Below are 111425 nucleotides of genomic sequence, written 5' to 3'. Positions count from 1 at the left end.
CTTCCGGCGCGCGCGGTGTGGCCGGGTGCCGTGTTCACGATTCCGGCGGAGGCGCCGGACGGTTCCCGCTACTCCCCTCTCACGGCTCTCAGCCCGACGGAGTTGCTCATGATCGCCAGAACGAAGTTCTGGAAGACCGAGCGGCTCGACGTCTACGACACGGGGACTGGCGAGAGCCGCGTCATCACGCGGATGCCCGCCTCCAAGAAGGATTACTACCAGCGGCGCTTCGAGGTGGGTGCGGACTACATCGGCTGGTACGGCACGATGCTCAACGGCAGGAAGGGCGGGTGGGCGGACTTCTGGGTCGCACCGCGCGCGGGCGGTGCGGCGGTCAAGGTCGGCGAGGTGACCGGCGACCTGTCCGGTGTCAGCGCGATCGGGGTGTCGTCGGACTCCTTCGTCTGGTCGATCCGGCCCGGCGGGGTCTACCGCATGCCGATCACCGGGGGCTCCCCGGAGAAGCTGGCGGGCACCGACGGCCTGTGGTTGTCGTCCTGGCCGTGGGCCGTGGACGTGCCCCCCATCCGGATCGGCCAGGTGCAGGACCGCAACCAGAGCAAGCTCGTCAACCTGGAGACGGGTGAGACGAGGGCCATCATTCCCCCTGCCGGCGTGAAGGGGTTGAGCTGCTCGATCGAATGGTGCCTTGGCCGGATGGGTAACGCGGTCATCGTCATGCGGCCCGACGGCTCGGGGCTCAGCCGGATTCCGGTGCCGTCGTCGTACGTGCTGCCGGTCCTCGGTTCGCACTTCGCCCAGATGTCGGGAGCAGTCATATACGACCTGAACACCGGGAAGAAGGCCATCGTCGGAGTGCGTCCCAGCGGGTACTCATGGGAAGCCACCTCATCGTCCCCGCTGCTCTCCTGGGAGGCCGGGCACGGCAAGCTCAACGTGCTCAACCTGCTCGCCGTGGACGGATGAGGCTCGCCACGGGGAGATGAGACCGCCACGGGCGGATGAGAACGGACAAACGCGGAAGGGCCCGCACCGGGAGGTGCGGGCCCTTCTTTCAGGTGACCCTCTTCAGGAAGAGATCACTTGTGGTGGGTGAGCGAGGCCACCGCGCCCGTGGTCGGGTTGAGGATGACGGTGTCCGCCTTCGGCTTGCCGAAGTCGAACATGCCCTTCAGGGAGCCCGCGCGCGAGTCGTAGGAGGAGTCGCCGATCCGGCCGAGGTTCCAGTTGTCCTCGATGAACTTCAGGACCGAGGTCTGGTCGGTGAGGGTGTGGTCGACGTGGTTCACCTTGCTGTAAGGCGAGATCACGAGCAGCGGCGTCCGGGGGCCGTAGCCACAGCGGTCGTCGTAGCCGCCGGCCACCTTGGCCTTGCCGCAGAGCGCGGCGCTGTCCTGCGCCGGGTCCGCGGAGCCGTTGACGATCGGGGCGGCCTTGTGGTCGTACCAGCCGTCCGAGTCGTCGTAGGCGATGACGATCGCGGTCGACGCCCAGTCCTTCGACTTCTGGATCTTGTTGATCGTGTTGACCACGAAGGTCTGCTCATCCAGAGGGTCGGAGTTGCCCGGGTGACCGTCCTGGTAGGCGCTGGCCTTGAGGAAGCTGACCGCCGGCAGGTTGCCCGCGGCGAGGGCGGCGTCGAAGTCCGTCAGGTCGTAGTTGTGGTTCGCCTGGTCGGTGTGCCCGATCGCCGCGACCGAGGACGGCGGCAGGTGCTTCGGGTTGGCCGTCGACGCGTAGTACTGGAACGGCGAGTGGTGCGGGCTGTAGTCCACGACCGAGTTGCCGCCGATGTTCTGGTGCGTGGCACCGCACACCACGTAGTTGCCCGACGCGTCGGTCGGCTTGAAGCCGCCCTGGAACCAGCCCCACGTGACGTGGTTCCGGTTGAGCAGGTCACCGACGTTGGGGCCGGTGGCCTGCGCGAGGTTGTTCGTCGAGGTGTGGTTGTTGTCCGAGCAGTCGTCGAACGCGGGGTCGGGGTCGTTGATGACCGTGCCGACGCCATTGGCGTCCGGGGAGGTCGCCACGCTGGGGTCGTTGACCGCCGTGTGCTTCACCGGGTCGACCGCGTAGATACCGTGCGTCTGCCCCGAGATGAGGTTGAGCGCACCGGGGGTCGACGGACCGAAGTTGGTGTTGTAGGAGTTGTCGCTCATCGCGTAGTGCTGAGCGTAGTTCCACATACCGGTGACGGTGTTGCCGTCGAAGTAGTCCATGACGATGCCGGGCGTGGTGAAGATGTTGTTGCCGCCGCACGTGCTGTGCTCGGTGTTCTCGACGAACTTGTCCATCTTGCCGCCGTTGTAGGCGAGCTGCTCCGCACCGTACGCGTGGCCCTGGCTGCAGGTCAGGGCCTGCTCGTGCGTCAGGCGCTTCGGGTTGTACTGGTTCGGGTTCTTGGTGAGCAGCTTGCTGGTCAGCCCGTCGACGGACGGAGTGCCCTTGTCGGCCTTGAACGAGGTGCCGTCGGTGTTGGCCGCGTTCGGGTACGTGCCGAAGTAGTGGTCGAACGACACGTTCTCGTCGAACAGCACCACGACGTGCTTGATGGGGGTCGTGGTCTTCGTGTCGTTCTTGTACAGGGCGACCGGAGCCCCCTTGGTCTGGGGAGCCGCCGTCCCGGTGGCGGCTGAGCCGGGCGACATGGTCGTGACGACCAGGACCCCGGCGGCCACCACGCTGGTCGCGACCGCGGACCAGCGCAGTGCCGTCTTCTTGTCTGGGCGAATGCCCACAATGCCTCCTACTGACGATGCCCGAACCAGGTTTCGGCCCGGATGGCACCGGAGACACGTGGCCCCCAGGGTGCCTACGAAATCCCATCGGAGGCGATCGACGAGTATCAGCTAAAAAAGTGACATCCACCTAAACAAAGGATAAAAACGGTCAAACCTTCAGAAATCCTCCAAATGACCTGGATGAATCCTGTACGCCCGGAAGTGCGAAGAAATACCCGCCGCCGAACGGCGAGATGTAGTCGACGAGGGGCTCGTCCGCCAGCCGCTTCTGGGTCGCCTCGAACTGCCGCTGGAGATCCTGCTGGTAGCAGGTGAAGATCAGGCCGACGTCGAGGTTCCCGACGGAGTCCATGCCCCGGTCGTAGTTGAAGCCCCGCCGCAGGATCCGGCTGTCGTCCGTCTGGGGCGTACGCGGGTTCGCCCGCCGGATGTGGCTGTCGAGCGGGATGACCAAGCCCTCGGGGTCGTTCTGGTACTGGGGTGCGTCCTGCTCGTGAGCGCCGTCCAGCGGGGCACCGGTGTCCTTGGCGCGGCCGAACATCTTCTCCTGCTCGTCGAGCCCGACGCGGTCCCAGAACTCCACGAGCATCCGGATGAGCCGGACGACGAGGTAGCTGCCGCCCGCCGTCCAGGCCGGCTCAGGCGCCTTACCGCTTGCCCAGACGCGCCGGTCCATCTCGGCGGCCTTCGTGGCGTCCGGGTTGGCGATGCCGTCCTTGAAGCCCAGAAGGTTCCGCTGCGTTCCGGTCGGTCTGGGCGGGTTGGAGAACCCGTTCATGCGCCAGCGGACCTGCATCCCGCCGCGCGTGTGCTTGGCGATGTCGCGCAGCGCGTGCAGCAGCGTGTCGTCGTCGTCCGCCTCCAACTGCAGGCTCAGGTCGCCGTGACACCACGCGGGGTCGAGATCGTCGTTGGGGAACGTCGGCATCCGCGTCAGCCGGGACGGCTTGCGCGAGGCCAGGCCGTACCGGTCGTCGAACAGGGAGGCGCCGACGCCCACCGTGAGCATCAGGTCGCCACCCGGGATGTCCGGCCCGAGGATGCCGGAGTCGGACGACGGTGCGGTGATACCGACCTGCTCAGGTATTCCCCCCGACGTGAGGGCGCGCGCCCGATCGGTCAGGGTCTGCAACAGGTCCGCGAGGTCGTCACGGCCGTCCGCCATGACGTCGAAGGCGGCGACGATCGTCCTGCGCCGGGCGGGCGCCAGGATCCCCGCCTGGTGTGGGCCGTGGAAGGGAGGGATCGGCGGCGCACCGGCCTCGGGAGTCGTGGAGGTCTCCGCGACCGCCTTACCCGCGGCCACTCCGGCCACGGAGCCGGCGATCCCGGTCGCGAGGGCGCCGCGAAGGAACATCCTGCGGTCGTAGCCGCTCATGAGGTCCGCCTTGGGTAGCAGATGGAGGCGATCGGGGCCAGGCGCTCGAGCAGCTCGCCCACCGCACCGTCGATGGACTCGCGGTCCGACGTGCCGAGACCCGCCACGGATGTCCACGAGTCGCCGTGCTTCTGCGCGTCGAGCAACTTCTGGACCCGGTCCAGATCCGCGTCCATCTGCGACAGCCCGGTGTAGCGGGACTTGAGCAGCGGCCGCAGGACCTCGACCGCCTGGCGTGTGCCGTCGAGGTTCGCCGAAGCCGTGGCCAGCGAGGTGCCGCTGCCCTGGTCGGCCTTCTCTGTGAGCTCGAACTGGAGGGTGTTCTCCATGATCTCGTGCGCGCGCAGCGGAAGGTCGCCGGGCTCCATGTCCTCGTTGGGCAGGTCGGCCTTCAGCCCCTTGACGTCCTTGAGCAGGCGATCGGCCGGCGACCGCAGCGAGGCCGCGGACTCGCCGTGCCAGAGGCCGTACTCCACGCGGTGGAAACCGGCGAAGTCCGGATCGTGCACGCCCTTCGGCAGACCCTGCGGAAGGCCGTCGATCGCGTCGCCGAAGTCGCCGAAGGTGTCGTAGGCCGCGCCCAGCTTCTCGTAGGCCAGATGGGCGGGCAGCCAGGCCTTCTTAGCGGCCTTGAGGTCCTTGCGGTCGACGGCCGCCACCAGCGTCTTCGTCCTGGCCAGAAGTGTCTTCACTCCGCCGGCGACGTAGTCCTGGTACTCGCGCGTCGGGCCGTACAGGTCGTTGTAGGTGACCGGGACCGCGGCCGGGCCGGACTTCGCGGATCCGGCGACGCGGACCGAGGGGCCGACGATGAGGGCGCCGTCCTCCGGCTGGCACCGGATGGCGTAGGTGCCCTGGCCGAGCGTGATCGGCAGCGACCTTGTGACGCCGGGTGCCACCCCTTCGAGCTCGCCGTAGACAGCGCCGCCGGGCACGCCGATCACGTCGGCGTCCGCCGTCGTGGTGCCGGTGTTGGTGATCGACAGCGTCTGGGAGCCCGCGGCGGGATGGGCCCAGCCTTCGCCGCAGTGACTGGTCGATATCTGGATGGAAGGATCGGCCGCCGGCTGAGCGGGCGCCGCTTTGACACCGGAATTCGAGCATCCGGCCACGAAGAGCAGCGACGATGCGATCACCGTGCTCACCCGCCTGACGTGCACTGATCTCCCCTTCGGAGGACCTGAAAAGGGCAAAAACAGATTAGTCACGCGATTAGCAGTAGAAGCCTTAATCGACCCCATAAGCCACCTTGTTCACGAAGTTCTCACCTGCCGTTCCCCTTTGAGGTTGCGCGCTCGCGGGCCGGACTCAGCCGTCTCGGCCGGCCTGGTGGAGCCGGTAGTGGCGCTCGGCGCGCACCCGGTCCCCGCAGGTCGTGGAGCACGAGATGCGCCGGGCGTGCTCGCGCAGGAAGATCCGTACGCAACCGGGCACCTCGCAGCGGCTGATCGTCTGTGCGCGCGGTCCGGTGACGACGTCGACGGCGTCGCGGGCGATGTGCGCGAGAACCGCGTCGAAACCGCCCGCCCGCTCGGCATGCCAGACCTTCACGGGGCCGGTGGGCGGCCACTCCACCACCGGGGACAGAGGACTTGCCCCGAGCTCGGTCTCCTGCGCGAGAAGTGGACATGAGCTCACAAACCAGCCCGGTGTCTCACCTCGGGGCTCGAGCGGGTCGCGCGGGGCGGTCACGCGGGTGGCCTCGTGGAGCGGTCACGTATGGGGGCGGCGGAAGGATCGCCGGCGTCACGGCGTCACGGCGTCACGGCGTCAGGACGACGATGCCGAAGTACCGGGGCTTCGTCTCTCCCGTGCGGGTGACCTGGAAGGTCATCTTGTCGAGCCCCTGTGGGGAGAGCTCGACCGTGCCCGGATAGCACCCGGTGGGGCCGCCGACCCGGCTGAGCCGCATGGTCGTGGTCGTGGCCGTCTCGCGCACCCGGCTCAGCCGTCCCGAGCACTGAAGGTTGGCCCCCCACCTCATGGAGCCTGCCTTGGCCATGTTCTCGGCAAGGAGCAGTTCCACGGAGAACACCAGGTCGGACGAGGGATACTCGGCGCTTCCCGTCCACCTGCCCGCGTACGAGAACGCTCCCGGCGAGGAGGGGGTGATGGAGGGAGACACGGAGACGGAGGCGGAGACGGAGGCGGAGACGGGCGTTGAGGGGGCGGGGCTCGTCCGGCCGTGGTCCGCCCACCACAGGGTCGCCCCGATGACACCGGCCATGAGAACAACGCCCCCCGCCGCGACGGCGGACCGCCGCAGGAACCATGGCGGGACGACGGCGGGGCGGGTGAGCTCGGCCCTTTCCGGATCCGGCGCGGCCGCCTCCTCGCCGTCCTCCGCGTTCAGGGGATCGGTGACGGCGTCCGGGGAGACGGCCGCCGCCGCTGAGGGCTCGTCGCCGCTCGGCCGTGTGCCGGCGGCCAGGATCGCTCCGGCCGCGAGCACACCTCCGGCCTCGAGCACACCGCCGGGCGTCTTGTCCGGAAGGGCGAGCTCTCCACGTCCGATGAGGTGCCGCAGCACCTCGTCCGCCGTCGGACGGTCGGACGGGTCCGCCGCGAGGCAGGCGACGACGACCTCGCGTAACCGCCCGGCGAGAGGCCCGAGGTCGGCCGTGCCGAACAGGATGCGGCCGAGGATCGCCTCGAAGGATTCACCGCTGTATGCGTGGCGTCCGCTCGCGGTGTAGGCGACCGTGAGCGCCCAGCCGAACATGTCGGCCGCGGGACTCGCCCTTTCTCCTCTGAGCTGCTCGGGAGAGATGTACGCAGGCGTGCCGACGGGCGTCAGCGTCACGGTCTCCGTCTTGTCCAGGAGCCGGGAGATGCCGAAGTCGATCACGCGCGGTCCGTCGGGGCCGAGCAGGACGTTGCCCGGTTTGAAGTCCCGGTGGACCACGCCGGCCTCGTGTATCGCCGCGAGCGCGGTGGCTGTGGCCACGGCGACCCGATCGAGCGATCCTCCTGAGCGGGGGCCCGAGGTCGCGATGTCCTCGCGGAGGGACGGCCCGTCGATGTACTCGCTGACGATGTAGGGACGCTCTTCGTCGAGATCGGCGTCGAGCACCTGCGCCGTGCAGAAGGGCGCGACCCGCCGCACAGCCTCCACCTCGGCGATGAACCGTTTTCTGGCCTTCTCGCCGTCCAACTCCAGGTGCATGCGCTTCACCGCGACCTGGGCGCCGCCGGGGGCGGTGCCCAGGAACACCACTCCCTGTCCCCCCTGGCCGACCCGCCCGGCCAGACGATAAACGCCGAGGCGCCGGGGGTCATCGGCGCGCAGGGGGGCGGGTGGTGCCATGTGCCATGCCTACCACGACAGTGATCGATGTGGCTCGGCCCAGAACCTCAGAGCACGTCTTCGATACGGATCGGCAACCGTCGATGGCGCCGGCCTGTGGCGTGGAAGACGGCGTTCGCGATGGCGGCGGCCACGCCCACCATGGACACCTCGCCGAGGCCCTTGACGCCGACCGGATTCAGCAGCAGGTCGGGCTCGTCCACGAAACCGACCTCGACCTCGCCGATGTCGGCGTTGACCGGGATCGGGTACTCCTCCATGGTCGCGTTGGCGAACCCTCCGTATCGGGGATCGACCTCGCTGCGCTCCCGCAACGCTCCCCCGATTCCCCACACCACGCCGCCGCGGACCTGGCTCACGGCGGTCACCGGACTGGCGACCCTGCCGCAGTCGACCACGCTGACCACGCGCGGAACCCGGATGCGCCGGGTCGTCGGCTCGATCCGCACCTCGGCGAAGTGCGCGATGAAACTGAAGGCGGTGAAGCCGGGGTAGACCGGGCCGGCGAAGGAGACCAGCCCCGCGCGCGACTGTTCGATGATCTCGGGTGGCTGCCCGGGTGCGACGGTGGTCGCCTCCACGTCGACGGTCGCCTGCCCGGTCGCCGCGACCAGCGCCTCCACGTCGACAGGATCGGAGTCCGCCACGTTGAGGCGCTTGCGCAGGTCGCGCAGCGCGGCGTGCACCGCCTGCAGCGCCGTGGCCGTGCCCCACGAGCCGGCGGTGAGATGTTGCGGCGCGACCCTGGTGTCGCCGACGTACACGATCACGTCTTCGGCCGCGACGGAAAGGTCCTCGGAGATCAGCCGGACGATCGCGGTGCGGATGCCCTGGCCCATCTCGTGGCCGTCCACCCCGACGGTGACCTTTCCGTCCGCGGCGGCCGACAACCGGGCGACGGCCGGGGCGATCGAGGCGGGGTAGGCGCCGGACGCGACGCCCCAGCCGATCTGCGTTCCGTCCGCCCCGCGCATCGAACCGGGCTCGTGGGTACGGCCGGCCCAGCCGAACATGTCGGCCCCGCGCCGCAGGCACTCGGCGAGATGCCGGGACGAGAACGGCTGGCCGGTGACCGGATCGACGTCGGCGTCGTTGGCCAGGCGCAGCGCCACGGGGTCCTGCCCCAGGGCGTAGGCGATCTCGTCGACGACCGACTCGAACGCGAACGCGGCGGCCTGCTCCCACGGCGCGCGCATGAACCCGGGCGTCTGCACATCGGTGCGGACCAGCCGATGGCGGCCCCGGAACTGGCCGATCCCGTAGAGACGACTGGTGATCTCGGTGTACAGGGCGGGGAACAGGTCGTGCCGGGAAGTCTGCTGGTCCACCTCGTGGACGGCGGCCAGCAGCCGGCCCGTCTCATCGGCGCCGAGCCGTACGAGTTGGCGGCTGGCCGGTCGGAAGCTGGCCTGGTGGAACGTCTGCGTCCGGGGCATGACGAACTTGATCGGCCGTCCGAGCCGGCGCGAGGCCAGGGCGAGTGGCCCAACGTGAGGCTGGAGGGAGTTCTTCTGGCCGAACCCGCCTCCCGTGTAGGGAGAGATGATCTCGATCTTCGCGGGGTCGAGGCCGAGTTGCCGAGCCAGGCCACCGCGCAGGGCGCCGGCGTTCTGGGTGCCCTCGTGCACCACCAGCGTGTCGCCACGCCAGCCCACCACTCCGCCGATCAGCTCCATCGGCACCTGGTGCTGCTGGGGAAGGTCGAAGGTCGCCTCGATCCGCACCGGGCTCGCGTCGAAGGCCGCGCCGGCGTCGCCCACGACGATGTCGGCGAGGAACGGAAGCGGGATGGCCTCCTGCTGCGACAGCGTCTCGGCGCCTTCCGCGTCGAGAGCCACCGCGATCGGCTCGATCTCGTAGTCCGCCCGGATGAGGTTCGCCGCCTCGGTCGCGGCGATGAGCGTGTCCGCCACGACAAGGGCGATGGGCTGCCCCCGATAGGCGATGCGGTCGTCGACGAGCGGTTGCAGGCTCTGGAAGCCGTAGCCGTGGCCCATGAGGAAGCCGGGCGAGCCCAGGTCGGACGCGTCGAAGCGGGTCAGCACCATCAGCACGCCGGGAACGGCCTCGGCGGCGGCGGTCTCGACGTTCACCACGCGGCCCTTGCCGATGGTCGAGACGGCGAACACGGCGTGCGCGAGGTTCGGAGAGGTCAGGTCCGCCCCGTAACGTGCCGCACCGGTGACCTTGAGGCGGGCGTCCACCCGCTGGGTGGGAGCGCTCATCGGACCGCTCGCTCTCCGGCGATCCGCAGCGCGTCGGCCACCGTGCGGATGCCAAGCTCGATCTTGAACACGTTGTGGGCTCTTGGGCGGGCGCCCGCGAAAGCCGCCTCACCGGCCCGGAGGGCGGACTCCTCGGTCAGCCGCTCGCCGGTCAGGACCATCTCGGCGGCCGGGCACCGCCACGGCAGGGTGGCGACCCCGCCGAGGGCGATACGGCAGTCCTCGACCGCGCCCTGATCGTCGAAGGCCACCCCGGCCGCGACCGACACGAGCGCGAAGGCGTACGACTCCCGGTCCCGGATCTTGTGATACGTCGAGCCGCGGCTGGACGGAGCGACCGGGACGCGGATCCGGACGATGAGCTCGTCACCGGCGAGGGTGTGCTCACGCTGCGGAGTGTCGCCCGGCTCGACGTGGAGGTCCGCGATCGCCACGGTGCGCTCACCACGAGGACCGATGACGTCGACCACGGCGTCGAACGCGCGCAGGGCGACCGCCCAGTCACCCGGATAGGTGGCGACGCACGTGTCACTGCCGCCGAAGATGGCATGGCCTCGGTCGAGGCCGCCGAGGGCGGCGCATCCGCTCCCCGGTTCCCGCTTGTTGCACGGGAACGCCGGTCCGCCGCGGAAATAGCCGCAACGGGTGCGCTGGAGCAGGTTGCCCCCGACCGTGGCCATGTTGCGCAGTTGCTGGGAGGCGGCCTTGGCCAGCGACTCGGCCAGTGCGGGAAAGTCGCGCCGCAGCACCGGATCGTCGGCCACGTCGGCCATCCGGGCGGCGGCGCCGAAGGAGAACTCGCCGGGATCTGTCGTGTCGATGGCGGCGATCTCGGTGAGGCGGTGGACGTCGACGACCGCCGCGGGCGCCTCGATGTCGAGCTTCATCAGGTCGTACAGCGTGGTGCCGCCGGCGAGGATCTTCGTGCCCGGGCCGGACGCGGCGAGGGCGTCGACGGCCTCGGCGACGGTGGCGGGCGCCGTGTAGCTGAAGGGGCGCATCGATCAGCCCTCCCCCACGCGCGGATCCGTGCGGCGGGCCGTCTCCCTGACGGCGGCCAGGATCCCGGCGTACGCGCCGCAGCGGCACAGGTTGCCGCTGAGGTATTCGCGGATCTCGTCGTCGTCGCCTGCATGGCCCTCGGCGATGCAGGCGAGCCCGGACATCACCTGGCCGGGCGTACAGTAACCACACTGCAGCGCGTCGTTGTCGATGAACGCCTCCTGAAGCGGGTGGAGCGTCCCGTCAGGGGCTGCCACCCCTTCGATCGTCGTCACGGCCTGGCCGTTCACCTGAACGGCCGGCGTCAGGCAGGACACGATCCTGCGCCCGTCCAGATGGACCGTGCACGCGCCGCACTGGCCGTGGTCACAGCCCTTCTTGGTCCCGGTCAGCCCCAGCCGCTCCCGCAGTACGTCGAGCAGCGACTCTCGCGGGTCGAGTTCCATCTTCACGCGCAGGCCGTTGACCGTGAACGCCGTCTCCGTGCGGATGGCGGACGAGAGTGTCGCTTCAGAACTCCCCATGTCGCCCAACGCTAGGCAGAGGCCGCCATCTGGCGCATTCGTAGGATTGCCGCCGGACCGTCGAACAATTGCGGTCATCGTGGGCTCCTCCGTTCAGTGGTCCCGTCCGTGGACGCCGCGGTCGCGTCTCTGGACGCGCCGGTATGCCGAGGGCGACATCCCCATCTCCCGGGTGAAGGCCGCGGACAGGTGCGACGGGCTGCTGAATCCGCAGATCTGGGCGATCTCACTGATCGAGCCGGTTCCACTGGCCAGTTGCCGGCACGCCGCCTGGATCCGCAGCCGGGTGAGATAACGATGCGGGGTCTCCCCCGTCGTCGCCTTGAAGACCCGCACGAAGTGGAAGGTGCTCAGCCAGACCTGGCTCGCGATGTCGGTCAAGGTCAGCGGCAGGTGCAGGCCGTCCCGCATGATCTCGATGGCCTGCCGTATCCGGGCGTCCTCATGCCGGGACGGTCGCGGGACGGGCATCCCGCAGTGCCGGGTCAGCAGGTGGACGGCGAGGAAGTGCGCGGCGGACTCGGCGTAGAAGTCGTCCATGGCCGCGGCGGCCGCGGCGTCCAGAGCCAGCATGACCTGCTCGACGACGGGATCGGTGATCGCCAGCGCGTCCAGCCGACTCGACGGGGCCTCCTCGCTCCCCCACAGTTCCCGTCCGGTGCGGGCCATCAGGCGGGCGGGCAGGTAGAGGTGGAGCGTCCGCGGGGAGACGTCCGACCGCCATCGCAACCGGGTCGGCACGCCCGGCGGAGTGAGCCCGATCTGCCCCGGGACGTACTGGGCCCGGCGCCGGCCCCCCGCCCCGAAGGACTCGATCGTGGATTCGCCCGCGGTGACGAGGACGAGATGCTGGTCGTCTGTGGGAGGGAGATAGACGTCGTCGGCGACGGGGTGATCGTCGAAGCGCCGCAGCAGGACCGACCGCCAGCCGGCCTCGTGCCAGCTGCAGAACGTACGGTCCGCGTAGGCGCTCTGATCGAGATCGAGCGACTGGAACGGGTGGGTCTCGTCCACGACTCCGGTCAGCCGAGGAGCGTCTCGGCACTCCCTCGCTTCGTCACGTCGGTCATGCTCTGAGCGGGCGGGTCGATTCGGGTCATCACCGTCTCCCTGTCACGGCGTGTCGGTTTACCTGCCACCTCTGTATTCAACCCGCCCCTCGCAGGCCGCCCCACAGGGGGTCACGAGTTCGGTCGGGAGCCGCGCTCCGGCCGTTCTCGCGGGCACGGCGGATCCCGGCGGCTCCGCTCAGTCCCGGCCCGCCGGCGGAGGCGGCGCCGTCGCCGCGAGGACGATGTCGTCGATCACGTGCAGCGGTGCGACCGCCTCGGCGGCCAGCCCGAAGGCGGCGGCGAGCAGTTCCGGCCGCCGATACTCGACCAGCACCTCCGGACCCGCCTCACGGATCAGGAGCCGCAGGGGCAGGTCGTAGGCGGCCGCCGGGGCGCTCTGCATGATCAACGTGCCGCCGCGCGGATTGCCGAAGATCAGCACCATGGTCGGCGGCATCTCCAGCCCCGCGGAAACCGCGTTGGCGGCATGGTCGACACGTCCGTAGATCGTCGCGCCGCGGCTCCCGATCTCCTGCTCCAGCCGCCGCACCGTCTCTGCGTGGCCGTACGAACTGATCCGCGTCTCGAGATCGCTCATAACACGCCCTGCCCATCTGTCCGGGGCCGCCCGGTGGTGGGACGGCCGCTCTCCGCGACACTGTTCACCCCATCATTCGCCGCGGAGCCGCAGGTCATCGATCATAGGCAGGCGTGTCGGGCGGCGAATCCCGTGAAATGTGCAATCGTCCGTGAGCCGCCCGCCTGCGGGCATCCGCTGTACGGACCACGTCGGCGAAGGCGGCGCTAGCTGCGCAGGTAAGACGCGCCGTTCAAGTCGATGATCGTGCCGCTGGCCCACTCGGCCGCGGGCGAGGCCAGATACACGACGGCGGCGGCGATCTCCTCGGGCAGCGCGACCCGACCGAAGGGGCTCTGTGCCCGGATGGCGTCGCCTCGCGGGGCTTTGAGGTGCTCGTTCGTCATGTCGGTCTCGACGAAGCCGGGCGCCACGGTGCCCACGGTGATGCCGTGCGGGGCCAGGGCGATCGCGAGCGACTGGCCCATGGCGTTCATGCCGGCCTTGCTCGCACCGTAGGCGGGGCTGTCCGGCTCACCGCGGAAGGCGCCGCGCGAGGAGACGTTGACGATCCTGCCGCCGCGGCTCATGTGCTGTACGGCACACCATGCGACGTTGGCCGCGCCCAGGAGATTGACGTCGAGGGTGTCGTGCCAGGCGGTCTGCCACTCCTCGTAGGAGACCTCGGTTATCGCATGGTGGAAGAAGACGCCCGCGTTGTTGACCACGACGTCGAGCCCGCCCAGTGCGTCGGCGGCCTCGTCGACCATGCGGCGTACCGCGGTGGGGTCGGCGATGTCGGCCTGGACGACCACGTGGCCCTGTCCGGGCAGTTCGGCGCGCAGCCCTTCGGCGAGGTCCGGTGAGGACCGATGGTGGATGGCGACATGATCGCCCTCGGCCGCGAACGCCGTCGCGACCGCCCGTCCGATCCCACGCGACGCCCCGGTGACCAGCACTGCTCGTCCACTCACGTGCGGGAGACTAACAGGTGCGAATGCCGCGTATTTCACGCCGTCCCTCGGTCGTCGCGGAGAGGCGTCGGACCAGGCCTGGTCCGTCACGGCGGTCCTGCCGCACTTCCCATCGGTGGGGGTGGGGAGCGAGACTCAGGAGACATGAGCCTCGACATTTCACGCATTCGTGCTCTCTATCCCGCCCTTTCTGACGGATATGCCTGGCTGGACGCGGCCGCGGGCACCCAGGTGCCCCAGCCGGTGATCGACGCCATCGGCGCCGCGTACGCCCACGGCATCGGCAACACGCATGGGGCCTTCCCGGCCAGCGCCAGGTCCGACGAGATCGTCTCGAAGGCCCGCCAGGCCGTCGCCGATCTCGTGGGCGGCGACCCGGGCGGCGTGGTCTTCGGCCCGAACATGACCACCTTGACCTACCGGTTCGCCTATGCCCTGGCGAAGGACTGGGGGCCCGAAGACGAGATCGTGGTCTCCCAACTCGACCACGACGCGAACGTCCGGCCGTGGGTGCAGGCGGCGACCCGCGCCGGCGCCCGCGTCCGGTGGGCGACCGTCGAGGTGCCGAGCGGCGAGTTGCCCGCCGCCCAGTACGACGAACTCGTGAACGAACGCACGCGGCTCGTGGCCGTCAGCGCGGCGAGCAACGTGCTGGGAACCATGCCCGACGTCCGGCGGATCACCGACCGGGCGCACGCGGTGGGGGCCCTGGCCTACGTCGACGGCGTCCACGCCACCCCGCACACCCCGATCGACATGGTCGCGCTCGGCGCGGATTTCTACGCGACCAGCGCGTACAAGTGGTCGGGCCCGCACATCGGAACCGTCATCGCCCGGCCTGAGCTGCTGGAACGCCTCTCGCCCGACAAGCTCGCCTCGTCCCCGGATGAGGTGCCGGACCGGTTCGAGACCGGAACGCCGCCCTTCGCGGACCTGGCCGGGGTCGCCGCCGCCGTCGACCACCTCGCCGGCCTGGACTCCGAGGCGACGGGCGACCGGCGCACGCGACTGCTCACCTCGATGACGGCGGTCGAGGCCCACGAGCAGGCCGAACTGGCGCACCTGCTCAAGGGGCTGTCGTCCCTGCCCTTCGTCGACCTCGTCGGCTCACCCGCCCGTCGTACGGCCACCGCCTACTTCAGAGTGGCCGGGCACACGCCGCAGCAGGTCGCCGAGCACCTCGCGGCCCGGCAGATCAACGTCTGGGACGGCCACTGCTACGCGTGGGAGCTGACCAAGGCTCTCGGCATCCGCGAGTCCGGCTCGGCCGTACGCGCCGGACTCGTCCACTACAACGACCGTTCGGATGTCGACCGCCTCCTCAACGGGCTCGAGGAGCTGTCGCCACGCCGGCCCGGATGACGGCCGGCACCACCGCGGCCACGGCCCGCTCCGGCGCGGGGGGACCTCAGGCGCTGCGCCAGCGGGCCTGGTCCCCACCGCGCGAGGTGCAGCGCATCGGCGTGCCCTTGCTCGTCGTGCCGTAGGCGCCTTCCGGCGAGCAGAACGCGCCGGGATGGACGCCGGCTCGCACGGCGGGCGGCTTCGGCGCGGGAGGCTTCTTGACGGGCTTGGGCACCGGTTTCTTCGTCGGCTTCGGTACCGGCTTTCTGACCGGCTTCTTCGTCACCTGCGGCTTCGGAGCCGTCTTCTTGCTCACCGGCGGGGTGGCCGACGGGGTGGACGTGGCGGACGCGTCTGTGGGCTGCGCGGCGGCCTCGGCGGTCGTCATCTCCGGCGTAGGCGTCGCCGAGTCTGAGGAGAGGGCTGAGAGCGAGGCGGGTTCCGTCGTCGTTCCGCAGGCGGTGGCGAGGGCCAACGCGGCGACGAGCGCGACGCGTGCGAGGTATCGGGGCATGAGGGCCTCCGGTGGCTGGCTGTGTCGCACGAGAAGACGACCGGTGCGGTGACGGGGATGACTCATCGCCACAAGTCGATGCCGGATCGTTAGTGCGGCTGCGCGGGCCTTCCACCCACCGGGCCCGACGCGAGCGCCACACAGTGGCGCCGCGTCGAAGGCCGGCGATCACGTCTCCATGCTCCGCCTCCGCGAAACCCTCGCACGAGGCCAGAAAGACGAGCTCATCGATCCCGCCCGCGCCGGCGGCCGAGGTCATGGGAGGAACGGCGGGAGAGGTCCGCCCGTCAGGCTGTCACTCGTAGTGGTAGCGAGTCACCTTCTTGCGCCGCACGATCACACGGAACAGCCACCAGGGCAGCCACACGAACAGGCCCCATACTCCGCACGTGAAGATCGTCGCCAGCAGGTGGAAGGTGTGCGATCCCGCAGACAACCCCCTCTGCTTCTCCACGACCTTGCGCGGCACAGGCTGCGGCGGAACGTTCCCATACTGCGGCTGCTGGTACGGGTGCCCGTAAGGCTGCTGTTGCTGGTACGGCTGCCCGTAAGGCTGCTGGTACGGCTGCTGCGGATACTGCTCAGGCTGATCCTGCCCAGGTTGCATCAAAGACTCCCCACATTTGGGACCGTTCCCATGAATGGGGACATACCGTACCGATCTCTCCACCCGTTACATCAGGGGTGCTGCCGAAACGTGATCTTGGGTGCGCATGGCGCCGAGCGCGGTCACCCCGCACGCGAACGCCCCTCATCTCCCAGAGATGCGGGGCGTTTCTCGCGTCAGGTATTCGTGTAGCCGACGATTTACCCGATCTGTGCGGGACTTTCTCGGTGTTCCTGCGGCGTCCGGGTCCCTGTGTCACTTCCGGGAGGCGAGCACGCAGAATTCGTTGCCTTCCGGATCGGCGAGCACCACCCAGGACGGGGTCCCCTGTTCCACGTCGGCGTGGGTGGCGCCGAGTGCCAGGAGGCGGCCGACCTCGGCCTCCTGGTCGTCTGGACGGAAGTCGAGATGGAGGCGGTTCTTCACCTTCTTCTCGTCGCCGACCGAGACGAAAACGATGCCGGGCAGGATGTCGGGAGCCATCCGGATCTCGTACTCATCCTCGGCGTCGTTGACGACGGTCCAGCCGAGCGCCTTGGTCCACCACTGCCCGAGCCGTACCGGATCGGCCGCGTCGATCACAACTTGTTCCCATATGAGAGTCACGACGGCCACCTACCCACCGACGCGCGAGTAGGCCCTCCACGAGACCGAGCCGTTATCGGCGGCGGGAACGCGGCCGGCGAGCGGGTCGGGAACGCGGGGCCGGCGAGCGACGTCGGGCCGATGGAGAGAATCAGCGGCCGCGTTTCCGGCACCGAATCGCCGCCGGAACTCGACTCTCATGGCGCCGGACGGGTGAATGCCGATTGCCTCGGCACCGCGATGGCATTACGGTGGTGATCGTGACTGCCGGGTCGGCCATGGGCCAAGAGCGAGTGGGGCACCCGGCCACGGCGTGAGCGCCTGGCGGGCGAGAGGCCCGCCTTTGCTTTTCATCCGCCGTATCCGCGCGTTTCGTGTGACGTTTCCACGTGCTTCTTTCCGCTGGTCGGCGCACCTTAGACATTTACGAACCGGCCCGCATGCCGCCATTCCCGAATCATGGTCGCGGGCCATTCCCTGCACATTTCGTCCGGCACGCCGGACGATTCTTCGCCATGCCCGAAAATCCGTGCGTCCCCAACAATCATGGAGCAGAAAAATAGTGCCGAACGATTTCAATCGACAGATCATCGAGGAGTTCCGCGCCAACGACGGGCGGGTCGGCGGTCCCTTCGAAGGAGCCCGCCTGCTCCTGCTGACCACCACCGGAGCACGATCCGGCGTTCCGCATACGACGCCGGTCGGCTACCTTCCCGACGGCGGCGAACGCGTCCTGGTCATCGCCTCGGCCGGCGGCGGGCCGAATCATCCGGACTGGTTCCACAATCTGGTCGCCCATCCCCGCGTCCAGGTCGAGGACGGCCCGTTCACCTACGACGCGGAGGCCGTCGTCCTGGAGGGCGACGAGCGAGACCGCGCCTTCGCCCGCGCGGTCGAGGCGGACCCCGGGTGGGCGGCCTACCAGGCCAAGACGACGCGGGTGATCCCCGTGGTCGCCCTCCGCGCGGTCGCGAGCGGACCACCACGAGCGGCGTCCTGGGGTGCGGCCCTCAAGATGATCCACGACGCGTTCCGACGGGAACTCGCTCTGATCCGCAAGGAGATCGCCGAATCGGGCCCGGGTCTGGGGGCCCAGCTCCGGGTGAACTGCCTGACCGTCTGCAACGGTCTGCATCAGCACCACATCCATGAGGACCGCGGCGTGTTCCCGGCCCTCGCCGAGAACCGCCCCGAACTCGCCCCGACCCTGGACCGGCTGCGCCGGGAGCACCAGACGATCGCCGCGCTCGTCGAGGAGTTGCGGGAGGTCATCTCCGCCGAGGGTTCGGATCCCCTTCTGGTGCTCCCCCAGGTCGAACGGCTCACCGACGAGCTCGAAAGCCATCTGACCTACGAGGAGGAGCAGCTGATCCCGATCCTCGACGCACCGGCATGACCTGCTCTCCCCGCTGAGCGCGGGACGGCCGCACAGCGCGAGATGGCCGCTCAGCTCGAGATGGCCGCTCAGCTCGGGACGGCCGCCGTGGGCGTGGCGCGGCGGAGGCGCGGCACGAACAGGACGACGCCACTGGCCAGGCCGACCGCCGCGAAGACCCACCACGTGCGGTGGAAGGCTTCCAGTGCCGTGCCCGGCGCAGGCGTGCCCAGCACAGCGACGAAGACGCTGATGCCGAGCACGGCGCCCAACTGCCTGAAGCTCGATGAGACGGCCGAGCCGATGGCGTAGCGGGCCGGTGGCAGCGACTCGACGGCGGCACTGGACTGGACGGGGAGGGTCAGGCCGATGCCGAGCCCGACGAGCAGGTTCCAGGGAAGCCAGTGGGTGGCCCAGTGCGGCGCCGAGCCGACCATGAGCGCGTAGGCCACCGAGCCGGCCGCCCAGCATGCGGCTCCCGCGAGCAGGACGGGACGGTACCCGATCCGGGCCGCCAGCCTGCTCGCGGGACGGGCGACCAGGGTGACCACCAGGGGGCCGGGAGTGCTCGCGAGCGCGGCCGTCAGCACCGAGTAGTGCCACACGGTCTGCAGGAAGATGATGTTGCCGAGCATCAGCCCGTAGAACGCGATCGAGAACAGCAGGGTGGCGGCGTTGGCCAGGCGGAACTGCCTGACCCTGAACAGGTCGAGGTCCATCACCGGCTGAGCGGCGGCCGACGAACGCCACAGGAAGGCGGGCAGCAGCACCGCGGAAAGGACCAACCCACCGATCACCCAGGGGTCCGACCAGCCCCAGGCCGGCCCCTCGATGATGGCGAAGCTCAGCAGCGCGGGAATGGCGGCGACCAGCACGACGCCGAGAGGGTCGGGGAGTCCGTCGGCGCGCTGGTCGCGCGATTCCCGCAGCAGACGCACGCCGAAGACGACGACCACCGCGCAGATCGGGACGTTGACCAGGAAGATCCACCGCCACGAGGCGTACTCGGTGAGCAGGGCGCCGAGAGTGGGACCGCAGGTGGCCGCCGCCGCTCCCATCGCCCCCCACGTGCCGACCGCGACGTGGCGCCTCGCGGCCGGGAACTCGGGAAGGATCAGGGCCAGCGAGGTCGGCACGATCAGAGCCGCGAAGACCGCCTGCAGCGCCCGTCCGGCGATCAGCACCCCGGTCTGCGGCGCCGCGCCGCACAACGCACTCGTCACGGCGAAGCCGGCCAGCCCGATCAGGAACACCCGCTTCCTGCCGTATCGGTCGGCCACCCGTCCCGCCGGGATCAGCATCGCCGCGAAGACCAGGCTGTAGGCGTTCAGCACCCAGGCCAGGTGGTCGGTCGTGGTGTGGAAGCTCCGGCTGATCGTCTCGAAGGCGATGTTGACGATCGTGGTGTCGAGGAACACCACGAAGGCGCCGAGACTCCCGAGGATCAGCACCCAAAGCGCACGCCGTCCGGCCGTGGACGGGTCCGGCGCACCCGACGCACCCATCACGCCCGACGCACCCGGCGCGCCCGACCTATCCGACGCGCCTCGCTCCGCCTGTCCGGCGGCGGCCGGTTCTGAGATGGACATACGTCTCCCGATCGAGTGAGTTGCGACTTCCAACCGACCGGATGACGCTAACAGTAGCGTGTAGTGAAAGACAACCGACTAGGCTGGGAGGCCTATGGAGAACAACGTTGGGCTGTCCGTCATGGCGGACCAGCCGGTCAAGGTAAGGCCCTGCTCCCTCGCCGCCTCGCTCGACATCCTGGGCGAACGGTGGTCGCTGCTGGCGATCCGGGAGATGGGGTACGGCGTGCACCGCTTCGCGCAGATCGCCGGCTTCACCGGTGTGTCGCGCGACATCCTCGCCGACCGGCTGCGCAAGCTCGAAGCCGCCGGAGTCGTCGAGCGGCGGCAGTACAGCGAGCACCCCCCGCGGTTCGAGTACCACCTCACACAAGCCGGCCGGGAACTGCTTCCCGTGCTGCTCGCGCTGAGGGAGTGGGGCGACAAGTGGGCCGTCGAGAAGCCCGCGCTGGTCCTCCGGCACGACTGCGGGCACCGACTGGAGGTCGACCACGTCTGCCATCACTGCGGCCGCGCCGTGAACCGGCAGGACCTCGAAGTGATGATGCCCCCAGCCGGCCGTTAGGCCGCCGCAGGCCCGGCGGCCAGCACATTGCCGCCGTCGCGGCCGTACTGCCAGAAGGCGTCGATCCGTCCCGATGCCACGTCGGCCACCTGCCAGGACGTCGGCCCGAAGTTGCGGACGGCTCCGACGACGGGTCGTCGTCGTCGGTCAGGCCGTCAAGCGCCCGGGCACGGCGGGCGGGACGAGACGATGAGACACCGGGGCCGCCGGCGCGAATACGACGGCCCCGGTCCCGGCCACGGGCTACACCCGGATGGCCTCTTCCAGCAGGGCCCTGTTGCGGATCATCCACCCGGCGGCGTCGGCCCGCCAGGCCAGCGCCCACGCCGTGCCCGGGTCGGCCGAGTCGGGAGTGATCCCGGCGTCGGCCGCCTCGGCGGCGCAGTCCCGGATGGCGAACTCGATCATCCGGTCGACGAGCCCGTCCCGATCCGCGGCGGGCAGTTCGTAGCCGTCGAGGAACAACCTCAACTGCCGGGCGCGAGTGGCCGCGTCAGGCAGGTCGTTGCGCTCCGCGACGGCGTCGCCGTGCAGTTGCGCGTGCCACCAGGCGGAGGCGACGACCTCGTCCAGACGGTCGACCGGCCCGGCGAGGGTCCAGTCGATGAACGCCACGGGCCGGCCGTCGCGGACCACGGTGTGCCACGGCCCGGCGTCGCAGTGTCCGATGACCGAGTCGGGGCCGCCGTGATGCATCCACCAGGGTTGCCACACGGTGTCCGGCGGGGGCCGGAAGCCGGCGGTGGCGATGTGCAACTCGCGCAGCAAGGCGCCTACCTGTTCGACACCCTCATCCGACCACGCGCGCGGATGGATGATGTCGCCCTCGATGTAGGTGAGGACCTCGTTGCCGTCGGCGTCCACGCCGTCGCCCACCACCCGTGGGGAGCCGGTGAATCCGGCGTCCTCCAGATGGCGCAGCAGCGCGTGAACGGTGCCGGTCCAGGGCCGGGCGGGACGCCTGACGGTCCTGCCCGTACGGATGACATGGCTTGGTCCGCCTTCGGCCGCCGTCAGGGGCTCGAAGGACGATGGGGAATCCACGATTTCTCCTCGTGTCAGCACGGTGTGATGACACCGGCACCACGGAACGGCGCCGGTGGCTGCCGCGGAACATCCGCGGCAGGCAGACCGCTACGAAGCGAGAAGTGACGTCCTACGCCGGTCACTACCGGCGCCGACAGAGGACGAATCAGACCGCGATCGGCTCCCGCGTCGTAGCGGTGACGGCTACCTCGCTGACGACCATGCACATCATGTCGGCCTCCCTGACGAGTCGGACATGTAGGAGGCTAAGCAACACCGCTGGGCCCCGCCACCGAATTTCAGGGCGAGCGATCAAGCCCAGGTGGCGCTTGCGCACGAGGGGCTGCCCGACGCCGAGACCGCCGCGCGGCTGAAGGCCTACTGGCGCGAGCGACTCGACGCGCTTAGAGGCTCCTCGAGCCCTGAGCGACACACCTGGATCTCGATTCCGCCCGTCCAGGCTGATGCCGTAGAACTGTGCCGTGAAACTCAGCGAAGAACTGCTCGAACTGCTGCGCAGGCCGAGCCTCTGCTATCTCGCCACGTCGATGGCCGACGGCTCACCGCAGCTGACCCAGACGTGGGTCGACACCGACGGCGAGCACGTGCTCATCAACAGCGTGCAGACACATGTGAAGACGCGGAACATCGAGCGGGACCCACGGGTGGCCCTGACCGTCTCCGACCCGGCCGACCCCACGCGCTACTTCCAGGTGCGCGGCCGTGTCCTCGAGGTCACCACCGACGGCGCGGCGGAGCACATCGACGCGCTCGCCAAGAAGTACCTCGGCAAGCCCTACCCCTGGTACGGAGGCCGCGACCAGGTGCGGGTGATCTTCGTCATCGAGCCCGAGAGGGTCGTCGGCATGCGCTGACCGGTGGACCTCCCCGAGGGCACACCTGTCGAGGTCGGCTCGGGCACCCACGCCTTCACCGCTCCCTTGCCAGGGGACATGACCTGACCCGCCGCGCGCGGGGACGTTTCCCTCTGCGTCCCCGCCTGCACTTGGTCACGGGGCTACGACCGAGACATCCAGGTACGGCATGATCTCTCCCATGATGTCGGCCCCCACCGCCACAGCCGATGGTCTGTGCCCCTCCTGCTCGGCCCCCGTCGCCGCCGATCCACGGTTCTCCTCCTGGTGTTCCGCATGCGATTGGAACGTCGATCCCACGGCGGAGACCTCCTCCACGACCGGGCGCAAGGCCCGGCGGCAGGAGGCACGACGCGCGGCCGATCGCGCGGTGGTCGAGCGCCTGTTCGCGGAGGTCTCCGGCGGAACGAGCATGCGACCCGGGCGGGGCGGGGCGTGGTTCGCGGCGATGAGCATCGCCGGGTTGGTCCACCTCATCACCGTCGCCCTGACGGCAGGCTCCGGCTGGCTCCTGGTCACCGGAAACCTCGTGACGCGCTTCATCGGCGTGGTGGGGCTCGCCGTCGCCTTTCTCATCCGGCCGCGCCTGGGCCGGTTCCCGCACGACGAATGGTCGTTGACCCGCGCCGAGGCACCCCACCTCTACGGCCTGGCAGACCGGGTCGCCGCGGAACTCGGGGGGCGTCCCGTCGACCTGATCCGGGTCACTCCGGAGTTCAACGCCTCCTACGGCCGGGCCGGACTGCGCAGACGCAGCGTCCTCACCATCGGTCTGGCCCTGTGGGAGTTGCTCACTCCTCAGGCGCGCGTCGCGGTGCTCGGGCACGAGTTCGGACACGGCGTCAACGGCGATTCCCGTCGCGGTCTGTGGCTCGGGTCGGCCTCTGAGGCGCTGATCCGCTGGTACGTGCTCACCCGGCCAAGCTCGGCTTCGCGTGGATCCGAAACGTCCAACCCCATCGCCGACGTCGTCTTCACCGTGCTGCTGATCGTTCCCCACCTGATCGCGGCCCTGGCCCTGTCGCTGCTGCACCGTTTCACCCTGCGCGACGGCCAGCGCGCCGAGTACCAGGCGGACGATCTCTCCGTACGCGTGGCCTCGCCGGCGGCGGCACGATCCGCGATGGACACCACGATGCTCGGACAGAGCGTGGAGACGTCGCTCCAGCGCCAGGCGGCCGCCCATCGGAACAAGCGGTCCGTCTCCGCCGACTCCAGGGAGGCGGACGACCTCGCGCTGTGGCAGGAGTTGCGGGAGTACATCGCCTCGATCCCAGAGACCGAACGGGTGCGGCGCTTCTGTTTGTCGGCTCTGCACATGACCTCCGTGGACACGGCTCATCCGCCCACTCATCTGCGGGCCCGACTGGTCGCGACACGTGAAGCCCGGCCGGCGGCGGTCACCGTGACGGAGCCGGAGATGGACGCCATAGAGAGCGAACTCACCAAGGTCCGCGCCCGCGCCGCCCGCGTGATCATCACCACCGGTTAGTGCGGCCCGCCTGCGCCCACCCTGTGACTTGATCGAAAATCCCCCTTGGCGCGGGCGCCGGGAGACCACAGACTGGGGCCTGTCACGGACGGCGGCGGAGGCGGCGATGACGGCAACGCCCATCGATCCATCACAGGCGACCAGGCCCGAGCGACGGCCCGAACTGGACGCGATCCGAGCGCTGGTCGTGGTCGGCCTGGTGTTCTTCCATTCCGGGCTGGTCTTCGACTCCCGCGACGACTTCTACGTGAAGAACGCGGAGACGACCGACGCGACCACGATCGTGGCCGGTTTCTGCGTGGTGTGGGCGATGCCGGCGTTGTTCCTCATCGCCGGCCTCGGCTCGTGGTTCTCGCTGCGCCGCCGCGGCGCCGGCGGATTCGCCGTGGAACGGCTGCTCCGGCTCGGCGTGCCCCTCGTCTTCGCGACGCTGGCGCTGCTGCCGGTGGCTCCGTGGATCCGGCTGCGGGCCGACCCCGCCTACCACGAGTCCTACCTGGAATTCCTGCCGCGCTTCCTGTCCGTCCGCCTCGATCTGTCCGAGTTCCCCTTCATCCTCCAGGGCGAGCATTTCGAGTCCGGGCACCTGTGGTTCGTCGTGATGCTGCTCGCCTACGCGCTCCTGCTGGCCCTGCTGCTCCTGCTGGCCCACCGGCTTCCCCGCGACCTCGGCCGCCGGATCCGCGAACGTCTCGCGGTGACGGCACGGCGGCGCGGCGCCGTGGTGCTGCTGCCGGCCGTGCCGATCGCGCTGATCACCGCCCTCCACGGCATGGAGGAGGCGTTCGCCGGCTGGAGTCGCTGGGCCTACCTGCTGTTCTTCCTGTACGGCTTCGTTCTCGCCTCGGACGAGAGGTTCCGTACGGCGATGCGCCGCGACGCGATCATCGCCCTGGGGTGCGCCCTCGCCCTGCTCGCGATCGGCATGCCGGGCTTCCTGATCGTGGCGGGCAACCCGGGCGCGGACCCCTTCACCGACATGACCGCGTTCGCGATCGGCGTCCGCGTCCTGTACGGCGCGGCGGGATGGTGCTGCCTGGTCGCGATCCTCGGCCTCCTCGACCGCCGCCGGTCTGCACGGCGGGCCGGCTCCGAGGCCGCGCCGGACACCGGCTCTGGTTCGCGGAGCGGTGTGGGGAAGCGGCTGTACGGTTACCTGGCCGCCGCGGTGTTGCCGCTGTACATCCTCCACCAGCCGATCGTCGTCGCCGTCGCGTACGGCGTGGTCCGCTGGGACGCGCCCATCGGGGTCAAGTACCTCGCGATCGTCGGAGCCTCACTCATCCTGACCGTCGTCGCGTACGACCTGCTGGTGCGCCGCACGCGCCCGACCCGGTTCCTGTTCGGCATGCGCGGCCGGCCCGCCCCGGAAATGGTTCGAACGCGGTCCGGTGCGGCGACTCAGAGGGGCGAGCTCTGATTCGCCGGCCGGACCGCGTTCGAGATCTCGGGTGACCCCCGTTCCTCTCCCCACCGGATGACGTCACGAACATCCGGTGGGGCCCCTGTCAGAGGAGTTCAGCCCGCCTGATCGGCCCCCGGTTCACGAACGGGAGCGCCCTGTTACGGCTTGACGGGCTTCTCGTCCGTCCACGCGGCCTTGGTGATCGCGTTGTAGTTGACGACGGTGCCCGGCTTCGCCCCGGCCCAGTTGCCGCCGGCGTGCACGGCCACGATCTGGTCGGTCAGCAGAAGGCCGGTCTGCGGGTCGATGATGAGCTGCCGCTCGTACTGACCGTTGGGCCAGCTCTCCGACCTGCCGATGCCCTGGCCCTTGCGTCCGAGGGCGTCGGTCACCTCGCCGAGGGACCGGACGTCGTTCAGCCCGGCGAGCACCTCGTAGGCCGCGGCCCGGACGGCCGGCTTCACGGGCATGTCGCTCAGCACGCCGGCGGTCACCTGGAAGAGCCAGGCGTCCTTCTCCTGTGGCACGTCGGCCTCGGTGCTGTTGCCGGTGTATCCCTTCAGCAGACGCGCCTTCAGCGCGGCCGCGGTCGTGGGCAGCTTCTGGAGCTCGGCGAACGAGACGTTCTTCCCGGCCAGGTCGGCGACCTTGTCGCCGACGTTGATCGGGTTGCCGAAGGGCTTGCCGCCCTTCGCGTCGATCAGCAGCTTGGCGGTGCCGCCATTCTTGGGCATCTTCACCGTCCACTTGGTCGGCGAGCCGTCCTGCTTCCAGGCGGCCTCCGAGCCGGGGGCGGCCTTGGTGCCCAGGTTCTGTGAGACCCACCAGCTGTCGACCTTCGGTGAACGGGCGATCCACGTCTCGCTCTTGCCAAGGCTGTTCACCATGTACTGCACCTTGGTGCCCACAGTGGTGGCGTTGCCGCTCGTGCTCTCGATGTGCCAGTACGCGCCACTGCCCGCCTTGGCCTTCAGCGACGACTCGGCCGCGACCAGGAGGACCTGCTTCGCGGAGAGCTTGACGGCGGGCGACTGCGTGCCACCCTGCGTGCCGCCCTGGGCGACGGCCGGCGCGCTCGGCGCCGAGGTCGTTCCACCGGTCGCGGTGACCCCGACCGCGACGGCGGTCGCCGCCGCGACGCCGGCCAGGCCGAGACCCCACACCGGCTTGGCGATCTTCCGGGCGTGGGCAGGCTTGGTCTGCCTGAACTGCGCCATGGCGTGGGTGAGCTCGGCGGCCCTCGTTCCCTCGTCCACCGGGGTGTCGAGGTGAGCCGGGCGCGCCGACCGCAGCTGATCCATCGGGTTCATGACCACTCCTCACTGAGATTGCGCACTCGGGACTGGGAACGGGCCACCGGGGCCGTCTTCATCGCCTGGACCAGCCGCTTGCGGGCACGGTGCAGGCGCACGCGGAAGGCCGCCGGTGAGCAGCCGATGACACGCGCCGCGTCGCGGGGGGTGAGCCCCTGCCAGGCCACGAGGATCAGGAGCTCGCGCTCCTCCTGGGTCAAGGCGGCCAGCGCGTTGACGACGGCCAGTCGTTCGGCCACCCACTCGGCGTGGTCCTCTTCGGTCCAGGCCCGCAGCTCGGCGGCGAGCGACTCGCGCCTGATCTCGGCGCGGATGTTGTCACGCAGCACGTTGCGGGCGACGCCGAGCAGCCACGGCAGGGCGGGGTCGGGCACGTCGTCGAACCGCCGCCAGGCGATCGCGAACGTCTCGCTCACCACCTCATCCGCGACTTGCCGGCCCGCTTGGCTGACCACGTAGGCCCATACTCGCTGGCGGCACTCGTCATAGATGGTGGTGAACCGTTGAGAATCGTCCGTCACCGCCTGCCCCCTTCGTCCCGGTGTTTGTTCCGACAGGAGGAAGTGGGCCGAGACCCCTAAGTGTTACAAACAACTCCAAAAAAGATTTTCGGCCCGGTCACTGACGCGCCCCGATCGCGTCCGCGGGCCGCTGCCGGAGGACGAGCCTGGCCGGGATCGCGGTGGCGGCCAGCGCCAGGATCGCCGCGACGGCGACCACCGCCAGGTAGGTGAACGGCGGAACGTACGGCACGGCCGACCCGGTCATGCCCGCACTGAACGCCGACAGCGTGACCAGCGAGATCCCGGTTCCGAGGACCACGGCGACCACGACCGCCGTGAGCGTCTCCAGCCTCAGCATGCGCAGCACCTGGCGGCGGGTGGTGCCGACCAGGCGGAGCAGCGCGAGCTCACGCGACCTGTCCGACGTCGACATCGCCAGGGTGTTGACCACGGCGATCGCGGTGAACGCGATGATCAGGCCCATGGCCACGTAGTTGACCTCGGCGTTGGGCGCGGCCGTTTCCACCGCCTGAGCCTGGTCGAGCACGGCGGCCCCCGGAACGGCCGCGGTGATCGCGGCCCGCGGGAGGGTGGGAGCGGAGACGAGCAGGGTGCCGAGCGCGTCGTCCACGTGCGGTGCGACCAGCGCGTGGGAGAGCGTGAGGTCGCCGTATCCCAGACCCCTGGCATAGATCGCCACGACGGTCGGCGTCATGGGCGTTCCGTCGCCCAGGGTGAGGGGGATCCGCCCGCCCACCGCGACGCCCAGGCGTGCGGCCGCGGTCTCGCTCACCGCGACGCCGTCCTGGCCGAGGTCCCTGAGCGAGCCCGCCACCACACCCAGGTCGACGGTCCGGTCCAGCCCTTCCGGGGTGACCGCCTGCGCGCCGTACTTCTCCAGGCCGACCCGCACCGACGTGCGCAGCACCTCGGTGACCGCGAGCACACCGGGCGTCTCGCGCAGCGCCTGCGCGGCGGACCCCGGGAGGTGGGGGCCGAGGACGTAGTCGGCGCGGCCCCCGGCTGCGGCCTCCCGCTCGGCGGCGTGCCCCATCGTGGTCTGGACGAACAGGATCGTGCAGGTCATCGCCGTCAGCAGGGTGAGCGGCGTGATGACGGACGCCAGTCGCCTGGACCCGGTTCGCAGGTTCGCGGCGGCCAGGTGGCCGCCGACTCTGGAAAGACGCAACGGCACGCCGAGCAGACCGGTCGCGGCTCGGGCGACGACCGGGCCGAGCAGCGCCACGGCGGTCGTCCAGACCAGTGCGGTGAGCATGGTCACCGGACTCGACGCGGCCTCCACCGACAACGCCGACAACACGATGGTCAGCGCCACGCCGCCGCCCACACAGACCAGACCGGCGATCATCCGCCCCCAGGACGGCCTGGTCCCCGGCAGGGCCGCCTCACCGAGCGCCTCAACGGGGCGGATCCTGGCGGCCCTGCGGGCCGAGAGCCTGGCCGCCGCCCAGGCGGCGAACATGGTGGCCAGCAGTGCCGCCAGCGTGGGGAACGGGCTGACCACAAGCCGCAGGTGCTCAGGCATGGCGCCCAGCGCGACGAACCTGTCGCGCAGCCAGAAGCCCAGCCCGATGCCCGCGACGGAGCCGGCCGACCCGGCGAGGGCGGCGACCAGGAGTGCCTCGCCTCCGAGCATCCGGCCCACCTGCCGGGGGGTGGCCGCGACGGCCCGCAACAGGGCGATCTCCCTCTCGCGCTGCTGGATGGACAGGGCGAACGTGCCCACCACCACGAGGATGGCGACCAGCAGCGACGTGCCGCCCAGGGCTCCGCCGAGGCTGATCAGGCGCACCCGCGCCTGCTCCGCGTCGGGGAACTCGATGGTGCCGCGGTCGTCGCCTGTTTGGGCGAAGGCCCGGGCGGCCTTCAGCACGGCCGACGCGTTCGACGCCACGGCGGAGGCCTCCCCTCGCGGAAAGACGCCGATGGCGCTCACCTGGCCGGGCCGTCCGGCCAGGCGGCGCGCCTCAGCGGTGCTGAAGAAGAGCGTGTCCTGGCTGGGCAGGGACTGCGCGGTGACGCCGGTCACCCGGTAGGTCCGCGCGCCCGCGGCGGTCACCGCGTCCAGCCGAGCGCCGACGGCGAGGCCGGAGCGGGCGTCCACGACCACCTCGTCGGCGGCCGCCGGGGCGCTTCCGGCACGCAGTGTGAACGGCGTGAGCCCCGCCGACTCCCACCCGTGCCCACTCGCCCGGCCGTTCCCGACGTAGACCGGGAAGGTCACCTCACTGATCACCTTGGTGACACCGGCGACCTCGCCCAACGCCGTGGCGAGCGATGCGGGCAGCCAGGCGTGCTCGGCGTGCGGCTTGGCCTTGGTCTTCGACTTGCCGCCGGACTTCTGGACGGTCTGCCGGACGAACTGGTCGCCCGCCACGATCACCGGCGTGCCGGCGTAGCGCTCGGGGGCGACCTCGCCGCGCAACCCGGTCTCCAGCAACATCCCGCAGGCGCAGACCAGCATGGCGGCGCACAGCAGGGCGACGAACGAGCCCGCGAATCCGGCCTTGCGGTGCCGCAGGGTCCTGAGAGCGAATCCGATCATCAGTTCCACGCTCCCAGCCGGGTCATCCGCTCGGCGACCTTCTCCGAGGTCGGGTCCGTCATCTCGTCCACGATCCGGCCGTCGGCCAGGAACAGGATCGTGTCCGCGTACGACGCCGCCACCGGGTCGTGCGTCACCATGACGACCGTCTGGCCCATCCCGTCGACGACCTGGCGCAGCAGTACGAGCACGTCACGGGCGGTCATGGTGTCGAGCGCGCCGGTCGGCTCGTCGCCGAACACCACCTCCGGCCTGGTGACCAGCGCACGGGCGATGGCCACGCGCTGCTGCTGCCCGCCCGACAGCTGCGCCGGGCGGTGACCGGTGCGGCCGGCGAGGCCCACCCGTTCGACGATCTCCTTCAGCCACGCCCGGTCCACGGTGACGCCGGCCAGCCGCAGGGGAAGCGTGATGTTCTCGACCACTGTCAGCGACGAGACCAGGTTGAACGCCTGGAACACGAATCCGACGCGGCGTCTGCGCAGCTCGGTCAGCCGCGTCTCGTTCATGCCTGCGAGCTCTGTACCGCCGAGCCGTACGGATCCGGAGGTGGGCGTGTCCAGCCCGGCGGCGCAGTGCAGGAGTGTGCTCTTGCCCGATCCGGAGGGGCCCATCACCGCCGTGAAACTGCCTCCCGGGATACCTGCCGACACCTCTCGCAGGGCGGCGACCGCGCCCTGTCCCTTGCCGTAGACCTTGCTCACCGCGTCCAAAGAAACCACGTCTGTCATGGCTTCCACCCTGCTGACCTGTGTGAGGACGAGCCAGGGACACGATCACCGATGCACCATGACGTCATCATGAATCGGACACTGATAGACATTCCCCTGTGATTCATGTGCTTCTGGCGGAGGATCAGCACATCATCAGGGGCGCCCTGGTCGCGTTGCTCGGTCTCGAACCCGACCTGGAGGTCGTCGACTCGGTCGAGTCGGGCGACGCCGTCGTCCCCGCGGCCCTGGTGCACCGTCCCGACGTCGCGGTGCTCGACATCGACATGCCCGGCACGCTGGACGGCCTGGGCGCCGCGGCAGAGCTGCGCGCGAAGCTGCCCGGCTGCCGTGTGCTCATGCTGACCGGCTACGGCAAGCCGGGGCATCTGCGCAGGGCGCTCAGTGCGCAGGTGGACGGCTTCCTGCTCAAGACGGCGGCACCCGAGCGGCTGGTGGAGGCGATCCGCGAGGTGGCGGCGGGCAGGCGGGTGCTCGACCCGTCGCTGGCGCTCACCGCATGGGACCTGGCCGACAACCCGCTGACCCCGCGCGAGGCGGACGTGCTCCGTCTGGTGGCCGAGGGCGCGGAGGCCACCGAGATAGCCGGGCGGCTCTTCCTCAGTGCGGGGACCGTTCGCAACTACCTCACCACGATCGTCGGCAAGCTCAACGCCCGCAACCGCACGGACGCGGTCCGCATCGCGACCGAGGCCGGCTGGATCTAGCCCGGCCCGCCGACGACCACGGGACCGCCCACGCATGACACGGGAGCCCAGGCGTCGAGTTCGAACCAGCCGTCGTCCGCTCCGGTCGTAAGCGTTCCCCCCAAGGCGGCGAGGCGGACGGTGAGGTTGCCGATCCCGGACGAGCCTCGTCCGCGGGCGGCCGGACGCGCCCCGTCGTTGCGGACCCGGAGCCATACCCCCCCGTCCGCCTGCATGGTCGAGATCCGGCAGAAACCGGCGGTGCTGTGCCTCAGCACGTTGGTCACCGCCTCGCGCAACACCACACCGAGCACGTACTCCACCTCGGCGGGAAGCTCCTGCTCCACGAGGTCGACCTCGGTCTCGATGCCCGCGGCCGACAACACCGACCGCGCCGAACGCGCCTCCGCGTCCAGTGACATTCCCTGCGCCTCACCCGACACGGCACGCATGTCCGCCTCGGCCCGCTCCGCCATGACCAGCACGTCCTCCAACTCGGCTCGGGCCCGCACCGGGTCCAGGCGACGCGCCAGCTCGCATTTGAGCAGGATCGCGGCGAGGCTGTGCCCGAGCAGGTCGTGCAGGTCGCGGGCGGCGCGCAGGCGTTCCTCGACGACCGCCGCACGAGCGAGCTCACGCCGTACGGCCTGCAGTTCCCTCACCTGCCGGGCCAGACGGATCAGGCCGTAGACGACGAGACCGGTCACCAGCGTGCTCACGGTGTAGTTGAGCGTCATCGCGAGCGGCAGGCCGAGCCGTACCGCGATCAACGCGGTGCTCGCCATCACGCACGCGACCAGCGGCCAGGCCACCGCCCATGGGAAGACGAGCAGCAGGGGGCCCGCGAGGAACCCGGCCACGCCGAGCCACGCGCGGCCGAACGCGAGGATCGGCAGGTAGGTGAGCAGCGCCATCAGTGCCAGTGCCACCATGTGACGCCCGTCGACCGACCTGAGCTGCACGACGAGGATGACCACGAGGCAGACGGCCGCGGCGAGGATCCCGGCGCCCGGGACGATGAGCAGCGCCTTGACCGAGAAGCCCACCAGCACCGCGGCCAGCAGGGCGACGGAGAGCACGTATGCTCCCCGCTCCTCGGCGGCCTCCACCGGCCGCCGGACCTCGGGGACCACGGCCTCGACGACCAGCCGGCCCTCGGGAGTGAGCCCGGTGGACAGGGTGCCGCCCACCGCGGCGATCCGGCCGGGCAGGTCGCCGAAGCCCTCGTCCTCGGCGGTCCTGGCGTCGTCGCTGACGACGCGGAGCCGTACCGTCCCTCCGGCGGACACGACCTCGATCGCACAGGTGCGCGCCATGGCCCGCCGAAGGATCTCGGTCACCGCCTCGCGCAGCACCGTGGCGAGCAGTGCCCCCGTGGGGCCCACCGGCTCGACGTCGCCCACTCGCACGTCCGTCGTCACCCCTGCGGCCGTCAGCATCGCGCGGGCGGTGGCGACCTCCGGCGCCAGCGACGTCGCGCGGTAGCTCGCGGCGGCGTTCCTGGCGTCGGCGAGGAAGGCGCGAGCGGCCCCCGTGATCTCGCCGAGCACCTCTCCCGCGCGGCCCGGGTCCGCGAGAGCCAGCCGCACGCCCTTGGTGATCTCAACGAGTCCGTTGCCCAGGCCCTGGCTGAGCTCCGCGGAGATCCGCAGCCGCTCCTCCGCCACCGCGGCCATCGCCAGGGCCATCCGCGCGGCGTGCACCTCGTCGACCCGCTCGGTGAGCCTGGTCAGGCCGTAGATCACCAGACTGATCAGCACCATGCTGATCGCCGAATCGGCCGGCCCGATCAGCACGGCGCCGACCGCGACCGGCACGGCGAGCGGCCACCACGCGGTGAGCAGCAGGGACCCGCCCAGGAAGCCGGCGATCCCGACGGAGGTGCCGAAACCGAGCGTCGCGGTGTAGACGACCACAGCCTGTACGGCGAGCAGCCACCACCCTCGCGACTTCCGCAGGCCGGGGAACACGTAGATGAGCTGGAGCCCGAACACCACGATCGCCAGCGGCGATCCGGCAAGGACGTAGACACCCGCGAATCCGGCCAGCACGACGGTGACGATGCCCCGCGCAAGGGCGGGCTGCCGATCTCCCCGAATTCGCATACCAGGACGAAATCCTAGTGCTCCGCCCTGTTCCGAGACGGTTCCCCCGGGCGGGGCGGCGGCCGGACGCGGGACCCTTGGGCGCGAGGCGAGGGCGGGGCGGCGACCGGACGCGGGATTGTCCGTGCACCTCGCATGACTCGCTAGCCTGAGGCGCGATGAACCGTTTGACGACGTCGAGGGGCGAACTCGAGCTCGCCCGCTTCCCCGAGGATCCCCGCGACCCGCTGCGCGCGTGGGACGCCGCCGACGAGTACCTGCTGCGGCACCTCGACGGGATCGACCGCGAACCCGCCGACCTGTCGGGCACCGTGGTCGTCCTGGGCGACCGGTGGGGCGCCCTGGTCGCCGCGCTCGCCGATCATCGCCCCACGCAGGTCACCGACTCCTTCCTCGCCCAGGAGGCGACCCGGGCGAACCTGGAGCGCAACGGCGTCGACGCGGACGCGGTACGGCTCCTGACGACCCGGGACACTCCCCCGGACCGGATCGACGTGCTGCTGATCCGGGTGCCCAAGAGCCTCGCGCTCCTGGAGGACCAGTTGCACCGCCTCGCACCCCACGTGCACGCGGACACGGTCGTCGTCGGCGCGGGAATGGTCACCGAGATCCACACGTCGACGTTGCGGTTGTTCGAGCGGATCCTCGGGCCGACCAGGACGTCGCTGGCGGCGAAGAAGGCCCGGCTCATCTTCTGCTCCCCTGATCCGATGCTCGCCAGGGACGCCGACCCGTGGCCGCGAAGCTACGCGCTCCCCACGGGAATCGGACCGGCCTCGGGCCTGACCGTCGTCAACCACGCGGGCATCTTCTGCGCCGACCGCCTCGACGTCGGCACCCGCTTCTTCCTGCGGAACCTCCCGCACCGCAGCGGCCGGGAGCGCGTCGTGGACCTGGGCTGCGGCAACGGAGTGCTCGGGATGGCGGCGGCACTGGACAACGGAGAGGCCGAGGTGGTCTTCGTCGACGAGTCCTACCAGGCGCTGGCGTCCGCGGAGGCCACGTGCCGGGCCAACCTCGACGCCCCGATGGAGTTCCTCGCGGGCGACGGCCTGGCGGGCGTTCCTGCCGGATCGGTGGACCTGGTGCTGAACAATCCGCCGTTCCACACGCATCGGGCGACGACCGACGCGACGGCCTGGCGCATGTTCAACGGTGCACGGGCCGCGTTGCGCCGAGGTGGGGAGCTGTGGGTGGTCGGCAACCGGCACCTTGGCTACCACGCGAAACTCCGCCGGCTCTTCGGCAACTGCGAGGTCGCCGCGAGCGACCCGAAGTTCGTCGTGCTGCGGGCCGTAAAACGCTGAGGCGACGCTTCGACCTTACGACACCCAGGGAGTGCGGCAGGAAATCCGCGTATTACCTGATTCTCCCATTCAACTCGTGGCGGCTATCATTCCGGGACGCTCGTGAGCAGGCGTCAGCACACCATGCCGGACATGGGATCGGCACGGTCCAGCGGTATACGGAGAGACCACGTTGATGAGCAAGATCCGATCGCGCTGGATCCAGGCATTGTCGGCCGTGGTCGTCCTGCTCGTCGCGGCCGTCGCCGGCTGGACCGCCCGCGCGGTCACGGACGACGATCCGTCGGCGATCGCGCTGCCGCCGGCGCCGGAAACCTCCCTGACGATTGTCACCATCGGATTCGACGACGGCGACGCCGATCAGATGCAGACGCTGCCGATGCTTCGCGCGCATGGATTCCCGGCCACTTACTACATCAACAGCGGCACCATCGGCAAGAAGGGCTCCATGACGTGGAAGCAGGTCGCCGAGGTGGCGGCGGCCGGCCACGAGATCGGCGGGCACACCCTGAATCACGCCCGGCTCGCCGGCATGGACCGAACGAAACTTCACCAGGAGATCTGCGACGATCGCGTCGCCCTCTTCGACAAGGGCTACGCCCCGGTTTCTTTCGCCTACCCGTTCGGCTCGTTCGACGACGCCGCGACCGCGGCCGCCAGCGCGTGCGGGTACAACAGCGCGCGGTTGGTGGGGGGTGTGGACGACAAGACGACGTTCGCGGAGACCATCCCGCCCCGGACGCCCGCCCGTCTGAGGGCTCACAGCACGAACTACCCGCCGAAGGAAGTCCTGGGTCAGATCAAGGCCGGCATCACGGCCGCGCAGAGCCACGGCGGGGGCTGGTACAACATCTACCTCCATCACATCTGCGACACCTGCCCCTCATACTCGATGCCGCCTTCGGATTTCGCCGACCTGCTGACGTGGCTACGCAAGCGCGTGGACGACGGGTCGATCATCATCCGTACGACAGGGCAGGTCATCGGTGGTCCGGTGCACCCGCCGATCAGTGCGGCCGCGCTGGAGGCCGCCGCCCCTCGTTAGTGGACGGTCCGCGGGCCTTCGCCTCGTCCGCTTCTCCCCGGATTCCCACCCGGCGGATGCGGAGGAAGCTCCGTTATCGTGGTCCGCGCACTTGTGATGCCGTTGGACGGACCGATCAAATGGAGACCACGATGACCGACCGAGCGGATCAGACGATCAAGGTCCTGCGTTCCGAGCTCGACGAGCTCGCCGCGCTGGTCGGCGGCTTCGGCGCCGACGACCTCGCCCGTCAGTCCGGAGCCGCGGAATGGGACGTCTCCCAGGTGCTGAGCCACCTGGGCAGCGGCGCGGAGATCAGCCTCGCCGCCCTTGAGGGAGCGTTGCAGGGCACCGGATCTCCGAACTTCGAGTTCATCCAGGGCGTGTGGGCGCGGTGGGACGCCATGTCGCGCGCCCAGCGGGCCGAGGAGGTCGTCACCGCGAACGAGGCGCTGGTGCGCCGCTTCGAGGGCCTGGACCCGAAGACCAGGGAAGACCTGCAGGTCGAGCTCTGGTTCCCGGCCCCGCCCGTGGACGTCGCCGGGTACGCGGGCATGCGGCTCAGTGAGTTCGCCCACCACACCTGGGACGTCAAGGTGGCGTTCGACCCGGCGGCGACGCTGGACCCGGAGGCCCTCGACCTGCTGATCGCCGGCGGCGACGCCTTCGTCGGTTTCCTCGGCAAGCCGGAAGGGCTCGGCGGCCGCCAGGCGACCGTGGCCGTGCACGTCACCGCTCCGGAGCGGTCCTTCGGCCTCGACATCCGGGAGGCCGTGGCCGTCGTCGACGTTCCGTCCGAGCCGGACGCCGTCCTGACCGCCCCCGCGGAGTGGTGGCTGCGCCTGGTCTCGGGCCGTCATGCCCCGGAGCACACCCCGGTCACCGTGGAGATCACCGGAGACGCGGTCACCCTGGACGACCTGCGCCGGATCTTCCCCGGGTTCTGACCGACGGTCCGGCCCGGCGGGTCGCCTCATGCCGAGTGGCCGGCCGAAGACGTGGCCGCCCGGCCCGGCGGGTCGCCTCATGCCGCGTGGCTGGAGATCAGCCGGGCCAGCACGACCGCGTGACTGATGTCGAGCGCCTTGACCGCGGTCAGCAGCGTCAGCGTTCCCCGGCGACTGCGCTCGGTGAGCTCGGCCAGCGCGGCGACCCGCTCAGGATCGTCGAGTTCGTCGCGGTATCTGCTGACGAACTCGTCGAAGCGGGCGGGATCGTGTCCGTACCAGATGCGCAGTTCCGTGGACGGCGCGATCTGCTTGCACCAGTCGTCGAGCGCGGCGGCGTCCTTGGCCAGCCCGCGCGGCCACAGCCGGTCCACGAGCACCCGCGCTCCGTCCTCCGGCTCGGGTCCGTCGTACACCCGCGCCACCCGCACGCCCGGGGACACCTCCACCCGATGATCGTCCGGCATCGCACGCTCACCCCCTGACAAGCCGGGACCGGGACGCGATCACAGGCCGTACCCCTCCAGGAGGTTGAGCCAGACCTCGCTCACGGTCGGGAACGACGGCACGGCATGCCACAGCACGTCGATCGGGACCTCGGCGTTCACCGCGATGGTGGCCGAGTGGAGGAGGTCGACGACCGCGGGGGCGACGAAGGTGACGCCGAGGAGCACGCGGCGGTCCTCGTCGACGACCATCTTCGCCCTTCCGGTGTAGTTCTCGGCCATGAGGTAGGCCCCCTCGACCGCGCTCATGTCGTATTCGACGGTGCGCACGGTGAAGCCGTCGGCGCGGGCCTGGGACTCCGTGCGCCCGACCACGCAGACCTCGGGGTCGGTGAAGATGACCTGCGGGGCACCACGATAGTCGGCGGAGTCACGGTGCGACGGCAGGTCGTCGGGCAGCCCCCCGGCACGGGCGGCGATCACGTCACCGCACACCCGGGCCTGGTATTTGCCCATGTGCGTGAGCATGTTGAGGCCGTTGACGTCACCGATGGCGTAAAGCCATCCGTCGGGGAGCCCCGTCGCCCGCATGCTCGCGTCGACCGCGATCGGACCGTTCGCCTCGAGCCCGATCGTCTCCAGGCCGATGTCCCCCACGTTCACCCGGCGGCCGGTGGCGACGAGGATCTCGTCGGCCTCGATCGTCGAGCCGTCGTCGAGGTGGACGGTCACCGGATCGTCCGGCGTCGGGCGCTCGACGCGGGTGGGCGAGCGGCCGAAGCGCACGTCGATGCCCGACTCCTGGAACGACTTCGCCAGCAGGTCGCCCGCGAAGGGCTCGGTCCGGCCGAGCAGCCGGTCGCCCCGCACGAGCAGGGTCGTCTCCTGGGCGCCGAGGGCGTGCAGGGCCTGTGACATCTCGCAGCCGACGACTCCGCCGCCGATCACGACCAGCCGTTTCGGGACCTGCTGGACGCTGGTCGCCTCCCGGTTCGTCCAAGGACGCGCCTCCCGGAGGCCGGGCACATCGGGGATCAGGGGGTCGCTGCCCGTCGCCACGATGACGGCGTGGCGGGCCCCCAGCGTCCGGACGCCGCCGTCCGGCGTCGTCACCTCCGCACGCAGCGGACCCGCCAGGCGACCGTGGCCCCGGACGAACGTCGCGGGGACGTTCCCGATCCAGCTCACCTGGCCGCCGTCGTCGAAGCCGGAGACGGTCTCGTCGCGGCGGGCCAGCACCGCGGCGGTGTCGATCGGCCCGCGCAAGGCCAGTCCCGGCATCCGGCTCACCTCGGCCGACAACCCCATGGGCCGCAGCAGCGCCTTACTCGGGATGCACGCGTAGTAGGCGCACTCGCCGCCGGCCAGGCGCCTTTCGACGACGGCCGCGCTCAGACCACCCCGTACGGCACGTGCCGCGGCGATCTCCCCCACCGGTCCCGCACCTATCACGATCACGTCGAAGACGTCGTCCGCCATGGAACCTGCACCCCCCGATGTCGCAGGTCACACCGCCGCGTTACTGACATATCGGGTCAGTCTTTCATCCCCCGTGGCGGCAGAGCGGAAAGGAACGGACAGCTAAGCATCACGGATGAATTCCCGACGCGTCGCCCCTCGACGACGCGATTCGCGTATCGGCATATTTCTATAAAAATCTTCATTAAGCGGACCACCGCCCGGGCTGGCGTGATCGGCGTCACACTTCTGGCTGTTCGGACGGCGAGTCGATCGAGATCCCCCACGTGTCCGTCATTCCGGAAGACGTGGCTTCTCCGCCATCACGCACTTTTCGGTGCCTGACGACGCCACCGGATTTCTTCCCTTCTGGTGCGTCACGCACAAAAAGGTGCGGCGGCGCCGAGGGGAATTCGAGCCGGACCGGCGTGTTCCCGGTGAGGTCAAACAGTTGTCGTGAAACCGGGAAACCGTTCTTTTGAGTACGTCAGATCTCGCAGCAACGCACGCCGTCGACACGCCACCACGCCGTCACCCTTCGGTACGCGCCTGGCTGGGGGTGATCTCGCTCGTGTTCGTCGTCAGCGGCATCACCGCGATCGCATCAGGGTTCTTCGCCCTCTTCGCCCGCCACGGCGTGTGATCCCCACCAATGAAAGGAATGCTCCCATGAGCCTCGTCATCCATCAGTACGCCTTCGGCGACGCCGGCACCTTCACCGCGGAACAGGAAACCGTCGGCGAGCCCGGGCCCGGCGAGGTGCGCCTGCGCCAGCGGGCCGTCGGCGTGAACTACATCGACCTGGCGTTCCGTTCCGGCGCCGTGGGCGGAGGCGGCTTCCCCGTCACCATCGGACTCGAAGCGGCCGGTGACGTGGAGGCCGTGGGCTCCGGCGTCACCGCCTTCAATGTGGGCGACCGCGTGACGTACACGTCGGCGCCCGGCGCCAACGCGGAGAAGCGGCTGATCCAGGCGTCGTCGCTGCTCCGCCTCCCCGACGGGATCACCTACGAACAGGGTGCGGCCATGACGGCCAAGGGCCTCACCGCCGGGGCGCTGATCACGAAGGCCTACCCGGTCGGCGAGGGAGACGTCATCCTGGTCCACGCCGCGGCGGGCGGAGTCGGGTCACTGTTGATCCGCTGGGCCAAGGCGGCAGGGGCCGTCGTCATCGGCACGGTCGGCTCCACGGCGAAGACCGCCGCAGCCGAGGCGAACGGCGCCGATCACGTCTACGCCCTGGATTCAGGCCAGGACGTCGTCGCCGAGATCCAGCGGATCACGGGCGGCAGAGGCGTGGACGCCGTGTTCGACGGCGTCGGGCGCGACACCGTCGGCCTCTCCCTCCGCGCGGTGACGGAGAACGGCACCGTCGTCCTGTTCGGCGCCTCCTCCGGCCAGCCCACCGTGGACGAAGAGCTGGTCTCCCGCAGGGGAATCACCCTGAGCCGGCCAAGCCTCGACTCGCTCGTGCCCGGTCACGACGAACGGCAGTCGCTGGCCGACGAACTGTTCGGGCTCGTCGTCTCCGGTGACCTCGGGGAGACGGTCGTCACCACGTATCCGCTCACGGACATCGCCCGCGCCCACCGCGATCTGGAGTCACGGCGCACCACGGGTTCACTGGTCCTGACGGTCTGAGCGGCGAAGACATCGATCCTGACAGGGCCGGGCTCAGCGTCGGGCGGCCCTGTTGGTTTCGATCTCCTGCTGGTGGTCCTGTGCCCAGGCGACCATTGAGAGGGCGCGGCAGAGAAAGCTCTCGCCCAGCGGCGTGAGTGCGTACTCGACGCGCGGCGGTGTCTCCGGATACGCCGTCCGGCTCACCATGCCGTCGCCCTCCAACGTTCGCAGCGTGACAGTGAGAATGCGGTGCGAGATTCCCGGAAGCGCGTTCATGAGCGCCGTGAAACGAAGGGGACCATGGGCCAGCTCGTCCAGGGCCCGCATCGACCACTTCTCACCCAGACGTCCGAAGAGGTCACGCACGAACGCGACACTGCTCTCCTTGGGATCGCATATGTCGCCGATCACATCCGGCAGTGACTTTTCCATGCTCACCAGCTTCCCCGGTGCCCGCAAAACGGCATTGGGAGCTACAAGCGGACGACCTTGGGTCGTATTCCCGCTGCACAGAGCACTGTTTCCGGCGCTGCGCTCGTGCCGCCGGACAACCGAGACCGCGCCGCCGCCCTGTCGGGCGAAGGGTCCCGCCGCGACGCGGGCCGAGGAGATGGTACGGATGTCCTCATGACGGAAGAGAAACGCGACGTCCGGCTGTTCTCCTACGGCACCCTGCAGGATCCCGCCGTGCAGACGGCCAACTTCGGCCGGCTGCTGGAGGGACGGCCTGACGCCCTGCCCGGCTATCGGACCTCCATCGTGGAGGTCACCGATCCCGATGTCGTCGCGGTCAGCGGGGCCGCCTGGCATCCGATCGTGACGGCCACGGGAGACCCGGCCGACCAGGTCCAGGGCACCGTGTTCGACATCTCCGCGTCGGAGTTGGCCGCGGCCGACGAATACGAGGTGTCGGACTACACCCGCATCCGGGTGATTCTGCTGTCCGGCCTCGACGCCTGGGTGTACGTGGAGGCTGAGCAGAGCGGCGAATGAGCCCGCGGGGCGAGACGCCGTACCCGATCTTGATCGGGAAATGCCCCGGGGAATCGGTGGTGTGCCGATTCCCCAGGGGTCACGCTGGTCAGCGGACGGTGACGGTCTTGGTGGTGGTGGCGGGAGCGCCGACGCCGTTGGTCGCCTTGAGGGTGAACGTGTAGGTGCCCTTGCGCGTGGCCGTCCCGGACAGGGTGCCTCCGGTGGCCAGCTTCAGGCCCGAGGGAAGCGTCCCGGAGGACAGAGTGACCTTCGGTGCAGGGTACCCGGTGGTCGTGAATCGGTAGATGTAGTACTTGCCGGCGTATGCGGTCGGTGTGGTGGTCGTGGTGAACTTCGCCGGGCCGTTGACGACGACGCTCTTGGTGCCTCTGGCGGTGGGGGCGGTGCCGCCTGTCGCTTGCAGGGTGAAGGTGTAGGCGCCCGCTTGGGTGGGTGTTCCGGACAGAGTGCCGCCGGCGGCCAGCTTCAGGCCCGGGGGGAGTGCCCCGGAGTGCAGGGCGACCTTCGCCGTGGAGTAGCCGCTCGCCGTGAATCGGTAGATGAAGTACTTACCGGTCTGCGCGACCGGCGGGGTGCCCGTGGTGAAACGGGCGTAGACGCCGGTGGCCGCCGCGGTGCTGGTGGTGCCGTGGGTGTTGGTGCCGGAAACGGTGCAGGTCACCTTGTGACCGACATCGCCCGCCACCGGTGTGTAGGTGGAGGCGGTCGCCCCCGAGATCGTGGTCGTGTCCCGTGACCAGCTGTATTTCACCGAGGAGGCGGCGAGGAAGGTGCCCTTGCAGGTCAGCTTGTCTCCGACGACAAGGGAACCGGTGATCGCCGCCTTGGCCGTCACCACCGGCGGACCCACCTTCGCCAGCGTGTGAATGGCGCCGGCCGAGACCTGGGTCACCGAACTCACCCCCGGCACGGTGATCGGCTTGTGCCGTTGCGTGGTGGTGCTGTCGCCGAGCTTCCCGTTCTCGTTCAAGCCCCAGGCCATCACGGTGCCGGTCGAGCGGAGCGCGAAACTGTCCTCGTTGCCCGCGCTGACCTGGGCGATATTGGTCACCCCTGGCACGGTGATCGGCTTGCGCCGTTGGGTGACGGTGCCGTCGCCGAGTTGCCCGGAGGCGTTGTTGCCCCAGGCCATCACGGTGCCGTCCGAGCGTAACGCCAGGTTGTGGTAGTCGCCGGCGGCGATGCGGGTCACCCCGGTCAGCCCGGCCACCTTCACGGGGGCATAGCGGTCGGTGGTGGTGCCGTCGCCGAGTTGCCCATCCGAATTGAAGCCCCAGGCCCGCATGGTGCCGTCCGACCGCAATGCCAGGCTGTGGTAATCGCCGGCGGCGATCCGGGTCACCCCGGTCAGCCCGGCCACCTTCACGGGAGCATGGCGGTCGGCGCCGGAGCCATCACCGAGGCCGCCCAAGCCGTTGAAGCCCCACGCCCATACGGTGCCGTCCGACCGCAACGCCAGGCTATGGAAGTCACCGGCGGCGATCTGGGTCACCCCGGTCAGCCCGGCCACCTTCACGGGACCGTAGCGGTCGGTGTCGCTGCCGTCGCCGAGTTGTCCATAGGTGTTGTAGCCCCACGCCCACACGGTGCCGTCCGACCGCAATGCCAAGCTGTAGTACTCGCCGGCCGCAACCTGCACAATGTCCGTCAGGCCATACACCCGTGCCGGCTCCAGCACTGGTCCTGACGGCCCCCCTCCCACCTCGCCGTTCCAGTTGCGGCCCCACGCCCACACGATGCCGTCCGACCGCAACGCCAGACTGTGGGCGTCGCCGGCGGCGACCTGCGTCACGTCACTGAGCCCATGCACAGCGGCCGGGGAGGGCCGGGTGGCCGGGTTGGTGTTTTTCGACCCGTTGCCCAACTGCCCCCAGACGTTGTTGCCCCATGCGTACGCGGACGAGGTGCCGCTGGAGGCCACCGCCGCCGCCGGGCCCGACACCGCCACGCCGATAGCGCTCACGGCCAGCACCAAACCCACCGCCACGGCAGGCACTCGAGCGCCCCGCCGCCAACCTCTCAGCCGCCCGCCCGCAGTTTCCGCGGAAACAGAGCCAGGCAAAGCCTCAGCCATCAGACCAGTCATCTAGTGCCCCTCGTGATCAACACAGCCATGGCGCTCGCTGCGGTTGTTCCTTCTCGTTTGGACCGGTCCGCCATTATGATCTATGCCGCCTTGGGACGATAAGCGGTTTATGTGGCTAATGAGTAAATTGTGATAATCGTCGACGTGCGGTCATTCCTCCGCCGGCTTCGCCAGCCTGCGGGCGATGCCGTCCAGGAGGAAGTCCAGCCCGAGAGCGAACTGTTCATCTGCGGTGAACCCGGTGGGCTGCGCGAGCCAGCCGGCGAGGTGCGGGACGCCTCCGTCCGCGACGGCCAGTCCATGAAGGGCCCTGATGGCGGCGACCAGTTTCGCGGTGTCGTCCAGGCCGTAGCGCCGGTCGAGGCGCGCCTCCTCGGCCTCCTGTAGCCCGCTGCCGAGGATGTGCCGGTCGACGAGCGCCGCGTAGGTCATCGCCGCGGCGACCGTCGCCCCCTCTCCTGTGAGCACGGTGAGCATGAACTCCAGACGGCGCATCATGTGCGGGCCCGCCGGGGGACGGGTGTGGACCAACTGCGCATACCAGGGATGCCTGTGCGTCATCCGCCGACTGTCCATGGCCAGGCCGTACAGGTCGGAACGCCAGTCGCCGCCGGGCCGTGCCGGCAGCGGGATCTCGGCGGTGGCCGCGTCGAGCATCAGGTCGACGAGACCTTCCTTGTTGTGCACGTAGCGGTACAGCGCCATCGGTGAGTAGTCCCCGAGCCGTACGGCTATCGCCTTCATCGTCATCGCACCCAGACCCGCCTCGTCGGCGAGGGCGATCGCGGCGGCCACGATCTCCTCCCTGCCGAGCGCGCGTTGTCGTGGCGGCGGTGGCGGCTGGGTCCAGATCAGCTGGATCGGCCCTGGGGTGGACTCACGCATGATCGGAGTATACGTTATAAACGATTCGTATATGACGTACACTTTCCCCGAGAGGCGCCCCCCATGTCCGACATCACCGCCGCCACCGGTCCCTTCGACCCGCAGGGCATCCGGCTGGGCATCGTCCGCGGCATCAGCTACGGCCTGTTCGGCAAGCCTGACGAGTTCGTTCCCCAGGCGCGCTCCCTGGGGGCGCAACTGGTGCGCGCCTACGTGTACTGGGGCCAGGTCGAGCCGGAACCCGGCCGCTACACCTGGGAGACCGTCGACGCGCTGCTGGACCAGCTGGACGGCGACGAGGAGGTATGGATCACCCTGTGCTCCAGCTCGCCGTGGGCGACCCGGCAGCCGACCGACTTCCTCCCCCCGTCCCCGGCTCACGACCTGACCGCCTATGGCGAATTCGTCCGTCAGGTGGTGAGCCACTGCGCGGGACGGGTGCACTACTGGCAGTGCGACAACGAGCCGAGCAACACCGACCTGCTGTGGGCCGGCACCTCCGCCGAATATGTCGCACAGCTCGAGACCATGTACGCCGCGGTCAAGGACGCCGACCCCGCCGCCGCCGTCGTCCTCGGCGGCTGCGGTTACGACGTGTTCAGCAGCGAGGACGGCAGCGCCGCTCGGCTGTTCTTCGATCACGTGGTGTCCGCGGGACGCGACGCCTTCGACCTGTTCGACGTGCACCTGTACGGCGACGCCTCCACGATCCCGGCGAGTCTCGACGGCGCCAGGCGGCTGATGCGCGCCCACGGCTATCTCAAACCGATCGTGGTCGGCGAGTACGCCGCACCGGTGCCGTTCGAGTTCCCCGAGGTCGGAGCGGTCATGTACGAGACCCTCGCGAGCGCGTTCACTGACGTGCCCGCGACGCAGAGCACCGAGGAACTCATCGAACGGGCGGGTCAGGACACTCCCGAGCGGCGTGCCATGACCGCGCTGTACGACCGGATGTCCCAGCTGCCGCCGAAGCTGCAGATGTTCCTGGCCGATTGCCCCGCCGACCTGGAGGCCAGACGGCACCGGATCAACTGCCGCCAGCTCGTCATGTGCAATCTGCTGACTCTGGCCGAGGGGGTCCGACGCACCGTGTACTGGAACCTCGCGCCCGAGGTCCCCGGACCGGTCGACCCCCGCCAGGTGATGCACCTGATGTTCGGGAAGCTCGCCCTGCTCGACTACCGGGGCACCTCACTCAGCGCCCGGCACCCGGCGGCGGACACGTTCGCCCTGCTCGCCGAGCAGCTCGCGGGGGTGTCGCGCGTGACCCGCGTGGAGGTCGCCGACCGGCCCACGCTGTACGCGTTCCAGGTCGATCGCACCGGCCGCGGGCCGCTGCTCGTGCTCTGGGACCACCGGGACGTGTTCGACGGGGAGGACGAACCACCGGTCACCGTGACCTGGCCATGGCCCGCCTCGACCGCCACCGTGATCGATGCGCTCGGCGACACCCCCGCCACCGAGATCCACGACGGGCAGCTGATTCTGCAGGTCTCGCTCACACCGATGTTCGTCAGCGCCTGACCTGCCGTCCGTCCCGGACATCCGGCCGGCATTCTCCCGGAATGCGTGGCATCACAGATCTGTCAGGACGTGGTGTCCGGCCGCCAGATCCAGTTCTGCCGGACGTACAACTGCCGCATCCCGGCTCTGAGCATGTTGTTCAGCGACGGATTGCTCTCGCCTTCCGCGGGCCGCCCGGTTTCGGCGACGAGCCATCGGCAGCCCGCGTTCGCGGCCTCCTTGGCACGAGCCGACAGCAGCGCCGACTGCGCCCCGCGATTGCGGTGACCGGGCAGCGTCGAGCCGGTGTTCAACGAGCCGACCTCTCCGTCGACGAAGAGATTGGCGCCGGCGACCAGGGCGTCACCGTCCCAGACCGCGAACGTCCGGAAGTCCGGGTGCCCGACGCTGGCCGTCAGCATCTCGGCGACGCCCTCCGGCGGCATGCCGAACCCGCGCAGGACGACCGAGGCCCACTCCTCCGCGTCGTCGGGACCCACCGGCCCGACGCGCATTCCGGTCTGCCCCGGGCTGAAGGCGTCGACCGGGCACCACAGCTTCACGATCTGCGACCCCGGCCGCAGATCATGCCTGGCCCGGATGTCGTCCCAGTCCGGCGGCAACACGGACGGGGCAATCTGGATCACCGCGCCCCTGCTGTCTTCCCCGCGATAGAAATCCACCACACGGTCGATGAGATCAGGGGTGATCGGCTCGTCGAAGCCGAATCCGAGCGCCTTGCTCCAGTAGCCCGTCGGATCCCGGAGCATCGACAGGGCGACGCCTCCGCCGATGCGGGTGGTCGTGACCCCGAACGCGGACCGCGTGGCCGCCGGCATGTTCGACTCGTACTGGTACATGAACTCCGCCTCGGCGCCTTCGGCGAGAGCGGTCGGGACTGTTCGCGACATGATCTTCCTTGCTGGGTTGCTGCGGTACGTCCCGGATGGCTGACGCCCGCTGTGGAACCTGACACCCGCAAGATGCATCGATCATGCGGAAAGTTCGATTCCCGGCGAAATCCGCTGCGATAGGGGGTCCCCGTGGCCCGCCGGGCCGACGTGAGACACCGTCACCGTACGGGGTGGAACAGCCTGACCCTCCGGACCCGGCCCGCCTCGAGGAAGTTCACCCACACGACCGCAGGCGGGCAGTGGAAGGGATCGTCAGACGGGTTGATCAGGTCGTTCTCCCAGATGACCACCCCGCGACCGGCCACGACGTTCGCCAGGCGATGGCGTACGCCGTCACCGAGATCGCGTTCCATCGCCGTCACCAGGTAGTCGAAACCCTTCGTGCGCTTGCCCTGAGGCCAGGTCACCTCCACCTCCGGCGACCAGAGCGCCGCCAGCGCCTGGGCGAACGAGCCGTGATGCGCGGCCCGCAGCGTCTCCTCGGCCTCCCTGCGACGCGCGTCGGTCAGCGCCGCGACGTCGTCGTGGGCCCGGCTCGCCGTCGCCAGCAGGGCCTCGGACAGCTTGGCCCGCGCCTGGCTGAGCCGGCTGCGCACCGTGCCGACGGGAACCGCGCACAATTCCGCGATGTGCTCGTAGGCCGTCACCTCGGTGAAGTAGCGCAACATCATCACCAGCCGGAGATCCGGCGACAGTTCCCCGACGGCGTGCCAGACCCAGTCCCGCATGGCGTACCGGTCCAGGAGGCGCTCCAGATCGGACTCACCGCGGGGCGGCGGCGCCAGTGCTTCGAGATCTCCCACGGGGACCGGCGTCCTGGTGCGGATCTGCATCCGGCAGGCGTTGCGGACGACCGTCCGCAACCACGGCGCCAGCGCGGCCGGATCACGGACGTCCCCGATACGGCGCAACGCGATCAGGGCGGCCTCCTGGACGGCGTCCTCCGCGTCGGGGCCGTGCCCCAGGATGCTCAGCGCGACCGCGCGCATGCCCGCCTGGTGCCGGGCCAGCAACAGGCCGAGGGCGTGGACATCGCCAGATTGCGCCTCTCGGACCAGATCAGCGTCGGCCGGCACGACGTTCCCCATGCCGCCAAGGCTACAAACACCTTCCGACCTGCGACGACGGGTGCCTGCCCGGCTACGGCCGCCGGCCCGGCATCGCTCATGGGGCTCACAGAAAAAGACGACGGACCTGTCACGAACGCGAGGGCTGCCCTGTCTTAGCTGGTTGACCGTTACGAACGGGCCGTTCACGCCGATCATCCGGACTGCCGAAGGAGTGAAGATGACCTCGACCGCGCCCACCCAGTGGCCGGCCCAGCAGGACCGGTTCACCGCCGACGCCGCCCACGAACTCTGCACTCCTCTCGCCGGGCTCAGGGCACAGCTGGAAGAGGCGCTGCTGCATCCCGGCGAGACCGACCTGCCCCGGCTCCTCGACGCCGCGCTCCGTGACGTCGACCGGCTCGAAGCGATCACCGCCGACCTTCTGCTGCTCACACAGGTCGCGGCCGGCACGCACCTCAAGCACCAGACCGTCGATCTCACCGACACGGTCCGCACCCATGCCATCCGGTGGACGGGCCGCCCCGAGATCCGGCTGCGGACCGCGCCCGCGGTCACCGTTCACGCGGCCCCCGCGTACCTGGCGAGACTGGTCACCAATCTGATCGACAACGCCCGACGGCACGCCCGACAGTCGATACAGGTCCAGGTACGCCACTACGACGCCCTCGCCGAACTCACCGTCACCGACGACGGGCCCGGCATCCCCGCGCAGGACCGCGAACGCGTCTTCGAACGCTTCACCCGGCTCGACTCCGCCCGCTGCCGCCGCCGCGGAGGCACCGGCCTCGGCCTGGCCATCGCCCGTGACATCGCCCACGCCCACGCCGGCACCCTGCATGTGGAGGACGCCCCCGGAGGCGGCGCGCGTTTCGTGCTGCGGCTCCCCCTCGCCCGCTACGTCGCGGTTCAGCCGTGACGATCCACGACCCGTCGTGACCGATCGTGACCGTGCGTGGGCCTTCCTGGCAGGGGTGCGCGTCCCGCCTCGCCACGATTTCCGGACCCCCGGCGACGCCGGTGAGGGTGCGCCGTCCCCCCTTCGTAGGCTGGAATGAGCTCGGATACAGGGGGAGGCGGTCGCGATCATGCCATCAGGAGACTCCGAGGCGGCGAGTGCACTCGATCAGGCCGCCTCGGTCTTCCTCGGCCTGCGTCCTCGGCTCTTCGGCATCGCGTACCGCATGCTCGGCAGCTCGGCGGAGGCCGAGGACATCGTTCAGGAGGTCTGGGTACGGTGGCAGACCACGGACCGCACGGCGGTGCTGGACCCCGCGGCCTTTCTGGCGACGGCGACGACCCGACTGGCGATCAACCTCGCCCAATCCGCTCGCAAACGGCGCGAAACCTACGTCGGCCCCTGGCTTCCCGAACCGGTGGACACCGGCGCAGACCCCGAAGCCGGAGCCGAGCGCGGCGAGGAACTGGAACTCGCGGTTCTGCTCCTGCTGGAGAGACTTTCGCCCACCGAACGAGCGGCATACGTCCTGCGGGAGTCGTTCGACTATCCGTACGGCCAGATCGCGGCCATCCTCAAAATGAGTGAGACGAACACCCGGCAACTCGTCAGCCGCGCGCGCAAACGCATCGCCGCCGAGCGCCGCACGCCGGTGAGTTCGGCCGCGCATCGACGCCTCCTGACGGCCTTCCTGGCCGCCGCCCAGACGGGCGACCTCGCCGTCCTGGAAGAGCTCTTCGCCGCGGATGTCGTCAACTATTCCGACGGTGGAGGTGCCGTACGCGGCGCTTCTCGGATACCCGTGATCGGCCGTACCCGCGTCGCGAAGTTCATGAAGGCGTTCGCGCCACGGTTCTGGCCGGGCACGACGATCGATTGGGTCGAAGCGAACGGACGACCAGGCGTGCTGATCTCGCACGGTGACACCGTCACCGCCTTCGTGACCATCAGCGCCTCCGCGCGGGGAATCGACCAGATCCTGTGGGTGATGAACCCGGCCAAGCTCGCCGGCGTCTCGCCCGGGCCTGCCGGGTGATCCGCTCGCGGCTTCACGCCGATTCCGCCGTCACCTCGCCACTCTGCCGAGCAGGTCTCGGATCGCCTGGACCACGGCGTCCTTCCCCATGGCGGTGAGAACGATCATCGGCGTGTCCGGGGTGGCTCCCGCGTGGCGGACGTCATCGTGGAACCGGCGCAAGCGCGGCGTCACTCGAAGAGCCGCGCCGAGCAGCCGCAGCCGGGCGAGGGGCCCGAGCAGCCGATTCGGCGCGTACTCCGGGCAGTCCTCGTGCCCGGGGTCCAGCAGGAGGAGCCCGGCCACCTCGCCGGGGAAGCGCCGGGCGTAGTCGCGCGCGTAGAGCCCGACCAGGGAGTGGCCGACCAGCACGTAGGGCCCCGGGATGCCGGCCGCGCACAGAAGGTTCCGCAACTCGTCGGTGACATCGGTGGCGGAGCGGGTCAGCGGGACCTGTTCGCTCCAGCCCGTCCCGGCGCGGTCGTAAAGCACACTGGTGGTGAACATGCTGACTTCGTCATGGATGTTCAGGTGGTCGCGGCCGATCAGCCCGGCTCCCGGCAGGAACACGACGGCCGGGCCTCCGGTGCCCGAATGGTGTAGGGCCAGCCGTCTCCCTCCGTCCTCGTGGCGACGGCCCGCCGCCGGCATGCCGTCCCCGGCGCCGCCGGCGTGTCCGGGTGAGACGAGCGCGGCCGCCACGCCGGTGGCGAAGGACAGGGCCACCATTTCGGCGGGCTCGACAGCCCCCGGTTCTGCCGTCGTCCGCCGATGCCGATCGCTCCACTTGTGCCGCATCGTGACTCCCTGTGGTGTGAAGGACCGCAGTCCATGACCACTTGGAGTGTCAGCCGCGCGGGTTCCGCCGCACTATCGCCGCGCTATCACCGCGGACTCGGACGCTCGCCGGCCTGAGCGGCGGCTCTTCCGGCGCCGTCCCGGTGGTCTTCCTGACGTTCACGAGGGCTGGTCACCGGTGCGTTGCGGCGCCGCCTGCGCGTGGTGGTCCAGCAGGCGGGTCAGGAGCCGGGTGAGCTGGTCGCGTTCGGGCTGAGTCAGCGGCGCCAGCAGGTCGTCCTGGATGGTGGCGAGCAACTCGTCGAGCCTGCCGAGACGGCGGCGGCCCTGGGAGGTCATGGTGATCACGTTGCGGCGGCGGTCGGCGGGATCCGGTGCGCGTTCGACGAGGCCGCGGTCGGCGAGTTCGTTGATGACCGCGACCAGGTCACTTCGATAGATGCCGGTGCGGCGGCTCAGCACCGCCTGACTGGCCGGGCCGAACTCCCGGAGTGTGACGAGCACGGCGTAGTGCCATTTGCGAGCGTCCGCACCGGCCAGCCCCTCGCTCACGAGGCGGTCGGCGTGCAGCGCGGTCAGCGACAGCAGCCGGCTCGGCAGGCTCCGCAGTCGGGCGGGTGTCGCCTGGTCATGCCCGGCGTCCGCCATGTCGGCGGTACGGGGGTCGGTCCTGCTGCTCATGCCGGTGATCCTACTCGATTGCGTTAGTCGCCCTAACGATGTACTTTCGTTAGCGCCACGAACGTTAGTGGCATAAACGTTTAGACGGCGAACGAAGGTGGCTCGTCATGCCCACGATCGATGTGCTCGACTCGACGATGTACTACGAGGAGACGGGGAGCGGGACCCCTCTCGTCTTCCTCCACGGCAACCCGACCTCGTCACACCTGTGGCGGCGGGTGCTGCCCCGCATCGGCCGGCCCGGCCGCTGCCTCGCCCCCGACCTGATCGGGATGGGCCGCTCGGGCAGGCCCGACACGCCCTACCGGTTCGCCGATCACGCCCGCTATCTCGATGCCTGGTTCGACGAACTCGGGCTGGACGACGTGGTCCTCATCGGGCAGGACTGGGGCGGGGCGCTCGCCTTCGACTGGGCGGCCCGCCATCCCGGGCGGACCCGCGGTGTGGCGTTCATGGAGACGATCATCCGGCCGTTGGCGTGGGAGGAGTTCCCCGCCGCCGCGCGATCCCGCTTCGAGGCGTTCCGTACGCCCGGGGTCGGCGAGTCGCTGGTGCTCGACCAGAACGTCTTCATGGGGAGCTTCGGCCAGACCGTGCTGACCGGGCTGAGCGAGGAGGACCTGGAGGTGTACGGCGCGCCTTATCCGACCCGCGAGAGCCGGCGCCCGCTGCTGCAGTGGCCGCGCTCCCTACCGCTCGACGGCGAGCCGGCCGACGTGGTCGGCCGCATCCGGGCATACGACGACTGGCTCGCGGGCAGCGGGGACGTGCCGAAGCTGCTCCTGACCTTCGACTCGTCGCCGACCCTGATGGTCGGGGAAGAGCTGATCGCCTGGTGCGCGGCGAACATCGCCGGGCTGGAGATCGAGCACTGTGGTCCGGCGGGCCACCTCGCGCCGGAGGACCAGCCCGAGTCCATCGCGACGGCCGTCACCGAGTGGGCGGATCGGCACCGGCTCCGCTCAGCTGACGCCCCGCGGATCCGGGCCGACGCGACCGAAGCCGGCTGACGACCGTCCGCGGCTTCGGTCATGCTTCCTCAGCCGCCTACAGCGCGGCCGCGATCCGCCCGACCCCCGGACCGGACACGCCAGAGAGCCCCGCGGCTCGCCCGGTCGCCAGAAGGAGCAGATCACCTCCGGGCCCTCGGACCTCGTCGGGGCCGTCACCTGCCGACCAGTCCAGGTCGGTGGCGACCAGCCGCGTGCCCCGCAGACGCTTGGGAGCGCCGTAGAAGCCGGTGCCCAGGACGCGGCCGAGCGCCGCGATCACCCGCTCCGCGGGCATCTCCCGCACGCGCCCGAGCGGTCGCGCGACGTCCTGCCCGTGCACCAGCGCGTCGACGAGCGGATCCAGCGGACGGGAACCGGGATCGCGGAGAGGTGAGCCGGCCGTCTTGCGGAACCGCGCGACGAGTTCCGCCGGCCCGAACCTGGCCGCGCGTTCCCGTGCCTGGTCGGCGATCATCCGGTTGAAGTCACCACGCGCGCGGATCACACCCTTGGCCGTGTCGAGGAGCGCCGTGCGCATCGACACGGTGCGCGCGGACGTCGTCAGGTGGGCGGCCACATCGTGCATCGTCCAGCCGGGGCAGAGGGAGGCCTGCTTCCACTCGTGATCGTCGAGGTCATCGAGGAAGTCGGCCAGGCTGAGCCGTTCGGCCTCCACCCAAGAAAGGATCTCGTCACGGTCCATGTCCAGCTCTCCTCGCCAGGTAGTGCGTGTGAAGCCGGCGACTGGAGTGTTCCGCCGCGGTTCACAGAAGCCTCCCATTCGCCCCGATGCCCCGCTGGCCGTACGACGCCGACGGCTCGTGCCGTCCGCGGGACGTCAGCGCTGGATGGATTTGGTCTCGAGGAACTCCTCCAGACCGTAACGGCCGAACTCGCGGCCGTTGCCGGACTGCTTGTATCCGCCGAACGGCGCGAGGGGATTCCACTGACCGCCGTTGACGTCGACCTGCCCGGTGCGCAGCCGCCGGGCGATCGAGAGCGCGCGGTCCTCGCCGCCGAACACCGCCCCGGTGAGCCCGTACATCGTGCTGTTGGCGATCTCGACGGCCTGGTCGTCGTCCACGTACGGAATGATCGTCAGGACGGGCCCGAAGATCTCCTCCTGGGCGATCACCGCGTCCGGGGCCACATGAGTGAAGATCGTCGGCCGGACGTACGCGCCCTCGTGAAAGCCGTCGGGCTTCCCGGGCCCGCCGAACGCGAGCGTGGCCCCGTCGGCGACGCCCCGCCGGATGTAGCCGTCGACCCGCTCGCGCTGCGCCTCCGAGGCCATCGGACCGACGCGGGTGGCCTCGTCGGCCGGGTCGCCGACGGTGTACTCGGCGGCGGCCGCCACGGCCAGTTCGACGATCTCGTCGTGCAGTGACGCCGGGACGAGCATCCGCGGCCACCCGCCGCACACCTGCCCCCCGTTGGAGAAGGCGAACGCCACGCCTTGCTGTACGGCCTGGGCCAGGTCGGCGTCGTCGAGGATCACGTTGGCGGACTTGCCGCCGAGTTCCAGCGCGACCCGCTTGACGGTCTCCGACGCGACGGCCGAGACCCGCCTGCCCGCCCGGGTGGAGCCGGTGAACGACACCATGTCGACACCGGGGTGCGCCGCGATCGCCTCGCCGACGACCGGCCCCGTGCCGTGGACGACGTTGAAAACGCCCGCGGGCAGCCCCGCCTCTGCGGCGACCTCGGCGAGGATCCCCGCCGTCAGAGGTGCGATCTCCGACGGCTTGAGGACCACGGTGTTACCGGCCAGCAGCGCGGGCGCCGCCTTCGAGACGATCTGCTGCAGGGGGAAGTTCCACGGCGTGATGGCGCCGACGACGCCGATCGGCTCGCGCACCACCAGCGAGTTGCCGATCTCCTGCGTCCAGTCGAAACCGGCGGCGAGTCCGGCGAAGGTGGCGGCCACCATGATCGGCAGGCCTGCCTGCGCTTGCCGGGACAGCGTGATGGGAGCGCCCATCTCGCTGGTGATCGTGGTGGCGATCTCCTCAAGCCGGTTCCGCAGGCCCTCGGAGATGCGGCCGACGACCGCGGCGCGTTCGGCCGGGTCCGTGGCGGCCCACCCGGGGAAGGCCGCCGTCGCGGCGGCGACGGCCCGGTCGACGTCGGCGGCGGTGCCCGACGGCACCTGGGAGACGACCTCACCGGTCGCCGGGTTGACGACGTCGATCATGTCGGTGGTTCCGGCGACGGCCTCGCCGCCGATCCAATGGGTTGACGCACTCAGCGCTTTCGTAGTCATGAACCCACCGTCGCGGTCGCGGACGACGAGAGGAATGTCCTCCCGATCCCTGGATACGACCCCCTCTTTTTCAGGGGCGCTCATCCCAGGATCGGCAGTGCATGGATGGGAGGCCCCGGTCCCGTCACGCTTGGCACCGCGGGGGAAACATCCCTGACCACGCATTTGTTGTAAACGGCGGGACCGCGCCGTCATCTGAGACCTCGTAGAGCCTGAGATTTCGTAGAGCCTGAGACCTCGTAGAGGAGGACCGAGCCGTGGACCGGGCCCGACTGGCCGACTTCCTGCGCTCCCGCCGGCAGGCGCTGCAACCGGAGGACGTGGGACTCCCCCGCGGCCGCCGGAGGCGTACCGACGGCCTGCGCCGCGAGGAGGTCGCCGTGTTGTCCGACATGTCGGCCGACTACTACAGCAGGCTCGAGCAGCAGCGCGGGCCGCACCCGTCGGAGCAGATGCTCGCCGCGCTCGCCCGCGGCCTGCGCCTGTCCCTCGAGGAACGCGATCACCTGTTCCGCCTCGCGGGCCACGCCACCCCGCGACGCGTCCCTCGTACGGACCACATCGAGCCGGGCATGATGCGCATCTTCGACGGACTCGAGGACGCCGCCGCCCAGGTCGTGAACCACGTCGGGGAGACCCTGACGCAGACACGACTGTCGAAGGCGCTGATCGGCGACGAGAGCGTGCACACCGGGTCGGCGCGCAGCCTGCACTATCGGTGGTTCACCGATCCGGCGACGCGGTCGATCTATCCCGAGGATGACCACCCGATCCACAGCAGGCTGATCGCGGCGAACCTGCACCGCGTGTACACGCGCGACGGCGCGGACTCCCGCGCCGCGGCGATCGTCGACGCCCTGCTCGCCCAGAGCCCCGAATTCGCCGGAATCTGGAGCGGGCACCCCGTCACAGGCTCGTACTGCCCGCCCAAACGGGTGCTGCACCCGCAACTCGGCCTGCTCGAGTTGCACTGCCAGACGCTGCTCGACCCCGACCAGTCCCAGATGCTGGTCGTCTACACCGCGACGCCGGGAAGCGAGAGCTACGAGAAGCTCCAACTACTGTCCGTGATCGGTGCGGGGCTGGACTGAGGACGGGGAAGGCCCGGGACAACCTCCGCACGGGGTGCCGTTAGGCTGCGGGGCATGCGTGATCACGGCGAGGATCCGCGCCCCGCTCACGGCGCGGTGCGAGAGGTGTACGACGTGGAGCGGGCCGCGGCCCTGGAGTACTCCCCCGACCTGGACGGCCTGGCCGACCCCGGAGAGATCGTGTGGGCCTGGGTCCCGTACGAGGAGGACCCCGCGCGGGGCAAGGACCGGCCCCTGCTTCTCGTCGGCCGTCATGGACGCCGGGTGCTGGGCATGATGCTGACCAGTCGCGAGCCCGACCGGGGTTATGAGGACGAGGCGCTGGCGCTCGGCTCGGGCACGTGGGATCGCGAGGGCCGGGACTCCTACCTGCGGCTGGACCGGATCTTCGAACTCGACGAGGACGACATCCGCCGCGAGGGCGCCATCCTCGACGGGGAGAGGTTCGCCCGCGTCGCCGCGGTCCTGCACCACCGCTACGGCTGGCGGTTCGCGTAGCCGGCCCGCATTGAGCCCGAGTCGGCCGGTCGATCGCGTAGCCGGCTCACATTGAGCCGAGTCGGCCGATCGATCGCCCGCACGAGATGGGGGCTCTGAGCGCGGAGATCGCCCCCACTACGATGACCGCGTGGCATTGAGAGATTCCCCGCCCCGGCCGCCTGAGCTGCAGCAACGCAATTCCGGCAACACAGGTGACCGCGATCTCACAGTGCGTGGCCGACTGGTCCCGGAAATGCGGGGGCCTGCCCTGTGGGGCTGGCTCGGTCCGTTACTCGTCACCGTTTTCGGCGCCTATCTGCGATTCTTCAGGCTCGGAGAGCCGAAAGCAGTCGTCTTCGATGAGACTTTCTACGCCAAGGACGCGTACGCCCTCATCAGGTTCGGCGTCGAACAATCGACGCTGGGCACGATCGAGAATCCCATCGCCGACACCCGACTGCTGGCGGGGAACACCGATGTCTTCGTGCGCTGTCCTCCGCAGCCTCTTTCGGAGTGCGCCGCCTACATAGCCCACCCGCCGCTGGGCAAATGGATGATCGGCCTGGGGGAATTCCTCTTCGGGATGACGCCCTTCGGATGGCGCGTCATGGCCGCGCTGGTGGGGTCGCTTTCCATCCTCATCTTGGCCCGTACGGCTCGCCGCATGACGCGTTCGACGATTCTCGGTTGCCTCGCGGGATTCCTACTCGCCCTGGACGCCCTGGAATTCACGGCGAGCAGATTCGCTCTGCTCGATGTATTCCTGATGTTCTGGATCCTGGCCGGGTTCGCCTGCCTCGTCGTCGACCGCGACAGATACCGTGAGCGGATCGCGGACTGGCACGAGTCCGGCAGGTCGCCCGCGGCGAGCCCGTCATCGGGTGTCCGGTGGTGGCGACTGGGGGCGGGCCTGTGCCTCGGCGCGGCCTGCGCCGTCAAATGGAGCGGCGTCTTCTTCCTCATCGGATTCGCGATCATGTCGCTGGCCTGGGACGCCGGAGCCCGCAAGACAGTCGGGATCCGCAGGCCGTACTTCGGGATGCTTCCGAGCCAGTTGCCAGGCGTCTCCGTCATGCTGGGTGTGATCCCCGGCCTTGTCTATCTCCTTTCATGGACAGGCTGGTTCGCCTCGGGCAGGGGCTATGGACGCAACTGGGACCAGGCCACATCGGCCGGTCCCGTCTATTTCGTCATCGACTCGCTTCGGTCGTGGTGGAGTTACCAGACGAGTGTGCTGGGTTTCCACACCGGCCTGAAGACCAGCCATCCCTACATGTCGGAGCCGTGGAGCTGGCCGTTGCTGCTGCGGCCCGTCCCCTATTTCTATGAGTCGAAAAAGGGGTGCGGTTCCGCGAATTGCACCCAGGCGGTGCTGGGGACCGGCACGCCACTCATCTGGTACGCGGCGATAATCGCGCTCGTCGGCATGATCGTTTGGTATACCGCGTCCCGTGACTGGCGCGCCGGTGCGGTTCTGCTCACCTACGCGGTGGGCTGGTTGCCGTGGTTCTACTACGCGATTTTCGATCAGCGGACCATGTTCCTGTTCTATGCGCTGCCGATGGTTCCGTTCATGATTCTCGCGATCGTCCTCGCGGCCGGACTCGTCATCGGCCGCGTGCGGGCCTCGCCGTTCCGACGGACGTTGGGGGCATCCGCCGTGGGCGCGTTCGCGCTGCTGGTGCTGGTCGATTTCTGGTGGCTCTACCCGGTGCTCACCGCGGAGAACATCCCGTATGACTCCTGGCACGCCCGCATGCTCTTCGCATCGTGGATCTGACGAATACGTTCCTGCCTGGGCTCCCTGCGGAAACGGGCGAATGACCACGCCTGTCGCGCCGCATCGATTTCCCCGGGATCGCGCTCAGACGAAAGCCGGCTCCCGCCGTCCGCGTCCCCCGCATGGGCGCACTCGACGCCGAAGGTTCACACGTCCTTAAACTCCGGCTTATTTCAACCTTGACTCAAGGATGTCAAGATCCTACCGTGATCCTTGATCAAGGTGCATGACGTCGCACCCCTCGGGGGCCATGGCCATTTCAATCTCCCAGGAATATGAGGAGGTTCGATGCGACAGGTGTCACCCGGGGAATCGGCGGACGGCGCGCCTGCGATCACAAGCCGGCGGCGGCGCCGGTTCGGAAGGCTGTCGTTCTCCATCCGCGCCCTCGTGGCCGCCATCGCGATACTCGTCGCCTTCCCCGGCGTCGCCTTCGCGGATCCGCCGTCGGCCCTCGACTGGGCGGCTCCGTGGCCCGACCGCATTTACGAGCCGGGTTTCGACTACGACGGCGACGGGTGCTACCCCACTCCGGCGATCGGGCGCGACGGAACGATCGCTCCCGGCCTGTCTCTGGGCGGGGCCGAGAACGGCCACTGCCGCGACTCCTGGGATCTCGACAACACCAACGCCTATTCGCGAGTCAAGTGCAACAACGGCTGGTGCGCGTACATGTACGCGCTCTACTTCGAGAAGGACCAGGCGGCTCTGGGGCCCGGCAGCGCCGGGCACCGGCACGACTGGGAGCACGTCGTGGTCTGGGTGCAGGGCGAGTGGGGCATGTACGTCTCCGCGTCCGCCCACGGCAAGTACTCGACCCGCGCGAGAAACGACATTCCCTGGGACGAAACAGGAAAGCATCCGCTGATCGTCTACCACAAGGACGGCATCAGCACGCACTGCTTCCGTTTCGCGAATTTCGGCGAACAGCCGGAGAACCACAAGGGATGGTGGCAGTGGCCGCCGTTGATCGGCTGGGACAATTACCCGCCCGGCTTCCGTGACCTCCTGGTCAACCACGATTTCGGCAGCGCCCAATTCGGACTCAGGGACGGCTGGTTCGAGGGGGAGCTCGCGAAGGCCAAGCCGTCCGGCATCCCGTTCGACCCCTACGCCTGAGCCGTACGCCAGGGCCACATGAGAAGCGGCCACCGCGTGATCATTTACAGATCACTCGGTGGCCGCGGGCCCTCCGGCCTCATCAGGCGATCATGCGGGAGGCCCCGACTGCAGCGTGGTCCCGATGCCTGTCTTCGGCCCGTTCGGGTCGTACTTCGTCCGGAGACCCGCCTGCGAGAACGCTTTCGCGATCCGTGGCGTGAGCGTCTTCATGTACGTCGCGGTGACGTGCGACTCCGTCCGATAAACGAGGACGTTTCCGATGACCGGCGAGCAGCGCGCCGTCGGGCAGATGGCGTCAGAGAGATCGACGACCGAGACGTGCTCCATCCCCGCGGCGGCCTTCTTCTGTGTCGGCGCCGCACTGGGGAATTCGTCGCGGGCGAACGCGCAGGCGGACAGCCGGTCCGGGTTCTTCTCGACGCACTCGTAGACTTCCATGCCGGGGTTGGGATTGTCGGCGAGGACGAGGACCTGCATGCCCGCGCCGGTGAGCGCCGACCATGATTTCCGCAGCCCCGAGGCCATCAGCGCGACGGACTCCCTCCCGTCGGCGGAGACCGCCGCGGGCGTGAATTGGGACGTGAGCACATAGTCGGGCTTCTCGGTTTCGAGAAGGTAGTCGAGAAGCCGGGAATTCCATTGAGTGCACGATGGATAGGGCATTCCCGTGCCGTTCAACACCCTCGCGGAATAGAAGCCGCACCTCGACTTCGTGAAGATCGTCAGGCGCCAGTCGTTCTGTGTGGCGAGTATCTGGAGAGCAGGCAGCCATTGCGCGATCTTGGAGTCGCCGACGGCGGCGACCCTGGTCTTCGACTTCGGGTTCCCGTAGGTACAGGCGAGCAACTTCGCGGAAGTCTGGTCCTGATGACATCCGTTGGCATAGACGTCAGGCACGTCCTTGGGCGCCGACAACGGATCCGGCACCATGTAGGCGACGTGTTCGGGTGCCGCTCCGGCCGGGTCGTCGCGGGGGTCGGCCTTCAGCACGGCCGCACCCGGCGCCGGCCGGGCCGAGGCGTCGACGGCCGTGGCCGCGCCCGTCACCGTCTGGAGCAGGACGATCCCCGCCACGACGCCCACGAGAGTGAAGTTGGCTCCCATGCTCAGCGCCAGGCCAGGTGAACCGGATATCGCCTTGGAATGGCGCAGCGGGTTCTCGATCAGACGATGCGTGAGCCACGCCGGGACGACCGACACCAAGGCCACCAACAGTCCACGGCTGACCGGCAGGCCGCCCCAGTGCGCCGTCGCCGTCACAAGCAGCGGCCAGTGCCACAGGTACAGCGAATAGGAGAGGCCGCCGACCCACCGGAAGGGGCGGATCCCCAGCAGCGACTCGGGTCCGCCGCCGACCCCGGCGCACCCCGCCGCGATCACGGCCGCCGTGCCGAGCACGGGAAGTGCGGCGTGGAAACCCGGCCACGCCGTCTTGCCACTGAACACCAGAGCAGACGCTGCGATGCAGCCGACGCCGGCCCATCCGATCACAATGGCCCATATCCGGGGAAGTCGCGCGCACTGCGTGACTCCGAGGGACAACGCCCCGCCGACCGCCAGTTCCCACATCCGGGTGGGCGTCACGAAGAACGCACTGTCAGGGGAGTACGCCGTCTCGGTGATGGAGTACACGAACGACGGCACGGCGACCACGGCGAGGACGATCCATACGAACGGCTTCGCGCGCTTGCGCATCAGCCTCGCCAGGAGTGCCACCAGGATGATCAGCAGGGGCCACACGACGTAGTACTGCTCTTCGACCGCGAGAGACCAGAAGTGCTGGACGGGTGACGGGTCGATGCCCTCGGCCAGGTAGTCGACCGACCTGGCCGCGAAGCGCCAGTTCACCACGTACAAGGCGGAGCCGACGATGTCCCCGCCGATGGCCTCCCACTGGGTTCGCGGGATGAAGGCGAGAACCAGCGCGAGGGTCGCGACGAGGACGGTGGCCACCGCCGGCAGGAGTCGCTTGGCCCGGCGGGCGTAGAACCGCAGCAGAGATATCGAGCCAGAGCGTTCCAGCTCTGAGACGAGTTGCGTCGTGATCAGGAATCCCGAAATCACCAGGAAGACATCGACGCCGACGAATCCACCGGGCAGGAACGGCAGACCCGCGTGGTAGAGGACGACAAGGGCGACGGCGATCGCCCGAAGGCCCTCGATGTCGCCTCGCTGGCGTGACGCACGGCCGGGCGCCTCGTTCGGGCCGGCCGCCTCGTTCGGGCCGGCGGCATGCCGCCGGACGACGCGGTGATGAATCGCGATGTTCGACCCCCCAGGCCCCGGGGCGCCGGTCATGAGCGACTAGACAGACGCGGCATTCACGGTAAAACCCCATTTCTCGGGGCGAGATAGTACACCAAGGGCCCTGCGTGGGTTAGCTGCCAAATCCCCTTTGGCGCGGGCTTCTCCGCAGGCCTCTCGAAGCGGCGCCTGACGCCTATGGAGCTACGCCGCGTGGAGCGTGAGCACGGTGATCTCGCTCGGCGCGAAGACCCTGAACGGCGGTCCCCAGAAACCGGTGCCCCGGCTCGTGTAGAGCTGTGTACGGTCCCCGTGCCGGCTCAGGCCCTGGACCGTGGGCTGGTCGACGCGCACGAGGAAATGGAAGGGCCAGATCTGGCCGCCGTGGGTGTGCCCGGAGATCTGCAGATCGACGCCGTGCGCGATGGCCGCGTCGATCTGCTTCGGCTGGTGGGCGAGCAGCAGTACGGGAAGGTCCGGGTCGGCGTCCGAGAGGGCCGCAGCGTGGTCGGCATGGTGGCCGGGGCGCCCCGAGGACGCGGCGGTCGCGTCGTCGACGCCGGCGACGACGAGTCGGGAACCGTCGCGCTCCACGACGATGTGCCGATTGTGGAGGGGCTCCCAGCCGAGCTCCCGCATGTGGTCGAGCCAGCCCTGGGCCTCGCCGAAGTACTCGTGGTTCCCGGTCACATAGGTCCTGGCCAGCCGGGCACGGACGTCGCCGAGCGGCGCGGCCTGCTCCCGTCGTTCTGACACCGTGCCGTCGGCGATGTCTCCGGTGTGGCACACGATGTCGGCATCGAGTTCGTTGACGGCCGCGACGACCCCTGCCGACCAGCGGGCCCGGTTGATCGGGCCGTAGTGGGTGTCGGTCAGCAGGACGACCCGGACGCCGTCCAGGCCTGTGCCCAACCGGGGGATCGTGACGTCCACCCGCCTCACGCGGGGCACGCGCATCGCCTCGGTGTACCCCCAGAGCAGCAGCACGAGCGACACGACGGCGGTCGCGGCGGCGACGACCCGGGACCTGGCCGGGTCCGCGACACCGGCGACCACGAGCGCGAGCCGCAGCACGTTGCCGAGCAACGCCCAGACGAACATCACCCAGATCGCGCCGAGGATCGTGTCCCCGGCACGTGCCGCCCAGTCCCGGCGGCGGCGACCGTGCCCGAGATACATGAGCACCGGAAACGCGGCGAGCGCGCCGACGAACACGATCGTGCCGGCGACGACGACGGCCGACGGCCACCGCGTGCTGGCGACGACCAAGGTCCACCACGGCACACCGAACAGCAATGCCAGGACAGCGATGATCGTCAGGCCGAACAGCAACGGCCGCATCGATCGCCTCGCCGGCGCCGCCTGCGCCGCTTCACCAGCTGACACTGCCGGACTCCTCGGGTTGTGGGTCCGTGAATCATGACACCTCGGACGCCCTGCCGACCATACGCGCCCAGCGCCTCTCGGTCGGCATCACGAAGGCGGGCGACGCACCTTGCGGTGAGGCTCGAACCGGCCCGACAAATCGATCGTGCAGGTGGACCGGCCGTCAAGGAGACAGCGGCAGATGGACGACGAAGCGTGCACCGTGTGGGCTGTCCTGGATGGTGAGCGTCCCGCCGTGGCTCTCGGCGATCCGCCGGGCGATGGGGAGGCCGAGGCCTGTGCCTCCCATACTTCGGCTCCTGGCGGTGTCGAGCCGGGCGAACGGCTGGAATACCCTCTCCCGCTGACCGGCGGCGACTCCCGCGCCGTCGTCGGACACCTCCAGTTCCGCGGCCTCCCCCGGGAAACGCGGGTCGCCGTCCGCGCGCCGTACAGTGATCGTGATCGTGGAGGCGGCATGGCGCTGCGCGTTCTGGACCAGATTGCCGATCAACTGACCCAGCCGCAACCGATCACCGCTGACGGTCACGCCCGTCGCCAGATGCCGGACGACCTTCTTGTTCGGTCGATGGTTCTTCAGCTCTGCGGCGACGAGGCCGGCCAGGTCCAGGGTCTGCCGCTCACACGGTACGCCGGCGTCCAGTCGCGTCAGCGTCAGCAGGCCGGATGCGATCGACTGGAGCCGCTCCACGCTGGGAAGCACGGCATCGCACAGCTTGGGCAGGTCGACGTCGTCCGGCGCCAGGCGGGCGTCCTCCATCTGGGTGCGAATGGCGGTGATCGGGGTGCGCAGTTCGTGGGAGGCGTCGGAGCAGAACCGTCGCTGCTGCTCCAGCACGTCCTCCAACCGGTCCAGTGTCTGGTTGACGCTGCGGGCCAGCCGGTGGATCTCGTCTTCGGCCGCGGGGACCGGAACCCGGCGGCCGAGGTCGGTGCTCTGGATGTGGTCGAGTTGGGCCCGGATGGCGTCCACGGGTTTGAGTGAGCGGGTGACGGTGTGCCGCGCCCCGTAGGCCACCGCGATCGTGAAGATGACCGTTCCCGTGATCAAGAGAGCCAACACGCCTGGATACAGGTAGAACGGGATGGTCGGTGCGGCGCTGTAGACGGTCCAGTCACCGTCGTGGAACACCTGCTGTGCGACCACGATGTGGCAGCGGCCCGCGGTGAAGACGGAGTGGCAGACGACGGCGCTGGCCACCCGGTGAGGGGGCGTCGGTGTGAAGTGCGCCATCGCCGGTTGGTTCTGCAGATCTCTGGTCGCCGCGACCACCTTCCCCTGAGGATCGACCACCTGGACGGGGCGGATCAGGTTCTGCGGGATGGGTGGAAGCGGATTGACGAGTTCCCCTCGATCAACGTAGTAGGCGGTCAGCTCCCCCACCGCGGTCACCTCTTGGGTGAGGTTGCGCGTGGCCGCCTTGTTGATGGTGAGCAGCAGGACAGTGGAGAAGAGGATGCAGAGCAACCCCACCACCACTCCGGTGAACAGCGCCAGGCGGCCCCTGATCGAGCAGTGTTCGAGCCTCACGACGCCCCCCATTGACGGGGGAGGGCGCGGGGCAGCCGGAGGACGAAACGCGCGCCGCCACTGGCGCTTTCCTCGACGCTGAGCGTTCCGTCATGCGCGTAGGCGATGTCCCGGGCGATGGCGAGGCCGAGGCCGGTGCCGTCGCGGTCGAGCCGGCGGGCGTCGTCCAGCCGGATGTGACGGTGGAACACACGTTCCCTGTCGGCGAGCGCTATGCCCGGCCCGTCGTCACTGACGGCGAGTTCGACGGCGGCGTGGACGACGTGCACGTCGACGCTCACCTGGTGCGCACAGTGCCGTTGGGCGTTGTCCAGCAAGTTGGTGAGCAGCCGGCTGATCTGGGTGGGCACGGCGTTGACGGTGCTGTCGGGTGCGAGGTGGAGCTTCACCGGACGCCCATGCGACCGTCGAGAGACCTCGTGCCGGACGAGCGTCGCGAGATCCAGCTGCCGCCGTTCGGTGACCGGACAGGCCCCCACACGAGCCAGGAACAACAAGTCGTCGATGATCGCCTGGAGCCGCTCCACCCGGCCCGACATCGTCGCGATCAGGTCGGGCAGCCGAACCGCGGCGAGATCCTGTCGCGCCACCTCCAACTGCATGCGCAGCCCGGTGATGGAATTACGCAGCTCATGGGATACGTCCGAGGCGAACTGACCCTGAGAACGCGCGAAATCCTGGAGCTCTTCATTGGCCTCCTGCAGCCGCTGCAGCGCAGCGTTGATCGTCCGGCACAGGATGGCGACCTCACGCACGTCATCCGGTTCGGAAACGCGCGTGCCCAGGTCGCCGACGTCCATCACGGCCAGTTCGGCGCGGACCATGTCCACGGGGCGCAACACGCGACTGGTCGCCCTCCAGGTGGCCCACGCGGCCAAGGCGATCAGCTCGACGGCCTCGATCATCAAGATCAAATGGAGCGATCCCGGCGACAGGGACCCTCGCATCGACTGCCCGCCGGTCTCCGCCGACAGGACGGCCGCAGGCGCGGCGACCCCGTAACGGCCCAGCGAAACGGTCCGGTTCCGGCCGGCGTCGGCGCCCCGCAAGCGCAACCGGCCGGGTGCCGTTCCGGGGTGAACCTCATTGACAGCGCGCGCGGCGGCCCCGCTCGGCCATCGGGCAGGCCGTGCGTGGTCTGTCGAGTACATCCCCACCCCCGTGACGAGGAGGGTGAGGAGGGTGAGGACGGCCACAGCGGTGGTCAGCAGGGTGATCTGTCCCCGGATCGATCCCGGCCTGCATCGGATGGCCCGCATCGGTGACCTCGCGGGCGGAGCCTGCGCCCCGTGACGCCTGTGCTCGTCGACATCGATCTCGCCAGACACGGACTGCCCGAAGCGCGACATCTCACGGGGTGTGAGATCGACCCGCCGCTCCCGTGATCCGCCAGTCAGCAGATGCGCGAGGCCCGTGGCGATCGCCACCCACGCGAACAGGGCGACCAGGGGCCACATGAGTATCAGCCAGTTGTCGTGCAGGTCCACCATCGCCATCCTTTTCGAACGAGATTCGAGGGGGATGCCAGGTTCCGAGAGGGTTGGGGGCACTGCCTCGGCCACTCCCCTACGCACCTCAGCCGAGGGGATCCTTTTCGTGCCACGTCACCGGAGATAAGCGAACGGTACGAGCCTGACCTGCGCCGAAAGGCCCTGCATCGCATATTTATGCGTGGTTGCACCTTTGTGGCACCGGCGTTCCGTCACCGATCTGACGCCCCTTTGGGGTGGGCTTAATCCAGACTTGACGAACATCCGAGATCAGAGGTTCGTCCCCGGAACGATGTCGCATGATTGAGCGCACTGAAGAGAAAGCCGAGATGAGAGCCCGCATTCTCGGGGGGACGACGGCCTTCCCGGTGAAAACGCCGACACGGGGGCGGAGAAACCCGTGAACCTCCGCCACCCGCATACTTGACACGGCCGACACCTAGGTAGTTTATGGATTTATGGGCGGTTCGTCCCATAGTGACCATGAAGCTGCTGGTGAGCCCGGTTTTTGTGGATCATCGTGGCTTGGTTGGCGTGGTCGCCCGCGGGAGTGGGAGCTTGTCGCCGGATTGCTGCAGGCGGCCAAGGTCGGCCGGGGCGGAATCGTCCTGGTCGAGGGCCGGTCGGGCGTCGGAAAGAGCCGTCTACTGGGCATGGCCGTCGCCGCGGCGACGAGGGCGGGATTCGAGGTCGCCCAGGGCGCGGCGGACGAACTGACCCAGCTGATACCTCTGGCCCCGCTGACATCGGCGCTCGGGCCATCCGGCCGCACGCTTCCCGTGGACGATTACCTGACCGTCGCGGGTCCGGCCGATCAGCGGTTGCTGCTGGTGGAACGACTGCATGGACCGCTGGAGCAGCGGGTGGCCCAGGGGCCGATGCTCCTCACGCTGGATGACGTGCAATGGGCCGACCCGATGACTCTGCTGGCGCTGCGGTCGCTGACCAGAGATCTCGCCTCCTACCCGCTCGTCTGGATGCTGACCCGCACGAGCGGCGTGGGCGACGTTCCCCGCCTCGATTGTCTGTTCGATGTACTGGAACACGACGGCGCGCGCCGGATCACACTGGAGGCGCTGAAGGGGCGAGCGGTCGCGGACGTCGTCGCCGACGTCCTCGGTGCGTCGCCCGAGCCGGACGTGCTGGCCTTGGCCGACATAGCGGACGGCAATCCCTTCCTGCTCATCGATCTCCTTGAGAAGCTCAAAGGCGAGGGCGTGTTCCACATCGCCGAGGGTCGCGTGCGGATGGTCTCCGCGCGGCTGCCGAAGGCTCAGGTGGTCACGCAAGAACGCCTGGACGAGTTGTCCGAACGGACCAGGCATCTGCTTCAGGTCGCCGCAGTCCTGGGCCGCTCGTTCTCGGTGAAGGATCTGGCCGAAATGCTCGGCGAATCGACCATCGGCCTGTTGCCCATGGTGGAGGAGGCGATGTCGGCGGGCATCGTCGAGTCCGCCGGGGACGAGCTGACCTTCCGCCACGACCTGCTGTGGCAGGCGGTGGTCGGGACCGTCCCCACCCCCGTGCTGCAGGCCCTGCATCGCGACGCGGGAGAGATGCTGCTCAAACGCGGCGGGTCGGCTGTTCCCGCCGCGGCGCACCTCATTCACAGCGCCGGTCGCGGTGACGGGTCCGCGCTACGCGGACTGGACCAGGCCGCGCGCGAGGTCCTGCGGTCCTCACCCCAGACCGCCGCCGACCTCGCCCTGCGGGCGCTCGAACTCAGCGACCCCACCGACCCCGACTGGGTCGGCCGCGCCGCCACGGCGGCCGACGCGCTGACGGCCGTCGGGCGACTGCCGGAAGCGGCCGAGCTTGCGCGTGGCGCACTCGGCAAGGCGCCGCCCGCCCAGGCCCCCCGCCTGCGATGCGCACTGGCGTACATCCTGCTGCTGAGCGGACGGCCGGCAGACGCGGTGGCGGAGGCCGAAAGCCTGCTCACCCAGCAAGACCTCCCCGATGACCTTCGCGGAATCGCCGAATGGACGGTGTGCTGGGGACTGATCTGCCTGAACGACTTCAGGAAGGGGCGGCTGCGGGCTGAGACCGTTCTCGCCGACCGCGAGCGGCACACCGATGCCGCCGTCGTCGGGGCTCTCCTCCTGCTCGCTCGATTCGCCGTAGTCGACGGGCGGGTCGCCGACTCGTTCGCGCACCTGAACGAAGCCCTGCAGATCGCGAACAGCGGCACCGTTGAAGCCATCCAGCGCCCGTACACGCGCCTGCTGTTGAGCCTCAACTGGAGGGCCATGCGCCAGTTCGAGGAGTCCGACATCGCCATCCAGGCCGCCGAGGAGGAGATCAAAGCCTGCGGGCTGACCGTGCTCGCGGCACAACCCGCCCTGTTCCGCTCCGTGCTGAAGCTGGCGACCGGTCGACTCGATGACGCCGCCGCCGAGGCCCAGGCCGGGCTGGTGATCGCTGATGAGCTGGGTACCCAGGGGTTCACCCGGGTCGGGGTGGCCATGCTCGCTCTCATCGCCATGCGGCGGGGTGACATCGACGCCGCGGTCCGGCACATCGAGCGATATCACTCCATAGACGCCGCGCCCGGAATGTTGTTCGGGTCGGTGTGGGAGCGGTGGGTGATGGCGGCGGTGGTCGAGGCCCAAGGCGATCCCGACCGGGCGGTCGACATACTCCACGCCATTTACACCGACGAGGACGAGCGGCGCTGGGCGCTCCTCACAACCCCCCTCACGGCCGCCTGGATGACCCGGCTCGCGCTGGCCACGGCGAACCGCCGGTATGCCCAGACCATCGTTGAAACGGCCGAATACCTGGCCCAGAGCAACCCCGGCTTCCCCGCCCTCGCCACCACGGCCGCCCACGCCCGCGGCATTCTCCACAGGGACCCCAGCGCGTTGGCCTCCGCCGCCGCCGATCAGCCCGAACCGTGGGCACGCGCTTCGGGCGCGGAGGACCTCGGCGTCCTGCTGTCCACCACACCCGGCGCCTCCGCGCGTGAGCAGGCCATCGCCAGCCTGGACCAGGCGCTCGACGGTTACGAGTGCATCGGTGCGCTCCGGGACGCCGCCCGCGTGCGAGCCCGGCTGAGGGCACTGGGCGTTCGGCGGCGGCACTGGGCTCAGCTCCAGCGGCCGGCCTTCGGATGGGACAGCCTCACCGATACGGAACGCGCGGTGGCCGTGCTGATCGCCAAAGGGATGACCAACCGTCAGGCCGCGGCGCGGATGTTCCTTTCGCCCCACACGGTGTCCACCCACCTTCGCCGGATGTTCAGCAAACTCGACATCGCATCCCGCGTCGAACTGGCCTGCATCGTCGCCGAAGAATGCCCAGACCTCCTCAAGGACCCCTAGCGTGCAGTCTCCGTACCTCGAAGGATCGGCAGGGGCAGCCCGTCTCGACGGCGCCGGAAAGATCGACAATTGATGGGGGTTCAAACGTCGGCGCACAGCGCATATCAGTAAAAATAGGCAATATCGGAAAGCTCCGGTGCTGTCGGGTCTCGAGTGATTCCGGGACGGGATGCGCTTCATCCGAGATCAGCCTGGTGCGGCTAGGGAGTGTCTGACAAATGCTGCCCGTCGCGAGCGTGGATCCAGATGGATGCATCGCAAGGCGGAGGAGGAGGTCGGAGCGGAGCCTCCGGCCGACGACGACAACGAAGCGAGGCGCCGTCTGGGCCGCGCGCAGCAGGGCTTGATTAGTCAGACACGACCTAGGAGGTCGACCTGCCTGCGAGTCCGGCAGGCAGGACAGACGGGCCGATGACCTGTGGCCCTTTCTCGTCGCCTAACTTTGGACGTATAGGGGTTGAGGTGAGGCGCGGTGACGGATTCAGAGGTCGACTACCGGGCGGTGTTCCAGGCGCTCGCGGCCCCGTTGCTGGTGCTGACGCCGGATTTCACCATGGTGGCGGCCAATGACTCCTATCTCAAGGTGACCAGGCGGAGCCCCGCCGACTTGATCGGCCGTTGCTTCTTCACCGTCTTCCCCCCCAACCCGAACGCTCCCAACGATCCCGGCGAGGAGGGCCCGGAGGGTCTGCGTGCCTCGCTGCAACGGGTGCTGGCGACCGGACAGCGGGAGACCATGCCGCTGCAGCGGTACGACATCGAGGTGAGCGGAAGACCAGGGGTGTTCGAGGAACGGTACTGGAGCACGATCAACACCCCCGTCCTGGGCCCGGACGGTGGAGTGCAGTTGATCGTTCACCGAACCGAGGAGGTGACCGGCTTCCTCCAGCAGTTGAGGCGGTTCGGCGAACGTGGCGTCACGGGAAGGAAAGCGGAACTGGAGGCGATGAGAACCGACGTATATGTTCGCGCCCGCGAACTCCAGGACCTCAACGACCGGCTCACGCGGGCGGACAGGCAACAACGCCAGACCACGTCGGCGCTGCAGGAGGTCATCGAACGGCAGCGGCGGTTCGTCTTCGACGCCTCCCACGATCTCCGTAACCCGATCACCGGGCTCCTGACCGAACTCGAGGTCGCGATTGCAGAACCAGACGTCGGCCTGCACCAGATACTGCGCAAATTGCTGCTGGACGCCGGACGGCTCAATGACATCGTCGCCGATCTGCTCGAACTCGCCCGCATGGACACCGCGACGCCCACCGAGGCGGTCGACCTGGCCGATCTCGTGCTGGACGAACTGGAACGCCGCACTCTGACCACCACCGTCCTCGTCCAACTCGAGCAGCAGGTGGTGGTGCGCGCCTCCCGGATCCGGCTGATCCGGCTCCTGAACAATCTGCTCGCCAACGCCGAACGGCACACCAGGACCGTGATCGACATCATCGTCACCGCCGACCCACCCGACGCGGTCCTGGAAGTCATCGACGACGGACCCGGCATAGCCCCGGCCGACCGCGAAAAGGTCTTCGAACGGCTCTGCCGCCTGGACGACGCCTACCTCCGGGACCCCGGCGGCTCCGGGCTCGGCCTGCCCATCGCCCGTGAGATCGCCCATGGCTACGGCGGTCACCTGTACGCCGCCGACAACACCACCGGCGCCCGCTTCGTCCTGCGCCTCCCCCTCGCCGCCTAGCCAGGGCTTGCGCAGAAGGCGGCAATTGGTCTGAACTTGGTGCGACAGCCGTACGACGAAGGAAGGCCGATGGCCACCGGCGGTGTCGATATCGTCGAGCAGGGCCCGCGCAGGCCCCGCTGGGTGGGAATCGTGGCGCTGGTCGCTCTCGTGGCCGTGCCGCTCATCGTGATTCTCGCCAACCGGGACACGAGCCTTCCCCTCCCGGCCGTTACCCCGACACCCATGCGCAACGCGATCGGCGTGACACCCAACGCCATCTATCCGGAGGCGAAGGGGCCGGGCGCCACCAGGACGATGCGGGTCACGTTCCCCGACGGGTCGCGGGCGGAGATCACCTACCCCGCCGAGCTGAACCTGGCGTCGCTGGGGGCGCGGCCGTACGCGAGCGGGACTCTCGCCGGCAACGGGGAGATGGACGAGTTCCGCACCCTCACCGCCCCGCTGTACGGCGAGGCCGAGACCGCCGCCGGACGCCCGATGATCCGCCGTCTCACCGACAACGTCACAGTGTGGCCGGGACCGCTCGGGGTGGACTCCGCCGGTTCGGTCCTGCTCTTCACCTTCGGCGACTGGCGGATCGCCCTGCAGGACGAGCGGGCGGGGATGACCTTCGAACAGCGGCTGGCCTGGGCGGAGAACATGCACGGCAAGGTCACCCCTGACGGCTTCCTCACCCTGTCGGCCGACGGCCCGGTACGGCTCTCGCGACCCGGAGAGATCCGCGACGGCATGCTCGTCGGGCCGCAACTGTGGCTCGGCGGCCTGAGCCGCCAGATGCTGGTGCTGGCTCCGATCCCCGACTGCGAACGGCCGGGCAGCGTCGTCCTCGACTCACGCCATCCCATCTCAGGGAGCACGTGCCGTGACGGCTTCTATCTGGCCGCCGCCGGCGACCAGAACTTCGTGCAGAGCGCCCTCAAGGATGTCCGCGTCCGCCCCCTATGAGCCGACGCCGAGCCGGGCCCCGGTTCGCGCCGCGGTGACCACCACCGCGGTGTAACGCATCGTGAAGCCGCCACCCATCGCGTCGACAGCGGCTCCGATGCCCGCCAGCACCTCCTCCGACTCAGCCGGTGCGAACCGGCTGTGATCACCCTGGGTGGGGAGCAGATCCAGCCACTCGTCCCGGGTGTAGGGCTGCTCCCAGTCGAATCGCCACTGCTCCGGGTCGCCGAACACGCCCGCCTGCCGTGTCCCGTCGACCGCCCTGGTGAGCAGCATCGAATACCCCTCCAGGGCGGACACCTTCTGGCGGTAGGCCCGCGCGGTCAGCGCGTCGGGCACCACCTGGTCATAGACCGCGGCGAAGGCGTCCGCCACCTCGGGCGGGGGCTGGGCGACGTTCCAGAACACTGCCAGCCGGCCGCCGGGCCGCAGCACCTGCGCCGCCTTCGCCGCTCCGACGGCCGCGTCCACCCAGTGCCAGGCCTGCCCGGCGATGACCGCGTCGAAATTCCGGCCGGCGGGGTCCCAGGCTTCGAACGTCGCCACCTCGACCTCGACCCCGCTACGCCGTGCGAATTCCGCCATGCGCGCGTCGGCGTCGACCCCGAGCACCTCGCAGCCGGCTGCTTGGAACTGCCGGGCTTCGATGCCGGTCCCGCAGCCGACGTCGAGAACGTCGGGGCCGGGTCCGGCGGCGATGATCCGGTTCACCATGGCATCGGGATAGCGGGGCCGGGTCCGGTCGTAGCGTTCGGCGTCCGAACCGAACGACTCCGCTATCTGTCGGTGTCGATGAGGCTCGGGCTCGGCGGCACGATCCGGCGGTAGAGTGGGCATGCGCCCACTATGAATGGGCAAGCGCCCACTCGTCAACCGGGTGGGGGCCGATCGAGAGACGAGGGGATGCGCGGTGCCGACAGGGGTAGCCATCCGGGACGTGCGCGAGCAACTGTTCGCCGCCGCCGAGCGCGTCCTGCTCCGGGACGGGCCGAGCGGGCTGACCAGCCGGGCGGTCACCACGGAGGCGAACTGCGCCAAGGGCGTCATGCACCGGCACTTCGAGGACTTCGACGCCTTCCTCGCCGCGTTCGTGCTCGACCGCATCGACCGGATGGCCCCCCGGGCCGCCGCCCTGCGTGACGCCGCCGGGACCGGCACCGTCGCCGGCAACCTCACCGACGCGCTGACAGCCCTGTTCGAGTCCGTCGCCGTCGCGATCGTCGCCCTCGTCACCTTCCGCGACGAACTGCGCGCCCGCCTGCGCAAGACGTGGCCGGCCGGCGTCCCGGTCCTGACGGAAGCCGCGGTCATGATCGCCTCCTACCTCTCCGCGGAGCGCGAACTGGGCCGCATCACGGCGGACGCCGACGTCGAGATGCTCGCCCCCATGCTGATCGGGACCGGCCACCTGCTGTTCGCCGACCGGAAGGGCTCCCCGCCGGAGGCTGGAGCCGTCCTCAGGATGGTGACCGCGGTCATCGCCGGCGTCGCACAGGACTCGCAGCCATGAACGCCCCGGCAGCACCGCATCCCGGGGGTCGGACGCCGGTGTCGGCCACCACCAGCACTGCGATCAGCAGGACTGTGTAGCTATTGCGAATTGTTCGCAACAATACGGGTGGCCGGTACTGTGGTCTTGTGATCAGAGACTTCACCGTGTTCCCGGCTTCTTCTGATGACGGGGATGTAGTGGGCGAGATCCACGCGGAGTCGTGGAAGGTCGCCTATGCCGGCTTCTTCTCTCCGGAGTTCTTCGCCGAAGCGGTCAGGCAGCGGCGCGGCAAATGGCACGGGATGCTCGCCGAGGGCACGGGCACGGCCATGCTGGCCGCGCTGGACGGGCGACCGCTGGCCTTCTCCTACTTCGGCTCCTCACCGGCGCGACCGGGGTCGGCGGAGATCTTCGGGTTCTACGGTCACCCGGACGGCTGGGGAAGCGGTATCGCGGGCGCCCTGATGACCGCTTCCCTGCAAAGGATCCACGACGACGGCTTCGGGCGGGTCCATCTGTGGACGCTACGTGACACGCCTCAGTCCCGCCGCTTCTACGCCAAGAGCGGCTTCACGGAGTCAGGCGTGGTCCGCGACCACGACTTCGGTGACGGCAACCCGATCGAGCAGGTCGAATACGAGTTGCTCCTTCCCTGACGGCTCACGAAGCCACGGCGACCAACGTCAGGGCTCGTTGAGATAGGTGAGGACGGCGAGGACGCGGCGGTTGTTGCTGTCGTCATCGGTGATGCCGAGCTTGCCGAAAATCGTGGTGGTGTACTTGCTGATGGCGCCCTGGCTGAGGAACAGCCGCTGGCCGATGGCCTGATTGGACAACCCCTCCGCCATGAGGCCGAGCACGGAGTGCTCGCGTTCGGTGAGCCGGGCGAGCCGCCGATTCGAGGACCCGCTGGACAACAATTTGGCGACGACGGCCGGGTCCATGGCGGTCCCGCCACGGGCGACGCGCTCCAGGGCGTCGATGAACTGATCGGCGTCGAACACGCTCTCTTTGAGGAGATAGCCGATGCCACCGGCGCCGTCGGCCAAGAGTTCGCGGGCGTACAGCTGTTCGACGTGCTGGGAAAGGATCAGGAGCGGCAGCCCGGGCAGTTCGCTGCGGGCGGCGAGAGCCGCACGCAGGCCCTCGTCGGACTGGGTCGGCGGCATGCGGACGTCGACGATGGAGACGTCCGGCCGCCACCTCAGCAGCGCGTCGAGCGTCTCGGGTCCGGTGGTCGCCGTCGCCACCACCTGATGTCCGTACGCCTCGATGAGGCGGACCATCCCGTCACGCAGGAGGTAGAGGTCTTCGGCTACAACGATTCGCATGGCACCGCCATCCTCACACGGGTCGGACCGCCCGCCGGGCTCGTGATCTCCAGGGTGCCGTCGAAGACCGCCAGACGGCGGCGTAGCCCAGCGAGTCCACCGCCGGCTCGCGCACCGGCCCCACCCCGGCCGTCGTCCTCGACATCGACGACGATGCCGGTGTCGTCCCGGGTGATGGAGATCAGCGCCCGGGTCGCATGGGCGTGCTTGGCCGCGTTGGTCACCAGTTCGGCGACTCCGAAATACAGGGCGGACTCGATCGGCGGGTCCAGGCGTAACCGGACGTCGGCGCTGACAGTCGCTTCGAGCGGGCTGTCCAGGGCGAGAGCGCGAACGGCATCGATGAGCCCTCGCTCGCTCAGCACCGGCGGGTTGATTCCCTTGACCAGTTCGCGGAGCTCGGTCAGTGACGTGGTGGCGCCGGCTCGCGCCTCCCGCAGCAGCGCCTTGGCCTGGTCGGGGTCGGCTTCCATCAACTTCTCCACAGTCGCCAAAGAGAGCCCGAGCGCGACCAGGCGTGCCTGCGCCCCGTCGTGCAGGTCCCGCTCGATCCGGCGGATCTCGGCGGCCTGCGCGACCGTTGTGTCCGCGCGCTGAGCCGTCAGCTCATCGACCCGCTCCGCCAGCATCATCGCCGGCGACGCGCCCAGGAAGCGGACGGCTACCGGCTCGGCGGACCGCCAGGCATACGGGGCGCCGGCGACCGCCACGACCAACCCGAGCAACCCGATGAGACGCGAGGTGAGCGCAGGCTGGGAGAACCCGAAGACCGCTGCCGCGACTCCGGCGAGCGGGATGGACGCGATCACGCCCGCGGTGACCGGTGCGATCCCCGTGAAACGCAGGTCACGCCAGGTGGCGGGATCGCGCCACCAGGTTCGCATCCGCTGGTCCTGGAGGGCGTCCCGGCGGGTGCGCTCGTAGGAGTACCCGTTCCACCAGTACCCGGTGGACATGCGCACCACCGGCCCGGCCTCCCGGTATCCGGGGGGAATGACGGTGTCCGTCCACTTCGCGACGAGGAGGCGGAACATCCGGCAGACCGGTCGGGAAAGGATGAATGTGCCGATACATGCCCACACGAACGGCACTATCCACGTCCACGGGTTTCCCCACCAGATCGCCAGCGCCACGGCAGCGGCCCACACGGCCGGGACCAGCATCGTCACGACCACCACGGCGCACGCTCGCACGAACCCGACGCAGGCGCTCGCCATCCAGGACACCGACTGTCGCATGATCATTCCTTCTCACTTCAGAACCCCGACCGCGGCACCCGCGCCTCCTGCGATGCGCCGATCCGGCCGGTACGGCTTGGTGTTTCCACTGTGCACCGCACAGAGCCCGGCACCTCTTCGATCAGCCCTGAAGTGGGTCTGGCCCCACCAACCCGTACGTCCAGGCCCATGCGCGCCGCTGTCTCCGGCTCCGGCGGCAGACGCGAACAGGTCACGGGAAACGGCCACCTGTGATCGACTAATGAGCGTGGAAGCCGTTCTCACCGCCCTCCTCGCGGTCACTGGCACCCTGCTGGGTTCCCTTCTCACGTTCGTCTTCCAGCGGATGACGACCGACAGGGCCGAGCGTTTCACTCTCGCCACCCGGCTGCGCGAGGAGAGGATGGTCATATACAGCGGCTTCGCCGGTGCCGTGCTCGAGTTCCGCGGTGCGCAGTACGACCGCGCCACCTTACGAGGGCGCGAGGGGCACGAACTCGAATATCAAGCGGCGAAAGACGAGTCCCTCCGGCTCAAAGCCTCCGCATGGCATGCCCTCTATCGCGTTCGGCTGATCGCCGACGAGCCCGACGTGATCCGACTCGCCGAGGCCGCGATGGATCTCGCAGGGGACATGCATCGCGCGGAGAGCGGGGAGCCCCTCAAGGCCCGTTCGGAAGAGGTTCGCAGAGCCATCGAAGCCTTCGTGTCCGGATCCTCGACGCAGGTTCAGATGAAAACAGCGAAGCGTCGGATCCATTGACGCGAGGCGGGCGGCGCGGTCACGCGCCCCCGCCGGCGACACCCGGCCGTGCCGGGCTTGCCGCTCTGCTCCGTCAGCCCTGGACGGCCATCTCGCCGAGCAAGGACCAGTCGTCCTGCTCCAAGACAGCGTTGACGATCCGCGGCGTCTCGACCAGGTGCGGGGGGAAAGTCCGCTGCGCGGTCGCGAAGTGCTCGGACTGGACGTGCGCGGCGCCGGCGTCGCCGTCCCGGAACGCCTCGACGAGCACGTACTCGGTCGAGTCGTCCAGGCTGCGCGACCAGTCGAACCACAGACAGCCGGGCTCACCGCGGGTGGCCTCGGTGAACTCCCGCGAGATTTCCGGCCACTGCTCCGCATACTCGGGCTTGATCCGGAACTTGGCGGTGATGAAGATCATGTTCGGCCCTTCGATGTCTCCAATATCCTGATCTTCGGCCATCTTACGACTGGTCACGGCGCTTTCCGCTTATCCGATCACCGATCGCGCAGGCCCGGGCTGTGCGGGTGCTCCGATCACTGCGGTCGGGTCCGTCACCTACAGTTTGTCCACCCGGCGCAGGAACCCGCGCGCGTCCAGGAAGTCGGCGAGCGACTGGCGGTGCTCCTCGCAGGCCGCCCAGACCTTCTCCCGCTCCGGCGAGTGGATCTTGGGGTTGTTCCAGATCACGGCATACGACGCCGCTGCCCCGCAGCCCTTCGCCGAGCAGATCCCCTGCTCACTCATCCGCGGCGTTCCCTCACTCGCGGGACGACGGCCTGGCGGTGGCAGCGCCCGTCGCCGGCCCAAGTCACCTGGAGAACTTTCAGCCGCAGCCTCGACTCGTCCATGGACTCAGCCTGTCATGTCGTCACCGTGCGAGGCCACGACCGGCGGCCCGGACGCTGAGCCGCATTCCGACGGATCTCCTCCACTGCCCGGAACCGGGCTATCGGCTCGGGAGCGATCGCGGTAGCCCGAACCATGGGAGCACGCTGTTCTCGAAGCGGGACATGGCGCAGATCCGGTCGCCGGCGAGGGTGAGGACGAACAGGCCGGTTCCGTGCCGGATGCCGGTGGGGGCGCGCAGGTAGGCTCCGAACGCCGGCTGCCCGTTGGCTCGCGTCGGGACGAGGTCGAACCTGCGGTCCTCGCCGAAGATGCCGGCGCAGAAGCGGGCCACGATGTCTCGGCCCTCGTATTCGAGGGGCATCGGCGGCATCGACATGAAGACGTCGTCGGTCAGCAGGGCCACCAGTGCCTCGAGATCGGCGGACTCGTACGCGCTGACGAACTTCGCCACGATCGCGTCCTCGGAGGGCGAGCCGGAGGCGGGAGACGGTTCGCGATCGGCGGCCGGCGTCCGGCGCCGCTGCAGGCTTGCGCGCGCCCGTTTGAGGGCGCTGGTCACCGAGTCGACGGTCGAGTCGAGCATGTCGGCCACCTCGTCGGCGTGGAATCCGAGAACGTCGCGCAAGATGAGGACGGCGAGCTGGCGAGGCGGCAGGACCTGCAGTGCGGTCACGAAGGCCAGGGAGATGGATTCGGTCTGTTCGTAGCGGGCCTCCGGGCCGGGCGGCACGTCGATCGCGCCTTCGAGGAGGACGTCGGGGAACGGCTCAAGCCATACGACCTCGCCGAGCCGGGTCGGCTCCGGCGGTTCGACTCCTGGGATGTTCCACTCCTTGGCGGGTCGCCGGCCGGCCGAGCGACGCGCGTTGAGGCACCGGTTGGTGGCGATCCGGTAGAGCCAGGTGCGCAGTGACGCGCGTCCCTGAAACCCGGCGAGGCCGCGCCAGGCGGTCAGCAGCGTGTCCTGCAGGGCGTCCTCGGCATCCTGGAGGGATCCGAGCATCCGGTAGCAGTGCACCTGCAACTCCCGGCGGTGTGGCTCGGTCAGCTCTCGGAACGCGTCGCCGTCTCCCGCCCGCGCCTTTGAGATCAGGTCGGCTGTCGCCACCCTCATCGCCTTCTTCCCGCGTCTTGTGCATTTCCCATCCTGTAGAGACACCGGCCGGGAGACGAACTGGGCGGTCGGTGGGCGCCCACTTTCCCGATGTCGCGGTGTCTGCATCGTCGACGGCGCTGACGGTCCGTACGTCGGATGAGCTCAGCGGCCGGGCTTCACCCGTGAGGTGGCACAAGTGACCACCCGGGCACAGAGAGGAACCAGAGATGATGCTGAATGACAAGGTCGCGGTGGTCTACGGAGCCGGAGGCGCGATCGGCGGCGCAGTCGCACGCGCCTTCGCGTCTGAGGGAGCGAGGGTCTTTCTCACCGGACGTTCCCTTGCACCCGTCGAAGCCGTCGCCAAGGACATCGTCTCCGCCGGCGGAGCCGCCGAGGCGGCCGAGGTCGACGCTCTCGACGAGCAGGCCGTCGACAGGCATCTGCGGTCCGTGATCGATCAGTCGGGCCGCGTCGACATCTCGCTCAACGCGATCGGGGTCCCGGACTCGGAGATTCTGGGTGTCCCGCTGGCCGAGATGGACGCCGGGCAGTTCTTCCTGCCGATCACGACCTACACGACGTCGTACTTCCTGACCGCGCGCCTGGCCGCACGGCAGATGATTCCCAACGGATCGGGGGTGATCATGACCGTCACCGCACTCCCCGCACGGATGGGCTCCCGACTGAACGGAGGCTACGGCCCGGCGCAGGCCGCCAAGGAGGCGCTCACTCGAGATCTGTCCGCCGAACTCGCACCTCAGGGCATCCGCGTGGTCGGTCTGCGACCCCACGGCATGCCGGAGACAGCCACGATGAGGGAGGCCTTCGAGGCCAAGGCGTCGGCGGGGATGACCTGGGAACAGTTCGGAGGGTACCTCGCAGGCACGACCCACCCGCGACGGGTCATGAGACTCGACGAGGTGGCGAACATGGCGGTCTTCATGGCGTCCGACAAGGCGAGCGGGATGACGGGAACCACCGTCAACCTGTCCATGGGAAGCCTGGACGACTAGGGCCTCGGAAAAGAGTGCCGGCCGCAGGACAGCGGGCTGATAAATCCTGATAATGAGCGGATGCTTGCAGCGGGCCGGGTCGGGCGGGCGGTTGACGGGGCCCTTGCGGTAGGCGTGGTCCTGGCCACGGTCGGGCCGCTTCTCCTGCCCGATCCCAAACCGTGGTGGATCATCGGTCTTGGGCTGTCGGCGTCGCTGCCGGTGTGGTGGCGCAGGCGGGCGCCGATGCTGGTGGCGGTGGTGGTCGGTGCGGCGATGTCCGTCATGGTGATGTGGGAGAAGCCGTTCCTGCCCTTCGGGCCGCTGCTGGCCGTCTACACGATCGCCGACCTGAGCCCCACGTGGAAGAGGCTCGCGGCGATTCCGGCGATCGTGGCGGCGGTGGGTGTCTCGCTGGTGTTGCCGGGAGAGGACGACGAGACCTTCCGGCTGATGGGGACCGCCTTCGTGGCCGCCTACGCGCTGGGCACCAGTGTCAGGGCGAGCCGCTCGCGAACCGCCGAACTGGCCGAGCGGGCGCGGCGGCGGGAGCAGGAGCACGTCGCCGCGGCCGCGGAGGAGCGCACCCGGATCGCGCGCGACATGCATGACATCGTCACCCATTCCGTCGGGCTGATGGTGGTTCAGGCCGAAGCCGGGCCGGTGGTGGTGCGCAGCGACCCGGACAAGGCCGAGGTGATTTTCGATGCGATCGCCGGCACGGGAAGGAGTGCGCTGGCCGAGCTTCGGGGAGTGCTCGCCGCACTGCGGAACCCGGCCGACGGCGGCGGTCCGGCGTGGGGCCATGCCGGCGAGGCGTTGCTCCAGCCCCGGCTGGCCAACCTTCCCGCACTGCTCGAGCGCAGTGGCCTCGATGTGGTGAGCACGACCGCCGGCACCCCGCGTCCGGTCGCGGAAAGCATCGAGGCCGCCGTCTACCGCATCGTTCAGGAGGCGCTGACCAACGTGCGCAAGCACGCCGGTACGCGTGCCGTACGCCTCACGCTGACCTGGGGGGAGAACCTGACGGTGGAGATCGCCGACGACGGCCGGGGGCCGGGTGAGAGCGGCGGGTACGGGCTGGCCGGGATGCGGGAACGGGTGGCGGCATGCGGCGGGACGCTCACCGCCGGGGCGGGACGAAACGGGGGATTCATGGTGAAAGCTGAATTTCCGCTTGAATAGCCCGCATGTTACGGGTGCTCATCGCCGACGATCAGGACCTCTTCCGCGCGGGATTCGGGCTGATCCTGGACGCGCAGCCGGACATGGAGGTGGTCGGCGAGGCCGCCGACGGCGAGGGGGCGATCGCCGAGGCCAGGCGGCTCCAGCCGGACGTGGTCCTGATGGACGTGCACATGCCGGGCAAGAACGGCATCGAGGCGACCAGGGAGATCTGCGCCACCACCGCCGCCAAGGTGCTCGTGCTGACCATGTTCGACCTCGACGAGTACGTCTACGACGCGGTCCGGGCGGGAGCCAGTGGTTTCCTGCTGAAAGACATCCGGCGGGACGAGCTCGCCCACGCCGTGCGCACCGTCGCCTCGGGTGAGGCCCTGCTCGCCCCGGCGGCGACCCGGAGACTGCTCGAGGACCTGGTGCGCAGGCCCGCTCACGGTGTCGCCCCCCTGCTCGCGGCCAGGCTGGGCGCGCTGACCGAACGCGAGCGCGAGACGCTGAAGCTGGTCGCGCGCGGCCTGTCGAACGCGGAGATCGCCGCCGCACTCGTGGTCACCGAGCACACGGTCAAGACGCACGTCAGCCGCATGCTCACCAAGCTGGACCTGCGGGACCGGGTCCAGGCCGTGGTGCTCGCCTACGAGTCCGGGCTGGTGGTCGCCGGTGAGAGTGACACCGGAGATCACACCGGCGACTGACGCGCCGGCGGGGTGCGGAAAAGCACGATCGTCGGCATGGAACGCATCCTCCTCACCCTCGCCTCCGCCGTCCTGATGCACTTCGGCGGGGGTCTCCACCCCGTCTGGCAGCTCACCTGGCTCGCGCCGTTGCCCGTCCTGTTCCTGGCCCGCCGGACAGACGGGCGTACGGCGTTCGCCGCCGGAACGCTCGTCTGGCTCGCCGGCCAGGTGCAGATGTGGCCGTACTTCACCCGGACCCTCGAGATGCCGCCCGCGCTGGCCGCCGCCCTCATCGCCGGTCCCGCGCTCTGTTACGGCCTGGGCGTGCTGCTCTTCCGCACCCTGCTCGTGCGCGGCAGACCGCTCCTGGCGGCGGCAGCCGTACCGGCCGTCTGGGTCACCACTGAGTACGCCATGAACCTCGCCGGACCGCACGGGGCCTGGTGGAGCCTGGCGTACACGCAGGCCGACTTCCTGCCCGTGCTGCAGACCGCCTCGGTCACCGGGGTCTGGGGCATCACCTTCCTCCTGCTGTTCGTGCCCGCCTCGATCGCGGCCCTGCGGCCACGCGTGGCGGTGGTCTCGGGTGTGCTGGTCGCGCTCACGCTCGGCCATGGTCTCCTACGGCTCTCGACGCCCGCCGACACCGGAGGACGGAAGGTCGCGCTGGTCGCGACGGACGACTCCGAAGATCTCGTCCGCCGGTACGGCGAGGCCATCGACGGCGCGGTGACCGGCGGTGCGGAGATCGTGGTGCTGCCCGAGAAGGTCTTCACGACCGCCGACCTGCCGTTCGCCCGCCCGGGTGTGGAAGTGGTCGCGGGGATCGCCATGGAGACCAACAGCGCGGTGAGCTACCCCTCCGGCGTGCGCTACGACAAGCACCACATGATCCCGGGGGTGGAGCGCGAGTTCCGGCCCGGCACCAGCTTGGCCTTCCTCGACGACGGTCGGCTCGGCCTCATCATCTGCAAGGACCTCGACTTCCCCGGCCTGGTCAGGGAGTACGGCAAGGCCGGAGTCGCCGCCCTGCTCGCGCCCGCCTGGGACTTCGACGAGGACGCGTGGCTGCACAGCCGCATGGCGGTGGTGCGCGGAGTGGAGAACGGCCTGTCTGTGGCCCGTGCCGCACGCCAGGGATGGCTGACGGTCAGCGACGACCGCGGCCGGATCGTGACCGAGCGCTACAGCGCCAGAACGGGCATGGCCACGGTCACGGCCACCCTGCCTCGGGAGGGCTCGGCCACCCTCTACACCGCCCTGGGCGACTGGGCCGCGTGGGCCTCGGCCGGGTTGCTGCTGCTCGCGCTCGGTGCACTGGCCCGTACGAGGACTTCCAAGGCGGTGGGCGAGAGCCCGGTCGCGAGGACCACAGTGGACGCCTCACCCACGTCCGGCGCCTAATCGCAGGAGGCCTGGGGGCCGCGGTAGGGCAGCGTCTGGCTGTAGACGATGTTGGTCGTGGTGCTGCCGAACCCGGCCAACTCGTCGACGATCCGTTCCAGATGCCGCATGGACGTCGCGGCCACCTTCAACGTGTAGCAGTCCTCGCCGGTGGTGCGCAGGCACTCCAGGATCTCCGAGCGTTCCTCCAGCAGCCGATGCAGAGGCTCGTGCCGGCTGCCGGGATATTTGAGGCGCACCATGGCGAGCACGGCGAAGCCGACCGCCGCCAGATCCACCTCAGCCCGGTAGCCGGTGATCACACCCTCCGACTCCAGGCGTCTGACCCGCTCCGTGACCGCCGAAGCGCTCAGGCTCACCCGGCGCGCCAGTTCGGTGAGGGGAACACGACCGTCGCGCTGCAACTCGCCCAGGATGGACCAGTCGGTCAAATCAAGATTCACGGCCATTTGCTGAATATACCGGCAGATTCCAGGCCAAGGCCGACTGATACCCGGAGAAATCCCTTCAGGATCCACGGAACTGGCGGATAGCCTTAATCAGTGCGGATAGGCGTCAATGTTCCCAACTTCGGCCCCGGCACCGACCCCGGCATGCTGCGACAGTGGGCGCAGACGGTGGAGGGCCTCGGCTTCGACCTGCTCATGATCTCCGACCACATCGTGGTGACACCCGACGTCGCCGAACAGTACCCGGCGCCGTTCTACGAACCCTTCACCACCCTGGCCTGGCTGGCCGGCATCACCCATCGGATCCGGCTCGGCACCTCGGTGCTCATCGTCCCGTACCGCGATCCCCTGCTCATCGCCCGCATGGCCGCCAACCTCAACAGGCTCAGCGCGGGACGACTGGTCCTGGGTGTGGGGGTGGGCTGGGCGCGACAGGAGTTCGCCGCCCTGGGAGTCCCGTTCGAACAGCGCGGCGCGCTGACCGACGAGCACCTGCGCACCGTACGCGCCGCCTGGGAGGACGAACAGGACTATCGCGCCGGTCACCTCCCGATCTGGGTCGGCGGCAGCAGCGACGCCGCCCTGCGCCGAGCCGTACGCCTGGGCGAGGGCTGGCACCCGCTGCGCCTCACCATGCAGAAGCTGCGCGAGAGGCTGGAACGCCTGAAGGAGATCGCGCACGAGCAGCGGCGACCGGTTCCAGCCTTCGAACCCCGCATCCTCCTGCGATTCACCGACGCGCCGGTCACCGGCCCCGAACGGCTCGCCGGTGAAGGCGACGCCGACCAGATCCTCGACGACCTGCGGGAGTTGGAGGCGCTCGGCGCCGACTCCGTCGTACTCGATCCGTTCAACGACGATCCGGCAGAGACCCTCCGCCCGCAGCCCGCCTGGCAGGCGCTGGCGACCGTGGCCGCCCTCGTGGACCTGACAACACCGCCGCCCGACAACTCGATCAGTGACCACACTCCGAAGGGGAGCAGATGACACGCGAAGACGAGGCACTCCTGCGCCGGGCCATCGAACTGGCCGCGACGGCGCGAGCCGGCGGCAATCCGCCGTTCGGTTCGCTCCTGGTCGGCGGGGACGGCACCGTACTGGCCGAGGACCACAACACATCCGTCACCGAACGGGACATCACCGCCCATCCGGAGCTGAAACTGGCCCGGTGGGCGGCCCGCGAACTCGATCCCGACACGGCGGCAGCCACCACGATGTACACCAGTTGCCAGCCCTGCGGCATGTGCGCCGGCGCCATCGCACGGTCGGGCCTGGGCCGTGTCGTCTACGCCCTGTCCAACGAACAACTCGCCACCCTCAAACCGCCGGGCACCGGCTTCACCGACGCCCCCGCCGAAGGCCCCGCCCTGTTCGACGAGGCACGCATTCCCGTCGAGGAGTACTACCGCTGACCCTCTGGCCCCGGCCGGACGGCGCACAGAGGGCCGGTACGGCTCCGCGTCCGCCGTACCGGCCCTCCCTCCTCCGTTACGTGACGGAGAAGCCGCTGAACAGCAGCGCCGCCAGGCCCAGCGCCAGCAACACGTTCACCACCGTCGCGGCGGCGAAGACACCGACCGGCCGCCAGCCCGCCTCCTTCAGCGACGCCACCCGGAACTCCAGGCCGATGCTGACGAACGCCAGGATCAGGAACCAGACCCGCAGGTCATTGGCCACCCCGATGGTCGCCTTTCCGGTGTCCGCGGTCACCGTGGACAACCACCAGGTGGCGATCACGGACGCGGCGACGAACCCGAGCACGAACTTCGGGAACCGCTCCCAGAGGTCCCCCAGACCGGGACGACGGGCGTCCGGACGACGCTCGATCTTGAAGGCGAAGTAAGCGGTGAGCGCGATCGCCACCACCCCCATCAGGGCGTTCTGGGTGACCTTCACGATGGTCGCCACCTGGAGCGCCTCTTCACCGACGATCGTCCCTGCCGCCGTGACGGCCGCCGTGGTGTCGATGTTGCCGCCGATCCACGCCCCGGCCACCTCAGGGCTCAACCCGAGCGCGGTGGCCAGCCAGGGCAGGATGAAGATCGACGGGAGTGCGAAGGCGATGACGAGGCTGGCACTGTAGGCGAGTTGCTCCCGCTTCGCCTGGACGGCTCCCGCCGCCGCAATGGCGGCGCTCACCCCGCAGATCGAGACGGCCGCCGACAACAACGCGCGCAGTTTGTCATCGAGGCCGAGCCTGCCGCCCAGCCACCAGGTGAACAGGAAGACCCCGCTGATCAGCACGATCGCCTGAACGATGGCGGGGCCGGCGGCCGTGGCGATCACCTTCAGGTTGATCGAGGCGCCGAGCAGGACCAGGCCCGTCTTGATGAAGAACTCCGTACGGAATCCTCCCGCGAGCCGATCGCGCAGACCGGTGGCCGTGAGCACGGCGTTGCCGAGCAGGCCCAGGACGATCGCGTACACCGGATACTCGACGGCGGCGCCCAGATCCTCCAGCGCCGTGCCCTCGAGAAGGCCCGGCACGTTCTTGTCCAGCAGGCGGGTGACCGCCGCGAGCGCGAGCACCACCACGAGGCCCGCCAGCGCCAGGGGCCACGTCGACCCAGCCGGTCGGCCCTCGACTGCGTCCGCGGCGGGTTCCGCAGTGGATTCCGCGGCGGGTTCCGGGTCGCGCGGGGTGACGCCCGCTCCCCCGGCGCTCATCAGGGCACCAGCCCGGTGGGGATCACACCGGTGATCACCAATACGAGCAGCAGGAGCCCGACGATCGTGGCCGCCCAGTCCTCATTGATCGCGCTTGTCCAGCCACTGGGCTCTGCGGGTGGCTCCTCGCGGCGGACCGCTTCGGTCTCGCTCATCTCCGACCTCTCTTGTATGGGTCCGGGAGTGCCCCCCGAGCAATTTCATAGTAAACGTGTCGGAATAATGGGTAAAGAGATGAACGAACGCCTACGGCGGAGCGGCGGAACCCAGGGAATGGGACAGAGCCCCGCCGGACCGGCTTGACCTGAAGAGCCGGCCTGCCGGGCTTACCGGAGATCAGGGCCTGTGGCGGATGCGGTTCTCAGTGCGATTCCGCGGCGGTCTCGTGAAGACGCGTGGTCGTCTCTTCCGGTGACAGCCCGGTGTATTTTCCGGCGAAGGCCAGGATGTCCACGATCAGAGCGCGTTCTTTGCTCGCGGGAAAGGCGGCGTGGGCGGTGTCGGGTTCCCGGCGCATGAGGATCGGCCGATCACTGCTGGTGGCATGTTGGAGGGCCGCGCACATTTTGGTGACGTGGGCCTCGCCGGTCTGCAGATCGGTTACCGCGCCGGTGAAGAGGAAGGCCGGATAGGAGGCTCCGGACGCGACGTTGTGGTACGGGGAGTATGCGAGCAGCCACTGGAGTTGTTCGGATTCCGACGCTGTACCGAATTCGTCCGTCCACGTGCATCCCAGACCGAAGTGTTCGTAGCGCACCATGTCGCATAGCGGGGCTTCGGCGATGACCGCGGCGTACAGGTCGGGTCGCTGGGTGGCGGCGGCGGTGACCAGTAGTCCGCCGGCGGACTGGCCGAAGATCGCCAGTTGGTCGCGGGTGGTTCGGCCGGTGTCGATGAGCCAGGTCGCGGCGTCGTTGAAATCGCTGACCGCGCGGTGTTTGTGTGGTCCGCGGCCGGCGTCGTGCCAATGTTGGCCTTCTTCGCCGCCTCCGCGTACACAGGCGACCGCGTAGGTGCCTCCGGCGCCGACCCACGCGGCCGCCAGGGGGAAGAACCACGGGCGCATCGGCATGCCGAAGCTGCCGTAGCCGTACAGGAGGGTGGGGCGGGGGCCCTGATGGTCTTCAGCCGGGGTGAACAGGAACAACGTGATCTCGGTGCCGTCGCCGGCTTCATAGCGAACGCTGTGGCTGCGGATTTCTGGAGTGTGTCCGGCCGTTGTGGCGCCGGCTTCTTGCTCCGTCTTCCCGCTGGCGGCGTCGTAGCGATAGACGGTGGGGGGCGTGGTCGCGTCGCAGTAGCTGAACCATGCGTGACGTCCGTGCGGGATGTTCGTCCGCAGGGACGACACGACGCCCGCGCCGGGAAGGGGCAGAGCGGTGAGCAACCGGCCGTCGGCCAGGTCGTGCAGCGTCAGGGTGGAGGCGCCGTGGCGGGTGCGTGCCACCAGCAGGAGGGGCCGCGGAAGCGACGGGTCGTCAAGGACCAGACACTCGTCCAGCGGCGCCTGGGGATCTTCGGCTACCAGCGTGCGCCAGGCAGCCGGGTCGCTGTCGCGCCGGTGCGCCGTGCAGACGCGGCCGCACGGAGCCTGGTAATCGGTGACCAGCAGCAGATCGCCGTCCGCGAGGAAGCGCGGGAGAACACGAGCGCCCAGGGTACGGCCGTCCACGATCTTGACGAAATCCGGGGCTTCCGGATCGATGAGCTCGGCCACGTGCACATCGTTGTCCGAGGCGGGCCCGACCGTCGCGGTGACCGCCAGGTAGCGGCCGTCGGCGCTGACCGTGAGCCCGTAATAGTGGTCTGGGGCATCGTCACCGCCGAACACCACCGTGTCGGCCTGCCAGGGTGAACCGATCCGATGGAGCCTCACCCGCCGGTGCAGACGCATGTCGCCGGGGGCCGGTTCCTCATCGGGAACGCGGCTGACGTAGTAGAACGCGTCCCCTCCCGGGAGCCAGGCGAGTGAGGTGTTACGGGCGCGTGGCAACGGCCCGTCCACCACCTCGCCGGTCCGCACGTCCAGCACCAGGATGTCGCTGCCGGGCTGCTCGGCGACCTCCATCTGGACGGCCACGCGTTCGCCGTCGCGTGAGGGCCACCAGGCATACAGCCCGGTGTGTCCGGACGGATCGATCTCCACCGGATCGACCAGCACCCGCCTGTTCCCTTCGGCGTCGACGACGAGCAGACGGAGTTGCTCATCCCCACGGAGCTGCTCGGCGAGGAACATGACCGAGCCGCGCACGAGCGGGGGCTCCGACACACCGAACGATGACATTTGATCCACCGAGGACGCCCACGACTGCTTGTCACACCATCCGGCGCGATTCGTGTGGAAGAGACGATCCTGGGCCGCAGCCCAGTCCCGCACGGACGTGTCGTCGCCGTCTTCCAACCACCGATAGGGATCGGGAACCAGGAATCCGAACAGATCCTCCACCACATCGCCGCGCCGAGCGGCAGGGTAGAACAATCGCGCCACGAACTCCCCCAATGCGTCGCCCCGCCTGACACAGGTCGAGGTACTGCGGCCTGTTCGGACCGCAGTACCCCGGCTCACTCAGCTATGACTGACCGCGAAGAATGTCCGCCTGCCAGCCGCGCACGCCCCCGATGCGGGGAGCCGGACCGGAGTCGCGATACGGTAGGTGTCCATTCATGTCGGCCTCCCGAATGCGCCGATTCGCCCGAAATGGGCGATTACGATAGGACCTGTCCCCGCGCCCGCGATCGATAAACGGAGGCGTCGCTCTCGGACGGTGGGCGCCGATCCCCCGCATCACCGATATGCGGGAGCCAGAGAGCCGGTTGGCCATATCAACTGTTCTCCCGCAAAATTTCGCGCACAAAGAAGCACGCGTACTGGTATGCCATGTGCGCGATAGATATCGCGCAAAAAGTATTTCGAAGCATTTCGAGATGGATCTCCCGGACGAACCGCCCTCATACCGTCGGCTGCCCGACGGCGAAGACCTCGTAGTGGTTGACGGTGAGCTCCCGGTCGACCAGGAAGCGGTCGTCCTGGGGATAGAAGACGGCGCGCTCGGGATCGGGGCCGGCGAAGGCCCCGACCGCCTCCCAGGAATCCCACAGCGACGCCAGCAGGAACTCCACCCGGTCGCCGTCATCGCGGCGGGTGAAGGTGACGCCTCGGTTGCCCGGCGTCGAGGTGTAGCCCGGGTGGCCCGTCTCCATCAGGTAGGCCGCGTAGGCGTCGGCGTCCTCGGCCCGCGTCCAACCGCGCCAGGTCCTCATGATCACTGCGATCTCCCGCCATTGGTGACACCGGTAAAAGCATTATGACGGTGTCTTGGTGACGTGCAATCGCCGGACGGCCGGGGCGCGCTCCCAGGCCTCCCATGACGCCTCGTTCGCCGGTAGGACGATCAGCTGCCCAGGCGTGCTCGGCTCATACTCGGGCGCCATCCGGCCGGAGGGTCCTCACCGACCCGTCCGTCCACCGCCTCACGGAGCAGGTCGGCGTGCCCGGTGTGCCGGCCGTACTCCTCGATCAGGTCACAGACGAGCCGGCGCACGCTGGCGTGCTCGCCGTCGGACGAGGACACGTGGGCGAACCGGTCGAGCCCACCGTCGGCCAAGGCGGCGCCGAGTCGCGCGCGGGAGCGTTCGACGGCGCCGTCCCAGAGCGCGTAGAGCTGTTCGGGGGTGTCGTCGGCGGCGGAGACGAACTCCCAGTTGTCACTGCCATCGTGGATGGCGTCCCACGGCGCGCCGATCGGCTCCCCGCTCAGCTTGACGGTGAAGGTGTAGTCCTCCACTACGGCGAGATGTTTGAGCAGACCGCCGAGGGTCAGCGAGGAGGCGCCGACACGGGTCTGCAGGCCGGCCGCGTCGAGGCCGTCGGCCTTCCAGAGAAAGGTCGTGCGCAGGCGGTCGAGCGCCCCGACGAGGTGCTCGACTTCGGTGCCGGCAAGGGGCGGTTCCCACGGAGTGTCGCTGTTGGTCATGGCGACACCGTAGACAGCATTGCGGACGTTCCGCGTCCGGAAAGCGGGCGATCTTGTAAAACCTGGACGCCTCGACCAGCGTCACCCACGCGGCCTCGCTCACCGAAGCGAGCGGTAGACGGCGAGCCGCCCGGCGGCCGCCCCCGAGAGGCCGCCGGGCAGCGCGGACCGGCTCAGCTCTCCTGGTCGAGGAAGGCGAGAGTGACCGCCGCGAAGAGCGGTGACAGGAAGATGTCGTAGTGCGTGAGACCGGGCAGGATCGCCAGGGCGTGACCGCCTTTGGGCCGGGCCTCGCCCTGCCAGCCGCCGTCGCGCAGGCCGCCGTCGAGGAGTTTGAAGACCTCGACGTAGTGGCTCGGCGGCGCCATGTCGGCGTCGGCGGCGACCACGAGCGTCGGCACCTGCAGGCCGCGCACGTCTTCGGAGAGGTCGAAGTCCTGCGCCATCGCCTCGCCGATCTTGTCGAGCAGCCTCGGGAAGTGCTCGGGGTGGGGGGCCACCCGCTGGTAGAGCTCGTACATCGGGGTTTCCTTCATGAACTCGGCGGCCGCCCCGCTCACCTGGCCCTGCTGCTGGAGCATCTCCGGGTAGATCGCGTCGCGGCTGACGTGTGCCGACGCCGCGACCAGGCGGCCCACCTTCTCCGGGTGCCTGATCGCGACCTGGAGCGCCACCCCGCCGCCGAGGGAGTAGCCGACCACGGCCGGCTTCCGCAGGCCGAGGTGGTCGATGAGCGCGGCGACGTCGTCGGCCATCAGCCGGATGTCGAGCGGCCGGTCGACGTCGGCGGTCCGGCCGTGCCCCTGCAGGTCGACGAGGATGACCTGGTGGTGGTCGGCCAGGATGGGGATGATCGGCCCGAACATCTCACCCGAGCCGAGGCCGCCGTGCAACAGGACCATCGGGGATCCCGTTCCGTACGTCTCGTAGTACAGGTTGACTCCGTTGACGTCGGCGTACCGGCCCGAGCCGGCGGTCTCAGCGGTCCATTCCGTGGCGGTCATGATTGCTCCTTGTGTATGTCCCGTTCTGCTTGACGCGTCTGTAGACCGGGCGGCCCCCGGAAACTCATCGCCCGGGGCGGGGCGACTTTCTCCGCACGCTCGCGAGCCCACGTCATGAGCACCTGGTGCGGTTCGCCGGCATGGTGACAGGGGTGGACGACCCCCGACCCGATGTCGGGGAGGATGCCACTTCGCCCCCGAAAAAGTCGTAGTCGCCCGCTAGGTTCGTCAGAGTGGACGATGTGGCGACCAATGCACCGATCGAGTCGCGGCTGGAGGCGTACCGGCCTGAGCTGACCGGCTACTGCTACCGGATGCTGGGATCCGCCTTCGAGGCCGAAGACGCCGTGCAGGACACCTTGGTGCGCGCCTGGCGTGGTTTCGACCGGTTCGAAGGACGCTCAGCGCTGCGGTCCTGGCTGTACCGGATCGCGACGAACGTCTGCCTGGACATGCTCTCCAGCGCTCAACTCCGGGTCAGGCCCATGGACCTCGGTCCGGCCGGGTCCGGCCGGGCCACCGACCCGGGCGAGCCGCGCCCCGACCAGATCTGGGTGGGCCCGGTACCGGACGGCCGGGTGCTGCCTGAGGCCGCCGATCCGGCCGACGTGGTCGCCGAACGCGAGTCGATCCGGCTGGCGTTCGTCGCCGCGCTCCAGCACCTGCCGCCACGGCAGCGGGCCGTGCTGATCCTGCGGGAGGTGCTGGCGTGGTCAGCTCAGGAGGTGGCCGACCTGCTCGACACCTCGGTGCCCGGCGTCAACAGCGCCCTCCAACGGGCCCGGGCCACCATCGCCACCGCCGACACCGCCGCCGACGTCCACAAGCCTTTGGACGACGAGCAGAAGGCCCTGCTCACGCGTTATGTGAAAGCGTTCGAGGCCTACGACCTCGAGGCGCTGACGACGCTGCTGCATGACGACGCGACGCTGTCGATGCCGCCGTTGCCGCTGTGGCTGCGCGGCCACGACGACATCGCCGCGTGGATGGCCGGTACGGGCAGCGGCTGCCGCGGCTCGCGCCTGGTGCCAGTGGTGGCCAACGGCATGCCCGCGTTCGGGCAGTACCGGCTCAGCCTCAGCGGCTCCGGCCACGACCCGTGGGCGCTGATCGTGCTGGAGATCTCAGCGGGGCGAATCGCGGCCGTCAACAACTTCCTCGACACCCCCCGCCTCTTCCCGCTGTTCGGGCTGCCGGCCCACCTGACGTAGCGCGTCGGTCAATCCGAGCAGGCGCACAAGCTCGAGCAGGTGCGGGCCGGCGCCGGTGACCACCAAACTCCAGCCATGCCGCCGCGCGGTCAAGCGCAACCGGGCCAGCGCCTCGACCGTCACCACGTCGGGATGGACCACGCCGGCCACGTCGCAGATCACGACATCGCCCGCGCGACCGCGCACCAACTCGGCGAGCTCGGCGCACAGGACAGGGATGTTCGAACGCGTGACCGTCGCGCCGAGGGCGAAGGAGGTCGCGGAGGCCGCCATGTGGATAGGACCGCCGGCATCGCGGAAACTCATCGCCTCAGCGCCGACGAGTTTCGCACCGCGGGGCGGTTCGACCGGTGTGATCTTTCAGGCGGACTCTGCGCATGTCAGCGCTCTCTGCGGCTTGGACTCAGCGGCGAAGGGCGGTCTCCCGCTCCATGTGCGACAGTTTCGCGGGATTGCGCACCGCGTAGAGCCCGGTGATGAGGCCGTCGTCGATGCGCACCGCCATGACGGTGTCGACCTGGCCGTTGAGCCGGAGAATCAGCGCCGGGTGGCCATTGACCTGTGCCGGCTGCAGCGACGCCGCGGCGAACCTGCTCAGCCCGGCGGCCAGGGGGGCCACCCTGGCGGCCCCCACGATGGGCGCCGGCGCGGCCTGCACGGCTCCGCCGCCGTCGCCCAGGAAGACGACGTCCGGCGCGAGCAGGTCGAGCAGGCGTTGCAGATCGCCGGTTTCGACCGCCCGGTGGAAAGCCTTGAGCGCGTCGCGGGTCTCGGCCGGAGAAACGAGCCCGCGGGGTCGGCGCGCGGCGACGTGCGCCCGTGCCCGGTGGGCGATCTGACGGACCGCTGCCGGGCTCTTGTCGACGGCTTGCGCGATCTCGTCGTACTCCAGGTCGAACACCTCGCGCAGCACGAACACCGCCCGCTCGGTCGGCGCGAGCGTCTCCAGCACCAGCAGCATCGCCATCGAGACGCTGTCGGCCAACTCGACGTCCTCGGCGACATCGGGCGCGGTCAGCAGCGGCTCGGGCAGCCAGGGACCGACGTAGGACTCCTTGCGCCGGCGAAGCGTACGCAGCCGGGTCAGCGCCTGCCGGGTGGTGATCCGGACCAGATAGGCACGCTGATCCCGCACTGCATCGAGATCGACGCCCGTCCACCGCAGCCAGGTCTCCTGCAGGACGTCTTCGGCGTCGGCGGCCGAGCCGAGCATCTCGTAGGCCACGGTGAACAGCAGGTTCCGGTGGGCGACGAACGCCTCGGTGGCCTCGATGGCGGAGTCCGTGTGGCCGTCACCGGCGAGCGGCCCGGCCGCGTCCGTTGTTCCCTCGCCCATAGCCGGCTCCTGCCTGTCGCCACTCGACTGTGCCACACGCACAAGACGCCGGTCCCCGCCGCTTTGTGACACCCCCGATCAGTGGCGCACGTCACATTGCCGCGGTGTCACAGGGATCGAGGCATCGGCATCTCTTGGTCGTCAGACGCCGCGCGGACGATCCGCGCGGCACGCCGCTCCACGAGTGAGGACGAAGCCATGGAACCCCGTTTCAACCTGGTCACCAACGAGATCGGCGCCAAGATCGGCAAGCGGTTCGCCAACGTCAGTCTGATGATCCAGCAGTCACCACTGCCCAAGGCCACTCAGGAACTGGTGATGCTGCGCGCCAGCCAGATCAACGGCTGCGGATTCTGCGTCGACTTCCACACCAAGGAGGCCGCGGCCGGCGGCGAAAGTGCCGTCCGGCTCCACCTGGTCGCCGCCTGGCGCGAGTCCACCGTGTTCACCGAGGCCGAGCAGGCCGCACTGGCGCTCGCCGAGGAGGGCACCCGACTCGCCGACGCGTACCACGGCGTGTCCGACGAGACCTGGGCCCAGGTGCGCAAGCACTACGACGACGATCAGATCGCCGCGCTCGTCTACCTGGTCGCCATGATCAACGCGGCCAACCGGCTCGGCGTGATCGTGCGCAACCAGGGAGGTTCCTACGAGCCCGGCATGTTCGCCGGCCTGACCAGCTGATCGGCAGGAGAATCGCGGCCCGGCCCGGGATCGTTCGATCCGGGCCGGGCCCGCGCATGTCCGGGCTGTCCGTCCGTCCTCCGGCAGGCCCGTCTGCCACGCTTCTACGCCTGGCCGCACCCGGGGATCGCGTTGATCAGGCCACGCTGGTCTTCAGCGTGGCAGCGGCCGCGGACAGCAGGGCCCGTAGCCGGGCGTGCGGAAAATGATCCGTACCGGCTGCCGGTTCCACGCGGGTGCTGTAGAAGTCCGCCTCGTGGTCGTCCTCCTGACGGGCCCACAGGTTGCCGGCCTGGTCGCGCTGCCAGACCACGTTCTGACCCCGGAAGTCCGCACGTTCGAGCCAGTCGGCGCCACACGGCCAGTAGCCGTCCCACTGTTGCGGGCGTAGCGAGGCGTACGCCGCGTCTACGGCGGCGAGGGCGCCGTCCACGTCGTCGTCCTCGAAGACTGCGGCGAACCGGCAGAGCAGCGCCAGTGGCGCCCCGGGGTGCCGGAACTGTGGGTCGAGGGCCGCGACCGCCCGGCAGATCAGGTCGAGTTCGACCCAGCGCAGCGCGTATGGATGCCAGTGCGCCAGGTCGTCCCAGCCCAACTCCGCGGTGTCGGCCGAGTCCGGGGCGGCGATCCCCAGACTGTAGGAGTCGACCTGGCTGTCGACAGTCAGCAGTAGGCGGTGGCCGCCGCCGACGTCGAACTCCACATCGAGCGCCGTATCGTCCGGATTCTGGTCTTCTTCGTCGTCGAGGTCATCGCCGAGCAGTTCTTCGAGGTCGCCGAGCCGATCGGCTCCGGGGCCGTCCTCGTGGGCGAAGGTGTACCGCGCCCAGAACACCGGACTATGCAATGACTCGCGCAAGGGGAATGGAACGGCCATCCCGCGATGATCGCCTGCCGGTACCGCCACGATCAAATCAGGTGGTGCCGGATATCCGGCACCACGTCGCCACGTACGGAACTCGCGGCCGACAGGTCTTCACAGGCTCGAGTCCCCTGTCCGCCACGTTTCCGCGGGCTTTGCATCCCGATGATCGTTTCTGGTCACGGCGCTAGGGAAGACCGGCGGCGCAGCGTGCCGTACGCAGGAAGGTGCGGCGGCTGGCCTCACTGTCGTCGAGGTAGCTTCCTACGAGGACCGCGTCGCGCAGCATCACGAGCGTGTCGGCCTTGATGGCGGAGTCCTCCCGACCGGCGGCCGTCAAGTACTCCTCGAGGACCGCGCGGAACCATACGCGGTGCCGACTGACCACCTGGCGGACGGGGTTTGCCGGATCGGGGAATTCGGCGGTCGCGTTGATGAACGGACAGCCCCGCGTGTGATGCCGCCACGCGTCCTCGGCGATGCCCTCGATCACGAGTTCAAGCATGTGGTCGGGCGAGACCGCCCGGTCGGCGGCGGCCTCGAGGTGATGGCGTATCAAGGCGTCTTCCCGCTCGAGGTAGGCGACGACAAGGGCCTCCTTACCGGCGAAGTGGCGGTAGAGCGTGGCGCGCGTCACGCCTGCCTGCTGCAAAATGCGATCGACGCCGACGGCGTTGATGCCCTCGAGATAGAACAGTCGGCTCGCGGTCTCCAACAGGTGTTGTCGCGGCCCCGACGCCGGCGACTCGCGGCTGCTCTTCATCGTCCCAGCATAACACCAGGACCGATCGTTCTTTCTCTCTCGCTGTGCCGAGGCTCACCTTCGTTTGACTTTACGTCTTCGTGCTGCTTCGCTTCTTCTCGTAAAAGAACGATCGTTCTTTCTCTCTCGGTTGCTCCACGAGCGACCTCCCCCGAACGGAGCACGACATGAACATCCGTCAACGTACGTGGGGACGGCGAGCCGTCGCCGTCGGCGCCGCTGCCCTCGCTCTCGGCGTCACACCCGCTGCGATCGCGTCCGCCGCACCCTCGACGACACACGCGTCCTCGTCCGCCGCCATCGCGGGTTCGACGGCCGAGCACACCGGCCACGCCAAGCCGACCATCGTCCTGGTCCATGGGGCATGGGCGGATGCGTCGAGTTTCGCGCCGGTGACGGCTCGGCTCCAGCACGATGGCTACAACGTGCTCAACGCCCCGAACCCGCTGCGCGGACTCGCGTCGGACGCGGACTCCGTGGCCGCCTTCGTCGACCAGGCGACCTCGGGACCGGTCGTGCTGGTCGGGCACTCCTACGGCGGTGCTGTGATCACCAACTCCGCCCTCCGGACGCCGCGGGTGAAGGCGCTCGTCTACATCGACGCCTTCGCGCCCGACGCGGGAGAGTCGGCGGTGGATCTCGCGTCCGCGAAGCCGGGCTCGGCCCTCGCCGGGCCGATCGAGTCGGTCTTCGACGCCGTCCAGGACCCGTCCAGCCCGCAGGGTGACCCCGACCTCTATGTCAAGCGCGCCCTGTTCGCCGAGGCCTTCGCCGGTCGCCTTCCCAACAGCGTCGGCCGGATGCTCGCAGCATCGGAGGCGCCGATCGCGGCCGGTGCGGTTCAGGAGAAGTCCGGACAGCCGGCGTGGAAGACGCTGCCCAGCTGGTTCTTGATCGGCACCGCCGACCAGGTGATCCCCGCCGCCGAGCAGCAGGCCATGGCGACACGCGCGCACGGGAAGGTGGAAACGGTCAGGGCCGGTCACCTGTCGATGCTCGAGACCCCCGCGGCTGTCACGACGATCATCGAGCGTGCCGCCGCGTCGGTGCGGTAACGGGAGTCGAGATGGCTGGGCACGTCGTTTTCATCCACGGATTGTGGATCCACTCCGCCGCATGGGAACCATGGCTGGATCTCTTCTCCTCTGCGGGCTACCAGGCCGCGGCACCCGGGTGGCCCGGGGACGGCGACACGGTGGCGCAGACGCGGGAAGCACCCGAGCGTGTGGCCGGCTTCGGCGTTCAGGACCTGACGAACCACTACGCGGAGTACATCGCGGGGCTGCCGGAATCGCCGGTGGTCGTGGGGCACTCGTTCGGCGGGCTCATCGCGCAGAAGCTGCTGGCGGCGGGGCTTGCCAGGAGTGCCGTCGCGATCGACCCCGCGCCGGTCAAAGGTGTCCGAGCGCTGCCGTTCGCCCAGATCCGCTCGGGTTTCCCGGTTCTCCGCAGTAAGAAGAACGCCGGACGATCGGTGATGCTCACGCATCGCCAGTTCCGGTACGGGTTCGGGAACGCCATCAGTCAGGCCGAGTCCGACCGTCTCTACGAACGGTGGGCGATCCCCGGGCCGGGACGGCCCATATTCGAGCTGACGGCCGCGAAGAAGGACCCGGCGTCACCGGCGCTCGTCGATCTCGACGACAGCGATCGCGGGCCGCTCCTGATCCTCGGCGGGCTGCGCGACCATACGGTCCCGGAGATCGTCGCACGTCAGGCCGCAGCTCTTTACAAGCCGGGAACCAACACCGAATATCGGCCCGTTCCCGGGCGTGGGCACTCACTCGTGTTCGACAGGGGCTGGCGGGAGGTGGCGGAAACGGTCCTCGAGTGGGTGCGCCGGCAGGACCGTGCACAGCTGAGGTGAAGTGCCGCATGCCCCGGCGATCCGTCCCCCGATCGCCGGGCATGCGGCCTGGTCGACGACGCCCGGGAGCTGACAGGCGCGGGCGACTGCGGGCACAGGAACTGAGCCTCACTCCAGTCCGGACAGGTCGAGCTGGGCGATGCGCTCGGGATCGGCCAGGATGTTGATCTCGACGATCTTGCCGCCGCGGACGGTGGGACTGAACACCGTGACCGGTCGCCCACCGGGCATCGCGACCAGCCCGGCCGCGCCGTTGATGACGACGGGGCGGACGAATGGAGCACCCTCGGAGAACAGCAGCGCCTGCTTGGCCACCACCGCCGCGCCGCGCATCAGCCCGGACGGTCCCGCCCCGCCGAAATCCACCCGCAGCACGACGTCCGGGTCGAGGACGGCGACCAGTGCCTCGAAGTCGCCGGCGTGCGCCGCCGTCAAGAATGCGTCGATCACCTCACGCTGCGCGGGCAGGCCGGCGTCCGGCAGCGCGGCGCCCCGCACGCGGCGACGCGCCCGGCTGGCCAGTTGGGTGGCGGTCGCCGGAGAACGCCCGACGATCGGGGCGATCTCGTCGAAGGGCACGCCGAACATGTCGTGCAGCACGAACGCCAGTCGCTCGGCCGGGGTCAACGTCTCCAGCACGACGAGCAGCGCCAGCCCCACCGAGTCGGCGAGCACCGCCTCCTCCTCCGGATCCGGGTCGGCGGACGCCACGATCGGATCCGGCACGTGCGTGTCGAGCGGCTCCTCGCGCCGGGACTTACGGGAGCGCAGCATGTCCAGGCAGACCCGGCTGACCACGGTGGTCAGCCAGCCGCTCAGGTTCGCCAACTGGCCGGTGTCGGAACGGGCCAGCCGCAGCCACGCCTCCTGGACGGCGTCATCCGCCTCGGTCAGCGAACCCAGCATCCGGTAGGCCACCGCACGCAGGTGATCGCGATGCGCCTCGAACCGCTCGGCAAGGAAGTCGTGCTCATCCACTGTCAGGTTCCTCCGTCGTCATCCGTCATAACGATGACGAACCAAATCCAACCGATATGACAGGGAGAGCGATTATGCAGGCACGGATGACGAACCCGGCCGTTCTCATTCCCGCGGCGATGAAGGGTCTCTACGCCTACGGCACCGCCGCGGACGACCTCGGCGTGCCGGCCACCACGCTGGCCATGACTCACCTGCGGGCGAGCCAGATCAACGGCTGCAGCGTGTGCGTGGAGATCCATGCGAACGAGCTCAAGAAGGCAGGCGAGACCGACGAGCGGATCTTCGCGGTGGCCGCCTGGCAGGACGCGCCCTACTTCACAGAGGCGGAGCGGGCCGCGCTGGCGCTCACCGAGGCGGTCACCCGGATCGCCGACCGCTCGGACGCGGTGTCCGACGAGATCTGGGCCGAGGCCGGCCGGCACTACGACGAGCAGGGGCTGGCCGCGCTGCTCATCGCGATCTCCGCGGTGAACGTGTGGAACCGGCTCAACGTGGCCACCCGCCAGGTGGCCGGCGAGTGGAAGCCCTGAGCTTGGCGACGGCGGCGCGGCCACCCCGGTGACCGCGCCGCTTCGGCGACGCCTCCCGATGCCGTCCGGGCGAGACCGCTCGTGAAAAGCTCAGGCCGTACCGTGCGGCAGGCGGTCGACCGTCCACGCTGACGCCCGCAGCCATGGAGTGAGCGCCACGTCCGTCGCCCGGCGGACGGCCGCCTGCACCGCGGCCGGGTCTCCGAGCTTGTCGGGGTCGTCGAGCAGCACCTGCAGCGCGCCCGTGACCGCGCCGACGAACGCTCCGGTCAGCGCCGCCGCGCTCACCTCGTCGAGCCGGCCGGGGAACGCCGCGGCCAGATGCCTGGCGATTTCACGCTGCGCGTCGAGCTGGATCTGCAGCATGCGCCCGCGTACCGCCGGCACGGTCCGCACCAACCGCAGCCGCAGCGCGGCGAGCCGGCTCGCCATGTCGTCGTTGTCGTCGCCGACCTCGTGTAGCGCCCGCAGGAGCACCTCGGCGGGTCCGTCGTCTGGACCGCGCGACCCGATGGCCTCGATCGCCGCCTGCACCCGCGCATCGCTCTCCGGGAACAGCAACTCCTCCTTGCTGGCGAAGTAGCTGAAGAACGTGCGCGTGCCGATGTCGGCCGCGGCGGCGATGTCGGCGATGGTCGTCTCGTCGTAGCCGTTGCGCTCGAACAGCTCAGTCGCGGCATCGACGAGGGTCTGGCGGGTGCGGGCCCGCTTACGGTCACGAAGAGACACGTGACCGAGCATACGGCACTCGACGCAGATAAGCATCCAACGCTAGTCAGCACTCATTGCAAATCTGCATTGAGTGCGGTTATGGTGTGGCCATGTCTCCTCGTAGCGTGCTGATCTCCGGCGGCGGCGTCGCCGGCCCCACCCTGTCCTACTGGTTGTCCCGCCACGGGTTCCAGCCCACCGTCGTGGAGCGGTCGCAGGGCCTGCGCTCCAGCGGCAACCCTGTCGACGTTCGCGGCCCCGCCCTGCCCGTGGCCGAAGAAATGGGCATCATGCCCCGCCTGCGCGATGTCGCCACCCAGGCGACCACGATGAGCGTCGTCAACGCCTCCGGACGGCAGATCGCCCGCGTGCCCATGCCCGCCACCCGCAGCGCCACCGGCACCCGGGAGGTCGAACTCCCGCGCGGCGACCTGGCCGCCACCCTCTATGAGGCCGCCCGGGACGACGCCGAGTTCCTGTTCGACGACACGATCGTCACGCTGCGGCAGGACGAGCACGGCGTCGACGTCACGTTCGACCGCGCCGCACCGCGCCGCTTCGACCTGGTCGTCGGCGCCGACGGGCTCCACTCCACGGTACGGCGACTGGCGTTCGGCCCGGAGCCCGACTTCGTGCGGCACATGGGCGTCTACGTCGCGACCATGCCCCTCGGCGGCCCGGTCGATCATCCGCACGACGTGCTCATGTACAACACCCCTGGCAGGCTGGTCTCCATCCACCCGTCACGGGACCACGCCCTGGCCGCCTTCATCTTCCGCGGCCCGGCGATCAGCGACTTCGACTACCGCGACACCGAGCAGCACAAGCAAATCGTCACCGAGGCGTATGCGAGCGCCGGCTGGCGAGTGCCGGAACTGCTCGAGCGACTCCAGAAGACCGAGGATCTGTACTTCGACTCAGTCAGCCAGGTGCGCCTGCCCACCTGGGCGAAGGGCCGCATCGCGCTGCTCGGCGACGCGGCGTCGTGTGTGTCGCTGTTCGGCGACGGCTCCAGCCTCGCCATCGCCGGCGCCCACGCCCTCGCCAAGGCGCTCGCCGCGGAAACGGCCGACCACGCGGGGGCGTTCCGCCGCTATGAGACCGAGCACCGCACCCTGGTCGACCCGAAGCAGCGCAACATCGGCCGGGCCGCAGGGCTGCTCATCCCCAAGACACGGCTCGGCATCGCCGCCCGCAACCTCGCCGCGCGGGTCTGGCTCAGCCGTCGGTGACACCCCGGGCCGCGCCTGGCTTCGCCCTGCTCCGCCCGGCGCATCCTGCTCGCTGGATCAGCGCCCGGGGTCGGGGTCGGGGGTGGTCAGGGGCAGGCGGTGCGGCGGCGGGTGCGGAAGCCTTCGCTCCGTGGGGATGGTGATGCCGTCGAGGGCCAGTTCGAGGTACCGGCGCCATGCCTGCGGCTCAGCGATGAGGAGAGGCGCCGCCGTGTGGTGGATGCCGCCCAGCAGCAGGACGACATCGGTGCCGGTGACGTCCGGGCGGACGATGTCCTGTCGGCGGGCGCGGGCGGTGAGGGCTTCCGCGACATCGCAAAGGCGATCGATCGCGTCACGCACCTCCGGGTGCTGCAAGGACGGGCGTCCGATGACCTCGCAGAACGCGCGATCCGTGACGAGGCTCTGCACCCCGGCGGCCATGAACTCTCGCAGCGCCGAACCGGGATCGTCGGCCGTGAGCAGCGCGGTGCCGGTGTCCACGAGTTCGTCGAGCATGCCGAGCATGATCGCCGCCAGTAGCTCCTCCTTGGAGGAGAAGTGGCGGAAGACCGTGCCCTTCCCCACCCCGGCACGTTGCGCGATCTCACCGATGGACACCTCGACGCCGCGCTCGGCGAACGTTTTGGCCGCGGCGTCCAACAGCAGTCGACGGTTGCGCACCGCGTCACTGCGCGACGGGACGGCGGACGTCGTTCCAGTCATGTGCCTCCCTTCCGCTCATCAGCCTAGTCCCTAAGATGACCGAGCGGTCCGGTTCGGTGCTACGCTAATGTGACCAGCCGGTCCGCTTAGACCATTCCCCATGGTCAGCGGGCTAGGGAACCTGTGAGCCCCCATGGAGGGAAGCATATGAGCAGCACGTTGGATGGACGGGTCGTCCTCGTCACGGGTGCGTCGTCGGGCATCGGAGAGGCCACCGCGTTGGCCCTCTCTGCGGAGGGGGCCCGGGTCGCGGTCGGGGCCCGGCGGGCCGACCGGTTGGCGTCTTTGGCGCGCAAGGCGCCCGGTGAGGTGCTGGCCCTCGAACTGGACGTGACCGACCAGGAGTCGGTGCGGGCCGCGGTCGCCGCGACCGTCGAGCACTTCGGCGGCCTGGACATCCTGGTGAACAGCGCGGGGGTGATGCTCGCCGGTCCGATCGCGGGTGCGGACACCGCGGAATGGACGCGCATGGTCGAGACCAACCTGCTCGGGTCGATGTACACGGTCCACGCGGCGTTGCCGTACCTGCTGGAGCGCAGGGGCGCGGTCGTACAGGTCTCCTCGACCTCGGGGCGGACCGCGTCGGCCGGCAACGGCGTCTACGCCGCGACGAAGTTCGGCGTCACCGCCTTCTCCGAAGCATTGCGGCAGGAGGTCACCGCTCAGGGCGTGCGGGTCGTGGTCATCGAACCCGGCTTCGTCGCCACCGAACTGGCCGACCACATCACCGACCCTGCGATGCAGGCCGCCGCCAAGAACATCGGCGCCTCCATGCGCACCCTGCAGCCGGAGGACATCGCCGATGCCGTCGTGTACGCGGTCACCCAGCCGGAGCACGTCGCGGTCAACGAGATCCTCATCCGCCCGACCGACCAGACCCGCTAGGGAAACGGCACCGGCGCAGGCACACATCGAGCCCGCGAATGCCTCCGGAGACGGTGGACGGGCTTCGGGTGATCAGCTCTGCCGTTGAACTCTGGCGGTCGCGGCGGCGTACTCGTCGGCGGTCATGCCGAGGTGAGGGTGTTGCCGGTGGAGGTCATACTGGTCGTCAGCCCACTGCTGGTAGTCCCGCCGGACGGTGCCTTCGTCGGAGTCGATGACGCCGGCGATGGAGGCCCAGGTGACCCCGGCCAGCAGCGCGTGGTGAATGTTGGCGGGATGGCGGACGGTGCGCGCGATGCACTCCGCGAGCGCCAGCAACTCGACGTGCTCCGCCACGGTGAGCGGAGGCCGGTCCTCGGCTCCATGCCGGGCGGGGTCGTAGATCCCACGGGCCACCAGCTCGACCCGGGCGCGAGCTGACGCGTCCTGGGCGGCCAACTTGTCGTAGCGCTCCAACTGTTGGGCGACGGGCATGTCGTAGCGAGCGTCGCGCCAGGTCGTGATGTGCTCAGGCGTGGTCATGACGGCTTCTCCAGGGCGGGGACGGCTTACCACCCTAGCGATCGCCCCAGCCCCGCAGACACCCCGGAGGACGCACGCACTGGACGCCGCCGGCACAGTGAGCACGTGCGCGGGATAAGTGGCCGCCATCGTGTCTTCACCCCTGACGATCGTCATGGATCGGACGCACGACAAGAGCGCCCCGAGCGATGATCGCTCGGGGCGCTCAGGCTGTTCAGGGACTGTGGTCAGGGGCAGGGTCGCCTTTATGAGCCCATCACGGCGCGGAGCGCCTCAAGGCGGTGTCGGTACTCGTCATCGTCGATCTTTCCGGCGGTGAACCTCTGGAAGAGGGCCTCCTCGGGAGTCCTCGACCTCCAGGCGCGAGCCTTCGCATGGAGTGCGGCCCCGGCGCCGCCGATGACGGCCACCCAGAACAGGACCGTGATGAGGAGGAAGAGGAACTCCTCCTGGCTGAATGTGATGCCGTACAGGTCCATCTGGCTCCCTCCGATCAACGCATCTCTCCGATGCCGTGTACTCATGGTCGAGCACGCGGCTCAGGGGGCGCCAGGGTGCGATTCGCCTGGGTGTGGCATTGCCACCCTTAGAGGTGGCGGCGCCGGAAGCCGCCACGCCAGACGTCACGGAGGGACGGCCGGATCCCGCTTCCAGGCTCCGTCGCGCTGTTTGCATTGTTTTGACCATTGGGTTCCTACTGTGTCTGCCATGCGCAATCCCCTGGGCGAGTTCCTTCGCGCTCGACGCCACCTCACGACGATTGAGCAGGTGGGTCTCCCGCGCGTCGACGATCGCCGACGGACGCCTGGATTACGCCGCGACGAGGTCGCCATGCTGGCCGGCCTGAGCATCGACTACTACACCCGGCTTGAGCAAGGAAGGGAACGCCACCCCTCGGCTCAGGTGCTCAACGCCCTGGCTCAGGTCCTCCAACTCAGCCCCGAGGCCACCGAATACCTTCACGAACTCGCCCACCCCCGGGCATGCAGGCGCGGGCCGATCGATCAGGTCAACCCGACCGTGGCGCATCTCGCGAAAGATTTGCACCATTGGGTGGTTTTCACGACAAATCGCTGCATGGACGTGCCGTTCAGGAATCCGCTGGCCGCGGCCCTCCACGGAGGGCTGAAGTACAGCGACAACCTGGTACGGCTGGTCTTCCTCGATCCCGCGTCACGCGAGTTCTACCTTGACTGGGAACGAGAGGCCCGATTCAGGGTCGCCCACGTTCGAGCCGCGGCGGGAGCCGAATGCGACGACCGGCGCGTGCTCGCGCTCGTCGATGAGCTCTCACTCATAAGCGAGGACTTCCGGCGAATATGGGACCGATATGACGTGCGGGTCAGAACAAATGAGTCGATTCGCTACCGACACCACAAAGTCGGTGAAATAACCCTTCTCTATGAGACATTCGCGATCAACAGTTCCCCCGGCCAGAATCTCGTGATCGGCCGTGCCGAGCCCGGCAGTCCATCCGAGCATGCTCTGAACCGGCTGAGGGCGCTCGTCGACGATCACGGCTGAACAACCGGGGCCGCGTTCGGACGGTCCGCCGACGACGCGGCGGCGTGATCCACCGGAGCGGTTCAGCGGCGAGAACCGGGGGCTAATTCGGCACTTTCCGCGGCCTTGACCTGCAGTTTCCTATTATCGGGGCATGGGAAGCCGTCTGGGTGAGTTCCTCCGCGCTCGGCGCCGACTCACGACCATCGATCAGGTAGGGCTCCGGCATGCGGGCGATCGCCGCATGACGCCGGGCTTACGTCGCGAAGAGGTGGCGATGTTGGCCGGTGTCAGCTGCGACTACTACGTGCGTCTTGAGCAGGGCCGGGAGCGTAATCCGTCCGATCAAGTCCTCGACGCCCTGGCGCGGGTTCTGCAACTGGGCACCGAGGCCACTCAGCACCTCCACGACCTCGCACACACGACATGTGATCGCGGGCGTGCTCGGCACATGGATCGGGTTCATCCGGACGTATTGCAACTCCTGGACAACTGCGACGGCCCGGCGTTCGTCATGAATCACCTTCTGGACGTTCTGGCCCAGAATCCGCTGATCGATGCTTTCCACGAAAACTTGCTGCACAACGACAACATCATCCGATTGACCTTCCTGGAACCCAGGATCCGCGAGTTGTGGGTGAACTGGGAAGATCAGGCCAGATCCAGAGTCGCCCATCTGCGCGCGGCAGCGGGAGCCGATCCCAGCCCGGCGCTGCTCGAACTGGTCGAGGAACTCTCGCGTGAAAGCGAGGACTTTCGTCGAATGTGGGCCAACCACGACGTATGGACGGACACGAACAACGCCATACACCTGTACCACCGGGATGTCGGAAGCCTGAGCCTGCATTACCAGACGTTCACCGTCGACAGCGCTCCCAGCCAGAAACTCGTCGTATTCCAGGCCGAGCCGGGCAGCCCGTCCGAACAGGCCCTTGCCCGGCTGGGCGCAAACCGTGAGCGTTGTCGCTTGGCGACGTAGCGAGGCTGACCTCTCTTCCCCCGCCCTGTGCGCGGCAGGGCGGGGGAAGAGATTGGACGGGCGGGGCGTGCGGTGTGAGCATCGTCCTCGTGACACCGCACGCCCTCGTGGGACGGGACGCCGAGCTGCGTGACCTGATGGCGTTGTTGGACGGTTTGAAGGAGGGCGGGGGCGCGCTCGTGTTGAGCGGCGCGGCGGGTGTGGGCAAGTCGGCTTTGCTCGGAGTCGCCGCGGCCGAGGCCGCGGTCAGGGGTGTGCGTGTGCTGACCGCGACCGGTGTGGCCGCCGAGGCTCAGGTCCCGTACGAGGGTCTGCGCAGGCTGTTGGCGGGGGTCGGGTTCGGGCCGGGGGATCTTGAGGGTGAGCCGTTCCGCGCCGCGATGGCGGTGTTGCATCGGCTGTCGGCCCTGGCGGTCGACATGCCGGTGGTGGTCGTCGTCGAGGACGCGCACTGGCTGGACGAGCCGAGCTGGGAGGCGCTCGCGTTCGTCGGACGCCGGCTGCGTTCGGACGCAGTGGTGCTGCTGGCGACCCTGCGCGACGACGCCGACGCGCAGGCCAGGCTCGCCGCGTCAGGGCTGCCCACGCTGACGGTGCCGCCGCTGACCGACCAGGCGGCGGCGGAGCTGCTGGCGAGGGTCGCGCCCGACCTGGGCATCGCGCTGCGCGCCCGCGTGCTGGCGGAGGCGGCGGGCAACCCGCTCGCGCTGATGGAGTTCGCCGCGCTGGCGTCCCGGCAGGACCAGGAGTTGCTGGCCTCCAGCAGGCTGCCGTTGACGGAGCGGTTGGAGCGTGCGTTCGCTCAGGCGCTCGCGGTGTTGCCCGAGGAGACGAGGATTTTGGCGCTGGTCGCCGCCGTCAATGAGGACGACGCGATCGAGGAGAACACGCGGGCCGCGTCTTTGCTGGCGGGTGCGCCGATCGAAGGGGCCGCGCTGGTTCCCGCGATCCGGGCGGGGCTGGTCGTGGCCGATGCTGTGCGTGTCGGGTTCCGGCATCCGCTGATCAGGTCGGCGATCGTCCAGGCCGCCGGGGGCGACCGGTTACGCGACGCGCATGCCGCGCTGGCCGCTGTCCTGGCCGATGACGACGATCGCAGGATCTGGCACCGGGCGGCCGCCGCGACGTCCTACGACGACGACATCGCCGCCAGTCTCGCCGCCGCGGCGATGCGCGCCAACGCCAGGGGCGCGTCGGGGCTGGAGGCGCTGGAGCGCGCCGCCTACCTCAGCGCCGACCCGGCCCGCCGGGGCGCGCGACTGGTCGACGCCGCCATCATGGCCATGGATCTCGGTGACCGTGCCGCCCTGGAACGCCTCGTCGGCCGTGCGGAGGACGCCGACCTCGCTCCGATCGACCGGTCCAGGCTCGCCTACATCCGCGGCATCGCCCTGCATTACGTGTGGACCGGCGTGGACCGGCTGTCCGACCTCGCCGGGTTCCTCGACGAGATGCGCGCACGTGACGGCTCGGCGATCGCGCTGCGCTGGCTGGCCACCGTCAGCATGCGCTGGTTCTTCTCCAACCCCACGCAGGACGACCGCGCGCCCCTGCTCGCCGCGATCGAACGGCTGGACGTGCCCCCAGACCACCCGCAGATCGTCACGTCGCTCGCGCTGATCGCCCCGGTGGAGCGCGGCAGGCAGTCGCTCTCCCGGCTCGACGCGCTGAGCAGGGCGAGCTGGGTCAGCCCGCCCGACCTGCAACAGCTGGGCATGGCGGCGAACGCGGTCGGGGTGTTCCCGCTGGGCGCGCGGTTGTACGCGGAGGCGATCGCGGGGATGCGGGCGCGGGGGCCGTTCGGATTGCTCGCGCAGGCGTTGGTCGGGCAGGCGACGTTGGCGGCGCGCCTCGCCGACACCCGGCTCGGGATCGTCGCCGCCGCCGAGGCCAGGGCACTGGCCATGGAGACCAGACAGCCCCAGTGGATGCTCACCGTCGACGCGGTATCCGCCGAGATCCACGCACTGCGCGGCGACACCTCCACCGCACGCGACCTCGCCGCACAGGCCGAACGGGCGTTCCTGTCAGCGGGCGCGCACCCCATGCTGGCCCTCGTGCAACTCGCCCGCGGCGCCGCGGAACTGGCCGACGGAAGCTACGACGCGGCCTGGGACGCACTACGCCCGATCTTCGATCCCACCGAGATCAGCTACAACCAGTACATGCGCCTATGGGCGCTGCCGCACCTGGCGGAGGCGGCACTGCTCAGCGGACGCCAGGAGAAGTTGCGCGCCCTCGCCGACGAACTGGCCCCGATCATCGAGGAGAGCGGCTCGCCGATCGGGCACGTGGCACTCGCCTACGTCAAAGCCGTCACCGCACCCGACGAAACCGCTGAGGAACTGTTCACACGAGCGCTGCGCGACGACCTGGTCGGCTGGCCGTTCGAACGGGCGCGACTACGGCACGCATGGGGCGCATGGCTGCGCCGCCAACGCCGTCCCGCCGAAGCCAGAACCCCGCTACGCGCGGCGGCCGAGGCGTTCGACGCCCACGGCGCAGTGCCCTGGTCCGAACGCGCCCTACGCGAACTACGCGCGAGCGGCGAGCGGATCCGCCGCAAACACGACACCCGCGACCGCCTCACCGCCCAAGAACTCCAGATCGCCCAACTCGTCGCGGACGGCCTGACCAACCGCGACATCGGCCAGCGGCTGTTCGTCTCACCCCGCACGGTCAGCACCCACCTGTCGCGCATCTTCCCCAAGCTCGGCATCACCACCCGCGGCGAACTGAGCCGCCTCATGACCGCACGGGCGGGCGATTACATCATTTGACGTACGCGAGGGGAGGCGCCCGGTTCCTACCGTGGGACTGTTCCGCCCCATCCCCCTCGCAGAGGAACGCCATGATCCGCAACATCGTGCTCGTCCACGGCGGCTTCGTCGACGGCTCCGGCTGGCAGGCCGTCTACGACCTGCTCGTCGCCGACGGCTTCCGCGTGTCGGTCGTGCAGAACCCGACCCTGTCCCTGGCCGGCGACGTCGCCGCCACCCACCAGGTCGTCGACGGCCTGGACGGCCCCTGCGTCCTGGTCGGCCACTCCTACGGCGGGGTCGTCATCAGCGAAGCCGGCACGCACCCCAACGTCGCGGCACTGGCGTACATCGCGGCCTTCGCCCCGGACAAGGGGGAGTCGGTCAACACGCTCATCGCCGACCCGCCGCCCGGTGCGCCCGTCCCGCCGATCCTGCCCCCGGTGAACGGCTTCCTCTTCCTCGACCGGGACAAGTTCGCCGCGGCGTTCGCGGGGGACCTGCCCGCCGGCCAGGCGGCGTTCATGGCCGACTCGCAGGTCCCCTGGGGTGTGGACGCCCTCGGCGGCACGGTCAGCGAACCCGCGTGGCGCGCCAAGCCGTCCTGGTACCTGGTGGCGACCGACGACCGGATGATCCCGCCGCCCGCCCAGCACGTCATGGCGCAGCGCGCCGGGGCGACCGTAGCGGAGACGCCGGCCAGCCACTCGGTCTACCTGTCGCAGCCCGCCGCGGTCGCCGACCTCATCCGCCAGGCCGCCGCCTCCTGATCACGGCCGCCATCGGGATCGCACAGAAGGACCGCCGACCGGCCTCGGCCGCCTTGGGCGATCTGCCGGCGGTCCCGATCGGTGGCCCTGTGTGACGGTCGAGATCGCCGTCGACGGGCTCCGGGATAAGGTGCGTCGGTGGAGGAAATGAGTCGTCTGTTCCGTTTGGCCGCCGACCACGCATCCGATTACCGGCGGTCGTTGCCTGACCGGCTGGTCGGAGCGCCGATCGACCAGAGCGCGTTGGTCGACGCGTTCTCCGGCCCGTTGCCCTCCGCTCCCTCGACACCGGAGCAGGTGCTGACGGACCTGCTCGCTGCAGCCGAGCCCGGTCTGGTCGCAAGCGCCGGCCCACGATACTTCGGGTTCGTCATCGGCGGCGCGCTGCCGGCGGCGACCGCGGCCGACATGCTCGCCGCCGGTTGGGACCAGAACGCACACAACGCCGTCACGTCGCCGGCGGCCATCGCAGCCGAGGCCGCCGCCGGCACCTGGCTGAAGGAGCTGCTGGGGATCCCGCCGTCCGCATCGGCCGGTTTCGTCACAGGCTGCCAAGCCGCCAATACCGTCGGGCTCGCCGCCGCACGGCACCAGGTGCTGGCGGACGTGGGTTGGGACGTGGAGCGGCGTGGGCTGCTCGGAGCGCCGCCGATTCGGGTGATCGCCGGAGACGAGCGACACGGGACCATCGACCGGTCGCTGCGTTTGCTCGGCCTCGGGGTGGACGTGGTGGAGCCCGTGCCTGCCGGGCCGAACGGCGCCATCGACCTCGGATCGCTGCGGGAGGTGCTGGCCGCCGGCTCCCCGAGCCCCACGATCGTGTGTCTCCAGTCCGGCAACGTGAACACCGGCGCCTGCGACCAGCTACGGGAGGCGTGCGAACTGGTCCACCGGCACGGCGGGTGGGTGCATGTGGACGGGGCGTTCGGGCTGTGGGCTGCGGCGAGCCCGGCGACCCGCCATCTGGTGGACGGGCTGGAACTGGCGGACTCCTGGGCCTGCGACGGTCACAAATGGCTGAATCTTCCGTACGACTCGGCCTTCGCGTTCTGTGCCCGGCCCGACGTGCACGCGGCGGCGATGTCCTACGCCGCCGCCTACCTGGTCGGTTCGGGCGGCACACCGGCGGGCGCAGACTTGACCGCCGAATCCTCGCGCCGGGCCCGCGGGTTCGCCGTGTGGGCCGGACTGCGGGAACTGGGTCGCGACGGGGTCGCGGAACTGGTCGACCGGTGCTGCGCGCTGGCCCGCCGCTTCGCCGAGGGTCTGACCTCGGCCGGGTTCGAGGTGCCGAACGAGGTGGTCCTCAACCAGGTGCTGGTCGACTTCGGCGACGACGCGCGCACCGACCGGGTGGTGGCGGCGGTGCAGGCGGACGGCACCTGCTGGGCGGGCGGTACGACCTGGCGGGGGCGGCGGCTGATGCGGATCTCGGTGTCGAACGCCACCACGACCGAGGCGGACGTGGACCGGTCGATCGCCGCGATCACCCGCCTCGCCTCCTAGGACCTGTCCGCCGACAACCGGCGATTCCATCCGGTGCAGGCGTTCAAGAGGCCACCTCGCGGAGGGTGTCTTCGATAAGGACGTCGAGGTCTTTCGCCACTGCGTCCACGTTTGAGTCGCCGAGCTGCCCGAAAACGTCGCTCGGACGGTCATATTCGAATGCGACTTCGCCTTCGCCGCTTTCCCGCAGCAGGACGCGGAGGGGTGCGTAGAGGCCGGCGGACAGTTGATGACGCGTCATTTTGGTCGCGGTCAGCGCGTTTCCGCAGTCGTACTTGAGCGCCTTGCGGTCTTGGCCCCAGACTTTCAGCAGGATTCCATGGTCCCGGACGCCGGCGATCACGAGGGGCGGCAGGCTCTCCAGGACCTCCATGGCGCGGTCGACCTGCCCGTTCCGCAACAGCACGAAGACGTTTTCATCGAGCCGGCCGAGCGCTTTCTCGAAAGCCGATCTCGTATCCTCGAAGGACTTATTCGACACGATTGTGATGTGTTGAATGGAGATCGTTCGTGTGGTCACTTCTACCACTGGAGCAACCTTTCGTTTGAGCAATCGTCTTCGGCGGCCGCTTTCCGGGCGGCCGGGGAGCTAGACCAGTGCTGCCATCGGGTCATGTCGCTCATCAACCGAAGGGTCAGGGAGCGGGGACGAAGTAGGGGCCGCTGGTGTCGAAGTCGGGCTTGTTCTCGTTGACGAACTGTTCGACCGACAGCGGGGTGCGATGACCGATCTTCTCGATGTTGTCGTTCGTGCCGGCGAACACGCCGTTCTGGTAATCGACGGCGACGTTGCTCAGGTGCTGGATGCGGTGCGCGGGCATTCCGCGTTCCGCCATGGCCGAAGCGAACTCCTCGACGCTGATCGGCTCGTAGTGCACCGGGATGCCGAGTGTGCCGGACATGGCCCGGGCGATGTCATGGTGGTTCAGTTCGACCGGGCCGTGCAGGGTGTAGACCGCGCGGTCGTGCGACTCGGGGTCGATCAGCACCGCGGCGATCACGTGGGCCTGGTCGACCGACGCGATCGGCGCGTGCCGGCCTTCGCCGAACGGAAGCCGCAGGTATCCCGCGCCGTCTCGCAGTTCCCACCACAACTTCAGCCACTCGGCGAAGAACGTCGGCCGCAGGTGCGTGGTGAGCATGTCGGTCCGGTCGAGCAGGCGCTCGCACAGCCAGTGCTGCCGTGCGGCGTTGCTGCCCGCCTCGCGGCGGGCGGAGATCTGCGACATGTTGACCACGGACCGGACGCCGGCCTCGGTTGCCGCCTGGGCGAAGTAGGTGGTCGCCTCGATGAGGCCCGGCGAGATCGGATAGCACAGGTAAGCGCCGGCGACCCCCTGCAGCGCCGCGGTCACGCCGTCCAGGTCGTGGAAGTCGGAGACGACGACCTCGGCGCCGGCCTCGGCCAGCGAGCGGGAGCGCTCGTCCTCGCGGTGCACCATGGCGCGGACGCGGTGACC

106 protein-coding genes (2 of these 106 running past the window's edge) are annotated in these 111425 nt (G+C 69.4%); 45 read left to right on the top strand and 61 right to left on the bottom strand.

Features of this window, described 5'->3' with window-relative positions; all coding sequences use genetic code 11:
* On the top strand, nucleotides 1-927 hold the 3' portion of the coding sequence (locus Pmi06nite_RS29795; RefSeq protein ID WP_203956468.1) for a hypothetical protein. Its footprint begins 297 nt before the window's first position; only the last 927 of its 1224 coding nucleotides appear in the window; its start codon lies off the left edge, out of view; the stop codon is at nucleotides 925-927.
* A gap of 113 nt (nucleotides 928-1040) precedes the next feature.
* On the opposite strand, the gene Pmi06nite_RS29790 is transcribed toward Pmi06nite_RS29795, so the two are convergent.
* From Pmi06nite_RS29790 to Pmi06nite_RS29740, 11 genes are all read right to left on the bottom strand, one after another.
* Entirely contained in the window at nucleotides 1041-2699 is a 1659-nt protein-coding gene (locus tag Pmi06nite_RS29790; protein ID WP_203956467.1) for a phospholipase C, read from the bottom strand.
* A gap of 151 nt (nucleotides 2700-2850) precedes the next feature.
* The gene (gene efeB, locus Pmi06nite_RS29785) at nucleotides 2851-4080 is read right to left on the bottom strand and encodes an iron uptake transporter deferrochelatase/peroxidase subunit (protein WP_239114284.1); all 1230 of its coding nucleotides are present in this window, start codon (nucleotides 4078-4080) and stop codon (nucleotides 2851-2853) included.
* Nucleotides 4077-5240, bottom strand: a complete 1164-nt coding sequence (locus Pmi06nite_RS29780) for an EfeM/EfeO family lipoprotein (protein WP_203956466.1) — start codon at nucleotides 5238-5240, stop codon at nucleotides 4077-4079. Before Pmi06nite_RS29780 ends, efeB begins: the two co-directional genes overlap by 4 nt.
* Before the next feature lie 148 nt (nucleotides 5241-5388).
* Nucleotides 5389-5658, bottom strand: a complete 270-nt coding sequence (locus tag Pmi06nite_RS29775) for a CGNR zinc finger domain-containing protein (protein WP_203956465.1) — start codon at nucleotides 5656-5658, stop codon at nucleotides 5389-5391.
* Nucleotides 5659-5842: 184 nt separating this feature from the next.
* Complete coding sequence (locus tag Pmi06nite_RS29770) at nucleotides 5843-7387, bottom strand: serine/threonine-protein kinase (protein ID WP_203956464.1); 1545 nt, start codon at nucleotides 7385-7387, stop codon at nucleotides 5843-5845.
* A 47-nt stretch (nucleotides 7388-7434) separates the two neighbouring features.
* Nucleotides 7435-9612: a xanthine dehydrogenase family protein molybdopterin-binding subunit gene (locus Pmi06nite_RS29765; protein WP_203956463.1), complete on the bottom strand. Its 2178-nt coding sequence runs from the start codon at nucleotides 9610-9612 to the stop codon at nucleotides 7435-7437.
* The gene (locus Pmi06nite_RS29760) at nucleotides 9609-10613 is read right to left on the bottom strand and encodes an FAD binding domain-containing protein (protein ID WP_203956462.1); all 1005 of its coding nucleotides are present in this window, start codon (nucleotides 10611-10613) and stop codon (nucleotides 9609-9611) included. Before Pmi06nite_RS29760 ends, Pmi06nite_RS29765 begins: the two co-directional genes overlap by 4 nt.
* 3 nt (nucleotides 10614-10616) lie before the next feature.
* Nucleotides 10617-11138, bottom strand: coding sequence for a (2Fe-2S)-binding protein (locus Pmi06nite_RS29755; protein ID WP_203956461.1), 522 nt, complete (start codon nucleotides 11136-11138; stop codon nucleotides 10617-10619).
* 93 nt (nucleotides 11139-11231) lie between these two features.
* Nucleotides 11232-12152, bottom strand: a complete 921-nt coding sequence (locus tag Pmi06nite_RS29750) for an AraC family transcriptional regulator (protein ID WP_203956460.1) — start codon at nucleotides 12150-12152, stop codon at nucleotides 11232-11234.
* A gap of 234 nt (nucleotides 12153-12386) precedes the next feature.
* Complete coding sequence (locus Pmi06nite_RS29745) at nucleotides 12387-12788, bottom strand: DUF302 domain-containing protein (RefSeq protein WP_203956459.1); 402 nt, start codon at nucleotides 12786-12788, stop codon at nucleotides 12387-12389.
* A gap of 206 nt (nucleotides 12789-12994) precedes the next feature.
* Nucleotides 12995-13741 carry an SDR family NAD(P)-dependent oxidoreductase gene (locus Pmi06nite_RS29740; protein WP_239114283.1) on the bottom strand — a complete coding sequence of 249 codons (747 nt, stop codon included), beginning with the start codon at nucleotides 13739-13741 and terminating at the stop codon, nucleotides 12995-12997.
* A 144-nt stretch (nucleotides 13742-13885) separates the two neighbouring features.
* On the opposite strand from Pmi06nite_RS29740, the gene Pmi06nite_RS29735 reads away from it, so the two are divergent.
* Entirely contained in the window at nucleotides 13886-15103 is a 1218-nt protein-coding gene (locus tag Pmi06nite_RS29735) for a cysteine desulfurase-like protein (protein ID WP_203956458.1), read from the top strand.
* 46 nt (nucleotides 15104-15149) lie between these two features.
* Here Pmi06nite_RS29735 and Pmi06nite_RS29730 read toward each other — a convergent pair whose 3' ends face one another.
* The 3 genes from Pmi06nite_RS29730 to Pmi06nite_RS29720 form a co-directional block, all read right to left on the bottom strand.
* Entirely contained in the window at nucleotides 15150-15599 is a 450-nt protein-coding gene (locus Pmi06nite_RS29730; protein WP_203956457.1) for a hypothetical protein, read from the bottom strand.
* Nucleotides 15600-15894: 295 nt separating this feature from the next.
* Nucleotides 15895-16206 (bottom strand): hypothetical protein, encoded by a 312-nt coding sequence (locus tag Pmi06nite_RS29725; protein ID WP_203956456.1) that lies wholly within the window; start codon nucleotides 16204-16206, stop codon nucleotides 15895-15897.
* Between the two features lie 255 nt (nucleotides 16207-16461).
* Entirely contained in the window at nucleotides 16462-16812 is a 351-nt protein-coding gene (locus Pmi06nite_RS29720) for a VOC family protein (RefSeq protein ID WP_203956455.1), read from the bottom strand.
* Nucleotides 16813-17353: 541 nt separating this feature from the next.
* Here Pmi06nite_RS29720 and Pmi06nite_RS29715 point away from each other — a divergent pair.
* Entirely contained in the window at nucleotides 17354-18187 is an 834-nt protein-coding gene (locus Pmi06nite_RS29715) for a nitroreductase/quinone reductase family protein (protein ID WP_203956454.1), read from the top strand.
* Nucleotides 18188-18255: 68 nt separating this feature from the next.
* Here the strand turns inward: Pmi06nite_RS29715 and Pmi06nite_RS29710 are convergent, their stop codons facing one another.
* Nucleotides 18256-19755, bottom strand: a complete 1500-nt coding sequence (locus Pmi06nite_RS29710; protein WP_203956453.1) for an MFS transporter — start codon at nucleotides 19753-19755, stop codon at nucleotides 18256-18258.
* 94 nt (nucleotides 19756-19849) lie between these two features.
* Here Pmi06nite_RS29710 and Pmi06nite_RS29705 point away from each other — a divergent pair, with 94 nt between their 5' ends.
* Nucleotides 19850-20320, top strand: coding sequence for a winged helix-turn-helix transcriptional regulator (locus Pmi06nite_RS29705; protein ID WP_239114282.1), 471 nt, complete (start codon nucleotides 19850-19852; stop codon nucleotides 20318-20320).
* Between the two features lie 243 nt (nucleotides 20321-20563).
* Here Pmi06nite_RS29705 and Pmi06nite_RS29700 read toward each other — a convergent pair whose 3' ends face one another.
* Entirely contained in the window at nucleotides 20564-21364 is an 801-nt protein-coding gene (locus Pmi06nite_RS29700; RefSeq protein WP_203956452.1) for an aminoglycoside phosphotransferase/kinase family protein, read from the bottom strand.
* A 464-nt stretch (nucleotides 21365-21828) separates the two neighbouring features.
* Here Pmi06nite_RS29700 and Pmi06nite_RS29695 point away from each other — a divergent pair, with 464 nt between their 5' ends.
* From Pmi06nite_RS29695 to Pmi06nite_RS29685, 3 genes are all read left to right on the top strand, one after another.
* A complete protein-coding gene (locus Pmi06nite_RS29695; RefSeq protein WP_203956451.1) occupies nucleotides 21829-22221 on the top strand; it encodes a PPOX class F420-dependent oxidoreductase in 393 nt (130 codons plus the stop codon).
* A gap of 181 nt (nucleotides 22222-22402) precedes the next feature.
* Nucleotides 22403-23713, top strand: coding sequence for a M48 family metallopeptidase (locus Pmi06nite_RS29690; RefSeq protein WP_203956450.1), 1311 nt, complete (start codon nucleotides 22403-22405; stop codon nucleotides 23711-23713).
* Between the two features lie 106 nt (nucleotides 23714-23819).
* Nucleotides 23820-25133 carry an acyltransferase family protein gene (locus tag Pmi06nite_RS29685; RefSeq protein ID WP_203956449.1) on the top strand — a complete coding sequence of 438 codons (1314 nt, stop codon included), beginning with the start codon at nucleotides 23820-23822 and terminating at the stop codon, nucleotides 25131-25133.
* Between the two features lie 143 nt (nucleotides 25134-25276).
* On the opposite strand, the gene Pmi06nite_RS29680 is transcribed toward Pmi06nite_RS29685, so the two are convergent.
* The 4 genes from Pmi06nite_RS29680 to Pmi06nite_RS29665 form a co-directional block, all read right to left on the bottom strand.
* Nucleotides 25277-26428 (bottom strand): CU044_5270 family protein, encoded by a 1152-nt coding sequence (locus Pmi06nite_RS29680; protein WP_203956448.1) that lies wholly within the window; start codon nucleotides 26426-26428, stop codon nucleotides 25277-25279.
* Nucleotides 26425-26952, bottom strand: coding sequence for an RNA polymerase sigma factor (locus Pmi06nite_RS29675; protein ID WP_239114281.1), 528 nt, complete (start codon nucleotides 26950-26952; stop codon nucleotides 26425-26427). Before Pmi06nite_RS29675 ends, Pmi06nite_RS29680 begins: the two co-directional genes overlap by 4 nt.
* A 97-nt stretch (nucleotides 26953-27049) precedes the next feature.
* Nucleotides 27050-29500 (bottom strand): ABC transporter permease, encoded by a 2451-nt coding sequence (locus tag Pmi06nite_RS29670; RefSeq protein ID WP_203956447.1) that lies wholly within the window; start codon nucleotides 29498-29500, stop codon nucleotides 27050-27052.
* On the bottom strand, nucleotides 29500-30231 hold the full coding sequence (locus tag Pmi06nite_RS29665) for an ABC transporter ATP-binding protein (protein ID WP_203956446.1): 732 nt from the start codon (nucleotides 30229-30231) through the stop codon (nucleotides 29500-29502). Before Pmi06nite_RS29665 ends, Pmi06nite_RS29670 begins: the two co-directional genes overlap by 1 nt.
* A 98-nt stretch (nucleotides 30232-30329) precedes the next feature.
* Between Pmi06nite_RS29665 and Pmi06nite_RS29660 the strand changes: the two genes are divergently transcribed.
* A complete protein-coding gene (locus Pmi06nite_RS29660; protein WP_203956445.1) occupies nucleotides 30330-30938 on the top strand; it encodes a response regulator transcription factor in 609 nt (202 codons plus the stop codon).
* Here Pmi06nite_RS29660 and Pmi06nite_RS29655 read toward each other — a convergent pair.
* Nucleotides 30935-33022: a sensor histidine kinase gene (locus tag Pmi06nite_RS29655; protein WP_203956444.1), complete on the bottom strand. Its 2088-nt coding sequence runs from the start codon at nucleotides 33020-33022 to the stop codon at nucleotides 30935-30937. The two genes, Pmi06nite_RS29660 and Pmi06nite_RS29655, sit on opposite strands and share 4 nt — an antisense overlap.
* Nucleotides 33023-33180: 158 nt before the next feature.
* On the opposite strand from Pmi06nite_RS29655, the gene Pmi06nite_RS29650 reads away from it, so the two are divergent.
* From Pmi06nite_RS29650 to Pmi06nite_RS29640, 3 genes are all read left to right on the top strand, one after another.
* A complete protein-coding gene (locus Pmi06nite_RS29650) occupies nucleotides 33181-34329 on the top strand; it encodes a methyltransferase (protein WP_203956443.1) in 1149 nt (382 codons plus the stop codon).
* Between the two features lie 175 nt (nucleotides 34330-34504).
* Nucleotides 34505-35374, top strand: coding sequence for a polysaccharide deacetylase family protein (locus Pmi06nite_RS29645; RefSeq protein WP_203956442.1), 870 nt, complete (start codon nucleotides 34505-34507; stop codon nucleotides 35372-35374).
* Between the two features lie 131 nt (nucleotides 35375-35505).
* Entirely contained in the window at nucleotides 35506-36300 is a 795-nt protein-coding gene (locus Pmi06nite_RS29640) for a maleylpyruvate isomerase family mycothiol-dependent enzyme (RefSeq protein WP_203956441.1), read from the top strand.
* Between the two features lie 77 nt (nucleotides 36301-36377).
* On the opposite strand, the gene Pmi06nite_RS29635 is transcribed toward Pmi06nite_RS29640, so the two are convergent.
* The 3 genes from Pmi06nite_RS29635 to Pmi06nite_RS29625 form a co-directional block, all read right to left on the bottom strand.
* Complete coding sequence (locus Pmi06nite_RS29635) at nucleotides 36378-36767, bottom strand: DUF488 domain-containing protein (RefSeq protein WP_203956440.1); 390 nt, start codon at nucleotides 36765-36767, stop codon at nucleotides 36378-36380.
* Between the two features lie 39 nt (nucleotides 36768-36806).
* On the bottom strand, nucleotides 36807-38225 hold the full coding sequence (locus Pmi06nite_RS29630) for a dihydrolipoyl dehydrogenase family protein (protein ID WP_203956439.1): 1419 nt from the start codon (nucleotides 38223-38225) through the stop codon (nucleotides 36807-36809).
* Nucleotides 38226-38735: 510 nt separating this feature from the next.
* Nucleotides 38736-38891: a hypothetical protein gene (locus Pmi06nite_RS29625; RefSeq protein WP_203956438.1), complete on the bottom strand. Its 156-nt coding sequence runs from the start codon at nucleotides 38889-38891 to the stop codon at nucleotides 38736-38738.
* Here Pmi06nite_RS29625 and Pmi06nite_RS29620 point away from each other — a divergent pair.
* Nucleotides 38874-39845, top strand: a complete 972-nt coding sequence (locus Pmi06nite_RS29620) for a quinone oxidoreductase family protein (protein ID WP_203956437.1) — start codon at nucleotides 38874-38876, stop codon at nucleotides 39843-39845. The genes Pmi06nite_RS29625 and Pmi06nite_RS29620 overlap by 18 nt on opposite strands.
* Nucleotides 39846-39878: 33 nt before the next feature.
* Here the strand turns inward: Pmi06nite_RS29620 and Pmi06nite_RS29615 are convergent, their stop codons facing one another.
* Entirely contained in the window at nucleotides 39879-40259 is a 381-nt protein-coding gene (locus Pmi06nite_RS29615; RefSeq protein ID WP_203956436.1) for a winged helix-turn-helix transcriptional regulator, read from the bottom strand.
* A 195-nt stretch (nucleotides 40260-40454) separates the two neighbouring features.
* On the opposite strand from Pmi06nite_RS29615, the gene Pmi06nite_RS29610 reads away from it, so the two are divergent.
* Nucleotides 40455-40820 carry a gamma-glutamylcyclotransferase family protein gene (locus Pmi06nite_RS29610; protein ID WP_203956435.1) on the top strand — a complete coding sequence of 122 codons (366 nt, stop codon included), beginning with the start codon at nucleotides 40455-40457 and terminating at the stop codon, nucleotides 40818-40820.
* An 88-nt stretch (nucleotides 40821-40908) separates the two neighbouring features.
* Here the strand turns inward: Pmi06nite_RS29610 and Pmi06nite_RS29605 are convergent, their stop codons facing one another.
* Nucleotides 40909-42810, bottom strand: coding sequence for an RCC1 domain-containing protein (locus Pmi06nite_RS29605; RefSeq protein ID WP_203956434.1), 1902 nt, complete (start codon nucleotides 42808-42810; stop codon nucleotides 40909-40911).
* Nucleotides 42811-43059: 249 nt separating this feature from the next.
* Complete coding sequence (locus Pmi06nite_RS29600) at nucleotides 43060-43794, bottom strand: TetR/AcrR family transcriptional regulator C-terminal domain-containing protein (RefSeq protein WP_203956433.1); 735 nt, start codon at nucleotides 43792-43794, stop codon at nucleotides 43060-43062.
* A gap of 63 nt (nucleotides 43795-43857) precedes the next feature.
* On the opposite strand from Pmi06nite_RS29600, the gene Pmi06nite_RS29595 reads away from it, so the two are divergent.
* A complete protein-coding gene (locus tag Pmi06nite_RS29595) occupies nucleotides 43858-45318 on the top strand; it encodes a hypothetical protein (RefSeq protein ID WP_203956432.1) in 1461 nt (486 codons plus the stop codon).
* A 62-nt stretch (nucleotides 45319-45380) separates the two neighbouring features.
* On the opposite strand, the gene Pmi06nite_RS29590 is transcribed toward Pmi06nite_RS29595, so the two are convergent.
* Nucleotides 45381-46208, bottom strand: a complete 828-nt coding sequence (locus Pmi06nite_RS29590; protein WP_203956431.1) for a GNAT family N-acetyltransferase — start codon at nucleotides 46206-46208, stop codon at nucleotides 45381-45383.
* A gap of 161 nt (nucleotides 46209-46369) precedes the next feature.
* The gene (locus tag Pmi06nite_RS29585; protein WP_203956430.1) at nucleotides 46370-47299 is read right to left on the bottom strand and encodes an RNA polymerase sigma factor; all 930 of its coding nucleotides are present in this window, start codon (nucleotides 47297-47299) and stop codon (nucleotides 46370-46372) included.
* Between the two features lie 199 nt (nucleotides 47300-47498).
* Between Pmi06nite_RS29585 and Pmi06nite_RS29580 the strand changes: the two genes are divergently transcribed.
* A complete protein-coding gene (locus tag Pmi06nite_RS29580) occupies nucleotides 47499-48197 on the top strand; it encodes a sensor histidine kinase (RefSeq protein ID WP_203956429.1) in 699 nt (232 codons plus the stop codon).
* 169 nt (nucleotides 48198-48366) lie between these two features.
* Nucleotides 48367-49272: an RNA polymerase sigma-70 factor gene (locus Pmi06nite_RS29575; protein WP_203956428.1), complete on the top strand. Its 906-nt coding sequence runs from the start codon at nucleotides 48367-48369 to the stop codon at nucleotides 49270-49272.
* A gap of 30 nt (nucleotides 49273-49302) precedes the next feature.
* On the opposite strand, the gene Pmi06nite_RS29570 is transcribed toward Pmi06nite_RS29575, so the two are convergent.
* Nucleotides 49303-50049: an alpha/beta fold hydrolase gene (locus Pmi06nite_RS29570; RefSeq protein WP_203956427.1), complete on the bottom strand. Its 747-nt coding sequence runs from the start codon at nucleotides 50047-50049 to the stop codon at nucleotides 49303-49305.
* A 159-nt stretch (nucleotides 50050-50208) separates the two neighbouring features.
* On the bottom strand, nucleotides 50209-50730 hold the full coding sequence (locus Pmi06nite_RS29565; RefSeq protein WP_239114280.1) for a MarR family winged helix-turn-helix transcriptional regulator: 522 nt from the start codon (nucleotides 50728-50730) through the stop codon (nucleotides 50209-50211).
* A 107-nt stretch (nucleotides 50731-50837) separates the two neighbouring features.
* On the opposite strand from Pmi06nite_RS29565, the gene Pmi06nite_RS29560 reads away from it, so the two are divergent.
* Complete coding sequence (locus tag Pmi06nite_RS29560) at nucleotides 50838-51740, top strand: haloalkane dehalogenase (protein WP_203956426.1); 903 nt, start codon at nucleotides 50838-50840, stop codon at nucleotides 51738-51740.
* A gap of 37 nt (nucleotides 51741-51777) precedes the next feature.
* Here the strand turns inward: Pmi06nite_RS29560 and Pmi06nite_RS29555 are convergent, their stop codons facing one another.
* Nucleotides 51778-52425, bottom strand: coding sequence for a maleylpyruvate isomerase family mycothiol-dependent enzyme (locus Pmi06nite_RS29555; protein ID WP_203956425.1), 648 nt, complete (start codon nucleotides 52423-52425; stop codon nucleotides 51778-51780).
* Nucleotides 52426-52560: 135 nt separating this feature from the next.
* On the bottom strand, nucleotides 52561-53985 hold the full coding sequence (locus Pmi06nite_RS29550) for an aldehyde dehydrogenase family protein (protein ID WP_203956424.1): 1425 nt from the start codon (nucleotides 53983-53985) through the stop codon (nucleotides 52561-52563).
* 257 nt (nucleotides 53986-54242) lie between these two features.
* Here Pmi06nite_RS29550 and Pmi06nite_RS29545 point away from each other — a divergent pair, with 257 nt between their 5' ends.
* The 4 genes from Pmi06nite_RS29545 (at nucleotide 54243) to Pmi06nite_RS29530 (ending at nucleotide 58455) form a co-directional block, all read left to right on the top strand.
* Nucleotides 54243-55076 carry a helix-turn-helix transcriptional regulator gene (locus tag Pmi06nite_RS29545; protein ID WP_203956423.1) on the top strand — a complete coding sequence of 278 codons (834 nt, stop codon included), beginning with the start codon at nucleotides 54243-54245 and terminating at the stop codon, nucleotides 55074-55076.
* Nucleotides 55077-55130: 54 nt separating this feature from the next.
* Nucleotides 55131-55574 carry a type II toxin-antitoxin system PemK/MazF family toxin gene (locus tag Pmi06nite_RS29540; protein WP_203956422.1) on the top strand — a complete coding sequence of 148 codons (444 nt, stop codon included), beginning with the start codon at nucleotides 55131-55133 and terminating at the stop codon, nucleotides 55572-55574.
* Nucleotides 55575-55704: 130 nt separating this feature from the next.
* Nucleotides 55705-57336, top strand: coding sequence for a dolichyl-phosphate-mannose--protein mannosyltransferase (locus tag Pmi06nite_RS29535; RefSeq protein WP_308442537.1), 1632 nt, complete (start codon nucleotides 55705-55707; stop codon nucleotides 57334-57336).
* A 288-nt stretch (nucleotides 57337-57624) separates the two neighbouring features.
* A complete protein-coding gene (locus tag Pmi06nite_RS29530; RefSeq protein ID WP_203956421.1) occupies nucleotides 57625-58455 on the top strand; it encodes an NPP1 family protein in 831 nt (276 codons plus the stop codon).
* A gap of 90 nt (nucleotides 58456-58545) precedes the next feature.
* Here the strand turns inward: Pmi06nite_RS29530 and Pmi06nite_RS29525 are convergent, their stop codons facing one another.
* The 4 genes from Pmi06nite_RS29525 to Pmi06nite_RS29510 all read right to left on the bottom strand — a co-directional run bounded on the left by Pmi06nite_RS29525 (nucleotide 58546) and on the right by Pmi06nite_RS29510 (nucleotide 65109).
* Nucleotides 58546-60756, bottom strand: coding sequence for an acyltransferase family protein (locus Pmi06nite_RS29525; RefSeq protein WP_203956420.1), 2211 nt, complete (start codon nucleotides 60754-60756; stop codon nucleotides 58546-58548).
* A 150-nt stretch (nucleotides 60757-60906) separates the two neighbouring features.
* A complete protein-coding gene (locus Pmi06nite_RS29520) occupies nucleotides 60907-62088 on the bottom strand; it encodes a metallophosphoesterase (RefSeq protein ID WP_239114279.1) in 1182 nt (393 codons plus the stop codon).
* A gap of 163 nt (nucleotides 62089-62251) precedes the next feature.
* Entirely contained in the window at nucleotides 62252-63619 is a 1368-nt protein-coding gene (locus Pmi06nite_RS29515; RefSeq protein ID WP_203956419.1) for a sensor histidine kinase, read from the bottom strand.
* Complete coding sequence (locus tag Pmi06nite_RS29510) at nucleotides 63616-65109, bottom strand: sensor histidine kinase (protein ID WP_203956418.1); 1494 nt, start codon at nucleotides 65107-65109, stop codon at nucleotides 63616-63618. Before Pmi06nite_RS29510 ends, Pmi06nite_RS29515 begins: the two co-directional genes overlap by 4 nt.
* 458 nt (nucleotides 65110-65567) lie before the next feature.
* Here Pmi06nite_RS29510 and Pmi06nite_RS29505 point away from each other — a divergent pair, with 458 nt between their 5' ends.
* The 3 genes from Pmi06nite_RS29505 (at nucleotide 65568) to Pmi06nite_RS29495 (ending at nucleotide 71076) form a co-directional block, all read left to right on the top strand.
* Nucleotides 65568-68432 carry a helix-turn-helix transcriptional regulator gene (locus tag Pmi06nite_RS29505; RefSeq protein WP_275409613.1) on the top strand — a complete coding sequence of 955 codons (2865 nt, stop codon included), beginning with the start codon at nucleotides 65568-65570 and terminating at the stop codon, nucleotides 68430-68432.
* 472 nt (nucleotides 68433-68904) lie between these two features.
* A complete protein-coding gene (locus Pmi06nite_RS29500) occupies nucleotides 68905-70128 on the top strand; it encodes a PAS domain-containing sensor histidine kinase (protein ID WP_203956416.1) in 1224 nt (407 codons plus the stop codon).
* A 69-nt stretch (nucleotides 70129-70197) separates the two neighbouring features.
* Entirely contained in the window at nucleotides 70198-71076 is an 879-nt protein-coding gene (locus tag Pmi06nite_RS29495; RefSeq protein ID WP_203956415.1) for a hypothetical protein, read from the top strand.
* Here Pmi06nite_RS29495 and Pmi06nite_RS29490 read toward each other — a convergent pair.
* Nucleotides 71071-71913, bottom strand: coding sequence for a class I SAM-dependent methyltransferase (locus Pmi06nite_RS29490; RefSeq protein WP_203956414.1), 843 nt, complete (start codon nucleotides 71911-71913; stop codon nucleotides 71071-71073). The two genes, Pmi06nite_RS29495 and Pmi06nite_RS29490, sit on opposite strands and share 6 nt — an antisense overlap.
* Before the next feature lie 73 nt (nucleotides 71914-71986).
* Between Pmi06nite_RS29490 and Pmi06nite_RS29485 the strand changes: the two genes are divergently transcribed.
* Together Pmi06nite_RS29485 and Pmi06nite_RS29480 are read left to right on the top strand one after the other, a co-directional pair.
* Nucleotides 71987-72586, top strand: coding sequence for a TetR/AcrR family transcriptional regulator (locus tag Pmi06nite_RS29485; RefSeq protein WP_203956413.1), 600 nt, complete (start codon nucleotides 71987-71989; stop codon nucleotides 72584-72586).
* Nucleotides 72587-72714: 128 nt separating this feature from the next.
* Entirely contained in the window at nucleotides 72715-73224 is a 510-nt protein-coding gene (locus Pmi06nite_RS29480) for a GNAT family N-acetyltransferase (RefSeq protein ID WP_203956412.1), read from the top strand.
* A 27-nt stretch (nucleotides 73225-73251) separates the two neighbouring features.
* On the opposite strand, the gene Pmi06nite_RS29475 is transcribed toward Pmi06nite_RS29480, so the two are convergent.
* Complete coding sequence (locus Pmi06nite_RS29475; protein ID WP_203956411.1) at nucleotides 73252-73899, bottom strand: response regulator transcription factor; 648 nt, start codon at nucleotides 73897-73899, stop codon at nucleotides 73252-73254.
* Nucleotides 73884-75137 carry a sensor histidine kinase gene (locus Pmi06nite_RS29470; RefSeq protein ID WP_203956410.1) on the bottom strand — a complete coding sequence of 418 codons (1254 nt, stop codon included), beginning with the start codon at nucleotides 75135-75137 and terminating at the stop codon, nucleotides 73884-73886. The genes Pmi06nite_RS29475 and Pmi06nite_RS29470 overlap by 16 nt, the downstream gene beginning before the upstream one ends.
* Before the next feature lie 325 nt (nucleotides 75138-75462).
* On the opposite strand from Pmi06nite_RS29470, the gene kilB reads away from it, so the two are divergent.
* Nucleotides 75463-75879 (top strand): plasmid transfer protein KilB, encoded by a 417-nt coding sequence (gene kilB / locus Pmi06nite_RS29465; RefSeq protein WP_203956409.1) that lies wholly within the window; start codon nucleotides 75463-75465, stop codon nucleotides 75877-75879.
* A 73-nt stretch (nucleotides 75880-75952) separates the two neighbouring features.
* Here the strand turns inward: kilB and Pmi06nite_RS29460 are convergent, their stop codons facing one another.
* The 3 genes from Pmi06nite_RS29460 to Pmi06nite_RS29450 all read right to left on the bottom strand — a co-directional run bounded on the left by Pmi06nite_RS29460 (nucleotide 75953) and on the right by Pmi06nite_RS29450 (nucleotide 77819).
* Entirely contained in the window at nucleotides 75953-76279 is a 327-nt protein-coding gene (locus Pmi06nite_RS29460) for a putative quinol monooxygenase (RefSeq protein WP_203956408.1), read from the bottom strand.
* Nucleotides 76280-76417: 138 nt separating this feature from the next.
* The gene (locus tag Pmi06nite_RS29455; RefSeq protein ID WP_203956407.1) at nucleotides 76418-76606 is read right to left on the bottom strand and encodes a hypothetical protein; all 189 of its coding nucleotides are present in this window, start codon (nucleotides 76604-76606) and stop codon (nucleotides 76418-76420) included.
* 202 nt (nucleotides 76607-76808) lie between these two features.
* Nucleotides 76809-77819: a sigma-70 family RNA polymerase sigma factor gene (locus Pmi06nite_RS29450; protein ID WP_239114278.1), complete on the bottom strand. Its 1011-nt coding sequence runs from the start codon at nucleotides 77817-77819 to the stop codon at nucleotides 76809-76811.
* A 215-nt stretch (nucleotides 77820-78034) separates the two neighbouring features.
* On the opposite strand from Pmi06nite_RS29450, the gene Pmi06nite_RS29445 reads away from it, so the two are divergent.
* Genes Pmi06nite_RS29445 through Pmi06nite_RS29430 form a run of 4 tightly spaced genes read left to right on the top strand, consistent with a single transcriptional unit; the run spans nucleotide 78035 to nucleotide 82065 of the window.
* Nucleotides 78035-78823 carry an SDR family NAD(P)-dependent oxidoreductase gene (locus Pmi06nite_RS29445; protein ID WP_203956405.1) on the top strand — a complete coding sequence of 263 codons (789 nt, stop codon included), beginning with the start codon at nucleotides 78035-78037 and terminating at the stop codon, nucleotides 78821-78823.
* A 60-nt stretch (nucleotides 78824-78883) separates the two neighbouring features.
* The gene (locus tag Pmi06nite_RS29440) at nucleotides 78884-79987 is read left to right on the top strand and encodes a sensor histidine kinase (RefSeq protein ID WP_203956404.1); all 1104 of its coding nucleotides are present in this window, start codon (nucleotides 78884-78886) and stop codon (nucleotides 79985-79987) included.
* A 5-nt stretch (nucleotides 79988-79992) separates the two neighbouring features.
* Nucleotides 79993-80679, top strand: a complete 687-nt coding sequence (locus Pmi06nite_RS29435) for a response regulator (RefSeq protein ID WP_203956403.1) — start codon at nucleotides 79993-79995, stop codon at nucleotides 80677-80679.
* 36 nt (nucleotides 80680-80715) lie between these two features.
* On the top strand, nucleotides 80716-82065 hold the full coding sequence (locus Pmi06nite_RS29430) for a nitrilase-related carbon-nitrogen hydrolase (RefSeq protein ID WP_203956402.1): 1350 nt from the start codon (nucleotides 80716-80718) through the stop codon (nucleotides 82063-82065).
* Here the strand turns inward: Pmi06nite_RS29430 and Pmi06nite_RS29425 are convergent.
* A complete protein-coding gene (locus Pmi06nite_RS29425; RefSeq protein WP_203956401.1) occupies nucleotides 82062-82514 on the bottom strand; it encodes an Lrp/AsnC family transcriptional regulator in 453 nt (150 codons plus the stop codon). The two genes, Pmi06nite_RS29430 and Pmi06nite_RS29425, sit on opposite strands and share 4 nt — an antisense overlap.
* 93 nt (nucleotides 82515-82607) lie before the next feature.
* Between Pmi06nite_RS29425 and Pmi06nite_RS29420 the strand changes: the two genes are divergently transcribed.
* Nucleotides 82608-83501 (top strand): LLM class flavin-dependent oxidoreductase, encoded by an 894-nt coding sequence (locus Pmi06nite_RS29420; RefSeq protein WP_203956400.1) that lies wholly within the window; start codon nucleotides 82608-82610, stop codon nucleotides 83499-83501.
* Nucleotides 83498-83926, top strand: a complete 429-nt coding sequence (locus tag Pmi06nite_RS29415) for a nucleoside deaminase (protein ID WP_203956399.1) — start codon at nucleotides 83498-83500, stop codon at nucleotides 83924-83926. Before Pmi06nite_RS29420 ends, Pmi06nite_RS29415 begins: the two co-directional genes overlap by 4 nt.
* 76 nt (nucleotides 83927-84002) lie before the next feature.
* Here Pmi06nite_RS29415 and Pmi06nite_RS29410 read toward each other — a convergent pair whose 3' ends face one another.
* From Pmi06nite_RS29410 to Pmi06nite_RS29385, 6 genes are all read right to left on the bottom strand, one after another.
* Nucleotides 84003-85181, bottom strand: a complete 1179-nt coding sequence (locus Pmi06nite_RS29410) for a YeiH family protein (RefSeq protein WP_203956398.1) — start codon at nucleotides 85179-85181, stop codon at nucleotides 84003-84005.
* The gene (locus Pmi06nite_RS29405; RefSeq protein WP_203956536.1) at nucleotides 85181-85336 is read right to left on the bottom strand and encodes a hypothetical protein; all 156 of its coding nucleotides are present in this window, start codon (nucleotides 85334-85336) and stop codon (nucleotides 85181-85183) included. Before Pmi06nite_RS29405 ends, Pmi06nite_RS29410 begins: the two co-directional genes overlap by 1 nt.
* Before the next feature lie 206 nt (nucleotides 85337-85542).
* Complete coding sequence (locus tag Pmi06nite_RS29400) at nucleotides 85543-87669, bottom strand: prolyl oligopeptidase family serine peptidase (RefSeq protein WP_203956397.1); 2127 nt, start codon at nucleotides 87667-87669, stop codon at nucleotides 85543-85545.
* A 461-nt stretch (nucleotides 87670-88130) separates the two neighbouring features.
* A complete protein-coding gene (locus tag Pmi06nite_RS29395; protein ID WP_203956396.1) occupies nucleotides 88131-88442 on the bottom strand; it encodes a hypothetical protein in 312 nt (103 codons plus the stop codon).
* Between the two features lie 131 nt (nucleotides 88443-88573).
* Nucleotides 88574-89155 (bottom strand): mycothiol transferase, encoded by a 582-nt coding sequence (locus tag Pmi06nite_RS29390; protein ID WP_203956395.1) that lies wholly within the window; start codon nucleotides 89153-89155, stop codon nucleotides 88574-88576.
* 173 nt (nucleotides 89156-89328) lie between these two features.
* Entirely contained in the window at nucleotides 89329-90159 is an 831-nt protein-coding gene (locus Pmi06nite_RS29385) for an alpha/beta fold hydrolase (protein WP_203956394.1), read from the bottom strand.
* A gap of 233 nt (nucleotides 90160-90392) precedes the next feature.
* On the opposite strand from Pmi06nite_RS29385, the gene Pmi06nite_RS29380 reads away from it, so the two are divergent.
* Nucleotides 90393-91370, top strand: a complete 978-nt coding sequence (locus Pmi06nite_RS29380; RefSeq protein WP_239114277.1) for a sigma-70 family RNA polymerase sigma factor — start codon at nucleotides 90393-90395, stop codon at nucleotides 91368-91370.
* On the opposite strand, the gene Pmi06nite_RS29375 is transcribed toward Pmi06nite_RS29380, so the two are convergent.
* Nucleotides 91284-91676, bottom strand: coding sequence for an STAS domain-containing protein (locus Pmi06nite_RS29375; RefSeq protein WP_203956393.1), 393 nt, complete (start codon nucleotides 91674-91676; stop codon nucleotides 91284-91286). The two genes, Pmi06nite_RS29380 and Pmi06nite_RS29375, sit on opposite strands and share 87 nt — an antisense overlap.
* Nucleotides 91677-91773: 97 nt before the next feature.
* On the bottom strand, nucleotides 91774-92706 hold the full coding sequence (locus Pmi06nite_RS29370; RefSeq protein WP_203956392.1) for an RNA polymerase sigma-70 factor: 933 nt from the start codon (nucleotides 92704-92706) through the stop codon (nucleotides 91774-91776).
* A 198-nt stretch (nucleotides 92707-92904) separates the two neighbouring features.
* Between Pmi06nite_RS29370 and Pmi06nite_RS29365 the strand changes: the two genes are divergently transcribed.
* Nucleotides 92905-93390, top strand: coding sequence for a carboxymuconolactone decarboxylase family protein (locus Pmi06nite_RS29365; protein WP_203956391.1), 486 nt, complete (start codon nucleotides 92905-92907; stop codon nucleotides 93388-93390).
* Between the two features lie 136 nt (nucleotides 93391-93526).
* Here the strand turns inward: Pmi06nite_RS29365 and Pmi06nite_RS29360 are convergent, their stop codons facing one another.
* Both Pmi06nite_RS29360 and Pmi06nite_RS29355 read right to left on the bottom strand, forming a co-directional pair.
* Nucleotides 93527-94225: a hypothetical protein gene (locus Pmi06nite_RS29360; RefSeq protein ID WP_203956390.1), complete on the bottom strand. Its 699-nt coding sequence runs from the start codon at nucleotides 94223-94225 to the stop codon at nucleotides 93527-93529.
* 214 nt (nucleotides 94226-94439) lie between these two features.
* Nucleotides 94440-95015: a TetR/AcrR family transcriptional regulator gene (locus tag Pmi06nite_RS29355; protein ID WP_203956389.1), complete on the bottom strand. Its 576-nt coding sequence runs from the start codon at nucleotides 95013-95015 to the stop codon at nucleotides 94440-94442.
* A 167-nt stretch (nucleotides 95016-95182) separates the two neighbouring features.
* Between Pmi06nite_RS29355 and Pmi06nite_RS29350 the strand changes: the two genes are divergently transcribed.
* Both Pmi06nite_RS29350 and Pmi06nite_RS29345 read left to right on the top strand, forming a co-directional pair.
* Nucleotides 95183-96070 carry an alpha/beta fold hydrolase gene (locus Pmi06nite_RS29350; protein ID WP_203956388.1) on the top strand — a complete coding sequence of 296 codons (888 nt, stop codon included), beginning with the start codon at nucleotides 95183-95185 and terminating at the stop codon, nucleotides 96068-96070.
* A gap of 11 nt (nucleotides 96071-96081) precedes the next feature.
* Nucleotides 96082-96882, top strand: coding sequence for an alpha/beta hydrolase (locus Pmi06nite_RS29345; RefSeq protein ID WP_203956387.1), 801 nt, complete (start codon nucleotides 96082-96084; stop codon nucleotides 96880-96882).
* Between the two features lie 108 nt (nucleotides 96883-96990).
* Here Pmi06nite_RS29345 and Pmi06nite_RS29340 read toward each other — a convergent pair whose 3' ends face one another.
* Nucleotides 96991-97860, bottom strand: a complete 870-nt coding sequence (locus tag Pmi06nite_RS29340) for a sigma-70 family RNA polymerase sigma factor (protein ID WP_203956386.1) — start codon at nucleotides 97858-97860, stop codon at nucleotides 96991-96993.
* Between the two features lie 86 nt (nucleotides 97861-97946).
* Between Pmi06nite_RS29340 and Pmi06nite_RS29335 the strand changes: the two genes are divergently transcribed.
* Nucleotides 97947-98393, top strand: coding sequence for a carboxymuconolactone decarboxylase family protein (locus Pmi06nite_RS29335; RefSeq protein ID WP_239114276.1), 447 nt, complete (start codon nucleotides 97947-97949; stop codon nucleotides 98391-98393).
* Between the two features lie 90 nt (nucleotides 98394-98483).
* Here Pmi06nite_RS29335 and Pmi06nite_RS29330 read toward each other — a convergent pair whose 3' ends face one another.
* Nucleotides 98484-99122, bottom strand: a complete 639-nt coding sequence (locus Pmi06nite_RS29330) for a TetR/AcrR family transcriptional regulator (protein WP_239114275.1) — start codon at nucleotides 99120-99122, stop codon at nucleotides 98484-98486.
* Nucleotides 99123-99214: 92 nt separating this feature from the next.
* Here Pmi06nite_RS29330 and Pmi06nite_RS29325 point away from each other — a divergent pair, with 92 nt between their 5' ends.
* Nucleotides 99215-100336, top strand: coding sequence for an FAD-dependent monooxygenase (locus tag Pmi06nite_RS29325; protein ID WP_203956383.1), 1122 nt, complete (start codon nucleotides 99215-99217; stop codon nucleotides 100334-100336).
* 57 nt (nucleotides 100337-100393) lie between these two features.
* Here the strand turns inward: Pmi06nite_RS29325 and Pmi06nite_RS29320 are convergent, their stop codons facing one another.
* Complete coding sequence (locus Pmi06nite_RS29320) at nucleotides 100394-101041, bottom strand: TetR/AcrR family transcriptional regulator (protein WP_203956382.1); 648 nt, start codon at nucleotides 101039-101041, stop codon at nucleotides 100394-100396.
* A gap of 147 nt (nucleotides 101042-101188) precedes the next feature.
* On the opposite strand from Pmi06nite_RS29320, the gene Pmi06nite_RS29315 reads away from it, so the two are divergent.
* Nucleotides 101189-101926 (top strand): SDR family NAD(P)-dependent oxidoreductase, encoded by a 738-nt coding sequence (locus tag Pmi06nite_RS29315; protein ID WP_203956381.1) that lies wholly within the window; start codon nucleotides 101189-101191, stop codon nucleotides 101924-101926.
* A 72-nt stretch (nucleotides 101927-101998) separates the two neighbouring features.
* Here the strand turns inward: Pmi06nite_RS29315 and Pmi06nite_RS29310 are convergent, their stop codons facing one another.
* Together Pmi06nite_RS29310 and Pmi06nite_RS29305 are read right to left on the bottom strand one after the other, a co-directional pair.
* Complete coding sequence (locus tag Pmi06nite_RS29310; RefSeq protein WP_203956380.1) at nucleotides 101999-102448, bottom strand: hypothetical protein; 450 nt, start codon at nucleotides 102446-102448, stop codon at nucleotides 101999-102001.
* A gap of 245 nt (nucleotides 102449-102693) precedes the next feature.
* Nucleotides 102694-102927: an SHOCT domain-containing protein gene (locus Pmi06nite_RS29305; RefSeq protein WP_203956379.1), complete on the bottom strand. Its 234-nt coding sequence runs from the start codon at nucleotides 102925-102927 to the stop codon at nucleotides 102694-102696.
* 229 nt (nucleotides 102928-103156) lie between these two features.
* On the opposite strand from Pmi06nite_RS29305, the gene Pmi06nite_RS29300 reads away from it, so the two are divergent.
* From Pmi06nite_RS29300 to Pmi06nite_RS29280, 5 genes are all read left to right on the top strand, one after another.
* Entirely contained in the window at nucleotides 103157-103972 is an 816-nt protein-coding gene (locus tag Pmi06nite_RS29300) for a helix-turn-helix domain-containing protein (protein WP_203956378.1), read from the top strand.
* Between the two features lie 133 nt (nucleotides 103973-104105).
* A complete protein-coding gene (locus tag Pmi06nite_RS29295; protein WP_203956377.1) occupies nucleotides 104106-104930 on the top strand; it encodes a helix-turn-helix transcriptional regulator in 825 nt (274 codons plus the stop codon).
* Between the two features lie 74 nt (nucleotides 104931-105004).
* The gene (locus Pmi06nite_RS29290) at nucleotides 105005-107710 is read left to right on the top strand and encodes a helix-turn-helix transcriptional regulator (RefSeq protein WP_203956376.1); all 2706 of its coding nucleotides are present in this window, start codon (nucleotides 105005-105007) and stop codon (nucleotides 107708-107710) included.
* Between the two features lie 71 nt (nucleotides 107711-107781).
* Nucleotides 107782-108459 (top strand): alpha/beta fold hydrolase, encoded by a 678-nt coding sequence (locus Pmi06nite_RS29285; RefSeq protein ID WP_203956375.1) that lies wholly within the window; start codon nucleotides 107782-107784, stop codon nucleotides 108457-108459.
* 147 nt (nucleotides 108460-108606) lie between these two features.
* Entirely contained in the window at nucleotides 108607-109965 is a 1359-nt protein-coding gene (locus tag Pmi06nite_RS29280; protein WP_203956374.1) for a pyridoxal phosphate-dependent decarboxylase family protein, read from the top strand.
* A gap of 43 nt (nucleotides 109966-110008) precedes the next feature.
* On the opposite strand, the gene Pmi06nite_RS29275 is transcribed toward Pmi06nite_RS29280, so the two are convergent.
* Together Pmi06nite_RS29275 and Pmi06nite_RS29270 are read right to left on the bottom strand one after the other, a co-directional pair.
* The gene (locus Pmi06nite_RS29275) at nucleotides 110009-110485 is read right to left on the bottom strand and encodes a DUF302 domain-containing protein (protein WP_203956373.1); all 477 of its coding nucleotides are present in this window, start codon (nucleotides 110483-110485) and stop codon (nucleotides 110009-110011) included.
* A 115-nt stretch (nucleotides 110486-110600) separates the two neighbouring features.
* Nucleotides 110601-111425: the 3' portion of an NmrA family NAD(P)-binding protein gene (locus Pmi06nite_RS29270; RefSeq protein ID WP_203956372.1), read on the bottom strand. It continues 84 nt past the right edge of the window; the window shows 825 of its 909 coding nt (coding positions 85-909); its start codon lies off the right edge, out of view; its stop codon occupies nucleotides 110601-110603.

This window comes from Planotetraspora mira (assembly GCF_016863275.1).
Classification (GTDB): domain Bacteria; phylum Actinomycetota; class Actinomycetes; order Streptosporangiales; family Streptosporangiaceae; genus Planotetraspora; species Planotetraspora mira.
Note: the sequence above shows the minus strand (reverse complement) of the source record. Positions and strands in the feature narration are given on the sequence as shown.

What these genes read in the sequence shown, in the direction of transcription:
- Pmi06nite_RS29530 (WP_203956421.1), top strand. Translation starts at nt 57,625, where the DNA reads ATGCGACAGGTGTCACCCGGGGAATCGGCGGACGGCGCGCCTGCGATC.
- Pmi06nite_RS29625 (WP_203956438.1), bottom strand. Translation starts at nt 38,891, where the DNA reads ATGGATGACGAGGCTCATGGGAGCATTCCTTTCATTGGTGGGGATCAC.
- Pmi06nite_RS29375 (WP_203956393.1), bottom strand. Translation starts at nt 91,676, where the DNA reads ATGAGTTTCCGCGATGCCGGCGGTCCTATCCACATGGCGGCCTCCGCG.
- Pmi06nite_RS29745 (WP_203956459.1), bottom strand. Translation starts at nt 12,788, where the DNA reads ATGAGCGATCTCGAGACGCGGATCAGTTCGTACGGCCACGCAGAGACG.
- Pmi06nite_RS29765 (WP_203956463.1), bottom strand. Translation starts at nt 9,612, where the DNA reads ATGAGCGCTCCCACCCAGCGGGTGGACGCCCGCCTCAAGGTCACCGGT.
- Pmi06nite_RS29440 (WP_203956404.1), top strand. Translation starts at nt 78,884, where the DNA reads ATGCTTGCAGCGGGCCGGGTCGGGCGGGCGGTTGACGGGGCCCTTGCG.
- Pmi06nite_RS29540 (WP_203956422.1), top strand. Translation starts at nt 55,131, where the DNA reads ATGCGTGATCACGGCGAGGATCCGCGCCCCGCTCACGGCGCGGTGCGA.
- Pmi06nite_RS29610 (WP_203956435.1), top strand. Translation starts at nt 40,455, where the DNA reads ATGACGGAAGAGAAACGCGACGTCCGGCTGTTCTCCTACGGCACCCTG.
- Pmi06nite_RS29665 (WP_203956446.1), bottom strand. Translation starts at nt 30,231, where the DNA reads ATGACAGACGTGGTTTCTTTGGACGCGGTGAGCAAGGTCTACGGCAAG.
- Pmi06nite_RS29385 (WP_203956394.1), bottom strand. Translation starts at nt 90,159, where the DNA reads ATGACCGCCACGGAATGGACCGCTGAGACCGCCGGCTCGGGCCGGTAC.
- Pmi06nite_RS29725 (WP_203956456.1), bottom strand. Translation starts at nt 16,206, where the DNA reads ATGCAACCTGGGCAGGATCAGCCTGAGCAGTATCCGCAGCAGCCGTAC.
- Pmi06nite_RS29305 (WP_203956379.1), bottom strand. Translation starts at nt 102,927, where the DNA reads ATGGACCTGTACGGCATCACATTCAGCCAGGAGGAGTTCCTCTTCCTC.
- Pmi06nite_RS29735 (WP_203956458.1), top strand. Translation starts at nt 13,886, where the DNA reads ATGAGCCTCGACATTTCACGCATTCGTGCTCTCTATCCCGCCCTTTCT.
- Pmi06nite_RS29770 (WP_203956464.1), bottom strand. Translation starts at nt 7,387, where the DNA reads ATGGCACCACCCGCCCCCCTGCGCGCCGATGACCCCCGGCGCCTCGGC.
- Pmi06nite_RS29300 (WP_203956378.1), top strand. Translation starts at nt 103,157, where the DNA reads ATGCGCAATCCCCTGGGCGAGTTCCTTCGCGCTCGACGCCACCTCACG.
- Pmi06nite_RS29350 (WP_203956388.1), top strand. Translation starts at nt 95,183, where the DNA reads ATGAACATCCGTCAACGTACGTGGGGACGGCGAGCCGTCGCCGTCGGC.
- Pmi06nite_RS29415 (WP_203956399.1), top strand. Translation starts at nt 83,498, where the DNA reads ATGACACGCGAAGACGAGGCACTCCTGCGCCGGGCCATCGAACTGGCC.
- Pmi06nite_RS29295 (WP_203956377.1), top strand. Translation starts at nt 104,106, where the DNA reads ATGGGAAGCCGTCTGGGTGAGTTCCTCCGCGCTCGGCGCCGACTCACG.
- Pmi06nite_RS29425 (WP_203956401.1), bottom strand. Translation starts at nt 82,514, where the DNA reads ATGGCCGTGAATCTTGATTTGACCGACTGGTCCATCCTGGGCGAGTTG.
- Pmi06nite_RS29615 (WP_203956436.1), bottom strand. Translation starts at nt 40,259, where the DNA reads ATGGAAAAGTCACTGCCGGATGTGATCGGCGACATATGCGATCCCAAG.
- Pmi06nite_RS29585 (WP_203956430.1), bottom strand. Translation starts at nt 47,299, where the DNA reads ATGGGGAACGTCGTGCCGGCCGACGCTGATCTGGTCCGAGAGGCGCAA.
- Pmi06nite_RS29505 (WP_275409613.1), top strand. Translation starts at nt 65,568, where the DNA reads ATGGGCGGTTCGTCCCATAGTGACCATGAAGCTGCTGGTGAGCCCGGT.
- Pmi06nite_RS29630 (WP_203956439.1), bottom strand. Translation starts at nt 38,225, where the DNA reads ATGGCGGACGACGTCTTCGACGTGATCGTGATAGGTGCGGGACCGGTG.
- Pmi06nite_RS29395 (WP_203956396.1), bottom strand. Translation starts at nt 88,442, where the DNA reads ATGAGGACCTGGCGCGGTTGGACGCGGGCCGAGGACGCCGACGCCTAC.
- Pmi06nite_RS29555 (WP_203956425.1), bottom strand. Translation starts at nt 52,425, where the DNA reads ATGGACCGTGACGAGATCCTTTCTTGGGTGGAGGCCGAACGGCTCAGC.
- Pmi06nite_RS29315 (WP_203956381.1), top strand. Translation starts at nt 101,189, where the DNA reads ATGAGCAGCACGTTGGATGGACGGGTCGTCCTCGTCACGGGTGCGTCG.
- Pmi06nite_RS29325 (WP_203956383.1), top strand. Translation starts at nt 99,215, where the DNA reads ATGTCTCCTCGTAGCGTGCTGATCTCCGGCGGCGGCGTCGCCGGCCCC.
- Pmi06nite_RS29460 (WP_203956408.1), bottom strand. Translation starts at nt 76,279, where the DNA reads ATGATCTTCATCACCGCCAAGTTCCGGATCAAGCCCGAGTATGCGGAG.
- Pmi06nite_RS29755 (WP_203956461.1), bottom strand. Translation starts at nt 11,138, where the DNA reads ATGGGGAGTTCTGAAGCGACACTCTCGTCCGCCATCCGCACGGAGACG.
- efeB (WP_239114284.1), bottom strand. Translation starts at nt 4,080, where the DNA reads ATGAGCGGCTACGACCGCAGGATGTTCCTTCGCGGCGCCCTCGCGACC.
- Pmi06nite_RS29445 (WP_203956405.1), top strand. Translation starts at nt 78,035, where the DNA reads ATGATGCTGAATGACAAGGTCGCGGTGGTCTACGGAGCCGGAGGCGCG.
- Pmi06nite_RS29495 (WP_203956415.1), top strand. Translation starts at nt 70,198, where the DNA reads ATGGCCACCGGCGGTGTCGATATCGTCGAGCAGGGCCCGCGCAGGCCC.
- Pmi06nite_RS29655 (WP_203956444.1), bottom strand. Translation starts at nt 33,022, where the DNA reads ATGCGAATTCGGGGAGATCGGCAGCCCGCCCTTGCGCGGGGCATCGTC.
- Pmi06nite_RS29410 (WP_203956398.1), bottom strand. Translation starts at nt 85,181, where the DNA reads ATGAGCGCCGGGGGAGCGGGCGTCACCCCGCGCGACCCGGAACCCGCC.
- Pmi06nite_RS29590 (WP_203956431.1), bottom strand. Translation starts at nt 46,208, where the DNA reads ATGTCGCGAACAGTCCCGACCGCTCTCGCCGAAGGCGCCGAGGCGGAG.
- Pmi06nite_RS29390 (WP_203956395.1), bottom strand. Translation starts at nt 89,155, where the DNA reads ATGACCAACAGCGACACTCCGTGGGAACCGCCCCTTGCCGGCACCGAA.
- Pmi06nite_RS29550 (WP_203956424.1), bottom strand. Translation starts at nt 53,985, where the DNA reads ATGACTACGAAAGCGCTGAGTGCGTCAACCCATTGGATCGGCGGCGAG.
- Pmi06nite_RS29490 (WP_203956414.1), bottom strand. Translation starts at nt 71,913, where the DNA reads ATGCCCACTCTACCGCCGGATCGTGCCGCCGAGCCCGAGCCTCATCGA.
- Pmi06nite_RS29760 (WP_203956462.1), bottom strand. Translation starts at nt 10,613, where the DNA reads ATGCGCCCCTTCAGCTACACGGCGCCCGCCACCGTCGCCGAGGCCGTC.
- Pmi06nite_RS29430 (WP_203956402.1), top strand. Translation starts at nt 80,716, where the DNA reads ATGGAACGCATCCTCCTCACCCTCGCCTCCGCCGTCCTGATGCACTTC.
- Pmi06nite_RS29650 (WP_203956443.1), top strand. Translation starts at nt 33,181, where the DNA reads ATGAACCGTTTGACGACGTCGAGGGGCGAACTCGAGCTCGCCCGCTTC.
- Pmi06nite_RS29635 (WP_203956440.1), bottom strand. Translation starts at nt 36,767, where the DNA reads ATGCCGGACGATCATCGGGTGGAGGTGTCCCCGGGCGTGCGGGTGGCG.
- Pmi06nite_RS29705 (WP_239114282.1), top strand. Translation starts at nt 19,850, where the DNA reads ATGGAGAACAACGTTGGGCTGTCCGTCATGGCGGACCAGCCGGTCAAG.
- Pmi06nite_RS29640 (WP_203956441.1), top strand. Translation starts at nt 35,506, where the DNA reads ATGACCGACCGAGCGGATCAGACGATCAAGGTCCTGCGTTCCGAGCTC.
- Pmi06nite_RS29320 (WP_203956382.1), bottom strand. Translation starts at nt 101,041, where the DNA reads ATGACTGGAACGACGTCCGCCGTCCCGTCGCGCAGTGACGCGGTGCGC.
- Pmi06nite_RS29580 (WP_203956429.1), top strand. Translation starts at nt 47,499, where the DNA reads ATGACCTCGACCGCGCCCACCCAGTGGCCGGCCCAGCAGGACCGGTTC.
- Pmi06nite_RS29690 (WP_203956450.1), top strand. Translation starts at nt 22,403, where the DNA reads ATGATGTCGGCCCCCACCGCCACAGCCGATGGTCTGTGCCCCTCCTGC.
- Pmi06nite_RS29645 (WP_203956442.1), top strand. Translation starts at nt 34,505, where the DNA reads ATGAGCAAGATCCGATCGCGCTGGATCCAGGCATTGTCGGCCGTGGTC.
- Pmi06nite_RS29525 (WP_203956420.1), bottom strand. Translation starts at nt 60,756, where the DNA reads ATGACCGGCGCCCCGGGGCCTGGGGGGTCGAACATCGCGATTCATCAC.
- Pmi06nite_RS29475 (WP_203956411.1), bottom strand. Translation starts at nt 73,899, where the DNA reads ATGCGAATCGTTGTAGCCGAAGACCTCTACCTCCTGCGTGACGGGATG.
- Pmi06nite_RS29620 (WP_203956437.1), top strand. Translation starts at nt 38,874, where the DNA reads ATGAGCCTCGTCATCCATCAGTACGCCTTCGGCGACGCCGGCACCTTC.
- Pmi06nite_RS29365 (WP_203956391.1), top strand. Translation starts at nt 92,905, where the DNA reads ATGGAACCCCGTTTCAACCTGGTCACCAACGAGATCGGCGCCAAGATC.
- Pmi06nite_RS29310 (WP_203956380.1), bottom strand. Translation starts at nt 102,448, where the DNA reads ATGACCACGCCTGAGCACATCACGACCTGGCGCGACGCTCGCTACGAC.
- Pmi06nite_RS29595 (WP_203956432.1), top strand. Translation starts at nt 43,858, where the DNA reads ATGTCCGACATCACCGCCGCCACCGGTCCCTTCGACCCGCAGGGCATC.
- Pmi06nite_RS29335 (WP_239114276.1), top strand. Translation starts at nt 97,947, where the DNA reads ATGACGAACCCGGCCGTTCTCATTCCCGCGGCGATGAAGGGTCTCTAC.
- Pmi06nite_RS29575 (WP_203956428.1), top strand. Translation starts at nt 48,367, where the DNA reads ATGCCATCAGGAGACTCCGAGGCGGCGAGTGCACTCGATCAGGCCGCC.
- Pmi06nite_RS29730 (WP_203956457.1), bottom strand. Translation starts at nt 15,599, where the DNA reads ATGCCCCGATACCTCGCACGCGTCGCGCTCGTCGCCGCGTTGGCCCTC.
- Pmi06nite_RS29560 (WP_203956426.1), top strand. Translation starts at nt 50,838, where the DNA reads ATGCCCACGATCGATGTGCTCGACTCGACGATGTACTACGAGGAGACG.
- Pmi06nite_RS29285 (WP_203956375.1), top strand. Translation starts at nt 107,782, where the DNA reads ATGATCCGCAACATCGTGCTCGTCCACGGCGGCTTCGTCGACGGCTCC.
- Pmi06nite_RS29455 (WP_203956407.1), bottom strand. Translation starts at nt 76,606, where the DNA reads ATGAGTGAGCAGGGGATCTGCTCGGCGAAGGGCTGCGGGGCAGCGGCG.
- Pmi06nite_RS29280 (WP_203956374.1), top strand. Translation starts at nt 108,607, where the DNA reads ATGAGTCGTCTGTTCCGTTTGGCCGCCGACCACGCATCCGATTACCGG.
- Pmi06nite_RS29345 (WP_203956387.1), top strand. Translation starts at nt 96,082, where the DNA reads ATGGCTGGGCACGTCGTTTTCATCCACGGATTGTGGATCCACTCCGCC.
- Pmi06nite_RS29435 (WP_203956403.1), top strand. Translation starts at nt 79,993, where the DNA reads ATGTTACGGGTGCTCATCGCCGACGATCAGGACCTCTTCCGCGCGGGA.
- Pmi06nite_RS29670 (WP_203956447.1), bottom strand. Translation starts at nt 29,500, where the DNA reads ATGATCGGATTCGCTCTCAGGACCCTGCGGCACCGCAAGGCCGGATTC.
- Pmi06nite_RS29405 (WP_203956536.1), bottom strand. Translation starts at nt 85,336, where the DNA reads ATGAGCGAGACCGAAGCGGTCCGCCGCGAGGAGCCACCCGCAGAGCCC.
- kilB (WP_203956409.1), top strand. Translation starts at nt 75,463, where the DNA reads ATGACGACCGACAGGGCCGAGCGTTTCACTCTCGCCACCCGGCTGCGC.
- Pmi06nite_RS29370 (WP_203956392.1), bottom strand. Translation starts at nt 92,706, where the DNA reads ATGGGCGAGGGAACAACGGACGCGGCCGGGCCGCTCGCCGGTGACGGC.
- Pmi06nite_RS29565 (WP_239114280.1), bottom strand. Translation starts at nt 50,730, where the DNA reads ATGAGCAGCAGGACCGACCCCCGTACCGCCGACATGGCGGACGCCGGG.
- Pmi06nite_RS29570 (WP_203956427.1), bottom strand. Translation starts at nt 50,049, where the DNA reads ATGCGGCACAAGTGGAGCGATCGGCATCGGCGGACGACGGCAGAACCG.
- Pmi06nite_RS29680 (WP_203956448.1), bottom strand. Translation starts at nt 26,428, where the DNA reads ATGAACCCGATGGATCAGCTGCGGTCGGCGCGCCCGGCTCACCTCGAC.
- Pmi06nite_RS29685 (WP_203956449.1), top strand. Translation starts at nt 23,820, where the DNA reads ATGACGGCAACGCCCATCGATCCATCACAGGCGACCAGGCCCGAGCGA.
- Pmi06nite_RS29470 (WP_203956410.1), bottom strand. Translation starts at nt 75,137, where the DNA reads ATGCGACAGTCGGTGTCCTGGATGGCGAGCGCCTGCGTCGGGTTCGTG.
- Pmi06nite_RS29355 (WP_203956389.1), bottom strand. Translation starts at nt 95,015, where the DNA reads ATGAAGAGCAGCCGCGAGTCGCCGGCGTCGGGGCCGCGACAACACCTG.
- Pmi06nite_RS29510 (WP_203956418.1), bottom strand. Translation starts at nt 65,109, where the DNA reads ATGGTGGACCTGCACGACAACTGGCTGATACTCATGTGGCCCCTGGTC.
- Pmi06nite_RS29710 (WP_203956453.1), bottom strand. Translation starts at nt 19,755, where the DNA reads ATGTCCATCTCAGAACCGGCCGCCGCCGGACAGGCGGAGCGAGGCGCG.
- Pmi06nite_RS29600 (WP_203956433.1), bottom strand. Translation starts at nt 43,794, where the DNA reads ATGCGTGAGTCCACCCCAGGGCCGATCCAGCTGATCTGGACCCAGCCG.